Origin of the sequence: Chachezhania antarctica (assembly GCF_003646465.1) — a bacterium.
In the GTDB taxonomy this organism is placed as follows: Bacteria; Pseudomonadota; Alphaproteobacteria; order Rhodobacterales; family Rhodobacteraceae; genus Chachezhania; species Chachezhania antarctica.
On sequence record NZ_QZEX01000007.1, the window covers coordinates 228,971 to 324,521 of the forward strand.

The following is a 95,551-nucleotide window of genomic DNA, read 5'->3' on the forward strand; positions in this document are numbered from 1 at the left end:
ACTACTTCGCGCAGCCGCTGGGCCTGGGGGACAGCGCGAACTCGGTCGCCACGGCCGGCATCGTGATGGGCATCATGCTGATCCCGTTCGTGTCGTCCCTGTCCGACGATATCATCAACGCCGTGCCGCAATCCCTGCGCGACGGATCTCTGGGGCTGGGCGCGACCAAGTCCGAAACCATTCGTCAGGTCGTGTTTCCGGCCGCGCTGCCCGGGATCATCGGCGCCATCCTTCTGGCCGCCTCCCGCGCCATCGGCGAAACGATGATCGTCGTGCTGGGGGCAGGGGCCGCCGCCCGGATGGACCTGAACCCGTTCGAGGCGATGACCACCGTCACCGTCAAGATCGTCAGCCAGCTGACCGGCGACACCGACTTCGCGTCGCCTGAAACGCTGGTTGCCTTCGCGCTGGGTCTCACCCTTTTCGTCATCACCCTGGGGCTGAACGTCATCGCCCTTGTCATTGTCCGTAAGTACCGGGAGCAGTACGAATGAGCGACAGCACCCACGATCTGCCCCCCGGCAGCGGCCTGCCCATTGCACCGCGCGGCGACCGGCCTCTCCTGACCGAGCTCGACCCCCGCACCAAGAAACGCTACGCCGCCGAACGCCGGTTCAAGGCCCTTGGCCTGACAGCCGTGTGCATCGGTGTCCTGTGCCTGGTGGTCCTGGTGTCGTCGGTCCTGCGGCAGGGCCTGCCGGCCTTCACGCAGACTTTCATCGACGTGCCGGTCTACCTTGACCCGGCCACGCTGGACCCGGACGGCAACCGCGATCCCGAGCAGATGAAAAGCGTTCTGACCTTCGGCTACCAGCCGCTGATCGCCGCCGGCCTGGAACGGGCGCTCGACGACCGCGGGCTGGGCGAACAGGTGACCGCGGACGAGGTCGCAGGCCTGATTTCACGCGGGGCGGCTGCCCAGATGCGCGATTACGTTCTGGCCAACCCCGAAAAGCTGGGCGAGACCATAGATTTCAACTTCGTCGCCAACGGCCGCGTCGACGGCTACCTGAAAGGCCGTGTGACGATGGAAAGCGCGGCGCTCGACAGCCAGATCTCTCCCGAGCAGCTGCAACTGGTCGACAAGCTGCGCGATGCCGGGCTGATCGAGAAGAAGTTCAACTGGGCCTTCATCACCGGCCCCGACGCATCGGGCAACCGGCCTGAAGCCGCGGGCATGGGCGTGGCGATCATCGGCTCGGCCTACATGATGCTGGTGGTTCTTGTGCTGGCGCTGCCCATCGGCGTCGCCGCGTCGATCTACCTGGAAGAGTTCGCGCCCCAGAACCGGTTCACCGACATCATCGAGGTCAACATCTCGAACCTTGCCGCGGTGCCGTCGATCGTGTTCGGGATCCTGGGTCTTGCGATCTTCATCAACTGGGCCGGGTTGCCGCAATCGGCGCCCATCGTGGGCGGGCTGGTGCTGACGCTGATGACGCTGCCCACGATCATCATCTCGACCCGCGCATCGCTGAAATCGGTTCCGCCATCGATCCGCGACGGGGCGCTGGGACTGGGTGCATCGAAGATGCAGGCAGTGTTCCACCACGTCCTGCCGCTGGCCGCGCCGGGCATCCTGACGGGCACGATCATCGGGCTGGCACAGGCGCTTGGCGAAACGGCGCCCCTGATGCTCATCGGCATGGTGGCCTTCGTCCGCGATTTCCCCGATGCACCGCCCGCCGGCCTGTTCGAGCCCGCCTCGGCGCTGCCCGTACAGGTCTACAACTGGACGCAGAGATCCGACCCCGCCTTCGTGGAACGCGCATCGGGAGCGATCATCGTCCTGTTGATCTTCCTGGTCCTGATGAACACTGTGGCGATTATCCTCCGTCGCCGCTTCGAACGCCGCTGGTAACCGGAAGGCTGCAACAATGAACGAAATGACAATGATTGATCGCGACGTGACCACCGGAACTCTCAAGATCTCGGCCCGCAAGGCGCAGGTCTATTATGGCGAAACCCACGCCATCAAGGACGTGGACATCGACATCGAAGACAAGATGGTCACCGCCTTCATCGGGCCCTCGGGCTGCGGGAAGTCCACCTTCCTGCGCTGCCTGAACCGGATGAACGACACCATCGACATCTGCCGCGTCGAAGGGCAAATCCAGCTCGACGGGCAGGATATCTACGACCCCAAGGTCGATCCGGTGCAGCTCCGCGCCCGTGTCGGCATGGTGTTCCAGAAGCCGAATCCGTTCCCCAAGTCGATCTTCGACAACGTGGCCTACGGGCCGCGCATCCACGGCCTGGCCCGCAACCGCGCCGACCTGGACGAGATCGTCGAGAAGTCGCTGCGCCGTGCCGCCTTGTGGGACGAGGTCAAGGACCGCCTGCAGGCGCCCGGTACCGGTCTTTCGGGCGGGCAACAGCAACGCCTGTGCATCGCACGAGCGGTCGCGACCGCGCCCGAAGTGCTGCTGATGGACGAACCGTGCTCGGCGCTCGACCCGATCGCCACGGCGCAGGTCGAGGAACTGATAGACGAATTGCGGTCGAACTTCTCGGTCGTCATCGTGACCCACTCGATGCAGCAGGCTGCCCGTGTCAGCCAGCGTACCGCCTTCTTCCACCTGGGCAACCTGGTTGAATTCGGCGAGACCGGCGACATCTTCACCAATCCTTCCGATCCCCGGACCGAAAGCTACATCACCGGCCGGATCGGCTGACCAAAGCCCCCAAGGGAGCGCGAATTCACATGGCGGATCGGCCAACACAACAAGCCCCGACGCAATCGTCGGGCACGTCCAACCCGGAAAAGGATTCCGGGCACGAGAAGCATATCGTGTCGTCCTTCGACCGCGATCTTGAGACGGTGCAGGCGCGCATCATGAAGATGGGCGGCCTGGTCGAGGCCGCGATCATGAACAGTGCCAAGTCGCTGGAAACGCGCGACGAGGAACTGGCCGAACGTGTCCGCGCGGATGACGCGGCCATCGACGCGCTGGAGGAGATGATCCAGGAGGAGACCTCGCGGATCATCGCGCTGCGGTCGCCGTCGGCGGTCGATCTGCGGGTGATCCTGTCAGTGATGAAGATCGCGGGCAACCTTGAAAGGATCGGTGATTACGCCAAGAACATCGGCAAGCGGACGTCGGTCCTGGCACAGGTGCCGCCCGTGTCCGACAGCGCCTCGGCGCTGCGGCGCATGGCGCGCGAGGTCGAGCTGATGCTCCGAGATGCGCTCGATTCCTATATCCAGCGCGATCAGGAACTGGCCCGCGACGTGATCGAACGCGATCTGGAAGTCGACCAGATGTACAACGCGCTGTTCCGGGAATTCCTGACCTTCATGATGGAAGATCCCCGCAGCATCACGCCCTGCATGCACCTGCATTTCATCGCCAAGAACGTCGAACGGATGGGAGATCACGTGACGGCGATTGCCGAACAGGTCGTCTACCTCGTGTCGGGCGACCGCCCGGACGAAGACCGGCCCAAGGCAGACAATACATCCCTGACGTCGTAGGAGCTTTCCATGTCTGTCGATCAACCGACTGTCCTGGTTGTTGAGGACGAACTGGCCCAGCGCGAAGTGCTGGCCTACAATCTGGAAGCCGAAGGGTTCCGCGTGCTGAAGGCCGGGAACGGCGAAGAAGCTCTGTTGCTGGTGGATGAGGACGTCCCCGATATCATCGTGCTCGACTGGATGATGCCCAACCTGTCGGGGATCGAGGTCTGCCGCCGGCTGAAGACGCGCCCCGAAACCCGGGCCATCCCGATCATCATGCTCTCGGCGCGGTCGGAAGAGGTCGACAAGGTCCGGGGCCTGGAAACCGGCGCCGACGATTACGTCGTGAAGCCCTATTCGGTGATCGAACTGATGGCCCGCGTTCGGACCCAGCTGCGCCGCGTGCGTCCGTCGACCGTGGGCCTGCGGCTGGAATTCGACGACATCATCCTCGATGCCGAAACCCACAAGGTCAGCCGCTCGGACCTCCCCCTGAAACTGGGTCCGACAGAGTTTCGCCTCCTGTCCACCTTTATGGAAAAGCCGGGCCGGGTGTGGAGCCGCGAACAGCTGCTCGACCGTGTCTGGGGCCGCGACATCTATGTCGACACCCGCACGGTGGATGTCCATATAGGCCGCCTGCGCAAGGCGCTGACCCAGCATGGCGGACCGGACCCGGTGCGCACCGTACGCGGTGCGGGGTATGCGCTGGGGTAGGTGCGCCCCGCGCCCTTCCGTTTTCGCCCGCCCTCAATGTCCCGACGTTGGTTCCGCGGTCCGCGATTGGCGGTGCGTGGGAACCACGCACCCTACGTCGGCTTGGATCGGTTTGACGCAGGCCGGATCGCTCCTGACGGAGAGGCCGCTGTAGGGGGTGTGCTCTGCACGCACCTTCGCCCTCTGCCGGCGTGAGCGGTGCGTGGAAACCACGCACCCTACGGCGCCCAGGTCCGTGCCGTAGGGTGTGTGCTTCGCACGCACCATCCCACGGCGACTTGGTTCCAAACGTTACCTCCTAGCGGCGCGTCGCAGCGTGGTGCGCGCTACCGTGGCAGGGTGTCCTCGGCCTCTGTCTGTCCCGCCAGCCAGTCGCGGAACTGCATCAGCTTGGCATCCGCCCCGGCTTGCGGCCAGACGAGGTAATAGGCCCCCGCAGCCTCTGTCGGCGCGGCGTCGAGCGCCACCAACTGTCCCGTCGCAAGCTCCCGGTCCACAAGGTAATCCGGCATCAGGGCCGCGCCCAGCCCGTGGCACGCGGCTTGCGTGATGGTTGAAAACTGGTCGTGCATCGTACCGGTCAGCGGATGGGCCTGGGTGACGCCCTTGGCGTGGAACCAGTCGGCCCAGATGTCCGGACGCGTTCGAATGTGCAGCAGCGGCAGCCGCGCCAGATCTTCGGGGGCAGGGCGGCCGTTCGGCATCAGCGACGGCGCGGCGACCGGGATCAGCGCCTCGTGCTTCAAAAGCAGGCTGTCGCAACCGGGCCAGTGGCCGGTTCCATAGCGGATCGCGGCGTCGAAGGGTTCCTGCGCGAAGGCGAAGGCTTCCAGCCGCGTTGTCATGTTGATCGTGATCTCGGGGTGCCGCCGCGCGAAGTCCGGCAGCCGCGGCACCAGCCAGCGCATCCCGAACGCGGGCAGGATCGCAAGGCTCAGCGTCCCGCCGACGGGGGCGGTCTGCAGCCGCATCGTCGCCTCGGCCACCCGCGCCAGCACCGAACGGATCTCGGCCGCGTAAACATGCGCTTCGGGCGTCAGCACCAGCCGCCGGCCGTCCCGTCGCGCCAGCCGCATGCCCAACTGAGCCTCCAGCGCCTGCAATTGCCGGCTGACAGCGCCCTGCGTCAACGCCAGATCCTCGGCCGCCGACGACACGCTGCCCAGCCGATCCATCGCTTCGAGGATCCTCAGCGCCGACATCGACGGCAGCAATTTGCGCGCATAGGCCATGTATGAGCATTCCGCATATATCGAACTATGTGTATTTCTCATAGTTCGATGAGAAAGTCTCGCTGTTTGTGCGGGGAGGTCTGGTATAGTGCGGGGCAACCGCAAGGGAGACATGCCATGAACGTACAAGACACCAAACCCGCGCTGCGCGCGAAGGATGCCCCGAACCTGAGCACCACCGACTGGGCCGACCCGTTCAAGCTTTCGGATCAGCTGACCGAAGACGAACGCATGGTGATGGACTCCGCCCGCGCCTATGCGCAGGAGAAGCTGCAGCCCCGGATCACCGAGGCTTTCGAAAACGAAACCGTCTCGCCCGAGATCTTCCCCGAAATGGGTGAAATGGGTCTGCTGGGCACCACGCTGCCGGAAGAGTACGGCGGGCTGGGCGCGGGCTACGTGACCTACGGCCTCGTCGCGCGCGAAGTGGAGCGGGTGGACAGCGGTTACCGGTCGATGATGTCGGTGCAGTCGTCCCTCGTGATTTATCCGATCTATGCCTATGGGTCGGAAGAGCAGCGGCAGAAATACCTGCCGAAGCTCGCCAGCGGCGAATGGATCGGCTGTTTCGGGCTGACGGAACCTGATGCAGGGTCCGATCCCGGCGGCATGAAGACCCGCGCCGAAAAAGTGCAGGGCGGGTATGTCCTGTCGGGGACGAAGATGTGGATCTCGAACGCACCGATCGCGGATGTGTTCGTCGTCTGGGCGAAATCCGATGCCCATGGCGGCAAGATCCGCGGCTTCATCCTTGAGAAAGGCATGAAGGGGCTGAGCGCGCCGAAAGTGGCCAACAAGATGTCTCTGCGTGCTTCGGTCACCGGCGAAATCGTGCTGGACGGCGTCGAGGTGCCGGAAGATGCGCTGCTGCCCAATGTCGAAGGTCTGAAAGGCCCGTTCGGCTGTCTGAACCGCGCGCGCTATGGCATCAGCTGGGGCGCGATGGGCGCGGCCGAGTTCTGCTGGCACGCCGCCCGTCAATACGGGCTGGACCGGGTACAGTTCGGGCGGCCTTTGGCGCAGACGCAGCTGTTCCAGAAGAAACTGGCCGACATGCAGACGGAAATCGCCCTTGGCCTGCAAGGTTCGCTCCGCGTCGGGCGTCTGATGGACGAAGCCGCGGCCGCGCCGGAAATGGTGTCGATCGTCAAGCGCAACAACTGCGGCAAGGCGCTGGATGTCGCGCGGATGGCCCGCGACATGCATGGCGGCAACGGCATCAGCCTGGAATTCCAAGTGATCCGTCACATGGTGAACCTTGAAACGGTGAACACCTATGAAGGCACCCACGATGTCCACGCGCTGATCCTGGGCCGCGCCCAGACCGGCCTGCAGGCGTTCTTTTAAGGGATCGCGCGGGCAGGGCGTCGATCTGACCCGGCATGGCACTCTTCACAGGGCTCGTGCGTTTCCTATGCTAGAGTAACCCCGGTCTCGCGTGGAGACCGGGCCAAAGGGGTGCCAGATTATGCAGACGAAAAAGCTTACCGAAACCGTGTCCGTCGCCGGCCAGATCGATCCGGCAGATCTGCCCAAGCTTCATGCGCAGGGTTTCCGGTCTGTGGTATGCAACCGCCCGGACGGCGAAGGCGACGACCAACCGCTGTTCGGAGAGATCGAGCGTGCCGCCGCCAATTGCTCGGTCGAGGCGCGCTATCTGCCGGTGTCCGGCCAGACCGGCCCGACGGGTGAACACGCCGAGGCGCTCAAGGACATGTGGGACGAGCTGCCGAAACCGGTGTTGCTGTTCTGCCGGTCAGGCAATCGCAGCGAGAACCTGTACCGCATGGCATCGCTGGACGACGCCTGAGACACTTGTCCGGGCGCAACGGGCAGGTGCCGCGTTGCGCCCGAACAAACTTCGCAGACGCGTTTCCCAATCCTGGGCACACTTGATCGATCATACCGTCGATATGTTGTTCGGGCCGATCGTTATCCATTAATCTGTATTATGGTGAATAAGTGGAAGCGAAACCTCCCGCATGTCCTTGAGCATTGCCCGATCCTGGTGCTAGAAACGCTGGAATTGCAGCGCCCTTCGGGACAGGCCTCAGGCGGTCGGTGTTGGTGGCGCGTGTCTTCCGGCAAGGACCATCCAGACCGTGTATCCCCAGATCCAGCGACAGGCGCTTCGGGCCAACAAGGCCGCCAATATCGTCTACCTGAACAATCCGAAGGTCGGGTGTTCGACGATCAAGAACATCCTTTGGAACAGCCTTGCCGATGAGCCGCGCGCCCGGAAAGTCGATGTGCACGATGTCGAGGCATCGCCCTTCGACAACCGGATCGACCAGATGGACTGGCTGGCGGACGCGCGGATCTTCACCTTCGTGCGCAATCCGTTCGTGCGCGTCGTCTCGGCCTACCTGAACAAGATCGCGGATCAGAAGCCGATCCAGTGGTCGCATTTCGTGCGGCGCTACGGTGTCGATTCCGGTCCGGTGATCGGCTTCGATGCGTTCATCAAACTGATCTCGGAAGACGCCCCGGAACGGCTGGATCCGCACTGGCGGCCGCAGCATCTGAACCTGATGTATCCGTTCGTGCAGCCCAACATGATGGGCAAGCTGGAACGTATGGACGATCTGCTGCCGCAGGTTCTGGAGCGTTACCTTGGCCTGCCGCCTGCCCCCGTCAAGCGCAAGAGCCGCCATGGCACCAACGCCGGCGCAACCTACCTGGACTACTTCCGGAACCGCGACACGCTGGACCGCGTGCTGGCGCTTTATGCCGAGGATTTCCGGTACTTCGGCTATGCGACCGATCTGGACGCACCCGTCGAAGGCACGGATCTTCCGCCATCTTCGGACCACCGGCATGACAGGCTGGCCGCGCTGTCCGATTTTCGCCGCGCCGGCTCTGCGTCGGATCGTGCGGACGCGCTCTCGCGGCTGGACACGCTCGTTCAGGCCGACGCGATGGCGCGTGATGATGGTTTCGTGGGCGCATGGCTGGCCAACGTGAAGCAGAAATCGGATGCGAAGCCGGTGAAACCCCGTGCGCAGGCTGGCGTTTCTCCCGGCAGTTGACCCCCCGACGGTGCCCCGGCAGCAACCGGGTTGCGGGCACGATCCTGCCAATGCATGCTCACCTGCGGCGTTTTGCCTGTCATCTGTCAGGGTCAAGGGCGCAAATGCGGAATTCCGTTTCGTCATGCGGTATTGGCACCTGTATCTTTCCACACTAACATCCCGCCCATGGAAGAGTCGCGGCGTTTCCGAACGCACGTGACGATGGGAGGATAACCGACATGCGCATCTGTTGCGTGACGTCACCGGTCAGACCGGAGGCACTGTCATGACTGTTGCACCGGTCACGGGCATGACCCGGGACGAGGCCGCGCGGCATCTGACCGAAACGGATCCGATGCTGGCGCTGGGAACGGTCGAATTGCGCGGCGTTACCTACCCGTATTTCCGGAACGCTCCAGTCGATGTCCGCGGCTACCTGCAATCCGTCCGCCCGATGATGGACGATGGCGCGGCTGATTTCCTTGTCTACCGCGACGAACGCTGGAGCTTCGATGCCTTCCTTGCAGATGTCGACCGGATGGCCGGCGCTCTGGCCGGTCTTGGCGTGACGAACGGTACCCGCGTGGCGCTTGGCATGCGGAACTATCCCGAAATCCTGATCCTGATGTGCGCCATCGCGGCAGCCGGCGGTATCGTTGTCTTCCTGAACGCGTGGTGGACGACCGAAGAACTGGACTACGCGCTGGAAGACAGCGGCGCGCGGCTGGTCCTTGCGGATGGCCAGCGGGTCGAACGGCTGCTGCCGCTGCGGGACGCGCGCGATCTGACCATCGTCGGCGTGCGTGAAGGCGAAGAGCTGACGGCGCACGGTTACACCGCGCTCAATGCCGAAAACGCGGCCCGCCCGGAGGTTCACGTCGACCCGGACGACGATTTCGGCATCATGTATTCCTCGGGCACCACGGGCCATCCCAAGGGGGTGGTCCTGACCCACCGTGCAACTGTCCACGCCGGGTATTCGCATCACTTCCAGGCCATGATGGCCCCGCTGATCACGCCGCCGGAACCGGACGCGCCCGAACCGCCACGGCCTGCGGCGCTGATCATCACGCCGCTGTTCCATGTCACGGCCACCCATGCCGCTTTCTTCGGAAGCCTGCTGAGCGGGTCGAAGATCACCCTGATGTACAAGTGGGACGCCGAAGAAGCCGTGCGTGTGATAGACACCGAACAGGTTACCAAGCTGGTCGGCGTGCCCACGCAGACGGCCGATCTGATGGAGGCCGCGCGCCGGATGGGCCAGCCCCTGCCCTCGCTGCGGTTCCTTGCCGCCGGCGGCGCCAAGCGTCCGGCGGCGCAGGTCGGACCGCTGGCCGAGACCTTTCCGACGGCGGCCATCGCCAGCGGCTGGGGCATGACCGAAACAAGCTCGATCGGGATCGGGTTGTCGGGGCCGGAATATGTCGAACATCCTGGCGCTGCAGGTCGGATGCACCTGCCGCTGCAGGAGCTGCGGATCGTCGATGATTCCGGGAACCAGCTGCCCGACGGCGAGGTGGGCGAGATCGCGGTGAAAAGCGTCTGCAACATGCGCGGTTACCTGAACAAGCCCGAAGCCACGGCCGAGGTGCTGAAGGACGGCTTCATGCATACGGGCGATCTGGGCTACGTGGACGACACGGGCCTTGTCACCATTGTCGATCGCAAGAAGAACATCATCATCCGCGGCGGCGAGAACATCGCTTGTCTGGATGTCGAAGGCGCGCTGCACATGCACCCGGACGTGCTGGAGGCGTGCGCCTTCCCCCTGCCCCATGAACGCCTGGGCGAAACCGTGGGCGCGGGGGTGCAATTGCGCGCCGGATCGACCGTTTCGCAGGAGGATCTGCGCGTCTACCTGAAAGACCACATCGCCCACTACAAGGTGCCGGACAGGATCTGGTGCCAACCGGGTCCCCTGCCCCGTGGCGCCACGGACAAGATTGATCGGCGCGGATTGCGCGCCACGTGTTTGAACGCTTTGACGAAAGAGGAAACAGCATGACGACCACGCCCACAGATGCCGAAATCGGCGCCTATATCGCCAAGGCCGGTGCCGATGCCTGGGTTGTTCCGGGGCTCGGCGATGACGTTGCCCGCCGCGAGATCAAAAAGGTCGGCATCATCGGTGCCGGGACCATGGGCGGCGGGATCTCGATGAACTTCGCCACCGCCGGGTTCGACGTGACCATCGTCGAAACCAAGCAGGACGCGCTGGACCGCGGGCTTGGCGTGGTGCGCGCGAACTACCAGCGGTCGGCCGAACGCGGCCGTTTCCCGGTTGAAGAGGTCGACGAGCGCATGGCCCGTTACGAGGGCGCGCTGTCGATGGATGCGCTGGCCGAATGCGACCTCGTGATCGAGGCCGTGTTCGAGAACATGGACTTGAAGAAGGAAATCTTCGGCAACCTCGACCGTATCGTGAAGCCGGGTGCGATCCTGGCCACGAATACCTCGGCCTTGGATATCGACGAGATTGCGACGGCCACCAAGCGTCCCGAAGACGTTATCGGGCTGCATTTCTTTTCGCCCGCCAACGTCATGAAACTGCTGGAAATCGTTCGCGCGGATCACACGGCGGACGATGTCGTCGCAACGTCCATGGACCTGGCCAAGACGATCAACAAGATCGCGGTTCTGGTCGGTGTCTGCCCCGGTTTCGTGGGCAACCGCATCCTGTTCGCGCGTCAGAAGCAAGCCAACAAGCTGATCTACAAGGGCGTCATGCCCTGGGACATCGACGCCGCCCTGAACACGTTCGGATTCAAGATGGGGCCGTTTCAGATGTCGGACCTTGCGGGCCTCGACATCGGCTGGTCCAAGGGCGCCACCACGGCGAACCCCATCCGCGACGCATTGTGCGAACTTGATCGCCGCGGGCAGAAGACCAAGGCGGGCTATTACGACTATGGCGACGATCGCAAGGGCGTTCCGTCGGACGTGACGGCGAAGATCATCCGCGACATCACCGGCGCCGAACCGTCGACGATGGGCCCGGACGAGATCATCGAGACCTGCATCTACCCGATGATCAACGAAGGCGTTAAGATCCTTGAAGAAAACAAGGCGCAGCGCGCGTCCGACATCGACGTGGTCTGGCTGAACGGCTACGGCTGGCCCGCCGACAAGGGCGGCCCGATGTTCTATGGCGACATGGTCGGCGCCAAGGCGGTTCTGGCGAAGATGGAAGAGCTGACGGCGGATGATCCCGAGTTCGCACCGGCCGAAACGCTGAAGGAACTCGCCGCAAGTGACGGAAAATTCAAGGAAATCGACACGGGCGGCCTGAAGACCGGAAAGGATGCGGCATGACCGAATTCATCACGACCGAACGCAAGGGAAACGTGTTCATCGTCACGATGAACCGTCCCGAGGTCTACAATTCCGTTCACCCTCCGATGCATCACGAGATGCACGAGGCCTGGCAGGAATACGAGGCCGACACCAGCCTGTGGTGTGCGATCCTGACGGGCGCGGGCCCCAAGGCGTTCTCGGCGGGTAATGACCTGAAATACACCGCCTCGGGCGGGAAGATGAAAGGCCCGGACAGCGGTTTTGCCGGGCTTTCCAACAACTTCACCCGCGAAAAGCCGATCATCGCCGCGGTGAACGGCTTTGCCATGGGCGGCGGGTTTGAAACCGCGATGGCCTGCGATCTTCTGATCGCGGCGGAAAACGCCACCTTTGCCCTGCCCGAGGTCAAGGTGGGCTTCTTCGCGGCTGCGGGCGGCGTGCAGATGCTGACCCGCTTCGTGCCGCGCAAGATCGCGAACGAGATGATCCTGACCGGCCGCCATATCGACGCCGCGGAAGCCAAGGCCATCGGTATCGCCAATGACGTGGTTCCGCAGGACAAGCTGATGGAGGCCGCGATGGAGAAGGCCGCCCAGATCACGTCGGTCTCGCCCTCGGCGGTGAAGGCATCGAAGCGGGTTCTGAACGGTATGGATACCGGGCATACCTTTGCCGAGAGCATGGAATACAGCCGCAAGGTCATCATGGACCTGCGCGAAACCGAAGATTTCAATGAAGGCGTGACCGCATTCGTCGAGAAGCGCGCGCCGAAATGGCTTGGGCACTGAGCCTAAGCAGGAGGAGATGAGATGGAAGGTTCTTTGAACTTGATGAACCTCGAGATGTCAGAGGGCGCCAAGCCCTTGCTCGAGAAGGTCATCCGGCATATCCGCGACAACGTGGATCCCTACACGGAAGAATTCTACAAGCTGGGCGAAGGCCGCGAAAACCGCTGGTCCTACACCGATGAACAGCTGGCCCTGCTGGAGCAGATGAAGAACAAGGCGCGCGAGGCGGGTCTGTGGAACTTCTTCCTGCCCGATGCGGAAACCGGCGAAGGACTGTCGAACCTCGATTATGCCTATATCGCGGTGGAACTGGGCAAGAACCCGTTGGCGTCGCAGTCGATGAACTGCTCGGCGCCCGACACGGGCAACATGGAAGTGCTGGAGCGTGTCGGCACGCCCGAGCAGAAGGAAAAGTGGCTGAAGCCGCTTCTGGCGGGCGAAATCCGGTCGGCCTTTGCAATGACCGAACCCGATGTGGCGTCGTCGGACGCGAAGAACATCGGCACGCGCGCGGTGCTGGAAAACGGCGAATGGGTGATCAACGGGGAGAAGTACTATATCTCCGGCGCGGGCGATCCGCGGTGCAAGATCATGATCACCATGGTAAAGACCTCCCCCGATGCTAAGCCGTTCCGACAGCAAAGCCAGATCCTGGTGCCCATGGACACGCCGGGGGTCGAGGTGCTGGGCCCGATGAACGTTTTCGGGGAAGACGACGCGCCCCACGGCCACATGCATATCCGCTTTACCGATGTGCGGGTGCCGGAGGAAAATATCCTCTGGGGCGAAGGCCGCGGGTTCGAGATCTCGCAGCTGCGCCTCGGCCCCGGGCGGATTCACCACTGCATGCGGTCTATCGGTCAGGCTGAAAAGGCACTGGACCTGATGCTTGCGCGCGGGATCAGCCGCGAGGCGTTCGGCAAGAAGATCATCGATCTTGGCAAGAACATGGAAACCATCTCCCGCGCCCGGATCGAGATTGAGGCGATGCGCATGATGGTTCTGAAAGCCGCCAAGGCGATGGACGTCATGGGCAACAAGGAAGCCCGCATCTGGGTGTCGGCGATCAAGGCGATGGTGCCCGAAAAGGTCTGCAACATCATCGATCAGGCGATCCAGGTGCACGGTGCCACGGGGATCTCCCAGTGGACCCCGCTTGCCGGCATGTACACCAGCCAGCGCACGCTGCGCCTGGCCGATGGGCCGGACGAGGTGCACCATGCCGTCGTGGCGCGGGCAGAGCGCAAGGAATTCGAAGCCTCGAACGATCGCCAGTCGGCCGTGTCGGAGCTAGTGATGACCGCTCAGAAATTCGCGGGGCCGTAAACCATGGCAAACATGTTTGATCTGACGGGAAAGGTGGCGCTGTTGACCGGCGCCTCCAAGGGCATGGGGCTTGCGATGGCACAGGGCCTGGCCGAAAACGGCGCGACGGTCGTGATCTCGTCCCGCAAGCAGGACCAGCTGGACGAGGCCGCCGCGGGCATCAACAAGGCCGTGGGGCGCGATGCGGCGGTCGGCATCGCCTGCAACATCGGCTACCCCGAGCAGGTCGAGGCGCTGGTCGCCAAGACCCGCTCGCAGGTCGGGCCCGTCGACATCCTTGTCGGCAATGCGGGGGTGAACCCCTATTACGGCTCGATCACCGATATCCCGGACGACGCCTACGAGAAGACCATGAAGTCGAACGTGCAGTCCGACCTGTGGCTGGCGAAGGCCGTGATGGGCGACATGATCGAAAAGGGCGAAGGCTCGATGATGTTCACGTCGTCCATCGGGGCCTTCAAGCCGTCCACATCGCTGGGCGTCTACGGCATGTCGAAGCTGGCACTGATCGGGCTGATCCGGAACCTCGCGGCCGAGCTTGGCCCCAAGGGCATCCGCGTCAACGCGATCTGCCCCGGCCTGATAAAGACCGACTTCGCGAAGGAGCTGTGGTCGAACCCGGCCGCCAAGGAACGGGCGGAAAACGACATCCCGCTGCGCCGCCTGGGCGAGGCCGAGGACTTGGCAGGGCTTGCCGTGTTCCTGGGCTCTGCCGCCAGCCGATACATCACCGGACAGGCCATCACGGTCGACGGTGGCAGCGTGATGTGGACCTGACCCATGGAGCTTAAGGACAAGATCATCGTCATCACCGGGGCCGCCAGCGGCATCGGCAAGGCCATGGCGCTCCGCTTTGCCGCGGAAGGCGCCAAGAAGATCATCTGCGCCGACCTGAACCTGGCCGGCGCACAGGCCACCGCGGACGAAATCGACGGCATCGCCGCCGAGGTGAACGTTGGGCGCGAGGAAGACATCATCGCGCTGATCGACAGGGTTGAAGGCGAAGTCGGGCCGATTGACCTCTTTTGTTCCAACGCCGGGATCATGGCCAAGGGCGGGACCGAGGTTTCGAATGACGATTGGCAGCGGATCTGGGACATCAACGTGATGGCCCATGTCTATGCCGCGCGCCATCTGGTGCCGCTGATGAAGCGACGGGGCGGCGGCTATCTGCTGAACACTGCCTCGGCCGCTGGTCTGCTGAACCAGGTCGGATCGGCCCCCTATGGCGTCACCAAGCACGCGGCCGTGGGCCTTGCCGAATGGCTGGCGCTGACGCACGGCGACGATGGCATCAAGGTGTCGGTCCTGTGTCCGCAGGCTGTCCGGTCCGAGATGACCCGCGGTCATGAAGACGGCGTGGCATCGATCGACGGCATGCTTGAGCCGGAACCGGTGGCCGATGCCTGTGTCGAAACGATCCGGAACGAAACGTTCCTGGTTCTGCCGCACCCCGAGGTTCTGGGCTACATGCGCAAGAAGACGGAAAACTACGACCGTTGGATCGGCGGCATGAAGAAGCTGAACCGGGCCTACAACGCCAAGGACTGATTGGCGGACCGGACAAGGATAAACGCCCGCCGGTCACAGGGCGGGCGTTTCGCGTTCAGCCTTCGATGCAGACGTTGCGGTTTTCTTCCACGAGGTTGACCATCGTGTAGCAGCCCGAAAACGGTTTGGCCGGTTGGCACTGCCCGGTGGTGGCTTGCGGCTGCGTCGTGGACGTGATGCAAAGCCCGCTGCATTCGCCTGAATAGCGGCAGGTCTTGCCCGCATCCGGTGTGGGTTCGGCACACAGGACCGTGCCCTCCTGCCCATGGACCAGAACGCCGGCCGTCGCGTCACACTGGGCGCGGAATTCGGACGAGACGAAGATGTTCTCGGACGAGACGAGCCCTTCCTCCTGACAAGCGACAAGACCCAGGAGTCCAAGGAACAGGGCAGCGAATATGGCAATGCGGCGCATGGTGAGGCCTTTCGGTCAGTTGATCCGTTTTCCCCGGATCTTGCGCCGACGAGACCCAAGTGCAACCGCGGATGTGGTTTTGGGCCTTTCTAGGCGGCGGGCTGAGGCAATCCGTACACACGCCGCGCCGTGCCCGCGAACATTTCGGCCTGTGCGGCTTCGTCATAGTCGGACGCGATCTTTTTCAGCGCGTTCCACAGCACGGCATAGGAAATCCCCGTCCGATCCACCGGGAAATTGCTTTCGAACATGCAGCGTTCGGGGCCGAAGACGTCGATCATGTGCCGGTACCACTTGCCCTGCGCCTCGACGAGCTCGTCCGATCCGGGCGGCACGTCGCGCGTGTGCCAGCCCCAGCCGTTGTCGGGCATCAGAAGCCCGCCCAGCTTGGCGCGGACATTCGGGCACTTTGCCAGCGCTTCCATATCCCTCTGCCATTGGGGGAAGATCTCCTCCCGCCGGCCTTCGAACCGGCCCACGCCCAGAGGCGTCGAAAAGTGGTCGAGGATCATTACCGTGTCTGGCGCGGCCTTTGCCAAGGCAAGGAAGTCGTCGGCCTGATGGTGGTAATGCCAGGTGTCATATGTTAGCCCGCGTTCGCCCAGCAGGCGCACGCCGTCCTGAAAAGCGGGATCGGTGTACTGGCGGGCGTAGCCACGGCCCGGAATGTGCAGATGCTCGGGCTCTGCATCGCGCGCGCCGGAATGGCGGAAGCCCACAAGATAGTCGCCCCCCACTGCCAGATGCGCATCGAGGATACGACCCAGATCCTCGCGGCTCAGATCCGCGTGGGCCACGATACCGGCGACCTGCGCCTTGTCGGGGGCCTCCTCCGACTCCCGGCAGATCGCGGCCACGGTTTCGGTCTCTCCCACCGATTGCAGCTCTGCCGGCGCGTCGCGGTCATAGAAGGCGCGGCATTCGATGAAGACCGTCTGCACCACGTTGTGGCCCGCATCCGTATCCAGCCACAGTCCGTCCAGCATGTAGCCCAGCCCGCCGCGGTCCCACAGGTGGTGATGGGGGTCCACGATCTCGCGCCCGGGATCGATGATGTCTTCCGTGACCAGCGCCAGCCAGTCGTCGCGCCGTTCCATCCCCGGTTGCCAGAGTGCCATGGTGTTTCCTCCCTCAGGTCTTCTTCTTCACCGGCCGAACCAGCCCTTCCTGCATCACGGTGGCGACAAGCGTACCGTCCTTGTGATAGATCGATCCGCGGTTCAGCCCCCGGCCCTTCCCGGTAAACGGCGCGTCCATCACATAAAGATGCCAATCCTGCAGCCGCACCGGCGCGTGGAACCACATCGCGTGATCCAGGCTGGCGGTCATCACGTTCCGCCGCATCCATGTCAGCCCGTGGGGACGCAGCGACGTCCCCAGCAATTGCAGGTCCGACAGGTAGGTCAGCATCAGCTGCTGCATGACCGGATCGGCCTCGGCGGCTTCCTCGGCCCGGATCCAGACATGGTTCAGGTCATCGCTGGGCTCGGGGTTCAGCAGATCGCGCGGTTCAACCTCGCGCATGTCATAGGGGCGCGGGCGGATGAATTCCGCGCGGTAGTCCTCGTGGACCCGATGCGCCAGTTCGGCCCGGGTTTCCGCCAGCGCCGGCAGGGTTTCAGGGCGGGCAACGTCCGGCATGGCGTGCTGGTAGTCCCAGCCTTCCTCGGCCACGTGGTAGGAGGCCGACAGGTTCAGGATCTGCTTGCCATGCTGGATCGCCACGACGCGCCGGGTGGTGAAGCTGCCGCCATCGCGGGCTCGGTCGACCTCGTAGATCACCGGGATCGACGGATCGCCCGGACGGATGAAATAGGCATGCAGGGAATGGCACATCCGGTCCGACACCGTCCGACAGGCCGCGGCCAGCGCCTGGCCTATGACCTGCCCGCCGAAGATCCGGTTCGGCGTCTCGCCGCCCCCGCCGATCCCGCGAAACAGGTCCAGTTCCAGTTGCTCGACCCCCAGAAGATCGAGCAGCCCCGGTTGCGTATCATCCATCGGTCAGCCTTTCCTTGCCGCATCGTCCTGCCGTGCGGCATAGGCGATGAAGGCGTCGAACGCACCCGGATTCGCCATTGAATCGCGGTTGACGACCTTGTCGGGATCGCCGCCAAGCAACAGTTTTTTCACGGGAACTTCCAGTTTCTTGCCCGATAGCGTGCGCGGCACTTCGGCGATCTCGACGATCTCGTTCGGCACGAAGCGTGCTGAAACCGTGTCGCGGATCGCCTGCACGATCTTGTCCTTCAGCGCGTCGTCGAACGCCACACCAGCGGCCGGGACAACGAACAGCGGCATGAAGCTTTCGCGGCCAAGGAATTCCAGATCGACGACAAGGCTGTCCAGCACGTCGTCCAGCCCTTCCACCGCGCGGTAGATCTCGGACGAGCCCAGCCGCAGCCCCTTGCGGTTGATGGTGGCATCGGACCGGCCGTAAATGACCGCGCCGCCGTCTTCGGTGATCTCGATCCAGTCGCCATGGCGCCAGATGCCCGGATAGGTGTCGAAATAGCTGTCATGCAGGCGCGATCCGTCATCGTCGCCCCAGAAGAACAGCGGCATCGATGGGAGCGGTTCGGTGCAGACGAGCTCTCCCACCTCGCCGATCAGGTCGTTCCCGTCTTCGTCGAAGGCGCGCACGGCGTTGCCCAGGAACCGGCACTGCATCTCGCCCGCGCGCACGGGCAGCATCGGATTGCCGCCGACGAAGGCGCCCGCCAGATCCGTCCCGCCCGAGATCGGAGCAAGCCACATGTCGGCCTTTACTTGGGTGTAGATCCAGTCGTAACCATCTGACGATAAGGGAGAACCCGTGGATCCCATCGACCGCAGCGCGGACAGGTCGAAGGCGTCCCCCGGCGTGATCCCGGACTTTCGGCAGCCTTCAAAGAAGGCCGCGCCGGCGCCGAAATAGGTCAGGCCCTCGCCCGCCACGAACTGCCACACGACGGTCATGTCGGGGTAATTCGGCGCCCCGTCGAACAAGGCGACCGTCGCGCCCTGCCCCAGGGCCGCGATCTGGGAGTTCCACATGATCCAGCCCGAAGACGTCAGCCAGCTGAACCGGTCCCTGTCCGAAACATCCTGATGCAGCGCCTGCTTGGTCATCTCCAGCAGGATGCCGCCATGGCCGTGGACGATGGGTTTCGGGTTGCCGGTGGTCCCCGAGGAATAGACGATCCAAAGCGGATGATCGAAGGGCACGGGCTGGAACCCGGGCTGCGCGTCCTGGCCGATCACGTCGGCCCAGGCCAGATCGCCTTCGGGCACGTCGCCCGTGACAGGCACCCAGATCCTGTGCTCGACCGTTGGCAGCGCCTGCGTGATCGTCTTGAGCAAGTCGCGCTTGTCGACGGTCTTGCCCGCATGAACATAGCCATCCTGCACGATCAGAACCTTGGGTTCGATCTGTTGGAAGCGGTCGAGGATTGCCACGTGCCCCATGTCGGGCGCGCAGATCGACCAGATGGCCCCAAGGCTTGCCGTGGCCAATAGCGCGATGACCGCCGTTTCCGTATTGGGCAGGATCGCCACCACACGGTCGCCCTGCCCGACCCCCAACGCTTTCAGATTGGCCGCGACGCTGGCCACCTGCGCGCGCAGTTCACCCCAACTGAGTTCCGATCGTCCGAAGGTTTCGGACTGCACGATCAGCGCGGGGCGGTCGGGGTCCTTGTCGGCATGGCACAGGATCGCGTGGGCATAGTTCACCTCCGCCCCAGGAAACCACGCGGCGCCCGGCATCTTGCGGTCGGCCAGCACCGTATCGCTGTCCTTGAAATGCGGGATCTCGAAAAATTCCCAGATCGCGCGCCAGAAGGAGTCGAGATCGGTGACACTCCACTCCCATAACGCGTTGTAATCTTTAAATTCCAGTCCGTGCCGTGCTTCGACGAAGCGGGTGAATTCGGCCATCCGGGTGGCATCGGCCCGCTCCTGCGTGGGCAACCAAAGAACGGGATTGCTCATGCCGTCAGCGCCCCGTGCACCAGCGCCTTCAGTTGCGGGCGCGACGGGTAGCTGGACGAGGGTGTCAGCTGCGTGAAGAACAAGACCGACAGGTCCAGCACGGGGTCGATCCAGAACACGGTCGACGCCATGCCGCCCCAACCCCAGTCACCCACGTTGCCCGGCGCCGCTGTTGCCGCCGGATCAAGCGTGACCGACCCGCCCAGCCCGAAGCCTGTCCCGGTCATCGTCATCTCGGCAAAGCTCTGCGGGCCCATGGAGGCTATATCGCCCCGCAAGTGGTTGGACATCATGAATTTTACGGTCGATGTCGATAGCAACCTCGTGCCGTCACCCATACCGCCCGACCGCATCATCTCGCAAAACCGCATGTAATCGTCGATGGTCCCCACAAGCCCGCCACCCCCGGAAAAGAGTGTCGTGTCGTGGTAGGCGGACGTCTCGGGCGCGTCCTGCAGGCGGATGGTGTTGTCGGTCTTGGTCGACACATCCACCGTAAGCCCGTCGGATTCAAGCGAGGTATAGCAGGCCGCGAAGCGGTCACCGGCGCTCTCGGGCACGCGGAACGCCGTTTCGGTCATGCCCAGGGGCTCGAAGACCTCCTGTTGCAGGAACCTGTCCAGCGTCATGCCCGACGCGACCTCGACGACCCGGCCCAGCACGTCGATCGAGACGGAGTATTCCCATGTCGCCCCCGGCTTGAACGCCAGCGGCAGCTTCGCCAGCTCTTCGCACTTGTCGGCCAGGATGCCCTTGCGCCCCGGGAACCCGATCCGGCGCTTGTTCATTTCCTTGCCGACAAGGCCCGGGTTGAAGTTGTAGGTCAGACCCGAAGCATGGGTCATAAGCTGCTGAATTGTCGGTGTTTCACACGGTTCTGTCTGGTCGATCTCCGTCGCGCCGGGCACCAGTGCGTGGCAATCGGCGAAGCCCGGAATGAAGTCCGACACGGGCGAGTTCAACTGAAGCAGCCCCTTCTCCAGCAGCATCATGACGGCCGCGGAAACGATGGGCTTCGTCATGGAATAGATCCGCACCACCGTATCGCGTTCGAACGGCAGGTTCTTCTCGATGTTCCGCTTGCCGGTGGCGTTGAAAAACACCTCGCGCCCGCCGCGGGCGATCAGGACCGAGGACCCGGGATACTTCGTCTCGGCCACGTAACGGTCCTGCCAGTCGGCAATACGGGTCAGCCGGTCGGGGTCGAACCCCATGTCCTGAGGGCGTGCGGCGAGCATAACAACTTCCTTTCCTGCGGCACGCGCCACGCCGGTCGGACCGCCGGGGCGCGCGGAAACTTGAACCATCGGACAGGACCGCGCGCGCCGCTTCAGGGCGGCTCGGCAGCGGTTGTTCTCCTCCCCGGTCGCATCACTCTGACGTAAGTCAGGGACCTGACGCGAACCTTACCCCTTGTCGCTTCCGGTGCAACGCTCGCCTGCGAATTCTTCGGTGACATGGGCCGCAACGTCACGCGCTGTCACCGGCTCACCGCATTCGGGGCACACCAGCGTCGGGCGCATTTCCTGCAGGCAGGCCTTGTGGCGTAGCGCCACAGCCTCAGGCCCGTCCAGCCACTTCTCGCCCCAGGTCATCAGCGCCATCACCACCGGCCACAGGTCCCGGCCCTTTTCCGTCAGCAGGTATTCATCGCGCGGCGGATGTTCGGAATACTGCCGCTTCTCGATGATCCCCTCGGCGCACATCGCCTTCAGCCGGCCGCTCAGCACATGGGGGGAAATCCTTGTGTTCCTGTGCAGCGCCTCGAACCGTCGCGTGCCAAGGAAGAACTCCCGCATGAGCATCAGGGACCAGGTATCGCCCACCTTCTCGATGCTCCGGGCGACGGCGCAGGCAGAGGACGCAAGGTCATTTCGGCTCATGTTGACTCCCTTCAAATACGGAAGCTAGCCTACCGGCAACGGCCCGTCGAGTGCCTGAGCGCGGCGTCGGGCAGCGGAGGAGAGACGAGGGTTCCCATGAAATTGTACTACGCGCCGTCCAGCCGGGCCGTCCGGATCGCCTGGCTTCTGGAGGAGCTCGGCCTTTCCTACGAGATCGAGAAATTCCAGTTGGGCGACAAGGAGATGCGCGAACCCGGCTACCGCGCCGTCCACCCGATGGGGCGCGTTCCGGCGCTGGAGGACGGCGACGTGACCCTATTCGAATCCGGGGCCATCGTGCAGTACATTCTGGCCCGCCATGCCGGCGGCCGGCTGCAACCCGCCGTGGACAGCCCTGATTTCCCGGTCTTTCTACAATGGCTGCACTACGCCGAAGGCATGATCATGCCACCGATGAACCAGATCGTGGTGGAAACCAAGCTTCTGGCCCCCGACCGACGCAGCGAAGTGCATGCCAAGCGGGCGGTGAAGCTGCTGGCGCAGATGCTCTACGCGGTCGATGCGCATATGGAGGGGCGTGAGTTCCTTGCAGGCGCCTTTTCCGGCGCCGACGTGATGACGGGCCATGCCTGCATGATGGCCGGCCGTCTGGGTGCGGACCTGAGCGACAAACCCAATGTCGCGGCCTACAACGAACGCCTCGCTGCGCGGCCAGCCTTCCAAAAGGCGGAATCCCTGTGATCTGGGCCACGGCACTCAAGGAGACGGCAACATGACCGAGATCGAGTTCTACTATGATTTCGGCAGCCCCTACAGCCACATGGCCTATCACGTTCTGCCCGTGATCACGGAACGGACCGGGGCGCAGGTGGTGAACCGGCCGATGCTGATCGGCGGCGTTTTCAAGCTGACCGGGAACACCAGCCCGATCGAGAAGGACGCCCACCTTGCGTCGAAGATCGTCTACCGCTGGCACGAGCTGCAGCGCTATGCCGGCCGCCACGGGATCACCCATAATCAGAACCCGCATTTTCCCATCAACACGCTGCCATTGATGCGCGGGGCGATCTACGCGCAGGGAAAGCCTTGGGAAGCGGACTACACCGCCGCCATGTGGGCCGCCATCTGGCGTGACGGCAAGAAGATGGACGACCCGTCCGCGATCGGCGAAGCGCTGGCGGCGGCCGGACTACCGGTCGACGAGATCGTCACGGCCGTGCAGGATCCCGCGGTCAAGCAGGGCCTGATCGACGCCACCGAAGCCGCCGTGGCCCGCGGCGTGTTCGGCGCGCCGATCATGTTCGTGGGCGACGAGATGTTCTTCGGCAAGGACAGCCTGACCGAGCTTGAATACTTCGTGGAACACGGCGCCTAGGAGAGCCGTCGTTGGGGGCTCTGCCCCCGCCGCGCCAGGGCGCGACTCCCCCGAGGTATTTGGGGACCAAAGAAGCCCGCACATCTTCTTCTTTCTCCCAATACTCCAGCCGGAGGCAACCGCCGCGGCGGAGGTACGACCGGCCGCCGCATGATGGAGCTTGTGCCGGGTATGGGATATCCGTTCAGCATTCACGGGACAGAGGCTTTCCGCATGACCGACCACGACGCCCTGCACGAAGAGATGACCGGTTGGCGCCGCGATCTTCACCGCCACCCCGAATTCGGGTTCGAGGAAACGCGGACGGCCGCTTTCGTCGCCGACACGCTGCGCAGCTTCGGGATCGAGGTCGCAACCGGGGTTGGCGATACCGGGGTCGTGGGCACTTTGAAGCGTGGAAAATCGAACCGCGCCATAGCTTTGCGCGCCGACATGGATGCCCTGCGGATCATGGAGTCCGGGAGCCGGGATCATGGGTCGGATACGCCCGGAACGATGCATGCCTGTGGCCATGACGGGCATACGGCGATGCTTCTGGGGGCGGCAAAGATCCTGGCCCATGACGGCGGCTTTGACGGCACCGTCAGGTTCATCTTCCAGCCGGCCGAGGAATGGGGCCGCGGTGCGCAGGCAATGCTGGACGATGGATTGATGGAACGGTTTCCGTTCGACGAGATCCATGGGCTCCACAACCTGCCCGGCAAACCCGTCGGTCATTTTGAAACCAAGCCGGGCGCGATCATGTCGGCGGAGGACATCTTCGAGATCACCCTGACGGGCCAGGGCGGCCACGCCGCACGCCCCCATGACGGGCGCGAGGTCATGGTGCCCGCCTGCGCACTGGTGCTGGAATTGCAGACCATCGTGTCGCGGCGCCTGTCGCCCACGGATATCGGCGTCGTCTCCGTCACCGAACTGACCACCGACGGCACCCGCAACGCACTGCCGGGCCATGCACGAATTCTGGGCGACGCCCGCAGCTTCCGGCCCGAGGTGTCGGCGCAGATCGAAGCCGAAATGCGCCGGATCGCGGACGGGATCGCATCGCTGCACGGCATCGGGGCCACCGTGTCGTATAGCCGAGAGTTCGTGCCCCTGCAGAACGATCCCGAACTGGCCGCCGACATTCTTGCGGCCGCCGGGCCGGTTTCCGAAACCGCCGTACTGGCCACGGAGCCCATGACCGGATCGGAAGATTTCGCGCGCTTTCTGGCTCATGTGCCGGGCTGCTTTTCCTTCGTCGGAAACGGCGAAGCCTCCGCGCCGCTGCACAGCCCGGACTACGATTTCAACGATGCGGCTCTGGTCCATGGCGCCGCGGTTCACGTGGCCACCGTACGGCGCCGTCTTCCGGCCGAATGACCCGGCGGCAGCCATGCGCCTGCAACATAGGCGCTTTTCGAGGTAATCGGTTGATGCTGCAACGCAGCAATCCTATTTGAAGCCCTGTGAATGAAACAGAGGTTTCCAGATGACCGACACGACCAATACCCAAACCGGCATGCCCTCGGGCGGCGTGCGCGCTGCGCTCGACATGTTCTTTGCGACCATCGGCCAGGGCTTCAACACCTACCTATCCACGCAGGCGCGGATCGGTGAGATGGAAGCGCTTTATGCCAAGTCGGACGCGCAACTGGCCCAGCTGGGGCTGACCCGCGAAGACGTCCCGCGCTACGTGTTCCGCGACATGCTCGCCAGCTGATCACAGCCGAGTACCGACCGAAAGAAAGGGCGCCCCGCGGATACCGAGGCGCCCTTCTTCTTTCTCGAAATACTCCCGCCGGAGGCATCCGCCGCCAAAGGCGCCTGACCGGTCAGACTTCCAGCCATTCCTTGCGGACGTCTTCGCGGTCCTTCAGCTCCAGCGGTGTGCCTTCGAACACCATATGGCCGTGCCCCATGACGTAGACGCGATCGGCAATGTCGAGCGCGATGGACAGCTTCTGTTCCACCAGCAGTGTCGCGATCCCGCGCGAGGCGATTTCCTTAAGCAGATCCGCCACCCGCTGCACCATCTGCGGTGACAGGCCTTCGGTCGGTTCGTCGATCATCACCAGTTCCGGGTCGCCCATCAGCGTGCGGCACATGGTCAGCATCTGCTGTTCGCCCCCCGACAGCACCGATGCCTCGACATCCGCGCGGCGGCCCAGGTTTTCGAACATGTCGAACATGTTCTGCATCGACCAGCGCCCCTGCCCGTCCTTCTGGCCCGGCTTCAGGCCCAGCGTCAGGTTCTGCCGTGTCGTCAGCCCCGGGAAGATATCCCGGTTCTCCGGTACGTACCCGATGCCCAGGTTCGCGATCTCGTAGGCCTTCTTGCCGGCGATCTCCTTGCCCTGGAACTTGACGGACCCTTCGGGCTGCACCTCTCCCATCACCGCCTTGCAGGTGGTCGAGCGGCCGACGCCGTTCCGGCCCAGAAGGGCCACGATCTCGCCCTCGTTGATCGACATGTTCACACCCTGAAGGATGTGGGACTTGCCGTAATAGGCGTGCATATCCGTGACTTCGAGCATCAGTGTTCCGCCTCCAATGCGGCGCCCAGATACGCCTCCTGAACCTTCGCGTTGGCGCGTACCTCTTCGGGTTTGCCCGTCGCGATGATCTCGCCATAGACCAGCACCGAAATCCTGTCGGCCAGCCCGAACACGACGCCCATGTCGTGTTCGACCATGATCAGCGTCTTGCCCACCGTCACCTTGCGGATCAGGTCGACGATGTAGTCGGTCTCGGAATGGCTCATGCCGGCGGTGGGTTCGTCCAGCATGATGACATCCGCGCCGCCCGCGATGGTGATCCCGATCTCCAGCGCGCGCTGTTCGGCGTAGGACAGGACCCCCGCCGGCAATTCGCGCCGTTCGGTCAGGTTGATCTGGGCCAGGATCTCGTCCGTCGCATCGGCCAGGTGGCTGGCACGGTTGACGATGTTCCAGAACGAATACCGGTACCCTTCGGCCCACAAAAGCGCGCAGCGGACGTTTTCGAACACCGTCATCTTCGGGAAGATGTTGGTGATCTGGAACGACCGCGACAGGCCCATGCGGTTGATTTCGAACGGAGCTTTCCCGGCCAGGTCGTGGCCATGCAGGAAGACCTTGCCGCTGGTCGGCGGGAAGCGGCCCGTGATCAGGTTGAAGAGCGTCGATTTCCCCGCGCCATTCGGCCCGATGATCGCGTGGCGTTCGCTTTCACCGATGTCGAGCGAGACACCGCGGATGATCTCGGCCTTGCCGAAGTTCTTCTTCAGGTCCTGAAGTTTCAGCGCTGACGTCGTGCTCATCGTGCACCTCCGTCCGGGGTATTGGCGTCATGCCAGGCTTCGTTCAGCTCTGGGGCTGACTGTTTTGCCAGCCAGATCCCGCCCACGGCGACCACTATGGTGATGATCCATGGCAGGATCGCGTGGCTGCTGAAGGTGGTCCAGAAGATCGTCATCTCGTCCTCGCCCAGGGCCGCGTGGCGGGCATGGAACAGGATTTCGATGAAACCGCACAAGGAGAGCGTGCCGATGATCGCCGGCACGAAGACCTTCAGGTAGGGCACATACAGCCTGTTCAGCTTGCCCAGCCGCATCGGGGTGACATGCATCATGATCAGCCCCGACAGACCGCCCGGGAAGAACATCACCGTCGCAAGGAACAGTGCGCCCACATACAGCGCCCAAAGTTCTGTCTGAAGCCCAAGCACCGTTTGCAGCAGCACGAAGGTGACCACGCCGAGAACCGGCCCGAAGAAGAAGCCCGCGCCGCCGAGGAAGGTCATCAGAAGGATGCCGCCCGATGTGGCAAGGTTCAGGTTCTCTTCCGTCAGGATCTCGAAGTTGATGGCGAAGAGCCCGCCCGCGATGCCGCAGAAGAAGCCGGAGGCGACGAAGGAATAGAACCGGACCCAGCGCGCGGAATAGCCCAGGAACTCGGCCCGTTCGGGATTGTCGCGCACGGCATTGGCCATCCGGCCAACCGGTGTCCGCGAGAAAAGGAACATCAGCAGGGCTGAAACCAACAGCCAGAAGGACGTGAGGTAGTAGACCTCGATCTGGCGCAGGAACTCGATCCCGAAGAAAGGCATGCCATAGGTCCGGTCGCCCGACACGCCTTCCTCCCCGCCAAAGAACACGACGATGATCACCGAACAGGCGGCGACCAGTTCGCCCACGCCAAGCGAGATCATGGCGAAGACCGTCCCGGCCTTGCGGGTCGAGAACGAGCCGATGGCGATCGCGAAAAGCATCCCGACCAGGCCACCGACGATCGGCAGAACCGGCAGCGGCATCTTTTCGAACAGGTCGGTCATGTTCATCACGTGGACACAGGCAAAGCCGCCCACACCCATGTAGACGGCATGGCCGAAGGACAGCATGCCCCCCTGACCCAGCAGCATGTTGTAGGCCAGAGCGAAGACCATCGTGATCCCCATCTGGTTCATGATGGTGATCGCCGAGTTCGAACTGAATATGATCGGCGCGATGAAGAGAAACGCCGCCGCAAGGATCCAGGGCAGCGTGTTGCCCATTGTCATTGCAGGCGTCGCTGTCGATTTCTGAGTGATGTCGGTCATACGTCACGCTTCCCGAAAAGGCCGTAGGGGCGGAACACGAGGATCAGCACCATCAGCAGATAGGGCAGGATGTCGGCGATCTGGGGCGAGGTCAGCGACCACAGGTCCTGCCACATGCTGTCCCAGATGACTTCCGGTTTCGTGAAGCCCACGCCGGTCAGGATGTCCTCCATCCGGATGTTGTAGGCCTTGGCGAAGGTCGTCAGCCAACCGATCAGCAGGGATGCCACAAGCGCGCCCCAAAGGGACCCGAGCCCCCCGATCACGATGGTCACGAAGACGATGGAGCCAAGCACCACGGCCATCCCGGGGAAGGTTGTCAGAACCGGCCCCGCGATCACGCCCGCCACGCCGGCAAGAGCCGTGCCCACGCCGAAGACGCCCATGAAGACCAAGGGCACGTTATGGCCCAACGCCTCGACCGTGCGCGGATAGCTGAGCGCTGCCTGGATGATCATGCCGACGCGGGTTCGGGTCAGCACGAACAAGAGCGCTATGAAGATCGCCACCGAGGTGAAGATCATGAAGATCTTGTAGGCCGGGATCGAATTCCCGGCGATGGAGAAGGCGGTGAACTGCAGGATTTCGGGTTCCATGTAGGGCATCGCGTTGCGGCCCCAGATGAACTGCACGACTTCCTCGATCAGCAGCGCCAGTCCGAAGGTGAAGATCAGCTCGGGCACGTGTCCGTACTGGTGCACCCGGCGCAGGCCATAGCGTTCGACCCCGGCGCCCAGTAGGCCGACCAGCGGTGGCGCGATCAGCAGCCCCATCCAGAAGCCCAGGTAGATACTGATCTGATAGGCGAAATAGGCCCCCAGCATGTAAAAGCTGGCATGTGCGAAGTTCAGAACGCCCATCATCGAAAAGATCAGCGTGAGACCCGCCGAGAGCATGAACAACAAGAGTCCAGTCACCAGCCCGTCGATCAGGTTGACGAGTACGAGGTCCATGCGCCCTCCCCCTCATGTTATGGTTTTTTGTTTGCGGTCCCGTCCGGACCGGTCGTGTGAAGACCGGCGCGAGGGGTCGCGCCCCGCGCCGGTCGTGGACAATCGTCAGATCACGAAGGACGCTTCATGTCACAGGTCGTGGGCGTATCCGCACCGGCATTCTCGATGGTGCTTTCCGTCAGCATGCCATAGCCCGAGTTGTCGTAATCGTAGGTGATGTCGTCATTGGTATGCACGAAGACGTGCATGTTCTGGATCGCCTGGTGGTCTTCCGGACGCATGTAGACGGTACCGCCCCACATGGTCTCGTGCTCCATGCCTTCCAGCGCGGCGGCGACCTTCTGGACGTCGGTCGCGGTGCCGGCTTCCTCGATCGCCTTGGCCAGCATCTCGATGGTGTTGGTGATCCGGCTCTGGGACACGTTGCCATCAGGATACTTGGCCTTGAACGCCTCGATGTACTCGGCGGCCTGCGGGGTCGGCGGCGGGTTCTGAGCACCTTCCGAAATCAGGCGGATCGAGTCCTTGCCCGCTTCGCCGAAGGCCGCGGTCATGCCGTCGGCTGCAGCGTAGTAGGTGTAGATCGGGCCTTCAAAGCCATTGTCCAGGATCGACTTGCCCAGACCGTACATATCGGCGCCCCAGTTGCCGGTGATCACGGCATCGGCTTCCGACGCCTGGATCTTGCGGGCATAGGGGGTGAAATCCTTCACCTTGCCGATCGGGTGCAGTTCGTTGCCCACGATCTCGATGTCCGGGCGTTTCTCGGCCAGCATCGACTGGGCGGCCGAACCGACGGCCTTGCCGAAGGAATAGTCCTGCCCGATCACGTAGACTTTCTTGATGCTGTCGTCCTGCGCGATCACGTCGGTCAGGGCATCCATCTTCATGTCCGCGTGGCCATCGAAGCGGAAATGCCAGAAGTTGCACTTCTCGTTCGTCAGCGCCGGGTCGACGGCAGAATAGTTCAGGAACAGGACCTGGCTGTCGGGATTGCGGCGGTTGTGCTTGTCGATGGCGTCGGTCAGCGCGTTGGCCACGCCCGAGCTGTTGCCCTGAACCACGTAGCGCACGCCCTGGTCGATGGCGACCTGCAACTGGATCAGCGACTCTTTCGGGCTGATCTTGTTGTCAAAGCCGAGCACTTCGAAGGTGTCGCCGTCGAGCACGCCGCCCTTGTCGTTCACCAGCGTTTCGGCAGCGAACTGGAACTGGTTCAGACCGTTCGTACCGGTGGCCGCAAAGGGCCCGGACAGCGGATCAATGAACGCGATCTTGACCGTATCAGCGAACAGAGCTGTCGCGCTTACGGACATGGCAAGAGCGGCCCCGAGGCCGTACCTCACGGTATTGTGCATGATTTCCTCCCTTAGCACAAAGCCCGGCATGCCTTTGGCATTTGTCGCCGAGCCTTGGCCTGAACCTTGCATAACGGCACAAAGAGTCAAGCGTCGGCCAAGGCCGCGAACGGTCAACAATTCAGCTTTGACCTGTTCGTAGGTTTATTGTCGTTCGAGTAGAAATTCACCCTCTCCTGACAGATCTCAGGAGAACAATGCCCAAAACTTGAGCGCACTTTCATGCCTGACAATAACCAATTGTTATTGCGCCGTTTTTTCCAGCCGTCGCGGTATCGCAAACATCTTGGATATTTCGATTCATCACGAACGAAAAGAAGGAATGCCTGTTTCCGGGCGCAATATTCTTAGGCAGCGACCCAAAGATGACCTTGCGTCAACTCTTGGTGTCCTGCAAATTCATTGCATTGGAAAGGAAGGAAAATACGCGCCTGAGCGGTATTCAGACCCGGCAGGTCAGGACTCGCCGGATTCCGATTCCCGGCGCGGCCCGCGCTGGCCCGAACTCAGCATCTCCGAGACCTCGATCAGGCGCTCTGCGTACTGCGTTTCAAGGTGCTTCTTCTTCACGTGGAAGGATGGCCCGCCCACGTTCACGGCAAAGACACGGCCGTCATCCAGCGACCGAACGGGCACCGCGATACCGTTCACATCCCGCCGCCAGTCACCGTATCCGGTGCAGTATCCCAGCCGCTCGTACTCTTCCTGCGCGGCCTTGAAACCGGCATGGCGGCGCTGGAACAGGTCGGGATCGCCCGTGCGGATCTCGTCGAAAAGAGCGTCGCGCTTTGCCTCGGGCATGGCCACAAGAATGGCGCGGCCCATGGCGCTTTCGAACAGTGGCAGGCGGGATCCGACATGCATCGACAGCGACACGTCCTCGCGCGAGCGATGGACGGCGACGTAGACGACCTCGGTCCGGTGCCGTTCGCCCATGGCAACGGTGACATAAGAATTGGGGCCCGCCGTCAGCGACCGCAGCAATTCGTTCGCGCGGTCGGCCATCTCGAGGCTCGACAGAACGCCGAAGCCCAGCCGCAGAACCCCCGCGCCCAGCCGGTAGTTCCCGGAGGACGGATCGACCACGAGGTAATCGAGCTTGCAGAGCGTGTGCGTCAGCCGCGAGATGGTGGGCTTGGGCAGCCCGGTCCGTTCGGCGATATCGTTGTTCGACAGCGCCACCTCCCCCGGCCGATAGACACGCAGGACATCGAGACCGCGCGCCAGAGCAGTGACGAAGTTGCGGTCCTTCGCCTCATCTTCCGACGATACGCTCTCGAGATCGTTCATGTCAGCTTCCCCAGGTGCCTTGGGCGTTCAGGGCATCGAGCCCCTTTTGTGCGAAGATCGGCACGCTTTTGCCCACGCGCATCGCGCGTTCCGGGTTCGATGCATTGCCGTCCAGCGCCCGTTTATAAACGCCCTGGATGATGCCGGCCATACGGAAGAAGCAGAAGGCCAGGTAGAAGCCGAAATCGTCGATCCCGTCGAGCCCGCGGCGTTCACAGTACTTGGCCACGAACTCTTCGTCCGTGGGCAGGCCAAGCGCCTTGCGGTCCACGCCTTCCAGCCCGCGGCTTTCGCCGTTGGCCGGCATCTGCCACTGCATGATGACGGAACCAAGGTCCGCCAGCGGATGGCCTATGGTCGAAAGCTCCCAGTCCAGCACCGCCAGGCACTTGGGGCCGTTCTTTTCGAACATCATGTTGTCGATGCGGTAATCGCCATGGACCAGCCGGCGTTCGGACACGTCGGGCATCCGCTTGGGCAGTTCGGCCAGCAATTCGTCCATCGGCGCGACCGTATCGGTTTCCGACGCGCGGTACTGTTTCGTCCACCGCCCGATCTGGCGTTCATAGTAGTTGCCCGGCGGGCCGTAATCGGCCAAGCCCACGGCCTCGATATCGACCTCGTGCATCGCGGCCAGAACGCGGTTCATGTCGTCGATCACGGCGGTGCGTTCTTCGGGGCTGGCGCCATCCATCTTCGGCTGGCCGATATTGCGGCCATCGACATGGTCCATCACGTAGAAGGCCGACCCGATGATGTCGTCGTCTTCGCACAGAACATGCATCTTGGCGACCGGCACGTCTGTTTCGAACAGCGCCTTCTGCACACGGAATTCCCGGTCGACCGCATGGGCCGATTTCAGCAGAACCCCGGGGGGCTTGCGGCGCAGGACGTAGTTTTTCTTCGGCGTCTTCAGCATGAAGGTCGGGTTCGATTGCCCGACATCGAATTTCTGCGCCTCGATCGGGCCTTCGAAACCCGGCATGGTCTTTTCCAGATAGGCCGCAACGGCCGCGGTATCGAGCGTCTGTGTATCGGTGCCCATGACCAAGCCCTCCCTAGCTGTAGGTCAGAAGATCCGCCCGGTCGGCGGACGCGAATTGCGGGGTGGCGTTGAATTCGTGCAGGTAGAAGACGGATCGATTGAAGATGAACTTCGTCATCCCGGTGTTCTTCGCCTGCAGGTTCAGCGTCATCATCACCGGTTCGGGGGCGTCCAGCGATGTCGCAACAAGCTGGCCTATGGGCCCGCCGGACGAGACTACCAGCACCCGCCGCGCGTCGGTATCGGTCGCGAACTTGCGCGCCGCTTCCACGCGGGTCGAAAAGTCGATCCAGCTTTCGGTGCAGCCCGAAAACGCCGCCTTCTGCCATTCCCAGATCGTGTCGCGCAGCGTCTGGTAATGCGACCGGCGGTCCTTGCGGACGTCCTCGGGCACCTCGCCCCGGAACCGCGCGTTCAGGATGTCCTTGAAATCGTATTCGTTCAGGCCCGGATGTTCCTCGGCTTCGCCATCGAAGCCCATCGACGCCAGCGTTTCCTTCTGGCGTTCCAGCGTTCCGGTGATCATCCGGTCGGGGATCCAGCCCGCGGCCCGCAGGGCCTCTCCCGCCAGCTTCGATTGCTGATGGCCCAGATCGGACAGCTTGTCGTAATTGTCGGCCCCGAACGAGGCCTGCCCGTGCCGGACAACGAGAAGTTCGGCCATGTTATCCCTGTCGTTTGTCATTGGGTTGCCGGGGCTTGCCCCGACAACCGTTTGCTTGATAGCGCGCGGACGCGGGTCTTAGAAGACCTCGAAAAGGCCCGCAGCCCCCATGCCGCCGCCGACGCACATGGTGCAGACGACGTATTTGGCACCGCGGCGTTTGCCTTCGATCAGCGCGTGGCCAACCATCCGGGCGCCCGACATGCCGTAGGGGTGCCCGATGGAAATCGCGCCGCCATTGACGTTCAGCAGCTCGTCCGGGATGCCCAGCTTGTCACGGCAGTACAGAACCTGCACGGCAAAGGCTTCGTTCAGTTCCCACAGGCCGATATCGTCCATCTTCAGGCCATGGGCTTCCAGCAGTTTCGGCACGGCGAAGACGGGGCCGATGCCCATCTCGTCGGGCTCGCAGCCTGCGGCCATCACGCCGACATAGCGGCCCAGCGGCTGAAGGCCCTTCTTTTCGGCCAGCTTGGCTTCCATGATCACGGCAGCGGAGGAGCCATCGGACAGCTGCGAGGCGTTGCCTGCCGTGATGTACTTGCCTTCCTTCAGGTTGATCCCGTCCTTGAAGACCGGCTGAAGACCCTGCAGACCTTCCAGCGTGGTCGAGGGCCGGTTGCCTTCGTCCTTGTCCAGCGTGATCTCGATTTCCGAGATCTCCTTGGTGGCCTTGTCCTGGAACTTCATCGTGGTCGTGATCGGCACGATTTCGTCGTCGAACTTGCCCGCTTCCTGTGCGGCATGGGTCCGCTGCTGCGAGCGCAGCGAATATTCGTCCTGCACGTCGCGGCCGATGCCATAGCGTTCGGCGACCGTTTCGGCGGTCTCCAGCATCGACATGTAGATTTCCGGTTTGTTTTCAAGCAGCCACGGGTCGCGGTTCACGCGCATTTCCGGCGTCTGCACGGTCGAGATGGAATCGACACCGCCGCCGGTGACAACATCCATGCCATCGGTGATGACCTGCTTGGCCGCCGTCGCGATGGCCATCATGCCGGACGCACACTGGCGGTCCAGCGACATGCCGGCGACCGTCACGGGCAGACCCGCGCGGATGGCGACCTGGCGGGCGATATTGCCGCCCTGGAAACCCTGCTGCAGGGCCGCGCCGAACACGTTGTCCTGAACCTCGCCGGGCTCGATCCCGGCGCGCTCGACCGCGTTCTTCACGGCATGGGCGCCAAGCGCCTGCGGGGTGGTTGCGTTGAACGCGCCGCGATAGGCCTTGCCAATCGGGGTCCGCGCGGTGGAGACGATCACTGCGTCACGCATGAGGAGTTCCTCCCATCAAGAAATTCAGCCCCATTCCAGCTTCAGCCCCTTGGCCTCGGCTGCCCGCTGGGCAAATTTGCGGGTTTGCATAAATGCATTCGTCAGTTCTTCCTGGCCGTCCGGGTCCGAGATCTGCGCCATCGCGGCAGCCACCCCTTCGGGGCTCAGATCATCGCCATCAAGGTAGACGCCCGGGGTCTCGTAAACCCGCGTCTGGGCAAAGCAGCCCGCGCCAGCGCCAAGGATCACGCGGGTCGGCGCGTCTTCGGACACCAGGTACAGCACGCCGGGAGTGATGGTTTCGGGCTTCAGAAGCTCCAGCGCCTCGGGCGACATCAGCTCCTCCGTCATCCGCGTGGCGGCAGTCGGCGCCAGCGTGTTCACGCGGATATCGTCGCGCGCGCCCTCGATGCACAGAACGTTCATCAGCCCCATCATCGCCGCCTTGGCCGCGCCATAGTTCGACTGGCCGAAGTTGCCGTAAAGGCCGGAGGACGAGGCCGTCACCACGATCCGCCCGTATTTCTGTTCGCGCATGATCGGCCAGACGGCGTGCGTCACGGTCGCCGTGCCCATCAGGTGGACATCGACGACCTTCTTGAAATCGTCGAGCGACATCTTGGAAAACGTCTTGTCCCGCAGGATGCCGGCATTGTTGATGAGGATGTCGATGCGGCCCCAGGCCTCCATCGCCTTGGCGACCATGTCGGCCACTTCGTCCGGGTTCGATACGTCGGCGCCATGGGCCATCGCCTCGCCGCCCGCGGCCTTGATTTCCTCGACAACCTGTTCGGCCGCCGTGGCAGACCGGCCTTCGCCGTCCAGCGCGCCGCCAAGGTCGTTCACAACGACCTTCGCCCCGCGGGACGCCAGTCCCAGCGCATGGCTGCGCCCCAGACCGGCGCCCGCCCCCGTCACGATGGCCACGCGGCCGTCGAACCTGATTTCCATCTGTCTTCCTCACCTAAACACGTCGCGCCGCGCACCCGGGCGCGCGGCGCGACACTGTCAGAACCCGCGCAGGCTGGCCACCTGTGCCGCGTGGTAGCCGTAATCGCCCAGCCACTCGATCGAGGCGCGGGCGCGCTTCATGAAGAAGCCCATGTCGAACGCATCGGTCATGCCGATCCCGCCGTGCATCTGGACACCTTCGATCACCGCCAGCTTCGCCGTTTCCGCCGCACGCGCCTTGGCGAGCGAGACGGCAAGGCCCGCGTTCGCCGGATCTTCGTCTAGCTGCCGCCCGGCATGGGCGATGGCCGAGGCCGTCACCTCCATCTCGCACCACAGATGCGCGGCGCGGTGTTGCAGCGCCTGGAACGTGCCGATCAGCTGCCCGAACTGCTTGCGTTCCTTCAGGTAATCGGTGGTCATCCCGAAGGCGCCCGCCGACAGGCCGATCATCTCGGCCGCCAGCGCCGCCTGCCCGGCTTCCAGCGCCGGTTTCAGAACGCTCATCGCATCGTCGACCTGGCCCAGAACGTCCTCGCCCGTGGCTTCGACATCCGTGAACACGATCTTCGCGGCATCGCGGCTGTCGACCATCGAACGTTCGGTCTTCTCGATCCCGGCGCGGTCGGCCGGAATGTCGAACAGGGTCATGCCGCCATCGGTTTTCGCCAAGACCAGCAGCCGGTCGGCAAAGCCGCCATCGACGACGAAGGTCTTCGTCCCGCTGATGCGGAAGCCGTTGCCGTCGGCGCGGGCTTCGGTCTCCACGGCCTCCGGCGCGAACTTGCGCTTTTCGTCCATGGCGAGCGCATAGGTCAGCTCTCCACTGGCGATCTTCGACAGGGCGTCCAGTGCACGGCTATCGGCCACCTGCTTCAGCGCCGTGGCCGCCATGACTGACGATGACAGGAACGGGCTGACGGCCAGCGTCTTGCCCATCTCCTCGGCCAGGATGCAGGCGGCGGACATGCCCATGTCGACACCGCCCTGTTCCTCGGGGATCACGATCCCCGCCCAGCCCATCTCCGCCATTTCCTTCCACAGCGCCGGATCGTGGGTCTTGCCCGCGTCGCGCAGCTTGCGCAGGTGCGACACCGGCGATTTCTCGTCCAGGAACCCGCGGGCGCTGTCGGCCAGCATCTGTTCTTCTTCGGTCTTGATCAGCGTTGCCATGTTCTTACCCCGGAAGTCCCAGCACGCGGCGCGAGATGATGCCCAGCATCACCTCGGACGTGCCGCCTTCGATCGAGTTTGCCTTGGTCCGCAGCCAGTCCGCCGGGCGCGAGCCCGCGGGCCCGTCCCATTCCAGCGCGTCCGACCCGCCGACGCCCATCATCAGCTCCAGCCGGTTCTTGTTCAGTTCGGTCCCCATGTATTTCAGCATGGCCGAGGCATCGCCCGTGCCCTGCCCGGCCTTCGCCATGTCCTTGTAGCGCTCGATGGTCAGGCCAATGGCCAGCGTGTCGAGCTCCGTCTTCATGGCCGAGGCCTTCAGCACCGGATCGTCCAGCGCATCGCCCTCTTCCGCCAGAACGGCTCCCAAGGAGCGACCGCCGCCGGTGACACCGCCACCGCCCGACGAAATCATCGTGCGTTCGTGCGTCAGCAGGTACTTCGCAACGTCCCAGCCGCGGTTGACCGTGCCCACGACGCGGCCGTCCTTTGGGACCTTCACGTCGTCGAAGAACGTTTCGCAGAAAGGCGAGCTGCCGGAGATCAACCGGATCGGGCGGGTTGAGACGCCCTGCGTCTCCATGTCGATCAGCAGGAAGGTGATGCCCAGGTGCTTGGGCGCGTCCTTGTCGGTGCGGACCAGCGCGAAGATCGCGTCGGCCTGATCGGCGTAGGACGTCCAGATCTTCTGGCCGTTGACGAGGTAATGATCGCCCATGTCCTCGCACTTGGTCTGCACGCTGGCGAGGTCGGAGCCCGCGCCCGGCTCGGAATAGCCCTGGCACCACCGGATTTCACCGCGCGCGATGGGCGGCAGGAATTCCAGCTTCTGTTCATGGGTGCCGAATTGCAGCAACGCGGGGCCAAGCATCCAGATGCCGAAGCTGCGCAGCGGCGCGCGGCCGTCGATGGCGCCCAGTTCCTCCAGGAAGATCTTTTCCTGCTCGCGCGTGTAGCCGGCACCGCCGTACTCCACGGGCCATGTGGGAACCGTCAGCCCTTTGGCGGCGCAACGTTCAAGCCAGGTTTTTTGTGCGTCTGACGTGAAGACCCAGTTCCGCCCGCCCCAGCAGGTGCTATCCTCGGTCCGTCCGCCATCGCGCATTTCGGCCGGGCAGTTTTCCTCCAGCCACGCGCGTGTTTCGGCCCTGAACTGGGCCAGATCCGTCTCTTCCGACATGTGTCCTCCCCCCGAGTATTCCTTCGGGCATTCCGCTGTGCAGAATTGCATTTCGAAATCTGATTGACAACTCCGTAGTGCAGCGGGACATTCCCGTCAACGTTCCGGCGACCCTTGCCGGACAGAGGAGGATACCATGAAAGCAATGCTCAGCACCGCTCCGGGCGGGCCGGAAACACTTGAACTCACCGAGATGCCCGATCCCGCGCCTGACAAAGGTCAGGTTACCGTGCGCGTTCGTGCCGCAGGTGTCAACTTCCCGGACACGCTGATCATCAAGGATCTGTACCAGCTGAAGCCCGAACGTCCCTTCGCGCCGGGTGGAGAGATCGCGGGCGAGGTCGTGACCGTTGGCGAAGGCGTCACCGATTTCGCCGTGGGCGACCGGGTGCTGGGGATGACGGGATTCGGCGGGTTCGTGACCCATCTGAACGTCGATGCGGACCGGCTGATGAAGATCCCCGATTCGATGCCTTTCGACGAGGCATCTTGCCTGACGCTGACCTATGGCACCTCCTATCACGCCATCAAGGACCGGGCCGAGATGAAGCCCGGCGAGAAACTCCTGATCCTCGGCGCCGCCGGTGGCGTGGGCACCGCCGCGATCGAGCTGGCCAAGGCCATGGGGATCGAGGTGATCGCCGCAGTTTCCACCCGGGACAAGGCGGATTTCTGCAAGATGCTGGGTGCCGATCACACGATCGTCTACGACCGCGATCTGGACCGCGACGGGCAGAAGGCGTTTTCGGACGAGATCAAGAAGATCTCGGGCGGCGGTGTCGATGTCGTCTATGACGCGGTCGGTGGATCCTACGCCGAACCGTCGCTGCGCGCGCTGAACTGGAAGGGCCGGTTCCTTGTCGTGGGTTTCCCGGCGGGCATCCCGAAAATCCCGCTGAACCTGACCCTGCTGAAGGGCTGCCAGATCGTGGGCGTATTCTGGGGCGCGCACACGCGGGCGGAACCGGAACTGCACGAAGCCAACATCAAGGACCTGTTCCGGATGCACGGCGAGGGCAAGATCAAGCCGCATATCAGCGCCAAGCTGCCGCTGGCACAGGCCGGCGACGCGCTGCAACTCTTCATGGACCGCAAGGTCCTGGGCAAGGTCGTGCTGGATACGGACTGACCGGTGAGGTCAGTCCAGATGTCCGATGTCGTTGTAGCCGCGAATGCTCATCACCTCGTCCTTGATCACAAGGCGAGAGATCGAGCCATTCTCGGCACCGCGGAACGCGAAGGGCCGGGAATGCGACGCGATGGACATCGCCGCACCGATCACGCCGCCATGGACCACGACGGCGACCAGTTCGTCGGGATGCGCGGCCGCGATGCGCAGCAGTCCGGCACGGACGCGGGCGTGGAAGATCTCCGTCGTCTCGGCGCCGGGGATATGGCCGTATTCGTGCTCCTCGATCGCTTTCAGGTAGGCCGGGTCCTTCTCGGCCGCCTTGATGCGATAAAGGCCCGCGTCCCAGTCGCCCAGGAAGATCTCGCGCAGGTCGCCTTCAACGATGGGCTCCAGCCCCAGGTGGCCCGCCAGCGGCGCGGCCGTCTGATGGGTACGCGTCAGCGTGGTGACGTAGATCGCCGAAATCGGCTGCGTCTTCAGCCGCTCGCCCACCTTCAGCGCCTGTTCTTCCCCTTCGGGGTGCAGATGCGGGTTGCCGTGGCCGTCGATGGTTTCGAAGCTTTCACCGGGCCGCGCGGGCATCGTGCGGCCATGGCGGATGAGAAGCATGTCGCAGGCGCCCGGCGGCGGGGCATATCTGGTCTGGTGGTATTCCTTGACGTCGGACATCGGCGCGGCTCCCTGACTGGCACGAACATGGGTCTTTGGCCCGCACCTAGCCGCAAGCCGGCACGAATGACAACGCAGAGGCGTGACAGGCAGCGAAGGTCGCTGCGTCGCGCCACGAGAGGAGAAAGACCATGACGAACCGACAGGTTGTGATCGCGGAACTGCCCAAGGGCGCCCTGACGCCCGAGCATTTCCGCCTGGAAGAGACCGGCATGCCCGTCCCGGCCGAGGGCGAGGTGCTGATGAAGAACATCCTGATGTCCATCGACGCGGCCAACCGCGCGTGGATGCAGGGCGCCACCTACCGCGCGCCGGTGCTGGCGGGCGATGCGATGCACACCTATGCCGTGGCGCAGGTCGTCGAAAGCAAGTCCGACCGGTTCAAGCCGGGCGATATCGTGGCGGGCGAAAGCCATTGGGCTGAATACGTGGTGAAACCGGCGAAGGCGCTGATAAAGCAGCCCGATATCGGGTCGCTGTCGCATCTGCTTTCGGCCTACGGCATCGCGGGCAAGACAGCCTTTCACGGGCTGCTGAGCGTGGGCACGCCGCTGCCCGGCGAAACCGTCCTCGTCTCTGCGGCCGCCGGTTCTGTGGGCATGTATGTGGGCCAGATCGCCAAGGCCATCGGCTGCCGCGCCGTGGGCGTCGCCGGCGGTGCCGAGAAATGCGACTGGGTCGTCACTGAACTGGGCTTCGATGCCTGTGTCGATTACCGCGACGAGAATTTCTTCAAGGCGCTCCGCAAGGCCGCGCCCGACGGGGTCGACGTCTATTTCGACAACGTGGGTGGCAAGGTGCTGGAAACGGCCTTGTTCCAGATGAACGAAAAGGGCCGCGTCGTCTGCTGCGGGGCCGTGAGCCAATACGACAGCGCCGCACCTTCGGGCCCGCGCAATGTGCCGGGGCTGGTCGTGGTCAAGCGGCTGCGCATGGAGGGCTTCATCGTCATGGACTACGCCCATAACGACGCCGCCGCCGTGAAGGCACTGCAGAACTGGACCGACAGCGGCCAGCTGAAGGTCGTCGAAGACATTGTGGAGGGCCTGGAAAACGCGCCCGGCGCCCTGATCGGGCTGCTGGCGGGCGAAAACCGGGGCAAGAGGATGGTCCGGGTCTGTCCGGATCCGGAGTGAGGGAAAAACAATGGCAGCAATTGACGACGCTCTGGCCACGGCCGAAGCCGCGGTGGGCACCGAATCCGGGGTTACCGACTGGATCACCGTCGATCAGAAGATGATCGACGACTTTGCCGAGGTGACGAACGATCACCAGTGGATCCATGTCGATCCGGAGCGCGCGGCGAAGGAAACCCCCTTCGGCACCACCATCGCGCACGGGTTCCTGACGCTGTCGCTGGGATCGGGCATGGCCTATGCCGTCGCTACACCCATGAAGGGACAGGCGATGAGCATCAATTACGGGTTCGAAAAGGTCCGCTTCCTGAACCCGGTCAAGTCGGGATCGCGCATCCGGGGGCGGTTCGTGCTGAAGGACGTCAAGAAGCGCAAGCCGACCGAGATCCTGCGCACCAACCAGTTCACGGTCGAGATCGAGGGCGAAGACACCCCCGCATTGGTCGCCGACTGGCTGGGATTGACGATCTTTCCGCCCTCGTAACCGCTCAAAACAAGCTCACGCTTGCGGAATAGGTAAATCCGTCGCAGTGTTAACGAGTTATTACATGGGCGGAGCTGGACGTGGCAGACCGGTTTGATCGGTCTGCGACGCTATTGTCGGTTCTCCTGCCCGAGACGACCCTGGGACGGATTAACCGATGAAATTGAGAGATTACCTGGCTTACGTCGTAAGCGCGCCCAGCCTTGAAGAGCTGTGGGCCATTCACTGCAAGCAGATGGAAGAATACGGGTTCGAAAAGCTGTTCTACGGCTGCACCCGCTACCGGACACCGACATCTCTGGGCGATCCCGACGACTTCGTCATCCTCACCAATCACGATCCCGAATACATCAACGGCTTCCTGCACAGCGGGCGCTACTATCACGCGCCCATGTTCCGCTGGGCGCTGGACAACGAAGGCGCGGCCAGCTGGCGCATGATCCCCGAGATGATCAACGCCAGCGGCCTGCCAGAACTGAAGCGCGTGCACGAGTACAACCAGAAGATGGGAATCAAGGTCGGCTACACGATCAGCTTCCAGGCGATGGCGCTGCGCTCCAAGGGCGGCGTGTCGCTGTGCGCCCGCAAGGACCTTACGCAGGACGATGTCGACGCGATCTGGGCCGAACATGGAGACGAGATCCACCTGATGAACCAGGTGGCGCACCTGAAAGTCATGACCCTGCCCTATTCCCCACCGAAACGGCACCTGACCAAGCGCCAGCGCGAGGCGCTGCAATGGGTGGGCGACGGCAAGACGACCCAGGACATCGCCCTTTTGATGGGACTGACGGCCGCGACGGTGGAAAAACACCTGCGACTCGCCCGCGAAACGCTTTCCGTGGAAACCACGGCCCAAGCCGTCATGAAGGCCGCGCTTCTGAACCAGATGTACGTGGTCGACGCTTAGGTGCTCCACCCATGAGTTTCAAAAATCTTAACAATGGGTGAATTCCAGACTTCCATTATTTACGAAATTGGTCACATTGGGGCTGTTCCGTGAGTGGTGGCTTTGGCCTGGGAACATCGGGGACTGAACCTTGCCATTTCAAGGCTCTCTGACCCGTCCGGCTCGGTCGTGTATAGTCCGCGCATCGGGCCGGATCTGCTCACCCTGCAAAACACGCGGCGATCTCGGGCTGGTCGAAGGATGGGCGGTTCCCAGCCGGACCGGCGGATTAGATCTCAATTGACCGAAAGCCACGATTGATTTCGGGGCCGTCCCTTTCTACCCGTGGGCTGACACGTCCGTGTGCGGGCGTCTGATTACCGAACCGGAGTGCCTTTCTTGCCCCAAAAGTCTTCACCGCGGCATGACCCGGGGGTGCAGGATTCCCCAGTGCGGGAGGCCGCTGCGGCGGATCTGGCCCGATTGATGCAGGTACGGCGTGCCCGCATCGATGCCGCGCTGACCGATTCGATTGCCCGTGTCCAGACCGATACCGGCCCGAAGACGCTGGGCCGGGCCCTGCACTACGCCGTGCATCCCGGCGGCGCGCGCATCCGTCCGACAATCCTCTTGTCCGTCGCGGCCGCTTGCGGCGAAGATTGCCCGGCGCTGACCGATGCCGCTGGCGTCGCGCTTGAGCTGATCCATTGCGCCAGCCTTGTCCATGACGATCTGCCCGCTTTCGACGATGCTGCGACCCGACGCGGGCGTCCGTCGCTCCACCGGGCCTATTCCGAACCCGTCGCGGTGCTGGCCGGCGACAGCCTGATCGTGCTGGCGTTCGAAACGCTCGCACGCGCCGGTACCGCCGATACGGCGCTGCGCGCGACCCGGCTGGTGGCAACGCTGGCCCGTCATTCAGGCATGCCCGGCGGGATCTGTGCCGGACAGGGCTGGGAAAGCGAAGCCAAGATCGACCTGGCCGCCTATCACCGCGCCAAGACGGGCGCGTTGTTCATTGCGGCCACGCAGATGGGCGCCATCGCCGCGGGACAGCCGCCCGAACCCTGGGCCGAACTGGGCTCCCGCATCGGCGAGGCGTTCCAGATCGCCGACGATCTGCGCGACGCGCTGGGCGACGCCAGGGGCAAACCCGCCGGACAGGACCGGCGCAACGGTCGGCCCAACGCGGTTGACGATCTGGGAATCGATGGTGCCACGACACGCCTGCGCCGTGCGCTGGACGGGACGGTGGCATCGATCCCGTCCTGCCCGGGCGAGGCAGAGCTGGCACAGGCCGTGCATGGTTTTGCGGCGCAGATCGTGCCGTCGCAGCTTGCGCGCTAGATGGTTTCGAACTGTGCGCGCTGCTTTTCGGTCCATCGGACAGTGATGTCGTAGCCGTCTTCCGTCTGCGCCTCGGTCTCGACCAGATCGCGATCGAACAGCCACGCACGGCGGCGCCCGTCCGAGAACGCCAAGTGCAGCTCGGCCCGTTCCCGCTTGCCTTCGATCCGTTCGGCGATCGCATCCAGCAGTTCCGGTATGCCCTCTCCGGTGATGGCCGAGATCGGGAACACGTCCTCCATCCGCGCGCCACGGGTACGCAGCGCGTCGGCTTCGTCCCGGGGAAGGCGGTCGATCTTGTTGAGGACTTGAAGCTGCGGGCGGTCTTCCTCGACACCGAGGGACGTCAGGATCTCCTCGACATCGCTTGCCTGCATGTCGGCCTCTTCGGCGCTGGCGTCGTGGACGTGCAGCACCAGGTCTGCGGCCAGCACCTCTTCCAGCGTGGCGCGGAAGGCCGCGACAAGTTCCGTCGGCAGGTCCGAGATGAAGCCCACCGTGTCGGACAGGATCACTTCCGGTCCATCCGGCAGCTGCACCCGGCGCATCGTCGGGTCGAGCGTGGCGAACAGCATGTCCTTCACCATCACGTTCGCGCCCGTCAGGCGGTTGAACAGCGTCGACTTGCCGGCGTTGGTATAGCCCACAAGCGCCACGATCGGATACGGCACCTTGGCCCGCGCCTCGCGGTGCAGCGCGCGGGTTTTCACGACCTTGTCGAGCTGCCGGCGCAGACGGACCAGTTGCGTGTCGATGGCACGACGGTCGGCTTCGATCTGCGTCTCGCCGGGGCCACCAACGAAGCCAAGCCCGCCCCGCTGACGTTCCAGGTGGGTCCAGGCGCGCACGAGCCGCGTGCGCTGGTAAGACAGCGCCGCCATCTCGACCTGCAGCACGCCTTCACGGGTGCGGGCGCGGTCGGAGAAGATTTCAAGGATCAGGCCCGTCCGGTCGAGGATCTTGACCTTCCAGACCTTTTCAAGGTTCCGCTGCTGCACCGGCGTCAGCGGGCCGTCGACCAGCACCAGCTCGACATCGGCGGCCTTGATCTGCTCTTTCAGCTCGGTGATCTTGCCCGATCCGAAAAGCTCCCCCGGATGGGGTTTGGGAAGTCGAACGACATTCGACCCCACCACTGCGAGATGTGGCAGGGCAGTGGCCAGCGCCACGGCTTCTTCCAGTGCGGGGGCCGCGTCGCGGCGGTTCCTGTCGGATGTGATCTCCGGGTGCACGACCCAGGCCCGGGTCGGATGTTCCAACCGGTCGGATGTGTCGACCGGGGCCGGATCACCCAGGATGTCGCGGTGGTTTGCGCTCAAGAGCCCTCGTCGCCGTCATAAAGGTTGATCGGTTGTGCCGGCATGATGGTGGAAATCGCATGCTTGTAGACAAGCTGCGACTGGCCATCCCGGCGCAGAAGCACGCAGAAATTGTCGAACCAGGTGATAACGCCCTGCAGTTTTACACCGTTGATCAGGAATATCGTTACCGGGACCTTTGTTTTTCTGACGTGATTGAGAAACGCGTCTTGCAGGTTTTGTCTGTCCGAAGCCATATTGCCGAAGTCTCGCCTTTTTTCTTGTGTCGCATCGCCATGCGCTGCGTGCTTCGTGGCGAGTATGAAGTGCGATCCCGGGAGATTCCAGCCCGAAAACCGTGCGCCAGGGCATAGAGGCCCCGTCCTGCGTGCATGGCTTTGCCGAATCGTGCGGCCAAATGGCGTCAGTGCGCGCCCTTCCGCATCGTTCCGCCACATTTCCTATCGGAAAACCCGCGTGCCAATGTCGCGGCGCAGCATCGATGATCCAGGGCTTTCCGGTCGCCTCAGCTGCGCCACAGGGTCGGCGACAGCAGCGCCACGATGGCCAGCGCTTCCAGCCGGCCGAGAATCATCGCGGCGCACAGCACGGCCTTAGTCCATGGGCCCAGCTCGACGAGCCGAATCGGCGTGTCGCCGGCCACCTCGATCAGGGGGCCGGTGGTGGAAAGCGTGGCGATGGACAGGATGATCGCCTGTTCGAAATCCGATCCCAGCGCGGCCAGGATGGCGCTGATCAGCGCCAGCGACATCGCGAACAGCATGAAGAAGACCCACGCGATGAAGGCGCCGTCTTTCTGGATGCGGCGGTTGCGCGCCCCTGCCCCGCTGACGGATGACGGGTAGACCAGACGTTCCATCTCGCGCAGGCCGTTGAGGTACAGTGCGAAGACCCGCAGCAGCTTCACGCCACCCGCCGTTGTGGCCACCCCGCCGCCGATCAGGGCGAGACCCAGCAGGATCAGCCCCGGCGTCCCGATCCCCGACCAATCGCGCGCGATCTGCCAGTCGGTGCTTTCGAACCCCGTGGTCGTCAGGAATGACATCGCGGTGAAAAGCGTCCCCCAGATGGCCCGCAGGGCGACGCTCAGGTTTTCTGTATCCTGGAATTCCAGCGCGGCGATCCAGTGGCGCGCGAAGATCAGCACGCTGACCGACGCGACCAGCGTCAGGCCGATACGCACCTCCGGGTCCTGCAACAGGTTCTGGGTGCCAGGCAGCACGGTGTCGCTGGAAAAGGTCGTGCGCGACAGCGCGAAGACCATGAAACAGAACAACACGAACTCGCCGCCCCACCCGGCCGAGGACCCGTCGAGCCCGCCCACGGGGGAGATGCCCGAGGTCGACATGACCGACATCGCGTGGATCAGCCCCGTCAGCGTGCTTTCGCCCAGCATCATCAGGAAGATCCAGACAAGCAGGGTCAGCCCGCCATAGATCGGTGCCAGCGTCTTGGTGGTCCGCCATAGTTTCGTCTGCGGATCGACCTGGTCCACCTGCATCAGGCCAGACATGCCGCTGCCGCGCTTTGCATCGCCGCGGGCCGTGATCTCGAACCCGCCCAGCGACAGGGGCGCCAGGATCGCGGCGGCGGCGACCCACATCAGGAAGCCCCCCAGCCATGCAACCTGCCCCCGCCACAGGTGCAGCGAGGACGACCGTCGGAGGGGATCGGGAAAGATGTCGGCACCGGTGGTGGTCAGCGCGCTGACCATATCGAAATAGGCGTTGAGGAACGTGGTGTTGCGCAGCCCCTCCTGCATCGGGACGGCCAGAAACAGGGGCAGCAGCGCGAAGGTCGCGAAAAGCGACAGCAACTGGCCCAGCGTGCCGTTCCGCGCCTGCCGGTTGTTCATCGCGATGCCCAGCAGCGTGACCACGAACAGGCCCAGCGTGCCGCCGTAGAAAAACACCCGCGAGACGTCGTAGTTTTCGACCGAAAGCGCGTGGATCGCGGGCACGTACATCGACATCGCCGCCACGCCCCAGATCAGCAGGAACAGCGGCAGCCGCATCAGCCCCTGCGCCTGATTGCGCGACCGGGGGCTGCGGGGCGGCGCGGTGCCGGCCGCACGCGCCCCCGGCGGGCGTTCGGTTTCGACCATCGTGAACGCCGCCGAAATCGCGCCGGGGAAAGGCGTCGCGCCGTCCGACGGATCGTCGCGCACGTCCTTCCGGGGCGGCCTTTGGTCGGCGGGGGGCGGCATGGGCGGTCAGGTCTCCCTTCGGGGTTCGGGGCACATCAGAAGAAGTCGATCGACACCTGCATCAACCGCTCCACCTCGCGCACATCGGCGGCCATTGCAAAGATGGCGATCACGTCGCCCTCCTCGATCCTTACAGAACCCGAGGGGCGCAGGATCTCTCCCTTGCGCAGGATCATCCCGATCAGCACGCCTTCGGGGAAGTCGATATCGCGAATCCGCTGCCCGGCCATGGGCGAGGTCGACAGCACCTCGGCCTCGATCACCTCGGCCTCGGCGTCGCCGATGGAGTAGACCTCGCGCACCCGGCCATGTCGGATATGGCGCAGGATGGAACTGACGGTCGTGGCGCGCGGGTTGATGTAGGCGTCGATGCCCAAAGGCCCCATCAGCGGGATCAGCGTGGGGTCGTTGATCAGCGCGATGGCCAGCGGACAGCCATTGGCCTTGGCGCGGACGGCCACCAGCATGTTGGTCTTGTCGTCGTCTGTCACGGCCAACAGCGCGTCGGCCCGTTCGATCCCGGCTTCCGACAGCAGCGCGCTGTCCAGCCCGTCGCCATGAAGCACGATGGTTCGTTCCAACGCCTCGGCCGCGCGTTCGGCCCGGCCGCGGTCCTTCTCGATCACCTTGGCGCGGATCCGGCCTTCGCGCCGTTCCAGCTCCAGCGCGACTGCCAGCCCCACGTTCCCGCCCCCGGCGATCACGACGCGATCCTGCTTGCCTTGCTGCTTGCCGAAAACCTCCAGGGTGCGCCCGACATCTTCGGCATGCGCAAAGACGTAGATCTCGTCCCCCACGAACAATTGGTCGTTCGATTCGGGTGCAAAAAGCGTGCCGTCCCGCCGGATGCCCACCACGATAGCCCGCAATGTCGAAAACAGGTCGGTCAGCTGCCGCAGCGGCGTGTTCACCACCGGGCAACCTTCTTCCAGCGCGATGCCCAGAAGCTGCGCCTTGCCGCCCATGAATGTCTCGGTATCAAAGGCGGCGGGTGCCGACAGGCGTTGCAACGCGGCGGCGGCGACTTCGCGTTCGGGCGAGATCACGACGTCAATCGGCAGGTGATCGCGGCGATACAGATCGGAATAGATCGCGTTCAGGTAGCTCTGCGCGCGCAGGCGCGCGATCTTGCGGCGGATGCCGAAGACGGAATGGGCCACCTGGCAGATGACCATGTTCACTTCGTCGGAATAGGTGGCGGCGATGATCATGTCCGCATCGCGCGCGCCGGCACGGTCCAGCACGTCCGGGTAGGACGCGAAACCGGCGATCCCCTGCACGTCCAGCGTATCGGTGGCGCGGCGGACCAGATCGGGGTTGTTGTCGACGACGGTCACGTCGTTCTGCTCGCCCGAAAGGTGCCGGGCGATCTGCCACCCCACCTGTCCGGCGCCGCAAATGATGACCTTCATGGGCCCTGCGCTCCCGGCTTGTCTGCCAGTGTCGAGGTCTGACACGGGCTCCCGGTGCGGTCAAACGAATTGTCGTGCCCGGGACGCTGCTGCTCTGCATTGCGCCATCTTGCGGGATCTTAACATTTTTGCGGGCGGCCGGATTGAATTTGTACATGAGTTCAGGGTGGTGCACTATGGCCCGGATTGATGGGGAGTGATCATCCATGACCATCCGCGCCCGCATGTTCGCACTTGGAGCGGTGCTGTGTGTCCTGGCGGGATGCGCACCGGTTTCGGTGTTCTACCGTCCCGGCGCCGATGGCGCGCGGACCCAGTTCCAGACCGATCAGTGCCGCGTCACAGCCTTGCGCGATGCCCCGGTCGCCAACCAGATCCGTCAGTATCCGCCGATTTTCTATCCCGGCACCCGTTTCTGTGACGCCGCCGGAAATTGCGCCTATTCGCCCGGCTACTGGGTGGATGGCGGGTTCGAGACGGTGGACGTCAACGCACCCCTGCGCGCGCGCCTGACGACGGATTGCATGGCCCGGCAGGGCTATCAGCTGATCAGCCTGAAGCGGTGCGACCGCAGCGTGGCCGCCAGCCAGCCACCGATCCCCAACGCCAAGCTGCCGCCGGTCACGCAGGCCTCCTGTGTCGTGGTACTGCCCAGCGGACGCTGGCGGATCGTGACGCCCGGGGCGTGATGCGTCCGGTGCACAGGATCGCACCGTATCGGTCCGCCCGGCGACCGTGCGGTCATCCCCCTCAGTCCGGGTCCTGACCGGGACCCCATCAGGAGACACCGGACGTGACGAACCGCAAGCTCTACCTTGGCCCGCTGACCGACAACCGGCGCTGGGACAGTGTTGTCCTTCGGCCCGACGACGTGGTGGTCGTGTCCCCGCCCAAGAGCGGCACGACCTGGATGCAGACGATCATCGCCCTGCTGCTGTCCGGCGATGCCGGGGTCGAAACCGACCTTGCTAACAAGATGCCGTGGGTCGATATCCGCGTCCGGGACATGACCGACCTGTCCGAACGCCTTGAAGCTATGCACTGCCGCCGCAGCATGAAGACCCACACGCCGCTGGACGGGCTGCCCATCGACCGCCGGGCACAGTACATCTCCGTGTTCCGCCATCCGCTAGACGTGCATTTTTCGTTCCGCGAACATGTCCGGAACCTGGGCCTTCCGGTCTTCGATGCGTGGTATCCCCGGGACGATCCCGACGGCATCGCCTTCCGCCGCTTCCTCGACGGCGGGCCCGAAGGCTTCGACGGCGATCTTGCGCCCCTTGCCCATATCCTGCGGCATTTCGAGACCGCAAAAGCCCTGTCCGACCGGCCAAACGTGTCGCTGTTTCACTATGCCGACATGAAGACGGACCTGCCCGGCACCTTCGCGCGTCTGTCCGACCTGCTGGGCGTGCCGCATTCGGCAAGCGTGATGGAGCAGCTTGTCCACGCCGCGAGCTTCGACAACATGAAAACGAACGCGGACCGCTATTCGCCCCTGGCCGATGGGGCCCCTTCAAAGCTGAAATCGGATTTCTTCCACAGCGGCAGCAGCGGGAAATGGCACGGCAATCTGACCGATGCAGAACTGGCGGCCTATGACGCGAAGATGGATCGCTTCCTGTCGCCGGATGACCGGGCGTGGCTGGAACATGGCGCAAGCCGAACCGGCTGAGCGCTCCGGTTGGCCATCGCCCTGCCCGCATAGGCGCCAGCCACGAAAAAGCCCCCGCAGAACCCTGCGGGGGCCTTTTCATTCGAAACCGGGTCAGGCCGCGCGCACGGCCCGGGCCTGGACGTCCGTCTCAGAGAACGCCAGCCGACGAGCCTGTCGCATTCTGGCCTTCCGAACGGCCGCGCAGTGCCGTCAGTTCCTCGGCCACAAGGAACGCCAATTCCAGCGATTGCGAAGCGTTCAGCCGCGGGTCGCAGGCGGTGTGGTAGCGGTCCGACAGATCCGCGTCCGAAACCGCGTGCACGCCGCCCGTGCATTCGGTCACGTCCTGGCCGGTCATCTCGAAATGCACGCCGCCCGGGTTGGCCCCTTCCGCCGCGCAGACGGCGAAGAATTCCTGGACCTCGCGCAGCACCGCATCGAAGGGCCGGGTCTTGTAGCCCGACGACGACTTGATGGTGTTGCCATGCATCGGATCGCAGACCCAGAGCACGTTGGCCCCTTCTTCCTGCACCGCGCGGATGAGCTTCGGCAGGTGGTCGCCCGCCTTGCCCGCGCCGAAGCGCGCGATCAGCGTCAGGCGGCCCGCTTCGTTTTCAGGGTTCAGCTTGGCCATCAGGACCTTCAGATCCTCCGGCGTCAGCGTCGGCCCGCATTTCAGGCCGATCGGGTTCAGAACGCCGCTGGCGAATTCGACATGCGCGCCATCGGGCTGCCGGGTGCGGTCGCCGATCCAGATCAGGTGGCCCGAACCCGCAAGCCACTTGCCGGACGTGGAATCGAGCCGCGTCAGCGCCTCTTCATATTCCAGCAGCAGGCTTTCGTGGCTGGTGTAGAAATCCACCGTCGACAGCGTATGCGCGCTTTCGCGGGTCACGCCCGCGGCCCGCATGAAATCGAGCGTGTCGGAAATCCGGTTCGCCATCTCGCGGAAGCGTTCCGCCTTTTCGCCTTCGGTGAAGCCCAGCGTCCAGCCATGGACGCGGTTCACATCGGCATAGCCGCCCGACGAAAAGGCGCGGATCAGGTTCAGCGTTGCCGCGGCCTGAGTATAGGCCTGCAGCATGCGCTGCGGATCGGGCACACGGCCTTCGGGCGTGAACGCCAGATCGTTGATGATGTCGCCGCGATAGGTCGGCAGTTCGACGCCGTCCACGGTTTCCGTCGGCGCGCTGCGCGGCTTGGCGAACTGGCCGGCCATGCGGCCCACCTTGATCACCGGAACCTTGGCGCCATAGGTCAGCACCATCGCCATCTGCAGCATGACCTTGAACGTGTCGCGGATGCCATCGGCCGAGAACTGGTCGAAGCTTTCGGCGCAATCGCCGCCCTGTAGCAGGAACGCCTCGCCCCGCGCGGCCGAGCCCAGAAGCTCTTTCAGCCTGCGTGCCTCGCCTGCAAAAACGAGCGGCGGATACTTGGCAAGCTGTGCCTCCGCTGCAGCCAGTGCCGCCGCGTCGGTATAATCCGGCATTTGCACCCGCGGTTTCGCGCGCCATCCGGTTTTCTGCCACTTGCCCATTTCATGTCCTCCGTACGAAAGCGGCGTGAGGCGGTCTCTATAACGGCCCTGCGACGAAGTGGCCATAGGTTTTGACCCCATTCCATGACGCCGTGCGGGGCTGGGCGACAATGCACCTTCCGTCCCTACCGGAACGCGCTGTGCAGTTGCGAATGCATGTCATTATAAACTGTTGAAAACAATTGACTTTACCCGACATCTTCCATAATTGCGCGGCTCTGCGGGTGGAACTCATGCATCGCGCGGATCTGCCGAAGGGACGGCCCCATGACTGCACTCTCTATCGGCATTCTTGCCATCACCATGTCTATCGACGCCTTCATCGCCGCGCTGGGAACAGGTGCAAGCGCAGTCCGGCCCAGCCTTGCACGGGCCCTGAAAGCCGGCCTTGTCTTCGGCCTGATCGAAGCGGTGACACCCCTGATCGGCTGGGCGGCGGGCGTGGCGGCCGGCCCCTACGTTGCGCGGGTCGATCACTGGATCGCCTTTGCCCTGCTTGCGGCCGTCGGGCTGCGCATGATCCTTCAGGCGACACGGCCGGACGACGGCAGGCCCGCACGCCCGTCCGCATCGCTCTGGACAACCATCGTCATCGCTTTCGGCACTTCCATCGACGCGATGATCGTCGGCGTCTCACTGGCCTTCATCGACGCGAACATCTTCGTCGTCGCCGGCGCGATCGGAGTGTCGACCATGATCCTCAGTTCGACCGGCATCCTTGCCGGCCGCTATCTTGGCCACCGTTTCGGGCGCGTGGCCGAAGCGATTGGCGGCGGCGCACTGATCCTGCTGGGGGCAAGCATCCTTGCAAGCCATCTTGCGGCCGGCTGAGCCTGCGAAGCGTTTGCTGTCCCCGGTTGTCGTGGACCATTTTCGCCACCGCATGTCGCATCCCGACCCTGACCTGCCTTGTCCGGCTATTGACCTTGCCCGAAAGCTCTGACCATGCTGCGCGTCATCTGCGCAGACAGCCAGTCATTAACACGAAAAACAACCTCATGAGACAAAACCGTTCACCCTTCGAGGCAGAACAGGGCGAGCTTCGCACAAAGCGCGTGGTCTTCGTTCTGCTCAAAGGGTTCAGCCTGTTGTCTTTCGCCTCTGCGGTCGAATGCCTGCGCATCGCCAACAGGATGTCCAAGGAACAGCTGTACGACTGGAGCCTGATCGGCGAAGGCGGCGACGTGGTACAATGTTCCGCGGGAACCGCCTTTCACCTCGACGACGACCTGTGCGCCCTGTCGCGCGACGACACCGTGCTGGTCTGCGGCGGGCTGGACATACAGGACGCGACGACGAAACCGTTGATGAACTGGCTGAGGCGCGAGGCGCGCAAGGGGCTGGTGGTGGGCGGCCTGTGCACCGCGGCCTACACGCTGGCCCGCGCAGGCCTGCTGGACGGCAAACGGGCAACCATTCACTGGGAGAACCAGGACAGCTTCGTCGAGGAATTCGAGGACGTCCGCCTGACCAAGTCGGTCTTCGTGGTCGACGGCAACCGGCTCAGCACCGCGGGCGGCACGTCGTCGATCGACCTGATGCTGAAGATCATCGCCGACGATCATGGCGAGGAACTGGCCAGCGCGGTCGCCGACCAGATGATCTACTCCTCGATCCGCACCGATCAGGACACGCAGCGGCTGTCGGTGCCCACCCGTATCGGTGTGCGGCATCCGAAACTGTCTCTGGTGATCCAGATGATGGAAGCCAATATTGAGGAACCGGTCAGCCCGGCGCTGCTGGCCTCCGAAGTCGGCATGTCCACCCGCCAGCTGGAGCGTCTGTTCCGCCGCTACCTGAACCGCTCACCCAAGCGGTATTACATGGAACTGCGCCTGCAGAAGGCCCGCAACCTGTTGATGCAGACCGACATGAGCGTGATCAACGTGGCCCTGGCCTGCGGCTTCGCCTCGCCCTCGCATTTCTCGAAATGCTACCGCGCGCACTACCAGACGACGCCCTACCGCGAACGCGGCGCCCGGGGCACCAACGGCGCAAGGTTGTCGGTCTAGGGTTCCCGTCGCCGTCGCGGCCCTCCCCGTCGAAGGGGGCTCTGCCCCCGCCCGAGCCTGCGGCTCGGACTCCCCCGGAGTATTTCGGAAGAGAAGAAGGGCTCAGACGCGCCCCGGCTTCTTCTCTTCCCCGCCGGAGGCGGCACCACGGTTTCGCGTCGATCACGGCTGAAATGCCGGGATGCGGTCAGCCCGGGATCATGCGGTAGACGGCGCCCTCGCCTACGGACAGGAACCAGATCGCCCCGTCCGGCGCCTCGACGATGTCGCGTACGCGTCCCGTCGCACCTGCCTCGATCTGTTCGGCTTCGTGCATGGAGCCCGCCTCAAGCCGCGCGATGTAGTCGAATTTCAACGAGCCCACGAAGCCATCCCCGCGCCATTCCGGCCAGAGCTTGCCGGAATAGATCATCATCCCCGACGGCGCCATGGACGGATCCCAGTAGAAGGCCGGCTGTTCCATACCCGGTTTCGACGTACCTTCGCCGATCTTCTGGCCGGAGTAATGCGTGCCGTAGGAGATGACCGGCCAGCCGTAATTCGCGCCCTTGCGGATCCGGTTGACCTCGTCCCCGCCCTTGGCACCATGTTCGGCCACCCACAGCCGGCCCTGCAGATCAAGGGCCGCGCCTTGCGGGTTGCGGTGGCCGTAGCTCCAGATCTCGGGCTGGATGCCCTGCTGCCCTGTGAACGGGTTGTCCGCTGGGACGGAGCCGTCGCGGTTGATGCGGATCACGGTGCCGTTGTGGTTCGACCGGTCCTGCGCCGAGGGCCTGTCGCCCCGCTCGCCGATGGTGACGAACAGCGTACCGTCCCGCGCCTCGACAACGCGGGAGCCGAAGTGGCGCGTGGTCCGGCCGACGGGCGCGGCCTCGAACAGGGTGCGAACGTCGTCCAGCCGCTGACCGTCAGGGCTGAGCCGCGCGACGGCAAGCGCCGTACCCGCCCCTTGGGGCTGTGGCTTGGAATAGGTCAGGAAGATTTCGCGCGTCCTGTCAAAATCCCGCGGAATCGCGATATCGAGCAGACCGCCCTGCCCGCTGGCTTTCACCCGCGGCACGCCACGCACCTTCCGGGCCTCGCCCCCCTTCACATACAGCAGATCGCCGCCGCGCTCGGTCACGAGGTAGGTGCCATCGGGCAGAATGCCGATGGCCCAGGGCGCATCGAGCCCCGTCAGAACCGGATCGATCCGCACCTCTCCGGCCGAGACGGAAACCGTTTCCGCCAAAGCGGGCCACGCCGCAAACGTGACAAGAATGGCAATCAGGGTCGCACGCATGTCGCAAGCCTCTTCGTTTTTCGGCGCTTTGCTTTCATGTAGTGCGCATGCCGCCGCGTGCCCGGGCGGTCATGCAAATGTGACCGTCGTCTAGAAAATGTCGGGCTTGGCGACCATCACCCACGACAGAACCAGCAGTCCCGCGAACCCGCCGCAGCCAAGGATCACCCAGATGCGGAACAGGATGCGGTAGCTCCGGTCCAGGGAGGCGCCCGTGTCCCGCGCCACGCGGGCCATGTCCCGCAGATGGACCTGGATGAATACCATCGGCAGCCAGTGCACGACGACAAAGGCAAAGATGCCAAGCGCCACCGTCACCCATGACCCGATCAGCGGCACACCCGCCAGACGGGCAAGCGCGATACCGGACAGCAGTTGCAGCGCCATCGCCGGAGCGGTCAGAAAGGCATCGGCCCGCACCGCCACCGAGGTCACATGCGCCATCATGGATGGGTCGGCGGTCACATGGGTCCAGAACATGAACAAACCGATGGTCGCCGCTGTGCCGAACAGCACGACCATTCCAACCAGATGGACGAACAACAGTATGTTTTCCAACATCAAAATCTGTAACATTTCCATTAGGGGGTCAGGGCGCACAATCCATTTCCCGCCATCGAAATACAACCCCGCGCGCGAAATCTTTTTCCATGGCAACTAACGCAAGGGAAACCCTGCCCAAATAGCGCACAGGCGCCCAATTCTCGCCCATTCCCCCTTGCGCACTGCGCTGCGGCATGACTGAAATGTAACGAACTGGAAAAGCTGCCGGGATGCAGCGACGCGCGCAACGAGGGGCAAGGCGTGACGCCGACACAGACCGACATGATCGTCGTCGACGATGTGCACAAGCATTTCGGCGGCTTCCACGCCGTGGACGGCGCATCTCTGACCATTGCGAAGGGCTCGATCACCGGGCTGATCGGCCCGAACGGCGCCGGCAAGACGACGCTGTTCAATGTCATCGCGGGCGTGCTGGGGCCGACATCCGGCACCGTCACGATGGATGGCGAGGATATCACCGGCCTGCCCCCGCATGACCTGTTCGCCAAGGGCCTGCTGCGCACCTTCCAGATAGCCCATGAATTTTCGTCCATGACCTGCCGCGAAAACCTGATGATGGTCCCCGGCGGCCAATCGGGCGAGACTCTGTGGAACACGTGGTTCGGCCGCCGCCGCATCGCCGACGAGGAACGCGCGCTGCGCGCCCGCGCCGACGAGGTACTCGAATTCCTCACGATCTCGCACCTGGCCGACAACAAGGCGGGCGAGATCTCGGGCGGGCAGAAGAAGCTGCTGGAGCTAGGGCGCACCATGATGGTCGACGCCAAGATCGTCTTCCTGGACGAGGTCGGCGCCGGCGTGAACCGGACGCTGCTGAACACGATCGGCGACGCGATCATCCGGCTGAACAAGGAACGCGGCTACACCTTCGTCGTCATCGAACACGACATGGATTTCATCGGCCGCCTGTGCGACCCGGTGATCTGCATGGCCGAAGGCCGCGTGCTGGCCGAGGGCACGCTGGACGAGATCAAGGTCAACGAACAGGTGATCGAGGCCTACCTGGGCACCGGCCTGAAGAACAAGGCAGCGGCCGGATGAACGGGATCGCACGCGCCGGTACCATGAGTATCTTCGAAGAGAAGAAGCCCGCGGTCGCTTCAAGTGCGGCGACCGGCCGTTCAGAGCCCCGGCCGCGAATCCTCCCGGTTTTCTTCTTTCCACAAATACTCCGGGGGGAACGGCCCGCAGGGACGTGGGGGGCAGCGCCCCCCTGCCCGGTCGTTGCCCTTGGAACGGCAGCATGGGGGCACCCGACATGAGCGATCCCTACGGCGACCGCGGCAACAAGGACCGCTCGATCACCAAGGACAGCGGGGCCGAGCTGAAGCCCGGCGCATATTCCGGCACGCCCCATGAAGGCGCGGCGGGTGAGCCCTTCCTGATCGGCGACGCGATGACGGGCGGATACGGTGCGGGACCCGACATCCTGCACAATTGTACCGTGGCCGTGGAAAAGGGCGAGATCGCAGTGATCGTTGGCCCGAACGGCGCGGGGAAGTCGACGGCGATGAAAGCCGTGTTCGGCATGCTCGACCTGCATGGCGGCGACGTGCGGCTGGGCGGCACCAGCATCGCGCATCTGACGCCGCAGGCCCGCGTGTCCGAAGGCATGGCCTTCGTGCCGCAGACCCAGAACATCTTCACCACCATGAGTGTCGAGGAAAACCTTGAAATGGGCGCCTTTATCCGGCGCGACGATTTCCGGGACACGATGGCGCAGGTCTATGACCTGTTCCCGATCCTGAAGGAAAAGCGGCGCCAGAAGGCGGGCGAATTGTCCGGCGGGCAGCGTCAGCAGGTGGCCGTGGGCCGCGCGCTGATGACCCAGCCCAAGGTGCTGATGCTGGACGAACCCACCGCCGGGGTCAGCCCCATCGTGATGGACGAACTTTTCGACCGCATCATCGAGGTCGCCCGCACCGGCATCCCGATCCTGATGGTCGAACAGAACGCGCGACAGGCGCTCGAAATCGCCGACAAGGGATATGTCCTTGTGCAGGGCGCAAATGCGTTTTCCGGAACGGGAAAGGAACTGCTCGCCGATCCCGAAGTGCGCAAGAGCTTCCTGGGGGGATAGGGAATGCATCTCAATTCCTCCGATATGCCAATTCAATTGGGAAAGTCATTTTTCCGAACTGCTTCGCGCCGGGAAATGGCGAGGCTGGAACCGGGCTCACCCGGAAGGCCCGGGATCGGTAATTGCATTACCGTCGCCAAGGGGTCGCGGGCCAAACTCTGGCCCTCGCCCTCCACGCTGCAATTCTTCAAGGAGACGCCATGGACGTCCTGAACGCGCTGGTCGCCTTCAGCAATTTCGTGCTGGTTCCCGGCATCGCCTATGGCAGCCAGCTGGCGCTCGGCGCGCTGGGGGTGACGCTTGTCTACGGGATCCTGCGGTTTTCCAATTTCGCCCATGGCGACACGATGGCCTTCGGGACCATGGTCGTGGTGCTGGTCACATGGGCCTTCCAGGGCGCCGGCATCTCGATCGACCCGCTGCCTACAGCACTTCTGGCGATCCCGTTCGGCATCCTCGTGACCATCGCGATGCTGCTGGGGACCGACCGTGTCGTCTATCGCTTCTACCGGGCGCAGAAGGTGAAACCGGTGATCCTCGTGATCGTGTCGATGGGCGTGATGTTCATCATGAACGGCATCGTCCGCCTGATCATCGGCCCCGGCGACCAGCGCTTTTCCGACGGGGAGCGCTTCATCATGAGCGCGCGCACCTTCAAGGAGATGACGGGGCTCGACGAAGGTCTGGCGATCAAGACGACGCAGGGCATCACCGTGATCACGGCGATCATCGTGGTGCTGCTGCTGTTCTGGTTCCTGGGCCGCACCCGCACCGGCAAGTCAATGCGCGCCTATTCCGACAACGAGGATCTGGCGCTGCTGTCCGGCATCAACCCTGAACGGGTGGTCATGGTCACATGGATTATCGTGGCCGCGCTGGCGACGATTGCCGGCACTCTCTATGGTCTCGACAAGAGCTTCAAGCCCTTCGTCTACTTCCAGCTTCTGCTGCCAATCTTCGCCTCGGCCATCGTCGGCGGGCTGGGAAGCCCGCTGGGCGCCATCGCGGGCGGCTACCTGATCGCCTTCGCCGAGGTGACGATCACCTATCCGTTGAAGAAGGTTCTGGGCTACCTTCTGCCCGAAACCCTGGCGCCCGACGGGCTGGTCCAGTTGCTGAGCACGGACTACAAGTTCGCCGTGTCCTTCGTGATCCTTCTGATCGTGCTGCTGTTCAAGCCCACGGGCCTGTTTGACGGGAGGGCGCATTGATGAGCGATAGACTCCGCAACACGCTGCTGTTCGGCGTCGTGGCCCTTCTGATCCTGATCGTGGGCCTGATACAGGGCGCGAACACTGCGCTGCTGATCGTGAACATGGGGCTGATCTCGGCCGTGATGGCCATCGGCGTGAACCTGCAATGGGGCTTCGCCGGGCTGTTCAACATCGGGGTCATGGGCTTTGTCGCCCTTGGCGGGCTGGCGGCCGTGCTGATCGCCATGCCGCCCACGACAGAGGCCTGGGCCGAAGGCGGGCTGGGCGTTCTGACAGCGCTGGTCCTGGGCGCGGCCACGGTCGTGGCGGCCGTTCTGGTGCGCAAGCTGATGCCCAAGGGCCTGCCGCGCGCGCTTGCGATGCTGGCGGTTCTGGTCGCGGGCTTCTTCATCTACCGCGCGGTGTTCGATCCGGCGACCTCGGCGGTCGAGGCGGTGAACCCCGCCGGCACCGGCTATCTGGGCGGGCTGGGCCTGCCCGTGATCATCGGCTGGCCGGTGGGCGGTCTGCTGGCCGCGGGCGCGGCGTGGCTCGTGGGCAAGACGGCGTTGGGCTTGCGCTCCGACTACCTCGCCATCGCGACACTGGGCATTGCCGAGATCATCATCGCGGTCCTGAAGAACGAGGACTGGCTGTCGCGCGGCGTGAAGAACGTGGTGGGCCTGCCCCGGCCCGTGCCCTACGAGGTCGACCTGCAGGCCAACGCCGATTTCGTGACGATGGCGGGCGATGCCGGTCTCGATCCGATGGTGGCCTCCGCGCTTGTGGTCAAGGTCGCCTATGCCGGGCTTTTCGCTGCCGTGCTGGCCGTTGTCCTGATCCTTGCCCAACTGGCGCTCAACAGCCCCTGGGGCCGGATGATGCGCGCGATCCGCGATAACGAGGTCGCGGCCGAGGCGATGGGCAAGGACGTCACCCGCCGCCACCTGCAGATCTTCGTTCTGGGCTCGGCCGTGTGCGGCATGGCGGGCGCGATGATGACGACGCTCGACGGGCAGCTCACGCCCGGTACCTACCAGCCGCTGCGGTTCACCTTCCTGATCTGGGTGATGGTGATCGTGGGCGGATCCGGCAACAACCTGGGCGCCGTGCTGGGTGGGTTCCTGATCTGGTTCCTGTGGGTCGAAGTCGAACCGATCGGCCATGCGCTGATGTCCGTGATCACGGCCGGCATGGCCGATGGCAGCGCGCTGAAGACCAACCTTCTGGATAGCGCCGCGCATATGCGGATGCTGACAATGGGCGTCGTTCTGCTTCTGGTGCTGCGTTTCTTCCCGCGCGGATTGATACCCGAAAAGTAGCCAATCTCGCCCTAACCGAACATCGCCAAAAAATGCTCGCCTTGGATAGAATTCATTAACGAATTGCTGCGAGGGTGTGATTGTTCGCGGATGTCTCCCGATGTCCCGAACTCTTCCTCCCTGTCAGACTGGCCGTGTCTCCGGACACGGCCTTTTTTTCGTGCGCCATTATGCATCGGCAGCAATTCCGGAGCCTCGCGAGGCGCTCACAATTTGGCTATGGGCTGTTGACCGTACCGGGTTAGTTTCGTAACGTCACACGCAATAACTAAGTCGGCCGGTCCGACGGGGAGAAGACTTGAAAAGGGGGCCAGTGTTGCCTCCTTTTCGCATCTCTGGCCCCTGCCCTGAAAGGGCTGCTCCACCCCCTTCACACTTCTTGCCGACGGGGTTCGGATCTCCCCCTGACAGTGCGGACACGGCGTGGTATGCACCTGCCGAACTACTGTCCTTATGCGAGAATCTCATGGTCCGTTATCTGACTTCGCTCCTGGCCGTTACGGTCGCCCTCTCCACCGGTCCCGCATTCGCGCAGGATACAACGCCCGCCACGTCCGGCGACGGGCTTGACCTGGGGCAACCTGTCGAAGACGGCACGCCCCAGCAGGGCGAACGCTACCTGAAGCAGGAATACGGTGACTGGAGCCTGGCCTGCATCAAGACCGAAGCAGAAACCGATCCCTGCTCCCTGCTTCAGATCCTGACCGACGCAGACGGCAACTCCGTCGCCGAAGTGTCGCTCTTCCGCCTTGAAGGCGCGGGCCAGGCCGTGGCCGCGGCAACGGTGATCGTTCCCCTGGAAACCCTGCTGCCGGCACAGCTCACGATCAAGGTCGATGCGGCCAAGGGCAAGCGGTACCAGTACAACTTCTGCAACCAGGTCGGCTGCTACGCGCAGATCGGGCTGACACAGGAAGACGTCGACGCGTTCAAGCGCGGCAGCGTTGCCACCGTGAGCCTCGTGCCCGCGCCCGCACCGGATCAGACCGTCGATCTGAACATGTCGCTGTCGGGCTTCACCGCCGGCTACGATGCGGTGGACGTCGTCGCAAACTGATCGATACCTCGCCCGGCGCCTTGAAATACAGGCGCCGGCGCACCGGGCTTCTTTGGTCCTGAAATACCTCGGGGGAGTCCGCGCGGCGCGCGCGGGCGGGGGCAGCGCCCCCGGCCACGTCCCGGCGATCAGATACGCCGGATCGCCAGAACAGCGTTGAGGCCGCCAAAGGCGAACGCGTTCGACAAGGCCACCGTCACATCCGCATCGCGCGCCTCGTTCGGGACCACGTCCAGCGCGCATTCCGGGTCGGGCTCCTCGTAGCCGATGGTCGGCGCGATCACCCCGTCCCGCACCGCCATGATGCAGGCCAGCAGCTCCACCGCGCCGGTGCCGCCGATCAGGTGGGCATGCATCGACTTGGTGGACGAGATCATCAGCTTGTCGGCATGATGCCCGAACACGTCCGCCACCGCGGCGCATTCCGTCTTGTCGTTGGCCGCCGTGCCGGTGCCGTGGGCGTTGATGTAGCCCACCTCGTCCCCGTTGATTCCGGCATCGCGAAGCGCCCCCGAAATCGCCCGTGACGCGCCCTGTTTCGACGGCATCACGATGTCGGAAGCATCGGAAGACATGGCGAAACCGATCACCTCACACAGGATCTCGGCCCCGCGGGCCTTCGCGCGCTCGTATTCCTCGAACACGAAAACGCCCGCGCCCTCGCCCTGTACCATGCCGTTGCGCGTGGCCGAGAACGGCCGGCAGGCATCCTTCGACATCACGCGCAGACCTTCCCAGGCCTTCACGCCGCCGAAGCACAGCATCGATTCCGATCCGCCCGCGACCATGGCCGGCGCCATGCCCGACCGCACCATCGCGAAGGCCTGCGCCATCGCGTGGTTGGACGACGCGCACGCCGTCGACACGGTGAAGCTGGGCCCCTTCAGGTTGAAGTCCATCGACACGTGGCTGGCCGCGGCGTTGTTCATAAGTTTCGGCACGACGAACGGGTGCACGCGGTTCTTCCCGTCCTCGTAAACGGACCGGTAATTGTCGTCCCATGTCGACACGCCGCCGCCCGCGGTGCCCAGCACCACGCCGGAGCGCGCGGCAAGCTCACCCTCGAAGACCAGCCCCGACTGCGAAATCGCCTCACGGGCGGCGATCAGCGTGAACTGGGTGAACCGGTCATAAAGCGCCAGCTGCTGGCGGTTGAACTGTTGCAGCGGATCGAAATCGCGCACCTGCGCGCCGATCCGGATCGCCAGACGGTCGACATCGCGGAAATCCAGCTCTCCGATTCCGCAGCGGCCTTCGCGCATGGCTTCGAGCGTGGCCGGCACCGAATGGCCAAGCGCATTGATGGTGCCCGCCCCTGTGATCACGACACGATTCATGGGTAACACCACCACAGGGCAGCCCGGTCAGGACAGGTCATACCTTTTCAGAGACCAGTTTCTCGATTCCCGCAACGATGGCTGCAACGCTCGAAATGTCGAAATCGCTTTCAGACGGCTCATTGGCGTTGAACGGTATGGTGATGTCGAAATCCTCTTCGATGGCGAAAATGCTCTCGACAAGACCAAGGCTGTCGATGCCCAGGTCTTCGAGCGTGCTGTCCATGGTGACGTCGGAGGGTTCCAGCACCGCCTGTTCGGCAATGATCGCAATGACCCGGTCCTTGACGCTCATGATCCCCTCCACATTCGCCATTCTGGTACTCGCGCGTCGTTTACCCGTTCGGCTCCTTGTTGAAAACAGCCTTCTTCAATTCGGCGACGTCACGCAGCAGACGCGGCAGCCGGCGCTGTGCCTTGTAGATCTCGGTATGAAGATCCATCTTCACCGCCGGATAGCCCATCAGCACCCGTCCCGCAGGCGCGTTCGACACGATCTTGGTGGCTCCGCCGGCCACAACGTTGTCGCCCACGAAGGTATTGTCGGCGACGCCGCACTGCCCCCCCAGCACCACGTTGTTGCCCATCACGACCGAGCCCGAAAGCCCTGTCTGGCCGCAGATTAGGCAGTCGGTGCCGATCTTCACGTTATGCCCCAGATGGACCTGATTGTCGAACTTCGTCCGGTCGCCGATCACCGTGTCGCGGATGGTGCCGTTGTCGAAGGTGCAGCCCGCGCCGATCTCCACATCGTCGCCGATGCGGACCGCGCCCAGCGAATGAATGCGGATCCAGCTTTGCGCCTGCGTGTCGCCCTGATCGGCCAGCGTTTCGCGCACCTTTTCCACGCCCGACACCTCCGGCGTGACAAACGAAAACCCGTCGGCGCCGATGCGTGCACCCGGCTGGATGAAGACCCGCGCCCCGATCACGACCCGTGCGCCTATGCTGACCGCCTCGCGCACATAGCCGCCCGGCCCGATCTGCGCGTCGGCCCCGACATAGACCTGCGGCCCCAGAACCGTCCCGTCGCCGATCCTTGCGCCCGCGGCGATGACCGCCAGCGGCCCGATGGAGACATCGGCGCCGATGACCGCAGACGGATCGATAACGGCAGATGGATGGATGCCCGGCCCGAATCCCTGCCCACGGTCCAGCCGCGCGGTCAGGCCGGCCATGGCCAGCCGGGGACGCGGCGCGAAGATCGCGGCCTTCAGGCCCAAGGCTTCCCAATCGGCACCGTCCCACAGGATCGCGGCGCGCGCCGCACCCTGCCCCAGAGCCTCGGCATAGCGGGGCGACATGGCCAGCGCCAGATCCCCCGGCCCCGCATCACCGGGTTCGGCGGCGCGGGTGACGGTCAGGCTGGTATCTCCGGCAGAAGGCAGGTTCAGCGCCTGCGCAAGCGCGGCGATGGAATGGTCCATTGAGGTCCCCCGATCAGCAGAGCAATCGGGCGAGGCTTAGCTCTGAACCGGGTTCAGCGCCACCCCCGCGTTGGAAAGCGCCTCCCAGATCCGCGCATCGCGGCCATAGACGTCGGGACGGAACTCAAGCCGGCCCTGCGCATCGGTGAAGGCGGTGCGGTAGATCAGGTGCACCGGCACGGGCGTGTCGAGCGTCACCCTTGTTTCCGCGCCCGTGTCCAGGACCCGGTGGAAATCGTCTTCCGGACTCTCGGTCTGGACCGACAGCAGTTCGTAGGCGAACTCGAACGGCTCTGCCAGGCGGATGCACCCGTGGCTGAAGGCACGCGTGGTGCGATCGAACAGGTGCTTCTGCGGCGTGTCGTGCAGGTAGATGTTGTACTGGTTGGGGAACATGAACTTCACCAGCCCCAGCGCGTTCGATTTCGACGGCGGCTGGCGCATCGAGAAGGGGAAGTTCTTTCCGCTGTAATTGGCAAAATTCACCGACCCGCGGTTCACCACCCGGCCCCGGCTGTCGGTGATTTCCAGGTGTCCCACCGCGTGGCGGTTCTGGCGCAGCTTCGGCAGGTATTCGTTCCGGATGATCGACCGCGGCACGTACCAGCTGGGATTGATGACCATGTGTTCCATCACGTCCGAAAATTCGGGCGTGCGCCGGCCGGACCGGTTGGCCCCGACAACGGAACGGGTTTCGAACGCGATATCGCCGTCCTGCATGATTCTGGCCGAATAGTCGGTGATGTTCACTTTCACGTGGCGCGCGCCCAGGTCCTGGTTCAGCCAGCGTTCGCGCTCCATCGCGACCAGCACGGACTGTAGCCGCTTGTCGGCCGGGACATTGATTTCCTCGATCGTCTCCGGGCCCGCGACGCCATCGGCTTCCAGACCGTGGGTCAGCTGGAATTCCTGCACCGCGTTTTCCAGCGCGCGGTCGAAATCGCGGGCCGGGCTGGGGTCAAGATACCCCATTCGCACCAGCCGGTCGCGCAGGCGGACGACGTTCGGTCCGCTGTCGCCAAGCTCCAGCCGGCCCGAAGGCACAGTGGCCCCCCAGCGCCCGCTGGCCATGGTTTCCTCAAGCAGCAGGCGTTGCTTCATCAACGCGCGGTATTCGTTGCTTTGCGGGGGAAGCGTCATGAACCCGGCGCGCACCTCTTCGGCCGTATCGCCCGAGATGCTGTCCAGCAGCGCGCCCTTGTCAGTGTACTGCACCTCGCGCACGATCTGGCTGTCGATCTTGCGGGGCGTCAGGATGCCCGACTGCACGTCGCGGGCATATTTCAGGAACGCGTCGCTCATCGCGATTTCCAGCGCGCCCAGTTGGCGCGGGGTCTCTGCCGCGCTCATCTGTGCGATCAACGCGTCGGGATCATAGCGTGAGGCCGGGATTCCATGGACATCGACCGAGCGCATCGCCTCCAGCAGGAAGGCGCGGCGCGCCTGTCCGGCGGCGTCATCGGCCGTCCACAACGGGGCGTAGTCGCGTTGACGATAGAGCGTCGCGACGGAATCGCGGCCAATGGCGCTTTCGGCCACGCCCTGCTTGAACGCGGTTACCTGGGCCTGGGCGGAGCTGACGGCGATCAGACCGCCAAGCAGAATACCGCCGAGCCAATGTTTCGCGGAAAGTGCTGTCTTGCCTGTCGAACGGATCGCGGTCATCTGCATTGGCCTATCGTCTGAAATCGGTTCGGGTTCTCTTAGACCCCTGACGCTAATCAACATTTATGGAAGCGGGGTCACCTGTCCATTCACAATTGGTCCAGCGTGTCCCGGCAGCACCAGTCCAACTCAAAAACGAGTCGAAAGTGCAGGTTTTCGTAGGGTCAATTCCGGATTCCCGCATTCTCACAGAAATTTGCGCAGAAATTTGCCGAAAGTTTGGAACTTTCCGGGATCATCTGAATCGAGACTTGGCCGGCGAATCCGGCTGTGCCATACCTTTGATGGGATCTGGGTGTGGATAAAACCGACGCGTAACATCGCGTTAAAGGCAGAAAAACGAGCGTACAGGACGGCGCAATCATATGCAAAACGACCAGAGGATGCCGGCATTCAACCGGCGGGGGATTCTCAAGGCGTTCGCAGCTACCGCAGTAGCCGCAACACCTACATATGCCGGGGCCGCCGGCTTCCTACGGGGCGGCGGCGATGTCAGGCGGCTCCGGATGTATTCCGGCCGCACCGGCGAACGGCTCGACATGATCTACTGGATCGACGGCGACTACATCAAGGACGCCGTGAAAGAGGTCCATCACTTCATGCGGGACTGGCGGACGGACCAGATAAAATCCATCGATCTTCGGACGCTGGACATCATGGCCGCCGCGCACAACCTGATGGATGTGAACGAACCCTACATGCTGCTGTCGGGCTATCGCAGCCCGCAGACCAACGCGATGCTGCGCTCTCGCTCGCGCGGCGTGGCGAAGAACTCGCTCCACATGAAGGGCCAGGCGGCCGATCTGCGGCTCTCGTCGCGCTCGGTCAACCAGATGTACAAGGCCGCCGTGGCCTGCCAGGGCGGCGGTGTCGGCCGGTACTCGCGGTCGGACTTCGTGCACATGGATTGCGGTCCGGTCCGCAGCTGGGGCGGTTAAGCCCCCCCGCTTCGCGCGATCAGGACAGGAAACAGCGGCCCCTCTTCGGGGCCGTTTTTCGTATCGGGTGCGGGATCAGGTGCCCCAGGCCCCCGGCCCCGCGCAGGTCCGGAGATAGCCGATCAGCCCAGTCGTCGACCCGTCCAGCCCATCGCCCGCATCCCGATCGCACAGAACCGGATCGATGGCCTTGGCCAGAACCTTGCCCAGCTCGACCCCGAACTGATCATACGAGTTGATGCCCAGCACGACGCCTTCCACGAACACCCGGTGTTCATACAGCGCCACGATCATCCCCAGAACGTGCGGCGTGAGCCTGGGATAGGCCAGCGTCACAGACGGCCGGTTGCCATGGAAGACACGATGGCGCGCGGCGGTGTCCAGCGCGTCGCCGGAAAGCCCCTCCCCCGCGACCATGGCCTTTGCCTCGTCCAGGCTTCGGCCCAGCATCAGCGCCTGCGACTGCGCCAGGCAGTTCGCGATCAGCAGCCTCTGGTGCTGGCCAAGGTCCGGTTCATGCCCTTCGGCGGCGATCATGAATTCGCAGGGGACGATATCGGTCCCCTGGTGGATCAGCTGGTAGAACGCGTGCTGGCCGTTCGTCCCCGGTTCGCCCCAGACAACAGGACCGGACGGGATCTCCAGATCCGCGCCATCCATGGTCACGCTCTTGCCGTTGGATTCCATCTCGAGCTGCTGAAGATAGGCCGGCAGCCGCAGCAGGCGCTGATCATAGGGCAGCACGGCGCGGGTGGCATAGCCCAGAACCTGCCGGTGCCAGATGCCGACAAGCGCCAGAAGGACCGGCAGGTTTTCGGCCAGTGGCGCCTCGCGGAAATGGTCGTCCATCGCGGCCGCGCCCTTCAGGAACGCGTCGAAATCCTTGGGACCGATGGCCAGCATGATGGACAGCCCGATCGGCCCCCACATGGAGTAGCGCCCGCCCACCCAGTCGGCGAAGCCGAAGACGCGTTCGTCGGGAATTCCGAATTCGGCCGTCTTGTCCAGCGCCGAGGACAGCGCCGCGAACTGCCGGCCCGGGTCGCCACCGCCATTGATCATCCACGCGCGGATGGAGCGCGCGTTGGTCATCGTCTCGATGGTGGTGAATGTCTTCGACGCCACGATCACCAGCGTCCGTGTCGGATCGAGATGCCGGATCGTGTCGGCCAGATGTGCGCCATCGACGTTCGACACGAAATGGCACCGGGGTCCGTCGGCATAGGGCGCCAGCGCACCGCAGGCCATCACCGGGCCAAGGTCGGACCCGCCGATGCCGATATTGACGATATCCGTGAACGCCCCGCTTGCCCCGCGTGCGGACCCGGACCGGACAGCCTTCGCAAAGGCGCGCATCCGGTCCAGCGTTTCACGCACGCCGGGCATCACGTCTTCGCCGTCGACGGTCACCGGGCCCTTGTCGATATTGCGCAGCGCGGTGTGCAGGACGGCCCGGCCTTCGGTTACGTTGATGGGCGCGCCCGAAAACATCGCCGCGCGCCGGTCGGCCAGTCCGCTCGCCTCGCACAGCGCCAGCAGAGCATTCAGCGTGTCGGCGTCGATATTGGTCTTTGAGAAATCGAACAGCATGTCGCCCGCGCGGGCGCTGAACCGTTCGGCGCGGTCGGGATCGTCATCGAACAGGGTGGAGATCCGCCGCGATCCGATGCCTTCGGCTTTCGACTTCAACACATCCCACATGACGGAATCTCCCTTGGTCCGTGTTCTGACGACACGGGCCTTGTATCGAAAAATCGACCGCCGTGCGCCAGCACAAATGTCAAGACGCGGACATTACGGCGCCCAGTGTACCATTGCGTCATCGAGTACGGCCCGGATCGGCGCGGCTTCGACCGGCAGGTCTGCCGCCCGTTCAAGCGCCGCGCGCTTGTCATCGCCGAAGATCAGGACATGACAGATCCCGGCCGATTGCAACACCGGCCCCGACAGGCTGACGCGCACTTCGGGCTGGTCTTCGGGGCGCAGCGCCACCACGGGCGGCGCGTTTGCGGCCAGCGCCATGGTCAGCCCCGGCGCGCCCGGGAACAAGGACGCGGTGTGCATGTCCCCCCCCATCCCCAGAAGGACGACCGACAAGGGCAGGTGTTCCTTCACCGCGGCCCCGAGCGCGGGCAAGGCCGGCTCTGGCGCAGGCGCATCGGCATGGAGCGACAGGTACGCGGCCACCGCCGCCGGCCCGCGCAGCAGGCGGTCGCGGATCAGGCCCGCGTTCGACCGCGCGTCGTCTTCCGGCACCCAGCGTTCATCGGTGGGCATCACCGTCACCCGCGACCAGTCGATCCCGGCCTGCGACAGCCGGTCGAAGACCGGTCCGGGAGACGTCCCGCCCGCCACCGCCAGACTGGCGCGCCCCGATGTCAGGATCGCCCTGTGCAGATCATTGGCGATCCGGTCTGCGAGCCCTTCGGCAGCAGCGCCCCTGTCGGCCGAGGTTACAAGTTCCATCATGGTCGGATCGCCCTCCATACGCGGCCATCGTTCGCGATCAGCTTTTCGGCCGCGGTGGGCCCTGCGCTGTCACCGTCATAAGGTTCGGGCCGGTCACCCCGGTCTTCCCAGCCATCGATGATCGGGTCGGTCCAGGCCCAGGCGGCCTCGACCTCGTCGCCGCGCATGAACAGGGTCTGGTTGCCGCGGATCACGTCCATGATCAGCCGTTCATAGGCGTCGGGCACCGGTTCGCGTTCCCCCAGCGCCGTCGAGAACGACATGTCGAGCGGCACGTTGATCAGCCGCATGCCGCCCGGCCCCGGTTCCTTGATCGTGACTTCCAGCGTGATGCCTTCGTTGGGTTGCAGTCGGATCGACAGCACGTTGGCATTGTCGCCCGCATCCGCGCCGAAGATCGAATAGGGCGTGTCCTTGAACACAACCTCGATCACCGACGACCGCGCCATCAGCCGCTTGCCCGTGCGCAGGTAGAACGGCGTGCCGATCCAACGCCAGTTCTCGATCTCCGCCTTGATCGCGACATAGCTTTCGGTGGTCGACGCGGCATCCCCCACCGCGTCGCGGTACGATGGATGGTCGGCCCCGTCGCGCGCGAATGCCGCGTACTGCCCGCGGACGACATCCTGCAATCCCACGTCTTTCAGCGCGCGGATCACCTTCAGCTTCTCGTCGCGCACCTCGTCGGGTTGGAACCGCGCGGGCGGTTCCATCGCGATGAGGCACAGAAGCTGCATCATGTGGTTCTGCACCATGTCCCGCATGGCGCCCGCGCGGTCGTAATATTCGCCGCGCCCGCCCACGCCCACGGTTTCCGCCACGGTGATCTGGATGTGATCGACATAGCGCGAATTCCACAAGGGTTCGAACAGCAGGTTGCCGAAGCGGATCGCCATCAGGTTCTGGACCGTTTCCTTGCCCAGGTAATGATCGATCCGGTAGATCTGGCTTTCGTCGAAATGATCAGCCAGCGACCGGTTTAACGCCCGCGCGCTGGCCAGATCGTGACCGAAGGGCTTTTCCACCACCACCCGCGCCTGGTCCGTGGCCAGACCGTGCCCGCGGATCCTTTCTGCCAGATCGCCAAACAGCGACGGCGCGACCGACAGGTAGAAGGCACGCACCCGGTCTTCGGGCAGCAGATCGCGGAGCTCGGGCCAGCCCGCATCGCCGCGCGCATCCAGCTGGACGTAGCGCAGCCGCGCGAGGAAGGCATGCACATCTGCAGCGCCCGGATCGTCCGCCTTGCCAAACTCCACCAGCGCGTCCGCCGCCAGCTTGCGGTATCCGTCATCGTTCAGATCCGACCGCGCCGCGCCGATAATCTGCGCATCGTCCGGAACCTGACCCGCACAGAAGCGTTGGTAGAGCGCCGGCAGGATCTTGCGTCGCGCCAGATCTCCCGTACCGCCGAAAACGACAAGGTCGAAAGGATCGACAGGTATGACACGCGAAACCATCTGCTTTACCTTGCTTGTCCGCTTCTGGCACTGCTATGCCGCCTGACCATGTTCTAGCCCGCCCGTTCCGGTTCGGCGCCGTGACCAAGTTTCACAACCGCGTCAAAAACTGACTCTATTCATAATCAATATGGTATGAAATCGATCTATCTGCTATTTAAATGGCTGATTGCGTTGTGAAGTATTCGATGTGTGTGGCCTGACGAAAGATTCTTAGCTGATGAAAGATATGCCCGAATCCAGCGCACCACCCAAGTTCACCGATCCCGATCATACCGCGGACGGAAGCAAGCGCGCGCGCGTGTGCATGTCGGGTCTGAAGACGCTGTGGTTCAACACCGGCACCTTGTGCAATATCGAATGCGCCACCTGTTATATCGCCAGCAGCCCGACGAATGACGCCCTGCTTTACCTGACCGCGGCAGAGGTCACCCGCTACCTGGACGAGATCGAGGCCGAGAACTTTCCGGTGACCGAAATCGGCTTCACCGGGGGCGAGCCGTTCATGAACCCCGAAATCCTGGAGATACTGGAGGCGGCCCTGTCGCGCGGGTACGACGTTCTGGTCCTGACCAACGCCATGCGCCCGATGCTTCGGCCCCGCACGATGGCCGGCCTGATTGGCCTCGAGGAACGCTTTGGCGCCAAGCTGGTTCTGCGTATCTCGGTCGATCATCACCGGTCGGCCGAACATGACGCCGAACGCGGTCTCGGTAGCTTTGCCCAGACGCTTGAGGGCATGCGCTGGCTGGCGGGTGCCGGTCTGAAGATGGCGGTCGCGGGGCGCAGCAAGTGGGGCGAAAGCGATGCCCAGGCCCGGGCGGGTTTTGCCCGGCTGTTCGCGCGCGAAGGGTTCGATATCGACGCCCACGATCCTGCCGCCACGGTGATCTTTCCCGAAATGGACGAAACCGCGGACGTCCCCGAAATCACGACCGAATGCTGGGGAATCCTTGGCAAATCGCCCGAGGAGGTGATGTGTTCGTCTTCGCGCATGGTCGTGCACCGCAAAGGCGAAGAGAGTCCCACCGTGGCCGCCTGCACGCTCCTGCCCTACCAGCCCGAATTCGACCTGGGCCCGACATTGAAAGGCGCAATGCGGGAGGTCGCGCTGAACCACCCCCATTGCGCCAAGTTCTGCGTTCTGGGCGGAGCAAGCTGCTCCGCCTGAACCCTCAGATGATGAAGTCGTAGACGCTCACGTCCTCTGTGCCGACCAGCACGATCAACATGTCATCGCGCCTTCCGTCACCATCGGTATCGACCAGAACGATCGTGTCTCCGTCCTCGGTTCTCGTGCCGATGCTGGTGCCGTCTTTCGCCTTGCCGCGGAAGCCACCGCCGATATCGACATAGTCGATCGCGATCGACAGGCCCGAGAAGTCGAGCGCATCCTGTCCCGAGGTGAAATCGGCAATCCCATCCGTCTTGCGTGTGTCGGACTCGGCCTTGCGACGGTAAACAAACGTGTCCTCGCCATCGCCGCCGAGCATGACATCTTCGCCGAGGCCGCCGCGGATGATATCGTCGCCGGCCCCGCCGAAGACGGTGTCGCCACCCCTTCCGCCCAAAAGGAGGTCGTCGCCATCCTTGCCCAGCAATTGGTCCGCGCCGCGGCCCCCCTTCAGAACATCGTCGTCCTTGCCGCCGTCAAGGACGTCGCTGCCACGACCGCCCGACAGCATGTCGTCGCCGTTCTGGCCGTTCACGGTGTCGTTGCCCAGATTGCCGTACAGTTCGTCGTTGCCCTGGCGCCCGTTCAACCTGTCGTCGTCCTGGTTGCCATAGATGACGTCGTTGCCCGCGCCACCGTTCAGGCGGTCATCCCCGGCGCGACCGTAGATCATGTTGTCGCCGGCATTGCCCCGGATGCGGTTGTCGTCGCCATTGCCGCCGGCCGTGATGTCGCCATCGCCGAACAGCACCAGCTTTTCGATGTTCTGCGGCACTTCGTAGTCGAATTCGACCTGAATGGTATCGAAGCCGCCGTCCTTCAACTCGATTACGTCGGCAAACATAGAGCTGAGGATGTAGAAATCATCGCCCTCGCCGCCCCGGATCTCAAAGGCAACGCTGTCTTCGCCCCCGAAGTAGACATCGTCCTCCGCGCTCATGCGGATGTCGCCCAAGATCTGGCCGAAGTTGACGATCTCGGTCTCGACGTTGGTCGTGATCGCATTGCCTTCGCCGGCCGTGATGGTCCCGTAGTTGACGATCCCCGACCCAAGTTCGGTCAGTATGTCGGACTTGATCTTGACGCCGCCGAAAATCTCGCCCTGGTTCAAGAGGTCAAACTCTTCGGACCGGCTGACGATACCGTTCTTGAAACCGCGGATCAGGCCGGTTTCGCCTACGTTCAGGCCGACAAAATCGGCACCGGGCGCCACGGTGACCGCGTTCTTGCCCGAGATGATCGTCCCGTCGAGCACGACGCTGTTGTTGCCGTTCAGGTTGAGAGCAGCGCCGCCCTTTGTCTTGATCTGTTCCCCGCGGCCTACGATCAGATCGTCGCCGTCGGCCAGATCCACTCTGGGTGTGAAGCCAGATAAACTTACAAGTGCCATTGGATGCCTCTCCGTCTGTTCAAACATGAACGCCCATCGCGCGGATAAGACGACAAGACGTGGAGACCGGCAAGCCATTGCAAGTCACCGAAGCAAAAATTGCATCGCACCGTTGCGGGGGACCAATTCAGTGAAGGACGAATTCGCCCACGATGTTCTGCCATTCGCCGGCCGACAGCATCTTGCGGTGCATGAACCGGACCGAATGCAGCGGGCCTTCGATCTCGCGCTGCCAGAACTCCATGAACTCGAACAGGCGCGGATGGTCCGGCGCGATGTCGTAGTCCTGCCAGACATAGCTGTTCAGAACGTTCTGGTAATCGGGCATGCGATAGTAGAACTCGGCCGTGGTCAGCCCGTAGCCCTTCAGCATCAGTTCGGTCTCGGATTCCTGCATCTTTCACCCCTTGACTAGGATCGGTTTATCGATGATGCAGCGCGGAAATTAATTTTCAATCATTACAGTCTGTTAGCCACCAAACCCGGTGGCTGCCAAATCGCTGTCCCCGGCCCCATTGCACTTGATATGCCGGGTCTGATACACTCCCTACACAATATCTGGGGCTGCCCAATTTGTGCGCGTTTCGTGCCTGGCACCCTTGAGAATCCCAAATCAAATCGGGCGCAAGAACTTTGAGCGACGACACGCAACCCCCTGAAATTCCTGACGAAACCCCGCCGGCCCGGCCCGTTTACGACGGGCCTTCGATCTCGATCGAGTCCGAAATGCGGACCTCGTATCTCGACTATGCGATGTCGGTCATCGTCTCCCGCGCAATCCCGGATCTGCGCGACGGGCTGAAGCCGGTGCATCGGCGGATTTTGTTCGCGATGCACGAAACCGGCAACAGTCACGACAAGCCTTACCGCAAATCCGCGCGGCCCGTGGGCGACGTGATGGGGAAATACCACCCCCACGGCGATTCGGCGATTTATGACGCGTTGGTGCGGATGGCGCAGGACTTTTCGATGTCGCTGCCACTTCTGGACGGCCAGGGGAACTTCGGCTCGATGGACGGCGATAACGCGGCCGCCATGCGCTATACCGAAGTGCGGATGGCCAAGCCCGCGGCCTACATGCTGGCCGATATCGAAAAGGATACGGTCGACTTTCAGGACAACTACGACGGCAAGGACCGCGAACCGTCCGTCCTGCCGGCGCGGTTCCCGAACATGCTGGTCAACGGCGCGGGCGGCATTGCCGTCGGCATGGCCACGAACATACCGCCCCACAACCTGGGCGAAGTGATCGACGCCACGCTGGCGCTGATCGAAACCCCCGACATGACCAGCGAACAGCTGATCGATTACATCCCTGCCCCGGACTTCCCGACAGGCGGCGTGATCCTTGGCCGGTCCGGCGCGCGCAAGGCGTATCTGGAAGGCCGCGGGTCGGTCATCATCCGGGCCAAGACCCGGGTCGAGGAGATCCGCAAGGACCGTTACGCCATCGTCGTGGACGAGATCCCGTACCAGGTGAACAAGGCCGCGATGATCGAGAAGATCGCCGAAGGGGTGCGCGAGAAGCGCATCGAAGGTGTGGCCCATGTGCAGGACGAAAGCGACCGTCACGGCGTGCGCGTCGTGGTGGAGCTGAAACGCGATGCGACGCCCGACGTGGTGCTGAACCAGCTGTTCCGCTTCTCGGCACTTCAAACCTCTTTCGGTTGCAACATGCTGGCGCTGAACGGCGGCCGGCCCGAACAGCTGACTCTGTTGCGGTTCCTGCAGGCCTTCGTCGACTTCCGCGAAGACGTCGTCGCCCGCCGCACGGCGTTCGAACTGCGCAAGGCGCGCGAACGCAGCCATATCCTGTGCGGTCTGGCCGTGGCCGTGTCGAACGTGGACGAAGTGGTCGCGACCATCCGGTCCTCGGCCGATGCGGGCGAGGCGCGGTTCAAGCTGATGGAACGCCGCTGGCCCGCGGCCGAGATCGAAGGCTACCTGCGCCTGATCGACGATCCGCTGCACAAGATGAACGATGACGGGACATACAACCTGTCCGAAGTGCAGGCGCGCGCGATCCTCGATCTGCGCCTCCAACGCCTGACCCAGCTGGGCGTTTCCGAAGTCACCGACGAACTGGAGGCGCTGGCCGCCAAGATCCAGGAATATCTCGATATCCTCGGCTCGCGCGAACGCATCCTCGAGATCATCGTGAACGAGCTGAACGAGGTGAAGGAGCTTTTCGCCGTCCCCCGCCGAACCGAGATCGTCGACTGGTCGGGCGACATGGAGGACGAGGACCTCATCGAGCGCGAGGACATGGTCGTCACCGTCACCTCCCGCGGGTACATCAAGCGCACGCCGCTGGCCGATTACCGCTCGCAGAAGCGTGGCGGCAAGGGCCTGTCGGGGATGCAGACGGGGGACGAAGATGTCGTCACCTCGCTGTTCGTCGCCAACACCCATACGCAGCTTCTGTTCTTCACCACCGACGGCATGGCCTACAAGCTGAAGACATGGCGCCTGCCCGCGGGGGGGCGTACCTCCAAGGGCAAGGCCGTGGTCAACATCCTGCCGATCCCGCCGGGCGTGTCGATTGCCGCGATCATGCCGGTGGACCGGGACGAGGACGAATGGGGCGATCTTCAGATCGTCTTCGCGACCTCGGCCGGGGACGTGCGGCGGAACGCGCTGGACGATTTCACCAACGTGAAGCGTAACGGCAAGATCGCCATGAAGCTGCCCGAAGGGGTGGAGCTGGTGAATGCGCGTATCGCCGGCGAAGACGACGACGTGATGCTTGTCACCGATTCCGGCCGCGCGATCCGCTTCCGGACGACCGATGTCCGCGTCTTCAAGGGCCGCGATTCCACCGGGGTTCGCGGCATCCGGCTGTCGGGCGATGACCGTGTCGTGTCGATGTCGGTTATCCGCCATTTCGAGGCGTCGGCCGACGAACGGTCGGCCTACCTGAAGATGCGCCGCGCGGTGGCCGGTCTGCCCGACGATGCCGAAACCACGGACGAGGAAGACGCCAACGCCATGGCCACGATCAGCCAGGAACGCTATGCCGAGATGTCGGCGGCGGAAAACCTTTTGCTGACGATCACAGCGGGCGGGTCCGGCAAGCTGTCGTCGTCGCACGATTACCCGGTCCGCGGTCGCGGCGGCATGGGCGTGGCGGCGATGGACAAGGCGATGCGCGGCGGGACCGTCGTGGCCTCCTTCCCGGTCGATCTGGACGATCAGATCATGCTGGCCACATCCACCGGGCAATCCATCCGGGTCCCGGTCGAAGGCATCTCGTTCCGGTCGCGCAGCGCGGGCGGTGTGAAAGTGTTCTCGACCGCGAAGGGCGAAGAGGTCGTGTCTGTCGCGTGGATCGCCGAACAGGGTGACGAGGACGGCGCTGACGACGGGATCGCCGAGGAATAACCTATGTTAGGTGCAGGCAATCTATTGCCTGCACAACCACTTGGCGGGTGGGCAGGATCCAAGAACCCTTGCGATAGTCGTCATCACTGATAGTAATTAACGCGTGGTGCCAGGGAGGATCCGGCGCCCGCCTTCCCCTGCGCCGGGCTGCTTCGCCTGCTGCGCTACAACCAGATCCGGCGGAAAATCCGCCTGGTAGAAATGAAAAAAGGGTTCCACATGCTTCGTTTCGCAAAACTCGCCGTCGTACCGGCAATTCTTCTTGCCGCCGCTTGCGACAACAGCGGCGCCGGCTACACGCCCATCGTCGACGGCCCGGTGGGCCCGAACTACGCCGCCGACCTGAGCCAGTGCCAGGCGCTGGCAAGCTCGCAGAACATCACGTCGGGCGGCGCCCGCAACGTGGCCACCGGCGCAGGCGTCGCCGCGGCCGGTACGGCGATCTTCAACAACACCGGCAACAATGTCCGCGACGCCGCCGCCGTTGGCGCGCTGGCCGGGATCGCGGCCACCGCGCTCGACAGCAGCCAGCAGCGCGAAGTCATCATCCGCAACTGCATGCGCGGCCGCGGCTACAACGTCCTGGGCTAAGTACTTCGATTGAAAGATACCGACAACGGCCGCCTGGCGGCCGTTGTCACCCCCGCTCCGGCCTACAGCCCGTAGAGCGCCCCGAATTTTCCTTCCAGGTAATCCAGCAACGGCCCTTCGCTGGGCGCAGCGCCCGTGGCACGTTCGATCAGGTCGCGGGGCTCGTACAGGCTGCCATGGCGCTGGACGTGTTCCTTCAGCCAGCTGCGCGCGGCCATCGTGTCGCCACGGGCAAGGTCATTGTCCAGCGTCGGGACAGCCTTGCGCAGGGCCTCGTGCAGGCAGCCGGCATAGACGTTCCCCAGCGCATAGGTCGGGAAGTAGCCGAACAGGCCCACTGACCAGTGGACATCCTGCAGGAACCCGTTCGACGGCTTGTCGACGGCAAAGCCGAAATCGGCAAGGAAACGATCGTTCCACGCGCCTTCCAGATCCGCAGGCTTCAGATCGCCGGCGATCAGCGCGCGTTCCAGATCGAAGCGCAGCATGATGTGCAGGTTGTACTGCACCTCGTCGGCGGCGGTTCGGATATAGCCCGAGGCGACGCGGTTCGCGGCCGCGAAGAAGCCATCGGCATCGCTGACGCCGATGTCACCGAAGGTCGATGTCATCCGGTCGAACAGCCAGCCGGAGAAAGCGCGGCTGCGGCCCAGCTGGTTCTCGTAGATCCGGCTTTGGCTTTCGTGCACACCCATCGACACGCCCCGCCCCAGCACCGTCAGCGCGAAGGCGGGATCGACGGACATCTCGTAGGTGGCATGCCCCGTCTCGTGGATGGTAGAGAAGACGGATTCCAGCGGATCGGCCGCCTGCGTCCGCGTCGTGATCCGCACGTCGCTGCCGCTGCCCGAGCTGAACGGATGCACCGCCCGGTCGATCCGCCCGCGGGTGAAATCGTAACCGAAGACCTCGGCCACCTTGTTCGAAAACACCATCTGCTGGTCGAGATCGAAGTCGCCCGACAGCGCGGGCGGTTCCGGCTTTTCAAGAATCGCCGAACGCAGCGCCACCAGCCGCACGCGCATCGCATCGAAGATCGTCCCGATCTCCGCGGCAGAGGTGCCGGGTTCGTAGTCGGACAGCAGCGCGTCATAGACCGACATGTCGGTCCCGTCGGCCAGCGCCGCGCCTTCTTCCTGCCGCAGGCGGATGATTTCGGCCAGGACGGGGTGGAAATCCGTGGGGTCGTTTTCCGACCGGGCCTTGGCCCAGATGCCCTGCGCGAGCGACGTTTGCCGTGCGATGGCGGTGGCCAGATCGGCCGGCACCTTGGTCGCGCGGTCATAATTGCGGCGGATGTCGCGCAGCTGCGCCTCGCCCGCAGGATCGGGGGCCAGCGCGTTTTCCAGCCAGTCGGCCACGCGCGGATCGGACTGGCGGGCGTGCAGAACGGATTCCATCGCCGCCATTTCCGCACTGCGTTGGGCCGCGGCACCGCGCGGCATCACCGTTTCCTGATCCCAGCCCAGCCGCATCGCGACTTGCTTCAGCGCCTCGGTATCGCGCTGGTAGGTCATCAGATCGTTGTAGGCGGTCATGCGGGCGTTCCCCTGATTGAGGCGGTGACGGGATAGCGCGCCTGCACGCGCGCCCGAAGGATGGCAGTGAAGACGATCACCGCGCCCAGCTGGTGCGTCAGCGCCAGGTGCAGCGGCACGATGTAAAGCAGCGTCATGATGCCCAGAAGCGCCTGCAACAGCACAAGCACAAGCACCGTCGCGAAGACATGCCGCGTGCGCGGATGCGCGCTGCGCCGGGACGAGGCGAAGGCCAGCACCGTCAACAGCAGCAGCAGGTAGGCCACGACACGGTGGATGAATTGCACAAGGCCCGCGTTCTCGAACAGGTTGCGCCAGACGGGCGTGATTTCGAACGCGCCTTCGGGGAACAGGCTGCCGCCCATCAGCGGCCAGTCGGTAAAGCTGCGCCCGGCGTCGATTCCGGCCACCAGCGCGCCCAGCAGGATCTGAACGAAGGCCACGATCACCAGCGCGGTGGTCCAGCCGCTCAGCGACGGTTCACGCAGGCGGCGGGACTGCATCAGCGCGCGGTCGTCCCGGGTCAGCAACATCCAGTCCCACGCAAGGATCCCAAGGATCACGAAGGCGAGCCCCAGATGCGTCGCCAGCCGGTAGCTGGCCACGCTGACCATGCCTTCGCCCTGCGTCACGCCCGATGACACCATCCACCAGCCGATGGCCCCCTGCACGCCGCCGAGGATACCCGGCAACGCCAGCCGCCCCGTCCAGCCTGCCGGGATCTTGCGCAACGCCAGGAACGCCAGGAACCCCACGGCCCAGACAAGCCCCACCATCCGGCCCAGCTGCCTGTGGCCCCATTCCCACCAGTAGATGGATTTGAAATCATCCAGCTCCATCCAGTTGTTGGTGATCTGGAACTGGTCGATGGCCTTGTAGCGCTCGAACTCCGCCTGCCAGTCGGCTTCCGACAAGGGCGGCAGCGCGCCGGTGATGGGTTTCCATTCGGTGATCGACAGCCCGCTGTCGGTCAGCCGCGTGGCACCGCCCACGGCGATCATGGCCACGACCATCAGGAACAGCACCGCCAGCCACACACGGATCGCCCTGCGCCCGCCAGGGCTGCGCCCGCGGTCGATCAATCCTGTCTGGGCCGTGGGTCGGGCCGTTTCGCCCTCGCCCACCTCTTCGAAGATGCTGCGCTTGGAGCTCATGAGATGCCTCGCATGGGTTCGACGAAAGGGAGGTGCCACGGTTTCGCAGGAAGATAAAGCCCCGGACGCCCCCGCCAAGAGGCCGAACGCCACATGGAACCGCAGGCCGCCCTGCTCGTTGGTTCTTGAACACACCCGCCCGGCCCGCGAGGCGCCGGAACAAATTACGGTTCGCCTCGATCTTCACGAAAGGACAATTGGTCATGAAGCCTGAAGACGCCGACATACCGACCCTGAAGGACGCCCTGGAAAGCCCCAGCCCGCATCGCGACCGTAGGCTGGCGGTGGAGCCGATGCCCAACTACAGCAGCACGCCCGACGGCCCCAACGAAACACCGGTCGCCTTCCGCGCCGCGTGGGAGCTGAAGGACCGCCCCCGCCGCATCGCGCTGTTGATGGACGACTGCCAGGAGGAATACCGGCCCTACGCGGGGGGTATCCTGCCGAACCTTGTCCGGATCCTGGAAACCTTCCGCGCCGCGAAGTCGGGCCATGGCATCTGCATCGCATGGAGCGCATGGACCCGGCATTTCGATGACGGGATCTCGAACGCAATGGACCGCTGGTACGGGCCGCGCGGTCTGAACCCTGACAACCCGGAAAACGCGGTCTATGTCTTCACGGGGTCGGAGGGCGTCCAGCCGCTGAAGGAAATCGCCCCGACGCCCGAGGAGGTCGCCGATGGCTGGTTCTACCACGGCAAGCATCTCGACATGTTCTGGACCTTCGATTCCGATGGCACGTCCTATCTCGACGAGAAACTGAAGGCGCATGACATCGACACCATCGTCATCACCGGGCTCTGGACCGACGAATGCGTGCTCAGCACCGCCTATGCCGGGAACTCGCGCGGCTATGACGTCGTGATCGTGGGCGATGCCGTCGACACCGCGACGGCCAACCAGGCGATCGCGCTGAAGGTGGCCAACAGCACCGTGGCCAACGTGCTGTCGACCGACGTTCTGGTAGACTACATGACCACTGATTTCGTCGTCGGAGAACGCGGCGCCGTGAAGGGCACGCGCTTTCCCGATGGTCGGAAAGACGGCTGAAACCTCAGAAAATGGCGGGATTCCCAGCGAATTCCCGGCCAAAGGTTTACATTTCCCTTTCGAATTGCCAATTCTGCGTCTGAGCATTGAGCAACCTGCGCGCTGCGCGGCCTCGGCAAATTCACACGCACTTGAAAGGATATTCGACATGACCCAGGCAAAGCCGGGCGATACCCTGCATCTTCGCTACGAAGGCAAACTGGATGACGGCACGGTCTTCGACAGCTCCGAAGGCCGCGATCCGCTGTCCTTCGAATTGGGCTCCGGCCAGATCATCCCCGGGCTCGAAGCCGGCGTGACAGGCATGGAAGTCGGCGAAAAGCGCACCGTGCGCGTTGAACCCTCCGACGCCTACGGCGAACACGAGCCCGAGCGGCTGCAGGCCGTCGACCGCGAGAACATCCCCGATCACATCCCGACCGATCCCGGCACCCAGCTGCAGGTCCAGACGCAGGACGGCCAGTCGCTGAACGTCGTGGTCGCGGAAGTGACGGAAAAAGAGGTCATCCTCGACGCCAACCACCCGCTGGCGGGCAAGGCGCTGACCTTCGACGTCGAACTGCTCGAAATCGCGTAACGTTTCCGAACGTTAAGCCTGTCACCGGCGCGCCAATCGTGCCGGTGACCACCGCCGCCTAGTCCTCGGGCGGACCGTTCCCCACCCGCGCGCGGATGCGCGTGCCATCCGACATGCCAAGGCAGACCACGATCTCGTCCGCTAGCGGCGCGTCCGGAATACCCACAGTCATCGTATCGATGTAATCGAAGAACCATGCCTCGTCCTTGTGGCCCAGCGGCAGGTCGATCGTCGTGCCCGGTCCCGCCACCTTGGCCGTCGATGGCATCAGGGACCGTCCTCCGCCGATTTCCGCGCGCACCGGCTTGCCCATCCGCGGATGCAGCACGGCCGCAGCATGTTCTGCCGCCCCGCCGGTGCCGACAATGGCAGCCTTGCCGTAGGTGACGGGCGGATTGTCCAGCACCTCGTGAATTTCGGCCGACAGGTATTCGCCAAGCGCGGCACCGAAATCGTACAGCTCGCCCATCTCGTCCAGGTCGGTGCCCGCATAGGGGTTCCGGATCACCGCCAGCGCCGCGACCCGCGTCAGCGGTGTGCACGGCGTCCCGTTCTCATCCGATGTCACGACCTCGCGCAGCAAGATCTTCTTGCGCAATTGCATCCTCTCCGCCCTTCAGCCCGTTCCTGTTCTGCTCGGATCCTGCGGAAGTGGGCCCCGGCTGGCAACCCGGGCTATCGCGCGGAAGGTCGCAGCGCGACGGTTCCTTTCGCGGCCGCGGCGCAGTAGACTTGGCCCGAGGCAGATAACAGGAGAAAGCGATGCGCAGAGCCATGATTGCCGCGTTCGCAGCAGGCGTGCTTTCGGTCGCGATGGGCGCCGAAACCGCGACCGCCGCGTCACTGGGAAAGTTCGAGGTCACCGGCGTCGAAGGCGAGGACATGCTGAAGATGCGCGCCGGCCCCGGCACCGGCTATGTGGTGATCGTGGGGCTTCCCAACGGCACCGTCCTGCGGGTTCACGAATGCGAACAGACCGGCAGCACGCGTTGGTGCCGCGTCTCGATGGACCGCGCCCGCAGCCTGAAAGGCTACGTGTCCTGGACCTACCTTCGGAAGCTTCCTTAGTTCACGGCAGTCCTGGCGCGACCTGTGTCGGGGGCCCAACCCCCGCCCGCGCTACGGGCGGCCTCCCCCGAGGTATCTCGGGACCGAAGAAGGCCGGGCGCTGTACACCGCTTCAAAATACCTCGGGGGGAGCCCGCGGGGCGATGGGGGCAGAGCCCCCTGCCCACTGCGCCGGAACGCGAAAAGGCCCCGCAATCGCTGCGGGGCCTTTCGAAATGCAAAACCTTGGAGCGGAGGCTCAGCCCTGGGCGGCCTTGGCCACTTCGGCGGCAAAGTCTTCGGCTTCCTTCTCGATGCCTTCGCCGACTTCAAGACGCACGAAGCCGGTGATTTCCACGCCGGCTTCCTTGGCCGCGTCGCCGACGGTCAGGTCCGGGTTGACGACGAACTGCTGGTTCAGCAGCGTCACCTCGGCCATGTACTTCTTCATGCGGCCGACGATCATCTTCTCGATCACCTGCTCGGGCTTTCCGCTTTCGCGGGCAATGTCCATCTGGACCTGCTTTTCCTTCTCGACAACCGCCGGGTCCAGCGAATCCTCGTTCAGGGCGGCCGGGTTCACTGCCGCGATGTGCATCGCGACCTGACGGCCGAAGGTTTCGTCGCCGCCTTTCAGCGCAACCAGCACGCCGATCTTGCCCATCGACGGCGCGGCCGCGTTGTGGACATAGGTCACGACCGTTTCGCCTTCGACGACAGCCATGCGGCGCAGCGACATGTTTTCGCCGATCTTGGCGATCTTGTCGGTGACCACGTCGGCCACTTTCTTGCCGTCGATCTCGGCTTCTTTCAGCGCGTCGATATCGTTAACGCCCAGAGCGGCCTGACCGATGGAGGAAACCATTTCCTGGAACTCGGCGTTCTTGCCGACGAAGTCGGTTTCCGAGTTCACCTCGACCGCGACGCCCTTGCCGCCATCGACGGCAACGACGACAAGGCCTTCCGCCGCGGTGCGGCCGGATTTTTTGGCGGCCTTCGCCAGACCCTTCGTGCGCAGCCAGTCCACCGCGGCGTCCATGTCGCCGTCGGTTTCGGTCAGCGCCTTCTTGGCGTCCATCATGCCTGCGCCGGTACTGTCGCGCAGTTCCTTCACCATAGCAGCCGTAATCGCCATCTCAGGTCTCCTAGAAACGTAAAATTTCGGGGGCAGGACTAACCCGCCCCGCATGTCAATTGCGTGACAACCCGACCGGACTTTGGCCCGGCCGGGCTGAAAAGATCAGGCCTCGGCCTTCGTTTCCTCGGCCGGTGCGGCCTCGGTGGCGGGCGCTTCGGCTGCGGGCTCTTCCGCCGGCAGTTCTTCGACCATCGTCTCTTCCATCTCGCCCAGGTCGACGCCGGCGGCGCCCAGCTGGTCGGTCATGCCGTCAAGCGCTGCGCGGCTGACCAGGTCGCAATAGAGTGCGATGGCCCGTGCGGCATCGTCGTTGCCCGGGATGATGTAATCCACGCCATCGGGCGAGCAGTTGGTATCGACCACGGCCACGACCGGGATACCCAGCTTGTTGGCTTCGGCAATCGCCAGCGCTTCTTTCTTGACGTCGATGACGAACAGGAGGTCGGGCGTGCCGCCCATGTCGCGAATGCCGCCCAGGGACGCCTGCAGCTTGTCCTGCGTGCGCTCCATGTTCAGCCGTTCCTTCTTGGTCAGGCCATCGGCGCCCTGTTCGACAGCCTCGTCGATCTGGCGCAGACGGTCGATCGATTGCGAGACCGTCTTCCAGTTCGTCAGCGTGCCGCCCAGCCAGCGGTGGTTCATGTAGTACTGGGCCGACTTCTCGGCCGCTTCCGCCACGGGAGACGCCGCCTGGCGCTTGGTGCCGACGAACAGCACGCGGCCGCCCTTGGCCACGGTGTCACGGACGACTTGCAGCGCCTGGTCCAGCATCGGGACGGTCTGCGTCAGGTCGACGATGTGAATGCCGTTGCGCTGGCCGTAGATGAACGGCGCCATGCGCGGGTTCCAGCGCTGTGTCTGGTGACCGAAGTGAACGCCAGCTTCAAGCAGCTGACGCATGGTGAACTCTGGCAGAGCCATGCTTGGTTTCCTTTCCGGTTAGCCTCGGCGGGGAATAGAGCGTTACGCTCCACCGGCGGACCTGTCGGGGATGTATCCCCCGACCGGCCCAACCCCGCCTGCGGGATTGAATGCGCGGGCCATACGGTATGGCGCGAGAATGTGCAAGACGCGATGTGGGGATTTGTGCGCCCGAGATCAAGCCCATGGGCAAGCGCGGCGCCCGGCAGCCTCCCGACCGGCATCCGAAACCACCCGTAGGGTGCGTGCTCTGCACGCACCGCCCCCTTACGACTTCGTCATGGTCGTCGTGACGTTCCGCGTCCTGCGGCTTTGCGTGAGCACGATCGCCGCCACGATCAGCAGGCAGCCAAGGATCTGGTGGATCGTCAGGGTTTCCCCAAGGGTGATGACACTGACGGCAAGCATCGTGGGCAGTTCGACGCTGCCGAAAACCGCCGTGCGCGAGGCACCGACAATCGGCGAACAGATCGTGTAGACAAGCTGCGGCACGAGCGCCGTTCCCAGCGCCAGCCCGGTGACCAGCAGCCAGACATGGGCGCTCTGCGGCATGACCTCGGACGCGTCCGACGCCAGCATCGACGGCGCCAGCGCCATGACCGATCCCAGCGTGACGCAGGCGATCCGCGCCAAGGGCGGGATGCGGTTCAGGCGGTAGACCAGCACGCAGATCCCGAAGCCGAAGCCCGCCGGTGCGGCCAGCGAGATTACAAGCGCCGGCAATTGTTCGGCCGGCACCACCTGCGGGTTCCCCGCGATCAGGGCCGCCAGCAGGATCATGCCCGCCGCGATCAGCGCCCGTCGCGTGATCCGGTCCTTGAAGATCAGCCACGAGATCAGCACCGTGAAGACCGGGTAGGTCATGTACAGCACGCCGACCGTCGACGCCGGGGCCACCTTCAGCGCCGCGGCATAGCCGCTCCAGCCCAGCCCCATCGCGGCACCCGCGGCCATGCCCCACAGAAGCTCTCTCCAGGCGGCCAAGTTGCCGAACAGCACGGGCAGCAGGACAACCGCTGTGATCACGTAGCGAAAGAAGGCGATGGCCTGCGGCGCGATGCCCTGATCGCTCAGCCCGCGGCTGAAATAGGGCACCACCCCGAAACAGATCGAGGCAAAGATCACACCGGCCCCTGCCAGCACGAGGTGCGCCGCCGGGGCTTCCTGATTGATCGAACCACTGGTCATGTCATCGCGCTATCACGACAGACCGGCGCGATCCATTCCAGTGATCGCCGCGCATAACCGGCCGTCGGGGCACTGCCGTCAGATTGCTTTCAGACGGGCAGCCGACCCAGCGCGTCCTGCAATCCCTTGCGCACCTGCACCTCGCAGGTCTGTGCCAGTGCCTTACGGTCGGGGAACTGCGCGGGGATCAGGGGTTCGTGATAGATCAGCTCGGCCCTGCCCTGCGGGACCGTGGCCAGCGACTTGATGAGGTCGGTCCCGAAGCTCATGTCGCCCCACCAGCCATAATAGCGCGGGTCCCGGCCCGGCGGCGCGTGGTAGACGACCGTCACGGGCTGGACCTGCACGTTCTCGCGCAGGCCGTCGGCAAAGAAGGCGGCGAACAGCGACGTCTTGAAGGGCAGCACCCGTGTCCCGTCGCTGGAAGTGCCTTCGGGGAAAAACAGCAACCGGTCGCCCGCCGCGAAACGGGTTTCGAACAGGGCCTGCTGGCGGCGGGCCTCGCTGGATTTGCGTTCGATGAAGATCGTGCCGGCGGCGCGGGCGATGACGTTGATCCCGGCCCAGCCCGCGACCTCGGACTTGGCGACGAAGAAGACGGGGACGCCCGCGTTCAGCGTGAAGATATCCAACCACGAGCAGTGGTTCGACACGATGGCCCCTGCCCCCTTCATCGGGCGTCCGCGCACGGTGATTCCGATGCCCATCAGGCGCAGCGCCATGCGGCTGGTCACACGGGGGACCTGTCCCGACAGGGGCCGCCGCTGGCCCGCGAACGGGTATTCGATGCCTCGCAGAACAAGGTTCACCAGCAGCGCCGCGATCATGGTCAGGATCAGCGCCCCGCCCCGCAGGATCAGCAGCGCCCAGCCCAGGGGAGTCGCGTGGACCTCCGGCGGCGGCTCGCCACTGTCCCAGGGCTTCGTCATGCCCGGCTCATGTCCGGCGGGGGCCGGTGTAGATCCGGCTCTGCTTCTCGTTCAGCTTCGCGGTGTCCAGCACAAGGCAGATGTCGGTCGTGTTGAAATCGCGGTCGATGAAGGCGCCGTCGCCCACGAAGCCGCCCAGCCGCAGATACGCCTTGATCAGCGCCGGGATCTCGCGCATCGCGGCCTTCCGGTCCAGCTGCCCGTCCGGGACAAGATCCATACGCTGGTAATGGTCGGCCACCACGCGCGGACGCAGATCCGGCGGCGCCAGGTGGTTTCGGTGCAGCATCGACAGCGGCTGGGCCAGCGCCTCCACGTCCGTTCCGTGGAAGCTGGCGACGCCGAACAGGATGTCGATGTCATGGTCGGCCACGTAGTCCGCCAGCGCGGCCCAGAGGTGATACATCACCGCCCCGCCGCGATAATCGCGATGCAGGCACGACCGGCCAAGCTCCAGCAATCGCCGCCCGCTGCCCGTCAGGACCGAGAGGTCGTATTCGTCTTCGGAATAGTACCCGCCCATCGCCGCCGCGCGTTCGGGCGGCAGAACGCGGTACACCCCCACCACAGCCCCTGTATCGGTATCCGTGGCGATCAGGTGGTCGAAATAGGGATCGCAGCGGTCCCGCTCCAGCCCGGCGGTATGGTCGATCATCTCGCCCCCGCCCCCCAGTTCGCGCACGAAAACATCGTAGCGCAGCGCCTGGGCCGCGCGCAGCTCGTCTTCGGTTTCGGCGATCCTGACCGAGATCGCGTCCCCCTGCTGCGACACTTGAGAATTGACGCTCATGTGCTCGTCGGTGCCCTGGTCCGTTGCGGTGGTGCGTGATACCCCAGTTGCCCCGGAAAGAGCAACTAACCACTCAAAAGTTGTGTTAACCTTTCCGTAACCAGTTTCAGGGATCAACGACGGGGATAAGCGCGATGCGCGTGCCGTCGAGGACCACCTTTCCGGTGTCGGGGAAGTTCACGGTCACCTTCGCGCCCGTATTCGACTGAACCTGGCCCGTGCCCCATTCGGGGCGGTCGGGATGCCTGACAAACATCCCCGGGGTCAGAAAGCCGTTGAGATCGTTCATCCGCGGTCTCCTTCGGTGCGGGTCCTGTCGTTGGTATCAATGACGGCGGTCCGCGAACAGGGGTCGCGCTGCGGTTCGCCCGCGCCGGGGCCAACACGAAAACGGCATTGAGCGCCGCAAACTGCAGGGAAGTACAATGGGTCAGCCCTCGAACAATCTGGCATCCCTGATCGGATCGCGCATCTGTCACGATCTGATCAGCCCGATCGGCGCCATCCAGAACGGGATCGAGCTTCTGGATCTCTCGGGCGCGGTCAAGGGCCCCGAAATGATGCTGATCGCCGACAGTGTCGGCAATGCCGGCGCGCGGATCCGGTTCTTCCGCATCGCGTTCGGCGCCAGCACCGACCAGGCGCTGGGACGCTCGGAAATGACGACCGTTCTGGAGGACATGGGACGCAATGCCCGCATCAAGGTCCGGTGGGAGCCCGCGCACGACCTTACCCGGGCCGAAGTGCGGCTGGCCTTCCTTGCAATCCTGTGTTTCGAGACGGCGATGCCGTATGGCGGCACCGTTCGCGTCAGCCACGACGGCAAGGGCTGGACGATCACCGGCGCGGCCGAGAAGCTGAGCGTCAACGACGCGCTGTGGGACGCGCTGCCCACCCGCCCGGACGATCCGTCACCCGGCCCGGCAGAGGTCACGCCGGCCCAGGTCCAGTTCCTTCTCCTGCCGCTGACAGCACAGGAACAGGGCAAGACCATCGCCGTGACCCGCACGGACACGGACATCACCCTGACGGTCTAGGCCTCAGGCCCGTACCGTCCCGTTCCCCGTCACGAGGTACTTGAAGCTGGTCAGCTGCTCGGCGCCCACCGGCCCGCGCGCATGCATCTTGCCGGTGGCAATCCCGATCTCGGCCCCCATTCCGAATTCACTGCCATCGGCGAACTGGGTCGAGGCATTGTGCATCAGGATCGCGGAATCCAGCCGTTCGAAGAACCGCGCCACCGCCTCCGCATCCTCGGTTACGATGCAATCGGTGTGGGAGGAGCCGTAGCGGTCGATATGGTCGATCGCGGCATCGACATCATCGACCACCTTCGCGGCCATGATCATGTCGAGGTACTCTTGCCCCCAGTCCTCGTCGCGGGCCGGCACGGTGCCGCCGACGGCCAGCACGCCCTCTGCGCGCATCTCGACTCCGGCCCCTACCAGCGCCGTCACCAGGTCACGCCCCAGCCCCTCGGCCACGTCACGATGTACCAGCAGGCATTCGGCCGCGCCACAGATGCCCGTGCGCCGGGTCTTGGCGTTCATCACCACGTCCATGGCCTTCTTCGGATCGGCGTCCTTGTCGATATAGACATGCACGATGCCTTCCAGATGGGCAAAGACCGGCACCCGTGCCTCGCGCTGGACAAGGCCGACAAGGCCCTTGCCACCACGGGGCACGATGACATCGACATGATCGGTCATCGTCAGCAGTTCCTTCACCGCCGCCCGGTCGCGCGTGGGGACAAGCTGGATCGCGTCCTCGGGCAGCCCGGCCTTCTTCAGGCCGTCCACCAGGCAGGCATGCAGCGCGGTCGAACTATGGAAACTTTCCGACCCGCCGCGCAGAATCACGGCATTCCCGGCCTTCAGGCACAAAGCGCCCGCATCGGCCGTCACGTTGGGCCGGCTTTCATAGATCACGCCGATCACGCCCAGCGGTGTGCGCACGCGCTGGATATGCAGGCCGGTGGGCATGTCCCATTCCGCCAGAACGGCGCCCACCGGATCGTCCTGATCCGCCACGGCGCGCAGGCTTTGGGCGATCGCTTCGACCCGGGGCGCATCCAGCCGCAGCCGGTCCATCATCGCGGCGCTCAGGCCCTTTTCCTGGCCGAAGGTCAGGTCCAGCGCATTCGCCTCGACGATCCGGTCCGCGTTCGCCAGAACCGCGTCGGCTGCGGCAAGCAAGGCCGCGCGGCGCGCGTCGGCTGGAGCGAAGGCAAGCACCTTGGAGGCCGCTTTCGCGCGGGCACCGATATCCGCCATCAGGGCGCCGATATCTTCCAGATCCTTCATTGCCTTGTCCCTTTCTTGCCATTCCCGGACGCACCCGTCCGAACCTTACAAACCCCGGTGACGCGGATCCCGGAGGATCGCGCCCGAGACGGTGGTCGGTCGCCGGAGGCGACCGGCCGGGGTGGGCGGGCGGGCCGTCTCGGGCGCGATCCGGCCGCCCGACATCCCGCGCGCCCTCAAAGTGCCATGTCGTCGCGGTGGATCAAGACCGAACGGCCCGGGTAGCCCAGGCTTTCCTCGATCTCGGCCAGCCGCCGCCCGCGGATCGTCCGCGCCTCTTCGCCCGTGTACCGTGTCAGGCCCTGTCCCAGCCGCGCACCATCGGGCCCCAGCATCGACACGGGCTCCCCGCGCCCGAACCGACCCGTCACCGCCGTGACACCGACCGGCAGCAGGCTTTTGCCTTCCGCCAGCGCCGCCACGGCGCCTGCGTCCAGCGTGATCTCGCCCTTGGGCTTCATCGCCCCGATCCAGCGCTTCCGGGCGGTCTGCGGATCCAGCTGCGCCGTGAACCACGTTGCCGGCGCCCCATCGGCCAGCGCGCGCAACGGATGCAGGCCGGCCCCCTTGCAGATCGCCATCGCGCAGCCCGAGGCCGTCGCCGTGCGCGCCGCCATCACCTTGGTGCGCATCCCGCCCTTCGACAGGCCCGAGCCCGCGTCGCCCGCCATGCCTTCGATTTCGGGGGTGATCACATCGACCACCTCCAGCCGCGTCGCCGAAGGGTCAATTGACGGGTTGGCAGTATAAAGGCCATCGACATCCGACAACAGGATCAGCCGGTCGGCACCCACGGTCACGGCCACTTGCGCCGCCAGACGGTCATTGTCGCCATAGCGGATCTCGTCCGTGGCGACGGTGTCGTTTTCGTTCACGATGGGAACGGAGCCAAGGCCCAGAAGCATTTCCAGCGTCGCCCGCGCGTTCAGGTAGCGTCGGCGGTTCGCGCTGTCTTCAAGCGTCACCAACACCTGCGCCGCGATGATCCCGCGCCGTGCCAGAGCGTCCTCGTAGGCGCGCGCCAGTCGGATCTGGCCCACGGCTGCCGCCGCCTGGCTTTGTTCCAGCGCCAGCGCAGTTGCGGGCAGGCCCAGCACGCCACGCCCGAGGGCGATGGAGCCCGAGGACACGACAACCACGTCACAGCCCGCCGCGCGCAAATCCGCCACGTCCTGTGCCAGTGTGTCCAGCCATTCGGCCCGCAAGGCGCCGGTCTCCCGGTCCACGAGCAGGGCCGAACCGATCTTGACCACGACCCGCGTCGCCCCCGAGAGGGAGGGCCGCGCGATCTCCGTGCTCAGGGCGTCCATCCGGCGTCCTCCTCGGCGGGCGCCTCCGCGGCCTTGCCGCCGTCGATCTCGGCCTGAAGCGCGCGCAGAACGTCCTGCACGCCCTCTTTCGAAACACCCGACATGGCGAAGACCGGGCCGCCCGTCGCCTTGCGCAGGGTGGCCAGCGCCTCTTCCCGCGTTTCGGGGTCCATCGCGTCGACCTTGTTCAGGGCCGTGACCCGCGGCTTGTCGGCCAGATGGCCGCCATAGGCCTCGAGCTCGTCGATGATGGTCTGGTAATCGCCCGCGATATCGTCGGAAATCCCGTCGACAAGGTGCAGAAGCACGGAGCACCGCTCCACGTGGCCCAGGAACCGGTCGCCGATCCCCTTGCCCTCGTGCGCGCCTGCGATCAGGCCGGGGATGTCGGCGATCACGAATTCGCGGTTGTCCACGCCCACCACGCCCAGATTGGGATGGAGCGTCGTGAACGGGTAATCGGCGATTTTGGGCCGGGCGTTTGACGTGGCGGCAAGGAAGGTCGACTTGCCGGCATTGGGCAGGCCCAGCAGACCCGCATCGGCGATCAGCTTCAGCCGCAGCCACAGGGTACGTTCCACGCCCGCCTGCCCGGGGTTCGCCCGGCGCGGCGCCTGGTTGGTGGCCGATTTGAAATGCAGGTTGCCGAAGCCGCCATTGCCGCCGCGCGCCAGTTCCACGCGCTGCCCGATCTCGGACAGGTCGGCGATCACCGTCTCTTCGTCTTCGTCAAGGATCTCGGTGCCCACGGGAACGCGCAGGATGATGTCATCCCCGTCCTTGCCGCTTTTCTGCTGGCCGCGACCCGGGGCGCCGTTCTTGGCGAAATGGTGCTGCTGGTAGCGGAAATCGATGAGCGTGTTCAGCCCTTCGACCGTTTCGGCCCAGACCGATCCGCCCTTGCCGCCATCGCCGCCATCGGGGCCGCCATATTCGATGAACTTTTCGCGCCGGAAGCTGACGCAACCGCCGCCGCCCGCGCCGGACCGGACATGAACCTTGGCGAGATCGAGGAATTTCATGTCACGGGTCCTAAAGCTTGCCCCAACAAGGGGGGATCAGAGTTTTCGACTATATGTCCAGGTGGGTACATTCGACCCGCGGGAAAGCGAATAGGTTTCGGCATCCCCAAGATATTCAAAGCCCGCGTGGATCAGAACCCGGGCCGAGGCCGGGTTGTCCTGAAAGACCGACGCGAAATAGGTCCGGTCGCCCAGCGGGTTGGCGTTCACCAGCGCGTTCACCGCATCCGAGGCCAGACCGGTATTCCAGAACGCCGGTGCGATCCAGTAGCCGATCTCCGACTGGTTGCGATCCATCCGTACAAGCGAGATCAGGCCCATCACTTCGGTGCCATGATACTGCGTGCCGTCGATCGCCCAGACGTCTTCAACCCGGTCTTCCGACAGCGCACGCGAAATGAACGCTTCCGTCGTGCCCGGTGGCAGCGGATGCGGGATCGAGGTCGTCATCTTCGCCACGCGCTCGTCGCCGGCATAGAGCTCGATCAGCCCCTGGTCCGAACGGCGCAGTGGACGCAGCGAGAAACGATCCGTTTCGATAACCGCCTGGTTGACGATGCGATCATGTATCATTCGGGCATCTCCTCCGAAATGGATCCCCCCGGCGTCATGCCGGCCCTGACCCTGCCCTGGCTCCCCAACCCCTGGGGAAAATCGTATTCGCAATTACGAAAGGGGACCGGCGGTTTCGCCGATCCCCCTGAACATAGTGTTAACCTGTCAAGGTTCGGCTTACTCGGCGGCCTCCGCCGCTGGCAGAACCGAAATGAAGGTACGGCCCTTGAGGCCTTTCTTGAAGGTCACCTGGCCTTCGGCCGTCGCGAACAGCGTGTGATCCTTGCCCTGGCCGACATTGTCGCCGGGCCAGAACTTGTTGCCACGCTGACGGACGATGATGTTGCCGGGAATGGCCGACTGGCCCCCGTACAGTTTCACGCCGAGGCGGCGGCCTGCAGAATCGCGTCCGTTACGCGAGGAGCCGCCTGCTTTTTTATGTGCCATTTGGGAGTCTCCTTGCCCTTAGCTGTCTCAGTTGTCGCCAGCCAAGGTTTTGGCCTGTTCGACCCAGCCTTCACGCTGGATCCGCCCTTTGAACGAAAGCTTCTCGTCCATAGCAGCGATCTCGTCTTCGGTCCATGCCGCAATCTGCGCAAAGCTGGTCACGCCCGCGTCAAGCAGCTTCTTTTCCAGCGCCGGTCCGACACCCGAAAGCTTCTTCAGGTCGTCGTTGCCAGCAGCGGGTGCCGCGGCGGGTGCTTCGGCCTTCGGCGCTGCCTTTTCCGCTTTCGGAGCGGTCTTGGCTTTCTTCGCCTTGGCGATTGCGGTGTCGGTGGGCATGTCCAGCTTGCCGGTGCCGATCGCCGCTTTCACGCCGCTCTTGTCCCCGCCCGAAGACAGGATTTCGGTCACGGTCAGCAGCGTCAGGTGCTGGCGGTGGCCCTTGGTGCGCTTCGACGAATGCTTCCGGCGACGGCGAACATAGTGGATCACCTTTTCGCCGCGCTTCTGTTCGACCACTTCGGCCTGAACGGCAGCGCCTTCGATGAAGGGCGCGCCGACCGTGGTCGCGTCGCCGCCCAGCATCAGCACGTCGTTGAACTGGATCTTTTCGCCGGCGTCTGCCGCCAGGCGTTCGACTTCAAGCATGTCGCCAGCGCGAACCTTGTATTGCTTGCCGCCGGTCTTGAATACCGCGAACATCGCGTCTTCCTTCTTTATCCCCGCGTCCTGTGGTCCCCTTACGGGCGTTTGCGGCCGGTTTCCCGGCCACCGCGGACTGCGCGCCCTTTGATGGGGCGTCATGACGATGATTCCGCACGCAGGTCACCCCACGCCGGAGGCGGCCTTATCTACCGATCCCCCTGCCCTGTCAAGCGCCCGGGCACAGGGTTGTCACGAGGTATTCAGATGTCCTGCCCCGGCGACAGGTCGGCCATCCGGGCGGCCAGGGCTTCGAACCGGTTGGCCGTGATCTCGTTCTGGATCGCCAGCAGCAATTCGTAGACGTCCTGCATAAGCGGCGCTTCCAGCGCCTCGGTATAAATCAGGATCTCTTCGTCGGAGAAATCGCGGTAGGTCAGCGCCGCATGGGCCAGCGCCGAGGCTTCAAGTTCCACCCGCATCGGGCCTTCCTGTTCCTTCATCATCTCGGACAGGGTGTCATAGTCATAGGGCAGATCGATGACGCCCGCCGCGTTGGCAGCGATCAGGAACCGCAGCTGGATCTCGCGGATCGCGGCCAGTGACGTCTCGGTCGAGCCAATGGCGCTGTTCATCCGCTTCAGGATCCCGATCCGGGGCGAGCCTTCGCGCACCATCTGGGCCACCAGTTCGGCACCTTCGTCGCGGTCCGTTTCGTCGTCGCTCATATGCGCCGCGTTCTCGGCCAAGACCAGCCGCTGACCCAGCTCGGTGGCATAGAAGTTCTCGGCATGATCGGCCAGGTCCTCGGTCAGCGAGGCCTCGAGGATCTGCACGGCCAGGTCATGCAGGATCTCGGGCGCGAAGACCTCTTCCGTCAGTCGTGTCCATTCCGACCCGAAGCTCCCCGTATCCATCCCAAGAATCGCCGGGGCCGACCCGGCAGTCTGCCCGACGCTTTCCATCGCGACATCGAATCCCGTGATCTCGAGGAACTGTTCGATCCGGTCGCGGCCAAGACTGTCGAACGCCCGCGACGGAGCGGCCGAAAGGCAGGCGATCGCCAGCGCGGCCATGAAAACGGCCAGTCTGGCAGGGAATACGGAGCGGGTGCGTACTGGATCGGTCATCATGGGTCCATGATTAAGGAACGACGCGCGGCACACAACGCCCTTTCGTACGGGAAAGCGACGTTCTGCGCAAAACAGCGCTTTTCCCGTCTTGCACGCCGTTTCGTTCGCCGCTACACGGTCCCCCCAGACCCCCGCGGAGAGGTGCCGGAGTGGTCGAACGGGGCGGTCTCGAAAACCGTTGATCCTTCACGGGATCCCAGGGTTCGAATCCCTGTCTCTCCGCCATTATACCTGTTGTGAACACGGACAAGCGCCCATAGCGGCGCGGAAATAGTCGTGTTTTCAACGGGCTTTGCCTCCCCCATGCGAACCTCTGAGACTGTGCGCCAGGCCCGTTCCGGGCTCTGAACGGCGCTCCGTCTCTGTTCGGGCGAACCTCGCCGAATTCGGTTCGGTCGGATTTTTCAGCGTCTTTCCAATGACCTGACTTACAAAACCGCCAAAACTTCGCCCATCGTGTCAATCGTCTTCGAGGGGAACAGAGCCGCAACACGCAAGAGGCTCAGCCGGTGGGTCCGCTGGCCGAATGGCACGTAGCGGTGGCGGTTCATGGTGGTGGGTCTTGCACCGCAACCTCTGCTACGATTGGTTCCCTGTATTCTTCATCGGGAATTTCGGCGACAGCCATGAGACCCTGCACGGTCTCATCAACATCCAGTGAGAGTTGACCTCGAAATAGTGACCGATGCGGCTCGGTGGTTAGGCAGGGTCATGTGGTTGCACGGCGCTGATCTGGTCGGGGCGCGCTTGACGTCTTGCCCACTGTCTCGTCGTACTGCTAGTGTTCCCCGTCTGACGTAGGATTCCCAATGCCGCTCGCTCGTGGCATGAGTGGGAGATGAGACGCTCGGATATCTGCCTTTACCTTGGCCCCGCCGACCGCACTGAGCTTGAAGCTCTGCGCACCAACCGCAACACGCCGCGCAAGCTCGTTTGGCGGGCCGGGATCGTACTCGCGACAGCTGATGGCGTGGGGACCGTTGAGATCATGCGGCAGACGGGCATGTCGAAGCCGACGGTCTGGCGTTGGAAAGAGCGGTATCTTGACGAAGGAGTGCCAGGCCTCAAGCGCGACAATACGCGGCCCTCGCGTGTGCCGCCGCTTCCCAGGGAGGTCCGGTTGTCAATCTCGGCGACAAAATGGGCCATTTACCGGCGCAAAAAGGGGCCAAGGTTCGGGATAGCGGTGGCGCTCTGGCGCGTGTGCTCATCATATAGCTAACGCGTGTCAGAGCGCGCTGGCCGCA

At 64.1% G+C, this 95,551-nt stretch carries 93 protein-coding genes and 1 tRNA gene (1 of these 94 only partly in view); 42 read left to right on the forward strand and 52 right to left on the reverse strand.

Annotated features, from left to right (window positions below; genetic code table 11):
• The 5 genes in view from pstC to phoB are tightly spaced (at most 29 nt apart) and all read left to right on the forward strand, a layout consistent with a single transcriptional unit that may run on beyond the window.
• A protein-coding gene (gene pstC, locus D4754_RS15455) for a phosphate ABC transporter permease subunit PstC (RefSeq protein WP_121065160.1) crosses the window boundary here: on the forward strand, positions 1 to 494 show its final stretch. It extends 967 nt beyond the left edge of the window; 494 of the gene's 1,461 nt are visible here — the last part of the coding sequence; the start codon falls outside the window, past its left edge; the stop codon is at positions 492 to 494.
• Positions 491 to 1,861 carry a phosphate ABC transporter permease PstA gene (gene pstA / locus D4754_RS15460; protein ID WP_121065162.1) on the forward strand — a complete coding sequence of 457 codons (1,371 nt, stop codon included), beginning with the start codon at positions 491 to 493 and terminating at the stop codon, positions 1,859 to 1,861. Before pstC ends, pstA begins: the two co-directional genes overlap by 4 nt.
• 16 nt (positions 1,862 to 1,877) lie before the next feature.
• Entirely contained in the window at positions 1,878 to 2,675 is a 798-nt protein-coding gene (pstB, locus tag D4754_RS15465) for a phosphate ABC transporter ATP-binding protein PstB (RefSeq protein ID WP_121065164.1), read from the forward strand.
• A 29-nt stretch (positions 2,676 to 2,704) separates the two neighbouring features.
• Entirely contained in the window at positions 2,705 to 3,475 is a 771-nt protein-coding gene (phoU, locus tag D4754_RS15470) for a phosphate signaling complex protein PhoU (protein ID WP_121065166.1), read from the forward strand.
• 9 nt (positions 3,476 to 3,484) lie between these two features.
• Entirely contained in the window at positions 3,485 to 4,174 is a 690-nt protein-coding gene (phoB, locus tag D4754_RS15475) for a phosphate regulon transcriptional regulator PhoB (protein WP_121065168.1), read from the forward strand.
• 326 nt (positions 4,175 to 4,500) lie between these two features.
• Here phoB and D4754_RS15480 read toward each other — a convergent pair whose 3' ends face one another.
• Positions 4,501 to 5,406: a LysR substrate-binding domain-containing protein gene (locus D4754_RS15480; protein WP_121065170.1), complete on the reverse strand. Its 906-nt coding sequence runs from the start codon at positions 5,404 to 5,406 to the stop codon at positions 4,501 to 4,503.
• A gap of 117 nt (positions 5,407 to 5,523) precedes the next feature.
• Between D4754_RS15480 and D4754_RS15485 the strand changes: the two genes are divergently transcribed.
• From D4754_RS15485 to D4754_RS15525, 9 genes are all read left to right on the forward strand, one after another.
• On the forward strand, positions 5,524 to 6,753 hold the full coding sequence (locus tag D4754_RS15485) for an acyl-CoA dehydrogenase (RefSeq protein WP_121065172.1): 1,230 nt from the start codon (positions 5,524 to 5,526) through the stop codon (positions 6,751 to 6,753).
• Between the two features lie 121 nt (positions 6,754 to 6,874).
• Positions 6,875 to 7,216 (forward strand): protein tyrosine phosphatase family protein, encoded by a 342-nt coding sequence (locus tag D4754_RS15490; protein WP_121065174.1) that lies wholly within the window; start codon positions 6,875 to 6,877, stop codon positions 7,214 to 7,216.
• 292 nt (positions 7,217 to 7,508) lie between these two features.
• Positions 7,509 to 8,435, forward strand: a complete 927-nt coding sequence (locus D4754_RS15495; protein ID WP_163025935.1) for a sulfotransferase family protein — start codon at positions 7,509 to 7,511, stop codon at positions 8,433 to 8,435.
• 268 nt (positions 8,436 to 8,703) lie between these two features.
• Positions 8,704 to 10,422 (forward strand): class I adenylate-forming enzyme family protein, encoded by a 1,719-nt coding sequence (locus tag D4754_RS15500; protein ID WP_240453901.1) that lies wholly within the window; start codon positions 8,704 to 8,706, stop codon positions 10,420 to 10,422.
• Positions 10,419 to 11,729 (forward strand): 3-hydroxyacyl-CoA dehydrogenase, encoded by a 1,311-nt coding sequence (locus D4754_RS15505; RefSeq protein ID WP_121065177.1) that lies wholly within the window; start codon positions 10,419 to 10,421, stop codon positions 11,727 to 11,729. Before D4754_RS15500 ends, D4754_RS15505 begins: the two co-directional genes overlap by 4 nt.
• Entirely contained in the window at positions 11,726 to 12,499 is a 774-nt protein-coding gene (locus D4754_RS15510) for an enoyl-CoA hydratase-related protein (RefSeq protein ID WP_121065179.1), read from the forward strand. Before D4754_RS15505 ends, D4754_RS15510 begins: the two co-directional genes overlap by 4 nt.
• A 21-nt stretch (positions 12,500 to 12,520) precedes the next feature.
• Entirely contained in the window at positions 12,521 to 13,825 is a 1,305-nt protein-coding gene (locus tag D4754_RS15515; RefSeq protein ID WP_240453902.1) for an acyl-CoA dehydrogenase family protein, read from the forward strand.
• A 12-nt stretch (positions 13,826 to 13,837) separates the two neighbouring features.
• Entirely contained in the window at positions 13,838 to 14,602 is a 765-nt protein-coding gene (locus D4754_RS15520) for an SDR family NAD(P)-dependent oxidoreductase (protein WP_240453903.1), read from the forward strand.
• A gap of 3 nt (positions 14,603 to 14,605) precedes the next feature.
• Positions 14,606 to 15,376 carry an SDR family oxidoreductase gene (locus D4754_RS15525; RefSeq protein ID WP_121065184.1) on the forward strand — a complete coding sequence of 257 codons (771 nt, stop codon included), beginning with the start codon at positions 14,606 to 14,608 and terminating at the stop codon, positions 15,374 to 15,376.
• Positions 15,377 to 15,431: 55 nt separating this feature from the next.
• Here the strand turns inward: D4754_RS15525 and D4754_RS15530 are convergent, their stop codons facing one another.
• The 6 genes from D4754_RS15530 to D4754_RS15555 form a co-directional block, all read right to left on the reverse strand.
• Positions 15,432 to 15,791 (reverse strand): hypothetical protein, encoded by a 360-nt coding sequence (locus tag D4754_RS15530; RefSeq protein WP_121065186.1) that lies wholly within the window; start codon positions 15,789 to 15,791, stop codon positions 15,432 to 15,434.
• Between the two features lie 89 nt (positions 15,792 to 15,880).
• Positions 15,881 to 16,909, reverse strand: a complete 1,029-nt coding sequence (locus D4754_RS15535) for an amidohydrolase family protein (protein WP_205589647.1) — start codon at positions 16,907 to 16,909, stop codon at positions 15,881 to 15,883.
• A gap of 13 nt (positions 16,910 to 16,922) precedes the next feature.
• Positions 16,923 to 17,792 carry an acyl-CoA thioesterase gene (locus D4754_RS15540; protein ID WP_121065190.1) on the reverse strand — a complete coding sequence of 290 codons (870 nt, stop codon included), beginning with the start codon at positions 17,790 to 17,792 and terminating at the stop codon, positions 16,923 to 16,925.
• 3 nt (positions 17,793 to 17,795) lie between these two features.
• Positions 17,796 to 19,763: an acetoacetate--CoA ligase gene (locus D4754_RS15545; RefSeq protein WP_121065192.1), complete on the reverse strand. Its 1,968-nt coding sequence runs from the start codon at positions 19,761 to 19,763 to the stop codon at positions 17,796 to 17,798.
• Entirely contained in the window at positions 19,760 to 21,001 is a 1,242-nt protein-coding gene (locus D4754_RS15550; RefSeq protein ID WP_240453904.1) for a serine hydrolase domain-containing protein, read from the reverse strand. The genes D4754_RS15545 and D4754_RS15550 overlap by 4 nt, the downstream gene beginning before the upstream one ends.
• Before the next feature lie 168 nt (positions 21,002 to 21,169).
• Complete coding sequence (locus tag D4754_RS15555; protein ID WP_121065194.1) at positions 21,170 to 21,646, reverse strand: winged helix-turn-helix transcriptional regulator; 477 nt, start codon at positions 21,644 to 21,646, stop codon at positions 21,170 to 21,172.
• A 96-nt stretch (positions 21,647 to 21,742) separates the two neighbouring features.
• Here D4754_RS15555 and D4754_RS15560 point away from each other — a divergent pair, with 96 nt between their 5' ends.
• From D4754_RS15560 to D4754_RS15575, 4 genes are all read left to right on the forward strand, one after another.
• Positions 21,743 to 22,348, forward strand: a complete 606-nt coding sequence (locus D4754_RS15560) for a glutathione S-transferase family protein (RefSeq protein ID WP_121065196.1) — start codon at positions 21,743 to 21,745, stop codon at positions 22,346 to 22,348.
• A gap of 31 nt (positions 22,349 to 22,379) precedes the next feature.
• Positions 22,380 to 22,982, forward strand: a complete 603-nt coding sequence (locus D4754_RS15565) for a 2-hydroxychromene-2-carboxylate isomerase (RefSeq protein ID WP_121065198.1) — start codon at positions 22,380 to 22,382, stop codon at positions 22,980 to 22,982.
• A gap of 213 nt (positions 22,983 to 23,195) precedes the next feature.
• Positions 23,196 to 24,344, forward strand: coding sequence for a M20 aminoacylase family protein (locus D4754_RS15570; RefSeq protein WP_121065369.1), 1,149 nt, complete (start codon positions 23,196 to 23,198; stop codon positions 24,342 to 24,344).
• Positions 24,345 to 24,453: 109 nt separating this feature from the next.
• Positions 24,454 to 24,684, forward strand: coding sequence for a hypothetical protein (locus tag D4754_RS15575; protein ID WP_121065200.1), 231 nt, complete (start codon positions 24,454 to 24,456; stop codon positions 24,682 to 24,684).
• A 112-nt stretch (positions 24,685 to 24,796) separates the two neighbouring features.
• On the opposite strand, the gene D4754_RS15580 is transcribed toward D4754_RS15575, so the two are convergent.
• The 12 genes from D4754_RS15580 to D4754_RS15635 form a co-directional block, all read right to left on the reverse strand.
• Positions 24,797 to 25,501, reverse strand: coding sequence for an ATP-binding cassette domain-containing protein (locus D4754_RS15580; RefSeq protein ID WP_121065372.1), 705 nt, complete (start codon positions 25,499 to 25,501; stop codon positions 24,797 to 24,799).
• Positions 25,498 to 26,262: an ABC transporter ATP-binding protein gene (locus tag D4754_RS15585; RefSeq protein ID WP_121065202.1), complete on the reverse strand. Its 765-nt coding sequence runs from the start codon at positions 26,260 to 26,262 to the stop codon at positions 25,498 to 25,500. The genes D4754_RS15580 and D4754_RS15585 overlap by 4 nt, the downstream gene beginning before the upstream one ends.
• A complete protein-coding gene (locus tag D4754_RS15590) occupies positions 26,259 to 27,539 on the reverse strand; it encodes a branched-chain amino acid ABC transporter permease (RefSeq protein ID WP_121065204.1) in 1,281 nt (426 codons plus the stop codon). The genes D4754_RS15585 and D4754_RS15590 overlap by 4 nt, the downstream gene beginning before the upstream one ends.
• Complete coding sequence (locus tag D4754_RS15595) at positions 27,536 to 28,492, reverse strand: branched-chain amino acid ABC transporter permease (protein ID WP_121065206.1); 957 nt, start codon at positions 28,490 to 28,492, stop codon at positions 27,536 to 27,538. Before D4754_RS15595 ends, D4754_RS15590 begins: the two co-directional genes overlap by 4 nt.
• A gap of 110 nt (positions 28,493 to 28,602) precedes the next feature.
• Entirely contained in the window at positions 28,603 to 29,850 is a 1,248-nt protein-coding gene (locus D4754_RS15600) for a branched-chain amino acid ABC transporter substrate-binding protein (protein WP_121065208.1), read from the reverse strand.
• 456 nt (positions 29,851 to 30,306) lie between these two features.
• Entirely contained in the window at positions 30,307 to 31,140 is an 834-nt protein-coding gene (locus tag D4754_RS15605) for an IclR family transcriptional regulator (protein ID WP_121065210.1), read from the reverse strand.
• 1 nt (position 31,141) lies between these two features.
• Positions 31,142 to 32,185 carry a phosphotransferase family protein gene (locus D4754_RS15610; RefSeq protein ID WP_121065212.1) on the reverse strand — a complete coding sequence of 348 codons (1,044 nt, stop codon included), beginning with the start codon at positions 32,183 to 32,185 and terminating at the stop codon, positions 31,142 to 31,144.
• A gap of 13 nt (positions 32,186 to 32,198) precedes the next feature.
• Entirely contained in the window at positions 32,199 to 32,849 is a 651-nt protein-coding gene (locus D4754_RS15615; protein ID WP_121065214.1) for a histidine phosphatase family protein, read from the reverse strand.
• A gap of 78 nt (positions 32,850 to 32,927) precedes the next feature.
• Positions 32,928 to 34,124, reverse strand: a complete 1,197-nt coding sequence (locus D4754_RS15620) for an acetyl-CoA C-acyltransferase (RefSeq protein ID WP_121065216.1) — start codon at positions 34,122 to 34,124, stop codon at positions 32,928 to 32,930.
• A gap of 24 nt (positions 34,125 to 34,148) precedes the next feature.
• On the reverse strand, positions 34,149 to 35,075 hold the full coding sequence (locus tag D4754_RS15625; RefSeq protein WP_121065217.1) for an SDR family NAD(P)-dependent oxidoreductase: 927 nt from the start codon (positions 35,073 to 35,075) through the stop codon (positions 34,149 to 34,151).
• A gap of 57 nt (positions 35,076 to 35,132) precedes the next feature.
• Positions 35,133 to 36,248, reverse strand: coding sequence for an acyl-CoA dehydrogenase family protein (locus D4754_RS15630; RefSeq protein WP_240453905.1), 1,116 nt, complete (start codon positions 36,246 to 36,248; stop codon positions 35,133 to 35,135).
• A gap of 4 nt (positions 36,249 to 36,252) precedes the next feature.
• Complete coding sequence (locus D4754_RS15635) at positions 36,253 to 37,428, reverse strand: acyl-CoA dehydrogenase family protein (protein ID WP_121065219.1); 1,176 nt, start codon at positions 37,426 to 37,428, stop codon at positions 36,253 to 36,255.
• A 136-nt stretch (positions 37,429 to 37,564) separates the two neighbouring features.
• On the opposite strand from D4754_RS15635, the gene D4754_RS15640 reads away from it, so the two are divergent.
• Positions 37,565 to 38,557, forward strand: a complete 993-nt coding sequence (locus D4754_RS15640; protein WP_121065221.1) for an NADPH:quinone oxidoreductase family protein — start codon at positions 37,565 to 37,567, stop codon at positions 38,555 to 38,557.
• 9 nt (positions 38,558 to 38,566) lie between these two features.
• On the opposite strand, the gene D4754_RS15645 is transcribed toward D4754_RS15640, so the two are convergent.
• Entirely contained in the window at positions 38,567 to 39,229 is a 663-nt protein-coding gene (locus D4754_RS15645; protein WP_121065223.1) for a histidine phosphatase family protein, read from the reverse strand.
• Between the two features lie 131 nt (positions 39,230 to 39,360).
• Between D4754_RS15645 and D4754_RS15650 the strand changes: the two genes are divergently transcribed.
• The 4 genes from D4754_RS15650 to D4754_RS15665 all read left to right on the forward strand — a co-directional run bounded on the left by D4754_RS15650 (position 39,361) and on the right by D4754_RS15665 (position 43,085).
• A complete protein-coding gene (locus D4754_RS15650) occupies positions 39,361 to 40,365 on the forward strand; it encodes an NADP-dependent oxidoreductase (RefSeq protein ID WP_121065225.1) in 1,005 nt (334 codons plus the stop codon).
• A 10-nt stretch (positions 40,366 to 40,375) separates the two neighbouring features.
• A complete protein-coding gene (locus tag D4754_RS15655) occupies positions 40,376 to 40,849 on the forward strand; it encodes a MaoC family dehydratase (protein WP_121065227.1) in 474 nt (157 codons plus the stop codon).
• Between the two features lie 157 nt (positions 40,850 to 41,006).
• Positions 41,007 to 41,759 carry a LuxR family transcriptional regulator gene (locus D4754_RS15660; RefSeq protein WP_121065229.1) on the forward strand — a complete coding sequence of 251 codons (753 nt, stop codon included), beginning with the start codon at positions 41,007 to 41,009 and terminating at the stop codon, positions 41,757 to 41,759.
• Positions 41,760 to 42,224: 465 nt separating this feature from the next.
• The gene (locus tag D4754_RS15665; RefSeq protein WP_121065381.1) at positions 42,225 to 43,085 is read left to right on the forward strand and encodes a polyprenyl synthetase family protein; all 861 of its coding nucleotides are present in this window, start codon (positions 42,225 to 42,227) and stop codon (positions 43,083 to 43,085) included.
• Here the strand turns inward: D4754_RS15665 and hflX are convergent.
• From hflX to trkA, 4 genes are all read right to left on the reverse strand, one after another.
• On the reverse strand, positions 43,082 to 44,344 hold the full coding sequence (gene hflX, locus D4754_RS15670; protein WP_121065378.1) for a GTPase HflX: 1,263 nt from the start codon (positions 44,342 to 44,344) through the stop codon (positions 43,082 to 43,084). The genes D4754_RS15665 and hflX overlap by 4 nt on opposite strands.
• Positions 44,345 to 44,400: 56 nt before the next feature.
• A complete protein-coding gene (gene hfq / locus D4754_RS15675) occupies positions 44,401 to 44,640 on the reverse strand; it encodes an RNA chaperone Hfq (RefSeq protein ID WP_121065231.1) in 240 nt (79 codons plus the stop codon).
• Positions 44,641 to 44,909: 269 nt separating this feature from the next.
• Entirely contained in the window at positions 44,910 to 46,418 is a 1,509-nt protein-coding gene (locus D4754_RS15680; protein WP_240453912.1) for a TrkH family potassium uptake protein, read from the reverse strand.
• Positions 46,419 to 46,645: 227 nt separating this feature from the next.
• Positions 46,646 to 48,022 (reverse strand): Trk system potassium transporter TrkA, encoded by a 1,377-nt coding sequence (gene trkA, locus D4754_RS15685; RefSeq protein ID WP_121065233.1) that lies wholly within the window; start codon positions 48,020 to 48,022, stop codon positions 46,646 to 46,648.
• 206 nt (positions 48,023 to 48,228) lie between these two features.
• Here trkA and D4754_RS15690 point away from each other — a divergent pair, with 206 nt between their 5' ends.
• Both D4754_RS15690 and D4754_RS15695 read left to right on the forward strand, forming a co-directional pair.
• Positions 48,229 to 48,711 (forward strand): hypothetical protein, encoded by a 483-nt coding sequence (locus tag D4754_RS15690; protein WP_240453906.1) that lies wholly within the window; start codon positions 48,229 to 48,231, stop codon positions 48,709 to 48,711.
• A 104-nt stretch (positions 48,712 to 48,815) separates the two neighbouring features.
• The gene (locus tag D4754_RS15695) at positions 48,816 to 49,697 is read left to right on the forward strand and encodes a sulfotransferase domain-containing protein (RefSeq protein ID WP_121065235.1); all 882 of its coding nucleotides are present in this window, start codon (positions 48,816 to 48,818) and stop codon (positions 49,695 to 49,697) included.
• A 130-nt stretch (positions 49,698 to 49,827) separates the two neighbouring features.
• On the opposite strand, the gene D4754_RS15700 is transcribed toward D4754_RS15695, so the two are convergent.
• Positions 49,828 to 51,219 (reverse strand): class II 3-deoxy-7-phosphoheptulonate synthase, encoded by a 1,392-nt coding sequence (locus D4754_RS15700; protein WP_121065237.1) that lies wholly within the window; start codon positions 51,217 to 51,219, stop codon positions 49,828 to 49,830.
• Positions 51,220 to 51,486: 267 nt separating this feature from the next.
• Between D4754_RS15700 and D4754_RS15705 the strand changes: the two genes are divergently transcribed.
• Complete coding sequence (locus D4754_RS15705) at positions 51,487 to 52,050, forward strand: manganese efflux pump MntP (RefSeq protein ID WP_121065239.1); 564 nt, start codon at positions 51,487 to 51,489, stop codon at positions 52,048 to 52,050.
• A 167-nt stretch (positions 52,051 to 52,217) separates the two neighbouring features.
• Positions 52,218 to 53,231, forward strand: coding sequence for a GlxA family transcriptional regulator (locus D4754_RS15710; protein WP_121065241.1), 1,014 nt, complete (start codon positions 52,218 to 52,220; stop codon positions 53,229 to 53,231).
• Between the two features lie 187 nt (positions 53,232 to 53,418).
• Here D4754_RS15710 and D4754_RS15715 read toward each other — a convergent pair whose 3' ends face one another.
• Positions 53,419 to 54,513 (reverse strand): PQQ-dependent sugar dehydrogenase, encoded by a 1,095-nt coding sequence (locus D4754_RS15715; protein WP_121065243.1) that lies wholly within the window; start codon positions 54,511 to 54,513, stop codon positions 53,419 to 53,421.
• A 90-nt stretch (positions 54,514 to 54,603) separates the two neighbouring features.
• Positions 54,604 to 55,074 carry a DUF2269 family protein gene (locus D4754_RS15720; protein WP_163025937.1) on the reverse strand — a complete coding sequence of 157 codons (471 nt, stop codon included), beginning with the start codon at positions 55,072 to 55,074 and terminating at the stop codon, positions 54,604 to 54,606.
• A gap of 264 nt (positions 55,075 to 55,338) precedes the next feature.
• On the opposite strand from D4754_RS15720, the gene D4754_RS15725 reads away from it, so the two are divergent.
• The 5 genes from D4754_RS15725 (at position 55,339) to D4754_RS15745 (ending at position 60,729) form a co-directional block, all read left to right on the forward strand.
• Entirely contained in the window at positions 55,339 to 56,118 is a 780-nt protein-coding gene (locus D4754_RS15725) for an ABC transporter ATP-binding protein (RefSeq protein WP_121065247.1), read from the forward strand.
• Positions 56,119 to 56,335: 217 nt separating this feature from the next.
• Positions 56,336 to 57,157, forward strand: coding sequence for an ABC transporter ATP-binding protein (locus tag D4754_RS15730; protein WP_121065248.1), 822 nt, complete (start codon positions 56,336 to 56,338; stop codon positions 57,155 to 57,157).
• A gap of 200 nt (positions 57,158 to 57,357) precedes the next feature.
• Complete coding sequence (locus tag D4754_RS15735) at positions 57,358 to 58,368, forward strand: branched-chain amino acid ABC transporter permease (RefSeq protein WP_121065250.1); 1,011 nt, start codon at positions 57,358 to 57,360, stop codon at positions 58,366 to 58,368.
• Entirely contained in the window at positions 58,368 to 59,672 is a 1,305-nt protein-coding gene (locus D4754_RS15740; protein WP_121065252.1) for a branched-chain amino acid ABC transporter permease, read from the forward strand. Before D4754_RS15735 ends, D4754_RS15740 begins: the two co-directional genes overlap by 1 nt.
• A 466-nt stretch (positions 59,673 to 60,138) precedes the next feature.
• Positions 60,139 to 60,729, forward strand: a complete 591-nt coding sequence (locus D4754_RS15745) for an invasion associated locus B family protein (protein WP_121065254.1) — start codon at positions 60,139 to 60,141, stop codon at positions 60,727 to 60,729.
• Positions 60,730 to 60,857: 128 nt separating this feature from the next.
• On the opposite strand, the gene D4754_RS15750 is transcribed toward D4754_RS15745, so the two are convergent.
• Genes D4754_RS15750 through D4754_RS15765 form a run of 4 tightly spaced genes read right to left on the reverse strand, consistent with a single transcriptional unit; the run spans position 60,858 to position 65,158 of the window.
• Complete coding sequence (locus D4754_RS15750) at positions 60,858 to 62,066, reverse strand: beta-ketoacyl-[acyl-carrier-protein] synthase family protein (RefSeq protein ID WP_121065256.1); 1,209 nt, start codon at positions 62,064 to 62,066, stop codon at positions 60,858 to 60,860.
• A gap of 37 nt (positions 62,067 to 62,103) precedes the next feature.
• Entirely contained in the window at positions 62,104 to 62,361 is a 258-nt protein-coding gene (locus tag D4754_RS15755; protein ID WP_121065390.1) for an acyl carrier protein, read from the reverse strand.
• 40 nt (positions 62,362 to 62,401) lie between these two features.
• Entirely contained in the window at positions 62,402 to 63,493 is a 1,092-nt protein-coding gene (locus D4754_RS15760) for a UDP-3-O-(3-hydroxymyristoyl)glucosamine N-acyltransferase (protein ID WP_121065258.1), read from the reverse strand.
• A gap of 36 nt (positions 63,494 to 63,529) precedes the next feature.
• Positions 63,530 to 65,158 carry a L,D-transpeptidase family protein gene (locus D4754_RS15765; protein ID WP_121065393.1) on the reverse strand — a complete coding sequence of 543 codons (1,629 nt, stop codon included), beginning with the start codon at positions 65,156 to 65,158 and terminating at the stop codon, positions 63,530 to 63,532.
• A 383-nt stretch (positions 65,159 to 65,541) separates the two neighbouring features.
• On the opposite strand from D4754_RS15765, the gene mepK reads away from it, so the two are divergent.
• The gene (gene mepK / locus D4754_RS15770) at positions 65,542 to 66,096 is read left to right on the forward strand and encodes a peptidoglycan L,D-endopeptidase MepK (RefSeq protein ID WP_163025938.1); all 555 of its coding nucleotides are present in this window, start codon (positions 65,542 to 65,544) and stop codon (positions 66,094 to 66,096) included.
• 75 nt (positions 66,097 to 66,171) lie between these two features.
• Here the strand turns inward: mepK and pgi are convergent, their stop codons facing one another.
• The 3 genes from pgi to zwf form a co-directional block, all read right to left on the reverse strand.
• Positions 66,172 to 67,797, reverse strand: a complete 1,626-nt coding sequence (gene pgi / locus D4754_RS15775) for a glucose-6-phosphate isomerase (RefSeq protein ID WP_121065263.1) — start codon at positions 67,795 to 67,797, stop codon at positions 66,172 to 66,174.
• A gap of 93 nt (positions 67,798 to 67,890) precedes the next feature.
• Positions 67,891 to 68,562 carry a 6-phosphogluconolactonase gene (gene pgl / locus D4754_RS15780; RefSeq protein WP_121065396.1) on the reverse strand — a complete coding sequence of 224 codons (672 nt, stop codon included), beginning with the start codon at positions 68,560 to 68,562 and terminating at the stop codon, positions 67,891 to 67,893.
• On the reverse strand, positions 68,562 to 70,025 hold the full coding sequence (zwf, locus tag D4754_RS15785; RefSeq protein ID WP_121065265.1) for a glucose-6-phosphate dehydrogenase: 1,464 nt from the start codon (positions 70,023 to 70,025) through the stop codon (positions 68,562 to 68,564). Before zwf ends, pgl begins: the two co-directional genes overlap by 1 nt.
• Positions 70,026 to 70,245: 220 nt before the next feature.
• Here zwf and D4754_RS15790 point away from each other — a divergent pair, with 220 nt between their 5' ends.
• Positions 70,246 to 71,196 carry a radical SAM protein gene (locus D4754_RS15790; protein ID WP_121065267.1) on the forward strand — a complete coding sequence of 317 codons (951 nt, stop codon included), beginning with the start codon at positions 70,246 to 70,248 and terminating at the stop codon, positions 71,194 to 71,196.
• A gap of 4 nt (positions 71,197 to 71,200) precedes the next feature.
• Here the strand turns inward: D4754_RS15790 and D4754_RS15795 are convergent, their stop codons facing one another.
• Both D4754_RS15795 and D4754_RS15800 read right to left on the reverse strand, forming a co-directional pair.
• Positions 71,201 to 72,589 carry a calcium-binding protein gene (locus D4754_RS15795; RefSeq protein WP_163025939.1) on the reverse strand — a complete coding sequence of 463 codons (1,389 nt, stop codon included), beginning with the start codon at positions 72,587 to 72,589 and terminating at the stop codon, positions 71,201 to 71,203.
• 127 nt (positions 72,590 to 72,716) lie between these two features.
• Positions 72,717 to 72,986: an usg protein gene (locus D4754_RS15800; protein ID WP_121065271.1), complete on the reverse strand. Its 270-nt coding sequence runs from the start codon at positions 72,984 to 72,986 to the stop codon at positions 72,717 to 72,719.
• Positions 72,987 to 73,222: 236 nt separating this feature from the next.
• Between D4754_RS15800 and gyrA the strand changes: the two genes are divergently transcribed.
• Both gyrA and D4754_RS15810 read left to right on the forward strand, forming a co-directional pair.
• Entirely contained in the window at positions 73,223 to 75,970 is a 2,748-nt protein-coding gene (gene gyrA, locus D4754_RS15805; protein WP_121065272.1) for a DNA gyrase subunit A, read from the forward strand.
• A 219-nt stretch (positions 75,971 to 76,189) separates the two neighbouring features.
• Positions 76,190 to 76,561 (forward strand): glycine zipper family protein, encoded by a 372-nt coding sequence (locus D4754_RS15810; protein WP_121065274.1) that lies wholly within the window; start codon positions 76,190 to 76,192, stop codon positions 76,559 to 76,561.
• Positions 76,562 to 76,623: 62 nt separating this feature from the next.
• Here D4754_RS15810 and D4754_RS15815 read toward each other — a convergent pair whose 3' ends face one another.
• Complete coding sequence (locus D4754_RS15815; RefSeq protein ID WP_121065276.1) at positions 76,624 to 78,099, reverse strand: carboxypeptidase M32; 1,476 nt, start codon at positions 78,097 to 78,099, stop codon at positions 76,624 to 76,626.
• The gene (gene ctaA / locus D4754_RS15820; RefSeq protein ID WP_121065278.1) at positions 78,096 to 79,253 is read right to left on the reverse strand and encodes a heme A synthase; all 1,158 of its coding nucleotides are present in this window, start codon (positions 79,251 to 79,253) and stop codon (positions 78,096 to 78,098) included. The genes D4754_RS15815 and ctaA overlap by 4 nt, the downstream gene beginning before the upstream one ends.
• Before the next feature lie 203 nt (positions 79,254 to 79,456).
• Between ctaA and D4754_RS15825 the strand changes: the two genes are divergently transcribed.
• Both D4754_RS15825 and D4754_RS15830 read left to right on the forward strand, forming a co-directional pair.
• Positions 79,457 to 80,305: a cysteine hydrolase family protein gene (locus tag D4754_RS15825; protein WP_121065279.1), complete on the forward strand. Its 849-nt coding sequence runs from the start codon at positions 79,457 to 79,459 to the stop codon at positions 80,303 to 80,305.
• Positions 80,306 to 80,453: 148 nt separating this feature from the next.
• Positions 80,454 to 80,882, forward strand: coding sequence for an FKBP-type peptidyl-prolyl cis-trans isomerase (locus tag D4754_RS15830; protein WP_121065281.1), 429 nt, complete (start codon positions 80,454 to 80,456; stop codon positions 80,880 to 80,882).
• A 58-nt stretch (positions 80,883 to 80,940) separates the two neighbouring features.
• Here the strand turns inward: D4754_RS15830 and D4754_RS15835 are convergent, their stop codons facing one another.
• A complete protein-coding gene (locus tag D4754_RS15835) occupies positions 80,941 to 81,486 on the reverse strand; it encodes an amino acid synthesis family protein (protein ID WP_121065283.1) in 546 nt (181 codons plus the stop codon).
• 158 nt (positions 81,487 to 81,644) lie between these two features.
• Here D4754_RS15835 and D4754_RS15840 point away from each other — a divergent pair, with 158 nt between their 5' ends.
• Positions 81,645 to 81,950, forward strand: coding sequence for an SH3 domain-containing protein (locus tag D4754_RS15840; protein WP_121065285.1), 306 nt, complete (start codon positions 81,645 to 81,647; stop codon positions 81,948 to 81,950).
• 238 nt (positions 81,951 to 82,188) lie between these two features.
• On the opposite strand, the gene tsf is transcribed toward D4754_RS15840, so the two are convergent.
• The 6 genes from tsf to D4754_RS15870 all read right to left on the reverse strand — a co-directional run bounded on the left by tsf (position 82,189) and on the right by D4754_RS15870 (position 87,184).
• The gene (gene tsf, locus D4754_RS15845; RefSeq protein ID WP_121065287.1) at positions 82,189 to 83,064 is read right to left on the reverse strand and encodes a translation elongation factor Ts; all 876 of its coding nucleotides are present in this window, start codon (positions 83,062 to 83,064) and stop codon (positions 82,189 to 82,191) included.
• A gap of 105 nt (positions 83,065 to 83,169) precedes the next feature.
• On the reverse strand, positions 83,170 to 83,988 hold the full coding sequence (gene rpsB / locus D4754_RS15850; RefSeq protein WP_121065289.1) for a 30S ribosomal protein S2: 819 nt from the start codon (positions 83,986 to 83,988) through the stop codon (positions 83,170 to 83,172).
• 267 nt (positions 83,989 to 84,255) lie between these two features.
• Positions 84,256 to 85,176: a DMT family transporter gene (locus D4754_RS15855; RefSeq protein ID WP_121065292.1), complete on the reverse strand. Its 921-nt coding sequence runs from the start codon at positions 85,174 to 85,176 to the stop codon at positions 84,256 to 84,258.
• An 89-nt stretch (positions 85,177 to 85,265) separates the two neighbouring features.
• Positions 85,266 to 86,105 carry a lyso-ornithine lipid O-acyltransferase gene (gene olsA, locus D4754_RS15860; RefSeq protein WP_121065294.1) on the reverse strand — a complete coding sequence of 280 codons (840 nt, stop codon included), beginning with the start codon at positions 86,103 to 86,105 and terminating at the stop codon, positions 85,266 to 85,268.
• Positions 86,106 to 86,112: 7 nt separating this feature from the next.
• Positions 86,113 to 86,895 (reverse strand): L-ornithine N(alpha)-acyltransferase, encoded by a 783-nt coding sequence (gene olsB / locus D4754_RS15865; protein ID WP_121065296.1) that lies wholly within the window; start codon positions 86,893 to 86,895, stop codon positions 86,113 to 86,115.
• A 106-nt stretch (positions 86,896 to 87,001) separates the two neighbouring features.
• Positions 87,002 to 87,184, reverse strand: a complete 183-nt coding sequence (locus D4754_RS15870) for a DUF3553 domain-containing protein (RefSeq protein WP_121065298.1) — start codon at positions 87,182 to 87,184, stop codon at positions 87,002 to 87,004.
• A 136-nt stretch (positions 87,185 to 87,320) separates the two neighbouring features.
• Here D4754_RS15870 and D4754_RS15875 point away from each other — a divergent pair, with 136 nt between their 5' ends.
• Positions 87,321 to 87,932: a histidine phosphotransferase family protein gene (locus D4754_RS15875; protein ID WP_121065300.1), complete on the forward strand. Its 612-nt coding sequence runs from the start codon at positions 87,321 to 87,323 to the stop codon at positions 87,930 to 87,932.
• Between the two features lie 3 nt (positions 87,933 to 87,935).
• Here D4754_RS15875 and D4754_RS15880 read toward each other — a convergent pair whose 3' ends face one another.
• The 7 genes from D4754_RS15880 to D4754_RS15910 form a co-directional block, all read right to left on the reverse strand.
• Positions 87,936 to 89,198, reverse strand: a complete 1,263-nt coding sequence (locus tag D4754_RS15880) for a glutamate-5-semialdehyde dehydrogenase (RefSeq protein ID WP_121065302.1) — start codon at positions 89,196 to 89,198, stop codon at positions 87,936 to 87,938.
• Positions 89,199 to 89,374: 176 nt separating this feature from the next.
• Positions 89,375 to 90,508 carry a glutamate 5-kinase gene (gene proB / locus D4754_RS15885; protein ID WP_121065304.1) on the reverse strand — a complete coding sequence of 378 codons (1,134 nt, stop codon included), beginning with the start codon at positions 90,506 to 90,508 and terminating at the stop codon, positions 89,375 to 89,377.
• Entirely contained in the window at positions 90,496 to 91,530 is a 1,035-nt protein-coding gene (obgE, locus tag D4754_RS15890) for a GTPase ObgE (protein ID WP_121065306.1), read from the reverse strand. Before obgE ends, proB begins: the two co-directional genes overlap by 13 nt.
• 36 nt (positions 91,531 to 91,566) lie before the next feature.
• A complete protein-coding gene (locus D4754_RS15895) occupies positions 91,567 to 92,103 on the reverse strand; it encodes a GNAT family N-acetyltransferase (RefSeq protein WP_121065308.1) in 537 nt (178 codons plus the stop codon).
• Between the two features lie 159 nt (positions 92,104 to 92,262).
• The gene (rpmA, locus tag D4754_RS15900; protein ID WP_121065310.1) at positions 92,263 to 92,532 is read right to left on the reverse strand and encodes a 50S ribosomal protein L27; all 270 of its coding nucleotides are present in this window, start codon (positions 92,530 to 92,532) and stop codon (positions 92,263 to 92,265) included.
• Positions 92,533 to 92,559: 27 nt separating this feature from the next.
• The gene (locus tag D4754_RS15905; RefSeq protein WP_121065312.1) at positions 92,560 to 93,231 is read right to left on the reverse strand and encodes a 50S ribosomal protein L21; all 672 of its coding nucleotides are present in this window, start codon (positions 93,229 to 93,231) and stop codon (positions 92,560 to 92,562) included.
• Between the two features lie 203 nt (positions 93,232 to 93,434).
• Positions 93,435 to 94,301 carry a DUF2059 domain-containing protein gene (locus D4754_RS15910; protein ID WP_240453907.1) on the reverse strand — a complete coding sequence of 289 codons (867 nt, stop codon included), beginning with the start codon at positions 94,299 to 94,301 and terminating at the stop codon, positions 93,435 to 93,437.
• Positions 94,302 to 94,439: 138 nt separating this feature from the next.
• Here D4754_RS15910 and D4754_RS15915 point away from each other — a divergent pair.
• Positions 94,440 to 94,529, forward strand: a tRNA-Ser gene (locus D4754_RS15915).
• 613 nt (positions 94,530 to 95,142) lie between these two features.
• The gene (locus tag D4754_RS24655) at positions 95,143 to 95,526 is read left to right on the forward strand and encodes a helix-turn-helix domain-containing protein (RefSeq protein WP_420837214.1); all 384 of its coding nucleotides are present in this window, start codon (positions 95,143 to 95,145) and stop codon (positions 95,524 to 95,526) included.
• Positions 95,527 to 95,551: the final 25 nt, after the last annotated feature.

What these genes read in the sequence shown, in the direction of transcription:
- D4754_RS15600 (WP_121065208.1), bottom strand. Translation starts at nt 29,850, where the DNA reads ATGCACAATACCGTGAGGTACGGCCTCGGGGCCGCTCTTGCCATGTCC.
- D4754_RS15830 (WP_121065281.1), top strand. Translation starts at nt 80,454, where the DNA reads ATGACCCAGGCAAAGCCGGGCGATACCCTGCATCTTCGCTACGAAGGC.
- D4754_RS15505 (WP_121065177.1), top strand. Translation starts at nt 10,419, where the DNA reads ATGACGACCACGCCCACAGATGCCGAAATCGGCGCCTATATCGCCAAG.
- D4754_RS15590 (WP_121065204.1), bottom strand. Translation starts at nt 27,539, where the DNA reads ATGACCGACATCACTCAGAAATCGACAGCGACGCCTGCAATGACAATG.
- D4754_RS15835 (WP_121065283.1), bottom strand. Translation starts at nt 81,486, where the DNA reads ATGCAATTGCGCAAGAAGATCTTGCTGCGCGAGGTCGTGACATCGGAT.
- D4754_RS15825 (WP_121065279.1), top strand. Translation starts at nt 79,457, where the DNA reads ATGAAGCCTGAAGACGCCGACATACCGACCCTGAAGGACGCCCTGGAA.
- ctaA (WP_121065278.1), bottom strand. Translation starts at nt 79,253, where the DNA reads ATGAGCTCCAAGCGCAGCATCTTCGAAGAGGTGGGCGAGGGCGAAACG.
- phoU (WP_121065166.1), top strand. Translation starts at nt 2,705, where the DNA reads ATGGCGGATCGGCCAACACAACAAGCCCCGACGCAATCGTCGGGCACG.
- zwf (WP_121065265.1), bottom strand. Translation starts at nt 70,025, where the DNA reads ATGGTTTCGCGTGTCATACCTGTCGATCCTTTCGACCTTGTCGTTTTC.
- D4754_RS15615 (WP_121065214.1), bottom strand. Translation starts at nt 32,849, where the DNA reads ATGGCCGAACTTCTCGTTGTCCGGCACGGGCAGGCCTCGTTCGGGGCC.
- olsB (WP_121065296.1), bottom strand. Translation starts at nt 86,895, where the DNA reads ATGAGCGTCAATTCTCAAGTGTCGCAGCAGGGGGACGCGATCTCGGTC.
- D4754_RS15840 (WP_121065285.1), top strand. Translation starts at nt 81,645, where the DNA reads ATGCGCAGAGCCATGATTGCCGCGTTCGCAGCAGGCGTGCTTTCGGTC.
- D4754_RS15700 (WP_121065237.1), bottom strand. Translation starts at nt 51,219, where the DNA reads ATGGGCAAGTGGCAGAAAACCGGATGGCGCGCGAAACCGCGGGTGCAA.
- rpmA (WP_121065310.1), bottom strand. Translation starts at nt 92,532, where the DNA reads ATGGCACATAAAAAAGCAGGCGGCTCCTCGCGTAACGGACGCGATTCT.
- D4754_RS15795 (WP_163025939.1), bottom strand. Translation starts at nt 72,589, where the DNA reads ATGGCACTTGTAAGTTTATCTGGCTTCACACCCAGAGTGGATCTGGCC.
- D4754_RS15815 (WP_121065276.1), bottom strand. Translation starts at nt 78,099, where the DNA reads ATGACCGCCTACAACGATCTGATGACCTACCAGCGCGATACCGAGGCG.
- D4754_RS15800 (WP_121065271.1), bottom strand. Translation starts at nt 72,986, where the DNA reads ATGCAGGAATCCGAGACCGAACTGATGCTGAAGGGCTACGGGCTGACC.
- proB (WP_121065304.1), bottom strand. Translation starts at nt 90,508, where the DNA reads ATGGACGCCCTGAGCACGGAGATCGCGCGGCCCTCCCTCTCGGGGGCG.
- D4754_RS15810 (WP_121065274.1), top strand. Translation starts at nt 76,190, where the DNA reads ATGCTTCGTTTCGCAAAACTCGCCGTCGTACCGGCAATTCTTCTTGCC.
- pstB (WP_121065164.1), top strand. Translation starts at nt 1,878, where the DNA reads ATGAACGAAATGACAATGATTGATCGCGACGTGACCACCGGAACTCTC.
- pgi (WP_121065263.1), bottom strand. Translation starts at nt 67,797, where the DNA reads ATGTGGGATGTGTTGAAGTCGAAAGCCGAAGGCATCGGATCGCGGCGG.
- D4754_RS15515 (WP_240453902.1), top strand. Translation starts at nt 12,521, where the DNA reads ATGGAAGGTTCTTTGAACTTGATGAACCTCGAGATGTCAGAGGGCGCC.
- phoB (WP_121065168.1), top strand. Translation starts at nt 3,485, where the DNA reads ATGTCTGTCGATCAACCGACTGTCCTGGTTGTTGAGGACGAACTGGCC.
- D4754_RS15740 (WP_121065252.1), top strand. Translation starts at nt 58,368, where the DNA reads ATGAGCGATAGACTCCGCAACACGCTGCTGTTCGGCGTCGTGGCCCTT.
- D4754_RS15895 (WP_121065308.1), bottom strand. Translation starts at nt 92,103, where the DNA reads ATGATACATGATCGCATCGTCAACCAGGCGGTTATCGAAACGGATCGT.
- D4754_RS15565 (WP_121065198.1), top strand. Translation starts at nt 22,380, where the DNA reads ATGACCGAGATCGAGTTCTACTATGATTTCGGCAGCCCCTACAGCCAC.
- D4754_RS15620 (WP_121065216.1), bottom strand. Translation starts at nt 34,124, where the DNA reads ATGCGTGACGCAGTGATCGTCTCCACCGCGCGGACCCCGATTGGCAAG.
- D4754_RS15715 (WP_121065243.1), bottom strand. Translation starts at nt 54,513, where the DNA reads ATGCGTGCGACCCTGATTGCCATTCTTGTCACGTTTGCGGCGTGGCCC.
- D4754_RS15690 (WP_240453906.1), top strand. Translation starts at nt 48,229, where the DNA reads ATGACCATCCGCGCCCGCATGTTCGCACTTGGAGCGGTGCTGTGTGTC.
- hfq (WP_121065231.1), bottom strand. Translation starts at nt 44,640, where the DNA reads ATGGCTTCGGACAGACAAAACCTGCAAGACGCGTTTCTCAATCACGTC.
- D4754_RS15485 (WP_121065172.1), top strand. Translation starts at nt 5,524, where the DNA reads ATGAACGTACAAGACACCAAACCCGCGCTGCGCGCGAAGGATGCCCCG.
- obgE (WP_121065306.1), bottom strand. Translation starts at nt 91,530, where the DNA reads ATGAAATTCCTCGATCTCGCCAAGGTTCATGTCCGGTCCGGCGCGGGC.
- D4754_RS15535 (WP_205589647.1), bottom strand. Translation starts at nt 16,909, where the DNA reads ATGGCACTCTGGCAACCGGGGATGGAACGGCGCGACGACTGGCTGGCG.
- D4754_RS15705 (WP_121065239.1), top strand. Translation starts at nt 51,487, where the DNA reads ATGACTGCACTCTCTATCGGCATTCTTGCCATCACCATGTCTATCGAC.
- D4754_RS15665 (WP_121065381.1), top strand. Translation starts at nt 42,225, where the DNA reads ATGCAGGTACGGCGTGCCCGCATCGATGCCGCGCTGACCGATTCGATT.
- D4754_RS15520 (WP_240453903.1), top strand. Translation starts at nt 13,838, where the DNA reads ATGTTTGATCTGACGGGAAAGGTGGCGCTGTTGACCGGCGCCTCCAAG.
- pgl (WP_121065396.1), bottom strand. Translation starts at nt 68,562, where the DNA reads ATGGAACTTGTAACCTCGGCCGACAGGGGCGCTGCTGCCGAAGGGCTC.
- D4754_RS15660 (WP_121065229.1), top strand. Translation starts at nt 41,007, where the DNA reads ATGAAATTGAGAGATTACCTGGCTTACGTCGTAAGCGCGCCCAGCCTT.
- D4754_RS15500 (WP_240453901.1), top strand. Translation starts at nt 8,704, where the DNA reads ATGACTGTTGCACCGGTCACGGGCATGACCCGGGACGAGGCCGCGCGG.
- D4754_RS15750 (WP_121065256.1), bottom strand. Translation starts at nt 62,066, where the DNA reads ATGAATCGTGTCGTGATCACAGGGGCGGGCACCATCAATGCGCTTGGC.
- D4754_RS15910 (WP_240453907.1), bottom strand. Translation starts at nt 94,301, where the DNA reads ATGACCGATCCAGTACGCACCCGCTCCGTATTCCCTGCCAGACTGGCC.
- D4754_RS15645 (WP_121065223.1), bottom strand. Translation starts at nt 39,229, where the DNA reads ATGTCCGACGTCAAGGAATACCACCAGACCAGATATGCCCCGCCGCCG.
- D4754_RS15530 (WP_121065186.1), bottom strand. Translation starts at nt 15,791, where the DNA reads ATGCGCCGCATTGCCATATTCGCTGCCCTGTTCCTTGGACTCCTGGGT.
- D4754_RS15510 (WP_121065179.1), top strand. Translation starts at nt 11,726, where the DNA reads ATGACCGAATTCATCACGACCGAACGCAAGGGAAACGTGTTCATCGTC.
- pstA (WP_121065162.1), top strand. Translation starts at nt 491, where the DNA reads ATGAGCGACAGCACCCACGATCTGCCCCCCGGCAGCGGCCTGCCCATT.
- D4754_RS15725 (WP_121065247.1), top strand. Translation starts at nt 55,339, where the DNA reads ATGATCGTCGTCGACGATGTGCACAAGCATTTCGGCGGCTTCCACGCC.
- D4754_RS15680 (WP_240453912.1), bottom strand. Translation starts at nt 46,418, where the DNA reads ATGCGGCTGCCGCTGTTCCTGCTGATCTGGGGCGTGGCGGCGATGTCG.
- D4754_RS15575 (WP_121065200.1), top strand. Translation starts at nt 24,454, where the DNA reads ATGACCGACACGACCAATACCCAAACCGGCATGCCCTCGGGCGGCGTG.
- D4754_RS15490 (WP_121065174.1), top strand. Translation starts at nt 6,875, where the DNA reads ATGCAGACGAAAAAGCTTACCGAAACCGTGTCCGTCGCCGGCCAGATC.
- D4754_RS15545 (WP_121065192.1), bottom strand. Translation starts at nt 19,763, where the DNA reads ATGAGCAATCCCGTTCTTTGGTTGCCCACGCAGGAGCGGGCCGATGCC.
- D4754_RS15735 (WP_121065250.1), top strand. Translation starts at nt 57,358, where the DNA reads ATGGACGTCCTGAACGCGCTGGTCGCCTTCAGCAATTTCGTGCTGGTT.
- D4754_RS24655 (WP_420837214.1), top strand. Translation starts at nt 95,143, where the DNA reads ATGAGACGCTCGGATATCTGCCTTTACCTTGGCCCCGCCGACCGCACT.
- D4754_RS15655 (WP_121065227.1), top strand. Translation starts at nt 40,376, where the DNA reads ATGGCAGCAATTGACGACGCTCTGGCCACGGCCGAAGCCGCGGTGGGC.
- tsf (WP_121065287.1), bottom strand. Translation starts at nt 83,064, where the DNA reads ATGGCGATTACGGCTGCTATGGTGAAGGAACTGCGCGACAGTACCGGC.
- D4754_RS15480 (WP_121065170.1), bottom strand. Translation starts at nt 5,406, where the DNA reads ATGGCCTATGCGCGCAAATTGCTGCCGTCGATGTCGGCGCTGAGGATC.
- D4754_RS15640 (WP_121065221.1), top strand. Translation starts at nt 37,565, where the DNA reads ATGAAAGCAATGCTCAGCACCGCTCCGGGCGGGCCGGAAACACTTGAA.
- D4754_RS15760 (WP_121065258.1), bottom strand. Translation starts at nt 63,493, where the DNA reads ATGGACCATTCCATCGCCGCGCTTGCGCAGGCGCTGAACCTGCCTTCT.
- D4754_RS15880 (WP_121065302.1), bottom strand. Translation starts at nt 89,198, where the DNA reads ATGAAGGATCTGGAAGATATCGGCGCCCTGATGGCGGATATCGGTGCC.
- D4754_RS15905 (WP_121065312.1), bottom strand. Translation starts at nt 93,231, where the DNA reads ATGTTCGCGGTATTCAAGACCGGCGGCAAGCAATACAAGGTTCGCGCT.
- D4754_RS15630 (WP_240453905.1), bottom strand. Translation starts at nt 36,248, where the DNA reads ATGGCAACGCTGATCAAGACCGAAGAAGAACAGATGCTGGCCGACAGC.
- D4754_RS15525 (WP_121065184.1), top strand. Translation starts at nt 14,606, where the DNA reads ATGGAGCTTAAGGACAAGATCATCGTCATCACCGGGGCCGCCAGCGGC.
- D4754_RS15560 (WP_121065196.1), top strand. Translation starts at nt 21,743, where the DNA reads ATGAAATTGTACTACGCGCCGTCCAGCCGGGCCGTCCGGATCGCCTGG.
- D4754_RS15710 (WP_121065241.1), top strand. Translation starts at nt 52,218, where the DNA reads ATGAGACAAAACCGTTCACCCTTCGAGGCAGAACAGGGCGAGCTTCGC.
- olsA (WP_121065294.1), bottom strand. Translation starts at nt 86,105, where the DNA reads ATGACGAAGCCCTGGGACAGTGGCGAGCCGCCGCCGGAGGTCCACGCG.
- D4754_RS15730 (WP_121065248.1), top strand. Translation starts at nt 56,336, where the DNA reads ATGAGCGATCCCTACGGCGACCGCGGCAACAAGGACCGCTCGATCACC.
- rpsB (WP_121065289.1), bottom strand. Translation starts at nt 83,988, where the DNA reads ATGGCTCTGCCAGAGTTCACCATGCGTCAGCTGCTTGAAGCTGGCGTT.
- D4754_RS15570 (WP_121065369.1), top strand. Translation starts at nt 23,196, where the DNA reads ATGACCGACCACGACGCCCTGCACGAAGAGATGACCGGTTGGCGCCGC.
- D4754_RS15540 (WP_121065190.1), bottom strand. Translation starts at nt 17,792, where the DNA reads ATGGATGATACGCAACCGGGGCTGCTCGATCTTCTGGGGGTCGAGCAA.
- D4754_RS15855 (WP_121065292.1), bottom strand. Translation starts at nt 85,176, where the DNA reads ATGACCAGTGGTTCGATCAATCAGGAAGCCCCGGCGGCGCACCTCGTG.
- D4754_RS15765 (WP_121065393.1), bottom strand. Translation starts at nt 65,158, where the DNA reads ATGACCGCGATCCGTTCGACAGGCAAGACAGCACTTTCCGCGAAACAT.
- D4754_RS15650 (WP_121065225.1), top strand. Translation starts at nt 39,361, where the DNA reads ATGACGAACCGACAGGTTGTGATCGCGGAACTGCCCAAGGGCGCCCTG.
- D4754_RS15555 (WP_121065194.1), bottom strand. Translation starts at nt 21,646, where the DNA reads ATGAGCCGAAATGACCTTGCGTCCTCTGCCTGCGCCGTCGCCCGGAGC.
- D4754_RS15870 (WP_121065298.1), bottom strand. Translation starts at nt 87,184, where the DNA reads ATGAACGATCTCAACGGCTTTCTGACCCCGGGGATGTTTGTCAGGCAT.
- D4754_RS15755 (WP_121065390.1), bottom strand. Translation starts at nt 62,361, where the DNA reads ATGAGCGTCAAGGACCGGGTCATTGCGATCATTGCCGAACAGGCGGTG.
- trkA (WP_121065233.1), bottom strand. Translation starts at nt 48,022, where the DNA reads ATGAAGGTCATCATTTGCGGCGCCGGACAGGTGGGGTGGCAGATCGCC.
- D4754_RS15745 (WP_121065254.1), top strand. Translation starts at nt 60,139, where the DNA reads ATGGTCCGTTATCTGACTTCGCTCCTGGCCGTTACGGTCGCCCTCTCC.
- D4754_RS15585 (WP_121065202.1), bottom strand. Translation starts at nt 26,262, where the DNA reads ATGAGCACGACGTCAGCGCTGAAACTTCAGGACCTGAAGAAGAACTTC.
- D4754_RS15550 (WP_240453904.1), bottom strand. Translation starts at nt 21,001, where the DNA reads ATGCTCGCCGCACGCCCTCAGGACATGGGGTTCGACCCCGACCGGCTG.
- D4754_RS15625 (WP_121065217.1), bottom strand. Translation starts at nt 35,075, where the DNA reads ATGGAAATCAGGTTCGACGGCCGCGTGGCCATCGTGACGGGGGCGGGC.
- D4754_RS15610 (WP_121065212.1), bottom strand. Translation starts at nt 32,185, where the DNA reads ATGGGCACCGATACACAGACGCTCGATACCGCGGCCGTTGCGGCCTAT.
- D4754_RS15720 (WP_163025937.1), bottom strand. Translation starts at nt 55,074, where the DNA reads ATGTTGGAAAACATACTGTTGTTCGTCCATCTGGTTGGAATGGTCGTG.
- D4754_RS15790 (WP_121065267.1), top strand. Translation starts at nt 70,246, where the DNA reads ATGAAAGATATGCCCGAATCCAGCGCACCACCCAAGTTCACCGATCCC.
- mepK (WP_163025938.1), top strand. Translation starts at nt 65,542, where the DNA reads ATGCCGGCATTCAACCGGCGGGGGATTCTCAAGGCGTTCGCAGCTACC.
- D4754_RS15635 (WP_121065219.1), bottom strand. Translation starts at nt 37,428, where the DNA reads ATGTCGGAAGAGACGGATCTGGCCCAGTTCAGGGCCGAAACACGCGCG.
- D4754_RS15875 (WP_121065300.1), top strand. Translation starts at nt 87,321, where the DNA reads ATGGGTCAGCCCTCGAACAATCTGGCATCCCTGATCGGATCGCGCATC.
- D4754_RS15605 (WP_121065210.1), bottom strand. Translation starts at nt 31,140, where the DNA reads ATGAACGATCTCGAGAGCGTATCGTCGGAAGATGAGGCGAAGGACCGC.
- D4754_RS15595 (WP_121065206.1), bottom strand. Translation starts at nt 28,492, where the DNA reads ATGGACCTCGTACTCGTCAACCTGATCGACGGGCTGGTGACTGGACTC.